The following is a 104,372-nucleotide window of genomic DNA, read 5'->3' on the forward strand; positions in this document are numbered from 1 at the left end:
TGTTCACCTTCCTGGCCCTCTGGATGGGCGCCGCCCTGCATCCACTGCTGGCCCTGCTGCTGGCCGCCGTGGACGCCGTGGTCGTCTGGCTGATCGCGCGCGCCGCCCTGCGGGTGTACTTCCGCCGCTGACCGCCCCGCGCGCCGCATGAACGCCCTCGCAACGCCCGCCCCAGCCTGACGGGTGGTACACTCGGGGGCACGCCCGCACACGCCCCGGCCTCCGGGAGCCCGTGCCCCGGCCGCGAAGACGCGCGCACAGGTGGCGGCGGCAGGAATCAAAGGAGAAAACCCATGACCGACAACAACGAGCTGCGCCCCGGTGAGCAGACGCCAGAAGAACTGCGTGACCTGATCCCCCAGCTGGAAGGTGAACCCGACGAGGACGCCGTTCTCGACGCCGAGGAAGCCGCTGCCGACACCAGCGTCAGCGCCGAGGGTGCCGAAGGCGAGGAATTCGAAGAGGAATTCATCGACGCCGATGAACTGATGGCCGTGCTGGCCGAACTGAAGGAACTGCTCGAAGCGCAGGGCAAGGAAATCCGTGGCCTGCGCCGCGAGATGCGCGAGATGCGCGAGAGCCAGGGTCAGGGCGGCTTCCGCCCCCGTGAAGACCGCGGCGAGCGCGGCGGCTTCCAGGGTGGCGACCGCGGCGGTGACCGTGGCGGCTTCCGCCCCCGCGAGGACCGTGGCGGCTTCCAGGGCGGCGGCGACCGTGGTGGCTTCCGCCCCCGTGAAGACCGTGGCGGGTACCAGGGCGGCGACCGTGGTGGCTTCCGTCCCCGTGAAGACCGTGGCGGGTACCAGGGCGGCGGCGACCGTGGTGGCTTCCGTCCCCGCGAAGACCGCGGCGAGCGCGGCGGCTTCCAGGGTGGCGACCGCGGCGGTGACCGTGGCGGCTTCCGCCCCCGCGAGGACCGCGGCGGCTTCCAGGGCGGCGGCGACCGTGGCGGTTTCCGTCCCCGTGAAGACCGTGGCGGCGACCGCCCCGCGTTCCGTCCCCGCGAAGACCGTCCTGCCGAGCAGGGCGGCGAGTTCCGCCCCCGCGCCCGCGCGGACCGTGGCTGGAACAACCGCCGCGACGACGAGTAACACCCACACCTGAAAGGGGGCCGGACGCGCAGTCCGGCCCCTCGTCTTGTCTGGCGTCAGGCGGTGGCTGTGCCGGCGGGCGTGACGCTGGGGATCAGGTAACGGTCGAGCCAGCCCAGGTATTCGGTCAGGCGGGTCAGGCGGCGGTCCGGGCGGCCGGAGCGGGACAGTTCGTGGTCCTCGCCGGGGAAGCGCACGAAGCGCACCGGGACGCCGTGGAGGATGAGGGCCGCGTACCACTGCTCGGCCTGTTCGATGGGGCAGCGGTGGTCGAGGACCGAGTGGACGATCAGGGTGGGCGTCCTGACGTTCTCGACGTACTGGAGGGGGCTCATGTCCCAGAGTTTCAGGGCGTCTTTGCTTCGGTGGAAGTTCAGGCCGAGTTCGTCGTCCCAGAAGCGCAGGCCGATGTCGCTGGTGCCGCCGAACGACAGCAGGTTGCAGATGCTGCGGTCGGTGATGGCGGCGTGGAAGCGGGTGGTGTGCGCGGTGAGCCAGTTGGTCATGAAGCCGCCGTAGCTGCCGCCCATGACGGCGGTGCGGGTGCGGTCGAGGCGGGGCTCGGCGTCCAGGCAGGCGTCGAAGAAGGTCAGGAGGTCGTCGGCGTCGACGCTGCCCCAGCGGCCGTGGATGGCGTCCACCCAGGCCTGTCCGTAGCCGAGGCTGCCGCGTGGGTTGCTGTAGCACACGGCCTGGCCGCGTGCGGCGTACAGCTGGAATTCGTGCGTGAAGGCGTGGCCGTAGTCGGTGTGGGGGCCGCCGTGGATGCTGAGGATCGCGGGGACGGTGTCGGTGCCGTCGGGGAGCAACATCCAGCCCTCGCCCTCGCCGAGTTCGGTGGGGAAGGTCACGCGCACCGGGGTGCGGGCCGGGAAGGGGAGGTTGGCGTGCAGGTCCGTGACCGGCTGGCCGTTCAGGATCACCTCGGGGAACTGGTCGGCCCGTTCGCGGATGAGGGCGAGGCCACCGCCGCGGGCCGTGAAGGCCGGGATGACGCCCTGCGGGTCGTGGGTGTGGACCTGCACGGTCCCGGACTGCTCACCGGCGGCCAGGGTGGCGGTGAGCAGTCCGCAGCTGCCGCGCACGGTGCTGCTGAACAGCAGGGTGCGGCCGTCCAGCCACACGGGTTTCTCGGGCATGGCGCCCACGTGGCAGTCGCCGCCCACGCCGTTCCCGACCGGGTGGTCGTGCCCGGCGTCCAGGCGCACCGGGGCGGCGTCCCCGGTCAGGGGCAGCAGGTACAGGTGGGTGTGTTCGGTGTTGCCCTGTCCGGCGGGGCGGCCCACCAGCGCGAAGTGCTGGCCGTCCGGGTGGGGCACGACGGCGTTCACGGCCGAGGCCCAGCGGGTGACCTGCCGGGGCGTGCCGTGCAGGGACAGGTGCCAGACCTCCTGCTGCCAGTGCGCGCCGGCCAGCTCGTCGGTCGCGGCGATGAACAGCACGCCGCTGCTGTCGGGTAGCCAGGTCACGCCGCCCAGTTCGACCTCCGGGGCGTGCCACTCGCGCAGCTCGCCGCTGGGGACGTGCAGGCGGTACAGGCGCGCGGCGCGTTCGGGCAGCCAGTCCCGCCCGTTGAAGCGGTAGCGGGGCCTGGTGATGACGCGGGCCTCGCCGCGCTCGTCGCGCTTGTCCTCGTCGTCGGCGGTGGTCGTGAACGCCACGTACTGCCCGTCCGGGCTCCACTGGAGGTCCGACACGCCGTTCCGGAAGCGGGTCACGACCTGCGCCTCACCGCCCGAGAGGGGCAGCAGGTGCAGCTGCGCGCCCTCGCCGGCCTTGCGGGTGAAGGCCAGGGTCTGCCCGTCCGGGGACCAGCGGGGGCTGCCGTCGCGGCCCTCGCCGCGTGTCAGGATGCGGGCGCCCTGCGCGTCGGCGAGCCAGATCTGCGACTTGTAGCGGGGTCTGGCGAAGGCCGCGTCGGGCTTGAGGGGGTCGTCCTCCTCGATGCGGGTCAGGACGAACGCGGCGCGCGTGCCGTCCGGGCTGACCTGCGGGTCGGAGGGGAACACCAGGGGCAGCAGGCTCTCAGGCCCGGGAATGGGTTGGGTCATGCCCGACAGTCAAGCACAGCGGCCCCCCTCCGGGAAACGGAAGCGCTCCCAAAATGTCGTCCAGGCCGGACAGGAGCCGTATCAGGGGGTTCATGATCGCTGGCTAAAGAGAAAGTGGAACGCGTCTTGCTATTTCCAAACGCTCTTCCCTTACGCTGATCTTACCCGGCCCCCCATCGGCCACTGTTCCTCTCGCCAGCGAACCTGTCGTTGACGAAAGGAACTCACGTCGTCTCAATCCACCCTCTATCACCTGGCTCCGTTGACCCGTACTGGCGCCTGTCATCCCATCATCTCTGGAGGTCTTCTGCTATGCAAGAAATGTCCTGCACCTGGGTTCCCGGCACCTTTGACGTCGTTCGCCTGAAAATCGCCGGCCGCACCATCGAAATGACCAGCACCCGCCTGGCCCGCCTCTTCGGCAAGCAGGCCCTGCACGACCTGTACCTCAAGGGCAGCGCCAAGCTCAAACTCGATCCCCAGCAGGTCGCCCTGCTCAGCTGAGTGCCCGCGCTGCGCGGCACGTGGGGCTCTGTCCGGATGACCGGCAGAGCCCCACGTCACTGGCGCGATGAGGGGGCGCTGCGGCGCCCATCACGCGCGGGCGCTAGCATCCACGCATGACCTCCACTCCTCCGGCCCTGTCGGCGCTGCTGGCCGACCTGAAACTGCTGACTGACCTGGAATCGCCCTCCACCGACCCGGCGGCCGTCCAGCGGGTCATGGACCTCGTCGAGGGCTGGGCGCGCGACCTGGGCGCCGAGACGCACGCGCTGGGCGGCGGCACCCGCGTGTTCCGCTTCGGCGTGCAGCCCGGCGCGGCCGACAAGGCCGCCGACAAACCCGTGCTGGTCCTCACGCACGCCGATACCGTCTGGCCGCACGGCACGCTGGAGCAGATGCCCTGGCGAGTGGACGGCGACCGCCTGCACGGGCCCGGCACCTACGACATGAAGGCCGGCATCGTGGGCCTGTTTCACGCGCTGCGCGCCCTGAACGGCGAGTGGCCGCGCGGCGGGATCACGGTGCTGCTCTCCCCGGACGAGGAGATCGGCAGCCCCAGCAGCCGCGAGCACATCGAACGCGCCGCGCACGACTCGCGCGTGGCGCTGGTCGTCGAGCCGCCGGTCGCGGACACCCACGCCCTGAAGACCGGGCGCAAGGGCACCGGAAGCTACGTCCTGACCTTCACCGGCGCCGCCAGCCACGCCGGGAACAAGCCAGAGGAGGGCGCCAGTGCCATCACGGCCGCCGCGCAGGCCACGCTGGAGCTTCAGGCCCTCGCCAGTCCCCAGGACGGCACCACCCTCAGCGTCGGCCTGATCCGGGGCGGCAGCGCCGTGAACGTCATTCCCGCGCACGCCGCGCTGGAGATCGACTTGCGCGTCAGTACCCTGGCCGAGGCTGAGCGGATCGACGCGGCCGTGCACGCCTGGCAGCCCCGCGACGCCCGCGTGACCGTGCAGGTCACGGGCGGCCTCAACCGTCCCCCCTTCGAGCGGGGAGAGGGCACCCTGGCCCTCTACGAGCAGGCCCGCGCCGTGGCGCAGGCATTGGGCTTCGACCTGACCCACGCCGTCGTGGGCGGCGGCAGCGACGGGAACTTCACCGCGCCGATCATCCCCACCCTGGACGGGCTGGGCGCGCCCGGCGACGGTGCCCACGCCCAGCATGAACACGTCCGCCTGGACCGCTGGCCCGACCACGTGCGCCTGCTGACCGAACTCCTGCGCCGCGTCTGAGTCCGGTGCGGGCCGCGCGGCGGCCGGCGGTCTAGGGAAGCGGGGCAGGCTTCCCTCTGACCGTCAGTGCGCGGGCCGTCCGTGCAGGGGCAGAGTCCCGGACCCGCCGCGCAGCAGCGCCAGGAACTCGGTGTCGGTGAGGGGACGGGAGAGGCCATGCCCCTGTCCCAGCGGGCAGTCCAGTTCCTGAAGGGCCGCCAATTGCGCCGCCGACTCGATCCCCTCGACGGTCAGGTCCAGCGGGAGGTAACGGGTCAGGCCCATCACGGCCTCCAGCAGCGCCCGCGCGAACGCGCCCCCGGGTCCGTCGGGCAGCCCCTCGATACACGAGCGGTCGAGCTTCACGCCGGTGATCGGCAGGGCCCGCAGGCGCGACAGGTTCGAGTAGCCGGAGCCGAAATCGTCGATGCTCAGCCCCACCCCCAGCAGGCGCAGTTCGTGCAGGACCCACGCGGCGCGGTCATCCTCGTACAGCGCCGCCGTCTCGGTCAGTTCGAGTTCCAGCCGCCGCGCGCTCAGGCCCGTGTCCTTCAGGGCGCTGCGCACCACCTGCGGGAACTCGGCCTGCAACAGCTGCACCGCGCTGACGTTCACGCTGACCGTCACGTCGTCCCAGCGCAGCGCCTCACGGCACGCGGCGCGCAGCACCCACGCGCCGATCGGGGCGATCAGCCCCACCCGTTCGGCCACCGGGATGAACTCGCCAGGCGAGACCATCCCCAGCTGCGGGTGCCGCCAGCGCAGCAGCGCCTCGGCCTTCACGGGCCGCATCTCGCGCAGGCAGAACACCGGCTGGTAATGCAGGCTCAGCTCCCGGCGGCTCAGGGCCAGACTCAGGTCGCGCGCGAGCACCTGAAAGCGTTCGGTGGCGGCGTCCTGCTGCGGCTGATACCGGCGCACCTGCCGCCGGCCGGCGCGTTTCACGGCGTACACGGCGCTGTCGGCGTGCCGCAGCAGCGTCTCGGCGTCGGTGGCGTCGTCGGGGTACACGCTCACGCCGATACTCAGGGTGATGTCCATGCCGACCTGCAGGCTGGGCCGCACGGGAACCAGCTGCAGCAGCCGCTGCGCCTCCCACTGCGCCGCGCGGTCGTTGGCCTGCGGCAGCAGCACCACGAACTCGTCGCCGCTCAGGCGGTACACGAAACTGCCCTGCGGCGCCAGCCGCTGCAGTTCCTGCGCCACCACGCACAGCAGTTCGTCCCCCACCGCGTGCCCCAGCGTGTCGTTCACGACCTTGAAGGCGTCCACGTCCACGAACAGCACCGCGAACGGCCGGCCCTGGCCGGTCAGCGTCCGCAACTGCTCGGACAGCCGCACGCGCCCCGGCAGGCCCGTGAGCAGATCCGTGTACACCAGCTGCCTCAGCACCTGCTGCTCGCCCTGCGCCCGGCCCAGCAGGTCACTGCGCCGCAGGAAGAACGACGCGCCGTACAGGCTGACGAGTGCCGACAGGTTGATCTGCAGCAGCGCCCGCAGCGCCGCCATGTCCAGCGGGTGGCCGATCAGCAGGGGCCGCACGGCCACCACGGCGCTGAGCGTGACCACGCCCGCCATCATCCAGTTCAGGATGCGCCGCACCGGCCGGGCCAGGTCCGTCAGCATCGTCCAGGTGATCACGGCCGGCAGCCAGACCAGGGTCTCGAGCAGTTCCGGCAGCAGGGCGCCCGGGTCCGGCAGCAGCGCGGCGAGCAGCAGCAGCTTGGCATTCAGGAACAGCGCGCTGCCGGCCGTGAGCAGCACCGTGATCTGCCGCAGGGACCCCCGACCACTCAGGACGGCCAGCCAGCTGCCGGTCAGGACGAGACTGATGGTCAGATACAGCCACGGGTCCACCAGCCGGTCCCAGGTGTCGCCGCGCCCCAGCAGCAGCGCCAGCACCACGGCCCCCTGCACCGCGGGGAGCCCCCACAGCAGCAGGCGACGCCACGCGGCCAGCAGGTCAGGTTGTGTGGCGTCGCCGTCCTCCATGTCGGCCTGTACGGTAGGCGGGGCGCCCACACAGAATTCATACTGCCCGCCGATGTCATGGGCCCTGGCCGGCCGTCCGGCACGGGTCGAGAGCGTCCCGAACGAAAGAAAATTCACGCGGCGCCGGGGGCGTCCCGCGCCGGGGACGGGCAGCCGCTATCCTGAACGCGGAGGTCACGGCCCGTGTTCAACCTGTTCAAGAAAGCGCCCGCCAATCCCTACGTGAAACAGGACGACGCCCAGACCTACCGGGTGCGCGTCCGTACCCGCCCCCACGGAGAGGTCGTGGAGTTCCGCTTCACCAAGGGGGCCCACATCGGGACCGACGACGACGGTACGTACCTCTTCCGCAAACCGGTCGTGAGCCCGCAGCATTTCGACCGGGGGGAACTGCTCGTGCGCTTTGACCGCAGTTACCGCGTCACGGCCACCGAGGGCGAGCACGTGGAGTTCATCCCGGTCAGCGACTGGGAGTAGAGGCGCGGGCATAATCCCGCGCGGCGCCTACCTCACCTCGTGGAAGGTCTCCTCGGTCACGCGCTGCGGGAACTTGCGGATGAAGTCCACGGTGCTCAGCGCCTGCGTGCGGTGGCAGGCGATGGCCTGGAGCTTACGCACGATGAAGGGCGTCACGTCGTGGCGGACGTTCGGCGGCAGCCACTCGGCGCGCAGCGCCTCGTTCTCCGGGGCCGTGTCCGACGCGTAGTACCACAGCCGGGGCCGCTCGCCCTGCGGCAGGGCGTCCCAGGCGGCCTTCACGGCGCGGTGCGTGGTCACGTGGTCCGGGTGTCCATTGCTGCCGTTCGGCGGGAAGGTCAGCACCACCTCGGGCCGCAGGCGCACCATCGCCTCGCGCGCCACCTCGGTCAGGGCCTCCAGGGGCTGATCTTTCAGGTACTTGTCCGGGAAACGGTGGTGCTCGAAGACACTCCCGCCCGCCTGCGCCTCGGGCGTGGTCAGCCCGATGACCTCCAGGCACGCGGCGAGTTCCACCTCGCGCATCCGCGCCAGCTCCTCGGGCGTGTCGCACAGGCCCAGCGTGCGCCCCGCCTCGCCGCGCGTCAGCGTCACCAGCCCGCAGGCCGACCCGGCCTCCAGGTGGCCCATCAGGGTGCCGGACGCGCCGTACACCTCGTCGTCCGGGTGCGGCACGATCAGCAGCAGTTTCAGTCCGTCACTCATCCGCCCAGCATAGGCCCGCGCGCGCGTCACCGCGTGGGGCACGCCCTGGGTACGCTGCTTCGCATGCGCCGCTTCCTGCCGCTGCTCGCCCCTGCCCTGCTGGCCCTGTCCGGCGCCGCTCCCGCCACTGCGGCCACGGGGTGGACGTACGCGCGGCTGTACGTCCTGACCGAGTACCCGGTCAGTCCGCGCGAGCGGGAGACCCAGCCGACGCGGGCGCTGCTGCGCTGGATGACCCCCACGCTGACCCGCACCTTCGAGGAGCGGCGCCCCCTGACGCCGGACCTGAAGGGGCTGAACGCCTTCCTGACCGGCGTGGTGGGCGCGCCTGTTCAGGGCAGCTGGGACCTGCTCCTGACCTTCGACGCGCTGGGCCGCGCCGGGTGGGAACTCGTGGACTGCGTGCCGTTCGAGAACGTCTCGGGCGGCGCGTACCACGTGAGCAGCGAGTGCTTCTTCAAGCGGCCCCGCTAGCCGGCCGGGGTGGGCAAGCCGCGTAGGCGTGCTGGCGGATGCGGCCCGGACCGGGCGGCCCGCATGATGGGCGCATGACCGCCCCACAGCCCTTCACGCTGCGCGAACCGCGCAAACCCGACGATTTTCCCGGTGTGGCGGCGGTCCTGAACGCCGCCGATCCCGACTGGCCGGTCACGCCGGACCTCCTGCGCGTGTGGGACGCCGCGCACGACCCGGGCCTGTACCGCCTGGAACTGGTGGCCGAGCAGGCGGGCCGCATCGTGGGCGTGGGGCAGATCGGGCATGACGATTTCGCCTTCGAGGAGTGGCGCTACTTCGGCGGGATCACCGTTCACCCGGACGCCCGTGGGCAGGGCGTCGGAACGGCGCTGTACGGCGCGCTGATGGATGTCCTGCGGGGTCGGGGCGCGCAGGACATCCGCACCATGCTCAGCGATCAGGACCGCGACGCGCCGGGCCGGGCGTTCCTGGCCGCGCGGGGCTACGTGCGCACCTGGGACCGCTACGAGTCGCGCCTGCACACGGCCGACGCCGACCTGGGCGCGTTCGACGACCTGATGACCGCCGTGGCGCAGGGCGGGGTGCAGCTGCGCTCGGTGGCGGACTTGGCGGGCGACCCGGCGCGCGACCGGCGCCTGTGGGAGCTCGACTGGCGCCTCTTCCAGGACGTGCCGATGGGTCAGGCCCTCACCCGGCGGCCCTTCGAGGCGTGGGTGAAGCAGGAACTGGACGACCCGACCTTCAGCCACGAGCTGTCCTTCGTGGCGGTGCGCCCGGACGTGGACGACCCGCAGACCGGCCCGTACGTGGGGTACAGCACGCTGATGCGCAACCCGGCCGGCTTCTACGTCATCGGCATGACCGGCGTGCGCCGCGAGGACCGTGGGCGGGGCGTGGCGAAGGCCCTGAAGGTGGCCGCGATGCGCGCCCTGGCCGCCGCCGGGGGCGGCGAGATCCGCACGTTCAACGACCCGCCCAACAAGGCGATGCTGGGCATGAACCGCGCGCTGGGCTTCCGGCGCGGCCCGACCCGCAGCCGCTACGAACTGCACCTGGACCCCGTGACGGGCGAGCGCCGCCCGGTGCCGGTGCCCGAGGAGCTGGCGTGAGCGCCTCTTCCGTCACGCCGACCTTCACCGTGCGCGCCGCCACGGACGCCGATCACGCGGCGCTGGCCGAGCTGATGACGGCCGTGAACCCCCGGCACCCCCTGAGCGTCACGGCGCTGGAACACCACCTGCACTCGCTGCGCACCCACCCGCTGGGGCTGCACGTGGCGCTGTGGGTGGCCGACCGCGCGGGCGAGGTGCTGGGCGTGGCGTCGGCCATGCAGTTCGGCGGGATGTTCCACCCGGACCGCTACCACGCCGAGGTCGGCGTGCACCCCGGGCACCGGCGGCAGGGCGTGGGCGCGGCGCTGGCCGGGACGCTCAGCGCGCACCTGGAGGCGCGGGGCGCGCGCGAGGTGCTGGCCGGCGCGTACGAGGACGACCCGCGCAGCCTGCACTTCCTGGAAACGCGGGGCTTTACCGAGGTAATGCGCTTTTTCGACAACGTGCTGGACATGGCAGACTTCGACGCGGACGCCTGGGCCGCCCGCGCGCCCGCGCCGGCCGGGGTGCGGATCGTCAGCTACGCCGACCTGAGCGCCGAACTGGGCGAGGACGCCGCGCGGGATGCGTACTACCGCGGTTACCTGGCCGCCCGGGCCGATGTGCCGCGCGCGGCGCCCGCCACACCGGTCAGCCCCGAGGACTTCCGGCAGCGGCTGGCGTCCCCGCGCTTCCTGCCGCGCGGCACGCTGCTGGCCGTCACGCCAGGCGGCGCGGTCGCCGCGCTGTCTGAACTGGAACAGGAGGACGACCAGCCGGGCCGGCTGAACACCGGCCTGACCGGCACGCACCGCGACTGGCGGCGCCGGGGGCTGGCGCTGGCCCTGAAGGTGGCCGCGCTGCGCGTGGCGCGCGACCTGGGCGCGCGGGAGGTCTGGACGGGGAACGCCACCACGAACCGGCCCATGCTGCTCCTGAACGAGCGCCTGGGCTTCCGGCCGCGCGTGGCGTGGGTCGAGATGAAACGCGGGGGTCTGACAGAATGATCACCGTGACCCCGCTGGCGGCGCGCGAGTGGGACGCGGCGGCCGCCATCCTGACCGGCGCGAACCCGCACGAGCCCCTGACTGGCGCGGAGTACCGCCGCCAGATGCAGGAGCAGCAGGACTGGGGGTACGGCTGGGCCGCGCTCGTGGCGCGGGCCGGGGCCGAGGTGCTGGGCGTGGCCGGATACCACCAGAATCCCGGCTCGTTCCACCCGCGCCGCTACGCGCTGGATCTGGCAGTCGCGCCGGGCGCGCAGGGACGCGGGGTGGGCGCGGCGCTCTGGACGGCGCTGGACGCCAGTCTGCGCGCGCGGGGGACCGAGTCCGCCCGCCTCCTGGCGCGCGAGGATCACCCGGTCGCGCCGGGCTTCCTGACCCGCCGGGGCTTTCGCGGGGACAGGCGGTACTTCATGTCCACCCTTCGGGTCCCGGACTTCGACCCGGCCCCGTACGCCGCCCTGGAAGCCCGCGTGCGCGCCCGGGGTGTCCGCATCCGCTCGCTGGCCGACCTGCGCGCCGCCGGCACGCCGGAGCTCACGGGTCGTCTGCACGCCCTGATGAGCGACGTGCGGCAGGACGTTCCGCGCGCCGAACCCGCCACGCCCCTGAGCCGCGCCGTGTTCGAGGACGCGGTGCTGGGCGACCCCGGCCTCCTCCCGGACGCGTACCTGATCGCCGAGGTGGACGGGACCTGGATCGGGCAGACCGCCTGCTTCCGCAGCGGCGCCAGCCCCGACCTGCTGACCGGCCTGACCGGCGTGACCCGCCCCTGGCGTGGGCAGGGCGTCGCCACGGCGCTGAAACTCGCCGCGATCCGCGCGGCCCGCGCCCACGGGGCCCCCGTCATCCGCACCGACAACGCCAGCGACAACGCCCCCATGCTCGCCATCAACGACCGCCTGGGCTTCGTGCGCGGTCCGGCCAGCGTGTCCTACGTGATCCACTTCGGGTGAGGACGTGGGCGGTGGTGGAGGCTCGGCGCTCCCGACGCGCCTGCGCTGCTGACCGTCACCCGCGTAAGCTGGGGGCGTGCTGCTGAGTATCGACTGGGACGCCTTCTCGGGTACGCGGGAACTGGTGTTCGACGCGCCCGTCTGGGGCACGCGCGACCTCGACCATGACCGGTACGGCGCGTGGGTGGACCGCGCGCAGCGGCGGGGCGGTGCCGGGGCAGGGGACTGGGCGGCGCTCGACGCGGACTTTCCGCTCTACCCCGGCTGGGAGGCCCTGCGCGCGTATGCGGGCGTGCCGGCGTTCGTGACCCTCAGCCACGCGGACGCCTGGACGTGGCTGGAACGGTACCCGGGGCTGGACGTCCTGAACCTCGACTCGCACCATGACCTCGCCAGCCGCAGCGGCGACCCCACGCGGGTTCGGCCCGGCAACTGGGCGGGGCTGGGACTGACCCGCGGCCTGATCCGCACCGTCACGACCCTCTACCCCGACTGGCACGCGGCGCTGCCCGTCGCGGAGGGCTTCGACCTGGACCGCACCCGCGAGGAACTGCGGCCCCTGTTGCCCCCGAGCAGCTGGCACAGGTGACCCTCACCCGGCAGCGGCAGCCGGGCAGCGGTCTGCCGGACCCGGCGCAGGTCACGGCGCTGCTGCTGGTGCAGTCCCCGGCGTGGACGAACCCCGCGCACGACCCGGCGCTGCTGGCGCTGGCCGCCGTCCTGGACGCCCAGGTCATCGGGCCGCTCCTCCCCCGAACGGGGAGATGACGAGAAACCCGTTCGATCTTGAACGGCGCGCGTGCTATTCAGGCAGGAGCCCTGCACCGCCGCGGGGCTGGCGCCCGACGTTCCCGGTCATGCACCCGGAAGGGGCAGGTGCCGGCCCCGGGTGACCGTGTAGAATTTTTCACGACTGCCCCCGCGCCTCACAGGAGTGCCCCTGCCCATGCCGATCACCCAACAGACCCCGATGGCCTATCAGGTGGGCGCCTTCGCGCTCATCCACCACCAGGGCGCCTACCTGATCACCCGGCCCCGCGCGCCCCTGCAACCGGGCGCGCAGGGTCTGCCCGGCCTGATCCTGGCGGCCGAACCCGGCAGCAACCCGGTGGAACTCCACCTGCGCCGCGTCATCCGCGAGCAGGTGAAACTGGTCGTGAGTGATCTGCGGCTGGTCGGCTCGTACGTGGCGCGCGGCGTGCCGGAGGGCCACGCGGACGCCCGGCTGCACCTGATCTTCGGCACCGAGTACAGCGCCGGCATCCTGGACCCGGATGCCACGCAGCTCAGCGCCGCCGAGTGGATTCCCGGCCCCGAGCTGCTGGACCCGGGCAGCGCGCCTGACTGGCTGCAGTCGGCCGTCCGCGAGTACGAGACCGCCGCGCAGACAGCCGCCGCGCCCGTGGCGGCGCCGCCCCGCTCCCGCCTGGGATTCATCCGCCGCCGCTGACCCGCCGCTCACCCGCCAGCCCCCGCCTTCCGGCCCCCCGCCGGTCCCTGCGCCGGGCCTGGGGGCGGCTGTGGGGGGCCTGCCAGGGGAGGCCAGCCGTCGGAGCGCCACACTGTCAGGGGCGTTCACGCTATGCTGCCGGACTGGCCCGCGTGTGCTTCCGGCCGCGCGCTCCCGGCCCCGCCACTCCCCGGAACCCACCCCCCAGGCCGGTTTCCGCGCGCCGCTCGACCTGTTCTGTCGATCCCGGCCCGAGGTTCCCATGACCCATGCACCCAAGGCGGCGCTGCCGCTGCTGCTGATCGCCCTGTACGCCCTGAGCATCCTGCTGGCGAACCTGACGCTCAATACCTTCATTCCGCTGCCGGTGTACGGCCTGCTGAGCGTCGGCACGATCTTCTTCGCCGCCGTGTTCACCCTGCGTGACCGCATTCACCGCGCGGGCGGCCTGAACGCGGTGTACCTCGCCATTGCCGCCGCGCTGGTCGTGAACACGGTCGTGGCGCTGCTGACCGGCACGCCCTGGCGCTTCGTGGGCGCCAGCTTCCTGGCGATCCTGGCCGGCGAACTGGCTGACACCGCCGTGTACCAGCGCCTGATCCAGCGCAGCTGGTGGACGCGCGTGCTGGCCAGCAACGCCGTGAGCGTGCCGCTAGACAGCGTGCTGTTCAACCTGCTGGCCTTCTGGGGCGACATGCCGCCCTCGCAGATCGCGCAGATCATCTTCGCGGACATCCTCGCGAAGTACCTGATCGCCGCGCTGTTCGCCTTCCGCGTGCGGCACGCGGCCCGCGCGGCCTGACCGCGCCCTGCCCTCAGCTGGGCGCGCGGCCGTCCCGTTTCGCTGCCCGTGCGTGCTCGTTCGCGGCAGCCGCCGCGCGGATCAGCTCACGGAAGGCCGCCTCATCCAGCACGGCCCCCTCGGGCAGGTCAATGGCGCGGCGGGCGCTGCCCTCCAGACTGGCGTTGAACAGCCCGGCCGGGTCGGGCAGCGAGGCCCCGCGCGGGAACGTGAGCTTCACCGCCCGCGCGTAGGACTCGCCGGTGCACAGCACGCCCGCGTGTTCCCACACCGGCACGCCCGGCGAGGTCGCCTTGGCCCACTTCACGCTCTCCTGCACGCCCGGCAGCGCCGCCCGGATCAGGGCGCGCACCCGGCGCAGCGTCTCGCCCCGCCAGTCCCCCAGGGCCTCGATCCGCTCGGTCACGGGATCGGGGCGGGTCACGCTCCGCCCACCGGGACCGTGCCCCCGTCGCCCGGCTCCTCGTCGTCCCCGGGTTCGAGCTCCAGCGTCACGGTCTGCCAGCGGGCCGGGAGGGTCAGGCGCAGCACGCCGTCCTCGTACGCGAAGCTGGCGGCTCCCTGCGCGGCGCGGACGTGCCCGAGGCCCAGGACGTGCATGGTCTCGCGCTGCTCGAAGCTGCCGGTGTCCCCCTCGGTCTCGCGGCGGATGGTCAGGCGCGCGCCCTGCCGCTCGCCCACCAGCCGGGTGGCGCGGCCTCCCGCGGGGCCGTCCCCGGCGTCCTCGAACAGCTGGCCCACGAAGCCGTCAGGCCCCGCGTGGATGAGCCACGACAGGCGCGCCCAGCGGGCCGAGGTCGTGTGCGGCGCGGCCTCCGTGACGGGCAGGGCCGTGCCGGCGCGCAGGTACATGGGCAGCGTGTCCAGCGGCGCGTCCGCGACGACGTGCTGCCCGCCCGCGTGAACAGGGCCGAACTGCGCCAGGTTGAACACGGCCGCCCAGCGCCCCGCCGGGAGGTACACCAGCCGCCGCCGGTGCCCGGCCCGCAGGACCGGCGCGACCATCAGCCCCTCGCCGAGCAGGTACTGGGTGTCCTCGCGCGCGGCGTCCTCGTCGGCGGGCCAGTGCAGCGCCAGCGGGCGCATGACCGGCAGCGCCGTGCGGGTCGCCCCCTGCGCCAGGGTGTACAGGTGCGGCAGCAGCCGGTAGCGCAGCTCCAGCGCCGAGCGGATCACGTCCGTGACCGCCTCCCCGAAGCGCCAGGGTTCCTGGTCGGCGGTGCCCAGCGCTGCGTGGTTGCGCACGAAGGCGTACCCGACCGCCGCCTGGTACCAGCGGGCCAGCAGTTCGCCGGTGGTATCGCCCGCGAAGCCGCCCACGTCCGCTGCCGCGAACGGAATGCCGCTCAGGCCCAGGCCCTGGATCATGGGGAGGCTCAGGGCCAGATGCGACCACGTGGCGGTGTTGTCCCCGGTCCAGACGGTCGCGTGCCGCTGGATGCCCGCGTACCCGGCGCGGGTCAGCACCCACGGGCGGATCTGCGGGCTGAACTTCGCGTACCCGGCGCGGCTGGCCTCGCTCATGCCGTTCGCGTACGCGTTGTGGACCTCCAGGTGCGTGCGGGTGCCGTGCCGCGCGTCGTACGGCAGGGTCTTGCCCTCGGTCTCGCGCGGCTGGCGCAGGCTGAAGCACGCGGGCTCGTTCATGTCGTTCCACTGCCCCTGAATGCCCGCGTCCGCGAAGAATTTATGTCGCCCGGCCCACCACGCGACCACCTCGGGCCGCGTGAAGTCCGGGAACACCGCCGGGTCCGGCCAGACCTCCCCGACCAGCACGTCCCCACGCGCCGTGCGCACGAGGTGATCGCCCTTCGCCGCCTCCTCGTACACGTCGTACCCGGCCTCCAGTTTCACGCCGGGGTCCACGATCGGCACGAGCTTCACGCCCTGCTCGCCCGCCTCCTTCACGAAGGCCCGCAGGTCCGGGAAGTTCGCGCGGCTGACCGTCCAGACCTTGTACGCGTCCATGTAGTCGATGTCCACGTACACGCTGTCCAGCGGCAGCTTCCGGTCGCGGTAGCCCTGGATGACCGCGCGCAGGTCGTCCGCCGTGCGGTACCCCCAGCGGCTCTGCGCGGCCCCCAGCGCCCACAGCGGCGGCATCGGCGCGTAGCCGGTCAGGTCCGCGTAGCGGCGCAGCACGTCCGCCGGGCGCGGGCCCGCCAGGACGTACACGTCCAGTTCCGGGCCGGCGGAGGCCCAGCGCAGCTCGGTCGGGTGGGCGCGCGCCACGTCCACCTCCATGCGCCAGGGTTCGTCCACGAACACCCCGTGCGCCCGGCCGCCCTGCAACACGGTCGTGAACGGCACCGACACGTACAGCGGGTCCGTCTCGGTGTGGTGCGGGAAGCAGTCGGTGTTCCAGAAGGTCAGGTGCATGCCGCGCTTGTCCAGCGGCCCCACCCGCTCCCCGAAGCCCAGGTACATCGCGCCGTCCGGGGCGTCCAGGTGCAGGCGCGTGCGGCGCAGGTTGAAACGCTCGGCGTCCAGCGCGGGCCGCTGCGTGGGCGCCTCGCCCGACCAGTCCAGCGCGCTGACCAGTTCGCGCCCCTCCGCGCCGTCGTCGGCCGGGCCATGACCCGTCACGACCCGCCACGCCCCGGTCACGCGGTTCAGGTGCAGCGACAGCCCACCCGCGCTCACCCACAGCTCGGCCCCGGCCTCGGTGACCTGCAGGGACGCGCCAGCCGGCAGGTCCGGCCGCAGCGCGAAACTCCGCTTCGGGCCCACCCGCGGGAAGCCCAGCGTGTTCGCCCGCGCCTCCGGGAGCAGGCGCACCCGCAGCGCCCCGGGCAGCGGCGCGGTCACCACCAGCACGTCCGACTCGCCCCACACGCGCACCTCCGGCCCCTGCCCACCCGACTCTGCCGCAAACGAAGAGAACCTCATGTGCCCACCAGCGTACCGCTGTTGGGGTCGAAGGTTGAAGGTTGATGGAGCCCAGCCTCTGTCACCTATCAACCTTCGACCATCAATGTTCCTCACCCGGTGCCGAGGAACTCCACCTGCACGCCGCTCTCGTCGGCGGCGCGGCGGGCGTGGTGCAGCTGCGCCTGCGCCGCCGGCCGCAGGGCGCGCTCGGGGCGCTGCCACAGCGCCTGCGCGACGCGGCTGGCGCGCCGGACGAGCAGCACCTCGCCGGGCAGGGCCAGCCCCACGGCGGCCAGCAGGGCCTGCGCGCTGGGCGGCACGTCGGAACTGAGGTCCAGCGGGACGTGCGCGGTGACGCGCTCGCCGGGGCGGCGCAGGCTGACGCGCGCCTCGGGCTGCGCGGGCCGCTGCTCAATCAGCACGTCCGAACGCGGATCGAGCAGGCCGCCTGAACCGCTGCCGCGCCGGGCGTCGTTGGCGAGGTCGTGGGCGCTCTGCATGTGCCGCCGCGTGCGGGGCGCGTACACCACGCGGAGGGTCACGCCGCGCGCCAGGGCCTCGGCCTGCACCTCGCGGGCCTCCTCGTCGAGCAGGGCGGGACCGCGCCCGCGCCCGACCGAGGCGATCACCGCCTGATTGTCGGTGTGTACCGTCAGCGGCTCCCCGGCTGGCGCGGCGCGGACCGCCTCCAGTACGGCGCGCACCTCGGCGGCATTGTTGTCCGGGGCAAGCAGCTGCCCCTGGAAGCGCGCCGGGAGCGTGCCGGGGCGCAGCAGCACCAGCCCCCAGCCGCCCAGGCCGCGCACACGCCCGTCGGGGCCGGATTGTTCCTGCCAGCTGGCATCCACGAACGCCTGATTCACGCGGGGGGACCTCCGGGAGGTGGGGGAGAGGGCGGAGGCCAGGAGACCCTGAGGCGCATTGTGCTCCGCAGGTCCGGCCCGGTCGGTGAGGGTTCCCTCAGCGGGCCCTTGCGGCTCGCAGCATGCCGCGCGGGGCGCGCTGCGCGAATCGGCCACCCGGCCTACGCCCGCACGCCGGCGGGTCAGTCAAGGGTGGTGTCCAGCGTGCGCGAGAGGACCTGCCGCGCCAGCCGGTGCAGGCTGCGCGGATCGAATTCCCCGGCCTCCAGGCGGCGCAGCAGCTCCGTCTGCACGCGCGCGTCCCGGGCCAGCTCGGCGAGCGGAATGCCCAGCAGTCGGCGGCGCAGGCCCAGCTTCACGCCTCCCGGAAAGCTCACGGTGTCCATGCGCCATGATGCCCTGAGCGGGCGGGCCGGAATGGGATACTGACACCATGACCCACGCCACTGGCCCGGACGCCGCGACCCTCGACATCCTCGACCTGTACCGTCAGGCCGGCGCGTACCACGAGGGGCACTTCCTGCTCGCCTCGGGCCGCCACAGCCCCAAGTTCCTGCAGAGCACCACCGTCCTCCAGCACCCCCACTACACCGAGCAGATCGGCCGCGCGCTGGCCGGGGCGCTGCGTGGAGCGGGCATCGACGCGCAGCTCGTGATCGGGCCGGCCATGGGCGGCGTCGTCCTGGCGTATGAAACGGCCCGGCACTACGGCACCCGGGCGATCTTCGCGGAGAAGGACGGGCAGGGCGACATGAAGATCCGCGAGGCCTTCACCATCGCCCCCGGCGAGCCCTTCGTGGCGGTCGAGGACGTCCTCACGACCGGCGGGAGCGTCCTGAAGGCCGTGCGCGCCGCCGAGGCCGCCGGGGGCCGCTGCGTGGGCATCGCGTGCATCGTGGACCGCCGCGCCGGGGGCGGCGACCTGCACGGCTACCCGCTGGTGGCCCTGACCCGGCTGGTGTTCGACACCTACGCGCCCGACGAGGTGCCCGGGTGGCTCGCGGCGCTGCCCCTGCAGGAGATCTGACCCCCTGCGCGGGGTGACTCGATGACCGTCAGCGGTCGCCGGCGGGCCTCAGCGCATCCGGCGGCGGGGCCTCCACCCGCACCGCCTGCCCGGTGACGGGGTGCGTGAAGTGCAGCGTCCAGGCGTGCAGGAGGTACCCCAGGTCGCCCGGCAGGCCCGGCAGCCCTGCCAGCGGCAGACCGCCCGGGCCGTACAGCGGGTCGCCCACCAGGGGATGCCCGGCCGCGGCGAGGTGAATGCGGATCTGGTGCGGGCGGCCCGTGTGGATCGCCACGTCGAACAGGGTCTGCCCGGCGCGGCGCTCGCGGACGGTCGCCACGCTGCGCGACGGCTTGCCCCCGGGGCTGGCGGCGAACACCGTGCCCAGGCGCGGGTGCGGCACCGGCCCGATGGGTGTGCGGATGTCCAGCGTGTCCCACTGCGGCACGCCTGTGCCCAGCGCGCGGTACACCTTCCCCACCTCGTGCTCCCGCCACGCGCGGGACAGCGCCGCGCCTGCCGCCCCGGTGCGGGCGAACAGCACCGCGCCGCTCGTGCCGCGCCCCAGCCGGTGCAGGGGGCTGGCCCCCGGGTAGCGCAGCCGCACCTGCGTCAGCAGCGTGTGCGTCAGGAACCCCGCCCCTGGCAGCGTCGGCAGGCCAGACGGCTTGCTCACCGCGACCAACGCGTCGTCCTCCAGCAGCACCGCGTAGTCCAGCGGGGCCGCCTCCTCCCGCCACGGGGGACGGTGCCACACGACCACGTCCCCGGCGCGCAGCACCTCGTCCCCGCGCGCCGGCACGCCCCGCACCTCCACCTCACCCGCCGCCAGCCGCGCCGCCCACGTCGCCCCGTCCGAGTGCTGGTACTCGCGCGTCAGGAACGCCAGCACCCGCTCCCCGCCCGCGCGCACCTGCGAGCGGAACGCGAAACCGCTATTCGAGGGCGCGTCGTCGGACATGGGGGACAGGGTAAAGCGTGCGGCCGTTCCGCGTCCGACTTCCCGCGCAGGCCCTACACTGGCCGGTGATGTTTGGTTCGCCCTCTCCGAGAAGTCGCCCGCAACCGGGGCATCTGTATGACGTGGCCGTGGTCGGTGCCGGACTGGCGGGCACTGAGCTGGCGTGGCGGCTGGCCCGCGCCGGACTGGACGTGCTGCTGGTGTCGCAGGCGCTCGATCACCTGGGGAACCTGTACCAGCCGACCACGGCGGGCGTGACGTTCCCGGAAGGCAGTCTGTTCGAGGAGGTGCGCGCCGCGCTGCTCCCCGACACGGACGGCTGGACCTTCCACCGGCACCTGAAGGCCCGCGTGGAGGAGACGAGTGGCATTCACCTCCTCCAGAGCACCGTCACCGCGCTGGACGAGGAGGACACGCAAGTGGTGCTCTCGACCTGGGAGGGGCCGAAACTCCACGCGCGGCTGGGCGTGCTGGCCGTCGGGGCGTTCCTGAAGGGCCGCCTGCTCGTGGGGGACACCATGGACGAGGCCGGGCGTCTCAGCGAGGTCGCGTACGACTTCCTGGCGGACGACCTGACCGCCAGTGGCATCTGGCTGATCGGGGCGGAACGCCGCGCCGAGGGCGAGGGGGTCGAGCCGCCCTACGACGTGCGCTTCCTGACCCCCGCGCCCAGTGAACTGGACGGCTTCCGCGTGAACCGACTGGAGCGCGTGCGGATGCTGGGGCAGTGCACGCCCGGCGAGCACACGTACGGCAGTGTGCTGCAAAGCGCGGCCCGCCTCGCCGACGACCTGCTGGCCGACCTGACCGGGGGGCGCGCATGATCGCCCGCCTGAGCGACTTCCGGTTCCCCGACGCCGCCGCGCGCCTGTACCCGGACACCCCGGACCGCCCCTGGGTGCTGGAGGTGGGTTTTGGCGACGGACGGTTCTGGCCGCACTTCGCCGCGACCTTCCCCGAGGCGCCCAACTACCTCGGCGTGGAACTCTCCGGCGTGTCCCTGCTGAAGGCGCACCGCCGCCTGCGGGACGCGGGCCTGGACAATGCGATCCTCACGAAGATGCCCGCCGACGTCCTCGTGCGGTCCGTCATCCCGCACGCGGGCCTGGACCTGATCGTCGTGAACTTCCCCGACCCCTGGCCCAAGGCCGGCCACACCGACCACCGCCTTCTGCGCGTCCCGTTCTTCCAGCTCGCGGCCAGCCGCCTGAAGCCCGGCGGGATGATCCTGCTGACCACCGACCACGACGAGTACTTCGAGTTCGCGTGCGAGCAGGCCGGGGCCAGCGGCGTCATGCGCGTCGAACGCGCGGACCCGCCCGCCGCCGCTCTGGAAACCAAGTACGCCCTGAAGTGGCGTGACCTCGGCCTGGGCGTCAACCACGCCCGCTTCATCCCCACCGCCCACCAGCCCGTCCCGCACGGGCCGACCACCCCCTACCCGGAGGACCCCACCACCGTGCCCCACGCCGTCCTGACCCTGCCCGACACCTTCAATCCCCAGACCTTCGAGAAGGTCACCGAACGCAACCCTGGTAGCCGCAACGCCGACGAGGGCGGCGCGTGGACGGTCATCCTGCTCGACCTGTACGCCGGCCTGCGCCGCGACGGCTGGGTCGTCCTGGCGCACGTCGTGGAGGGCGAACTGACCCAGGAGGTATTGATCGGCATCACCGCCCGCGAGGACGGCACGCACCTCGTGCGCCTCGCCAAGTTCGGCGGGCCGATCATCACGACCGGCGTGAAGGCCGCGGTGGGCGTCGTCACCCGCTGGCTGGAGGCTCAGGGCGCCGTCGTTAAGCACCACGGGTACTGACGGGCCGGTGCCGGTGCGCTTCACGACCGAACCCATGAGCGTCCTCCTGCCCGCCGTGCGGGATCGGCTGCGCGCGGCGGGCGAGGTGACCTTCGAGGTGCCTGACCCCGACGTGGGCCTGGGCCGCTACGCGGGCGAGGCGACTCCGCACGGCACGCACCGTCCCTGGAGCACCTGGACGGACCTCGCGGACCTGCTCGGCGCGCACCTGCTGACCCCGGACAGGGCAGGGGAGGGGCGGGTGCGACTGACCCTGCGCGCCCACGCTCCGGCCCGCGACCCCGATCACGCCGGGTACGGCCCGGACGGCGACTGGGCCCGCGTGAACAAGCTGGAGGACCCCATCTTCCTGGCGACGTTCGTCGAGGCGCTGCGCCGCGTGAACCCCCCCCAGGGCGGGCGGGTGCTGGCGCTGGGCGTGAACGCCGGGCATGAACTGGCCGCCCTGCCGCTCGCCTTCCCGGACCGCACCTTTGAGGTGGTGGGCGTGGATCTCGACCCGGCTGCCGCGCAGGCCGCCCGCGAACGCTGGCCCCAGGCGACCATCCACGCGGCGGACGTGAACGCCCTGCCCCCGGACCTGGGCCGCTTCGACCTGATCCTGGCCCTGAGCCTCCTCCAGAGCCCCGGCGTGCGGCAGGACGTGCTGCTCGCCGCGCTGCGCCGCCAGCACCTCACGCCGGGCGGCGGCCTGATCCTGGGGTACCCGAACGCCCGCTACCGGGGCGGCACCCTCTCGTACGGCGCGCGCATGCGCAACTACGCCCGCCCGGACCTGAGCCTGCTCGCCGCCGACGTCACGAACGCCCGGCGCGGCCTCCAGAAACACGACTACAAGGTGTTCGTGACCGGCAAGTACGAGGTGCTCCTGACGGCCATCCCGGCCCACGCCACCACCCCCACCGGGTTGGACCTCTGAAGAACGGGCAAATCTTCTCACGGGACACTCAGCCGTGCGCTAGGGTGGCGCGCATATGCGTACTCCTGCCCTGCTCCTTGGCCTGAGTCTCCTCCTGGCGTCCTGCGCTCCCACTGCCACCACGGCGACCGAACAACCTCAGGGCCCCCTGGTCGAGGGTGAAACCTGGACCATCACCGGGCTCGACCAGAACAACGACAAGATGGAAGGCCGCGTCGTGGTTCCTGCCGACCCCAGGTACGACCGCACGGACCGCGACTGGACCTACTACAGCCGCACCGCCCGGATCTACTTCACGGAAAGCACCGGCGAATTCCAAGTGTGGGACACCAGCAACCCCGAGCGCTTCCTGATCTGCATTGTGCGCAGCCCAGCCGAGACCTACACCGCCACGAAGAAGCAGTACAGCGGCCTGAGCGTGGCGGGCTCCATGGCAGATCTCAACGCGGTTTTCGCCAAGCTGAGCGGGTCCGGCACCAAACTCACCGGTGGCTCCTGCACGATCACCCGCTGAACCGACCCCTACGGCGTGCCTCCTTCACGTCATGAAGGAGGCACGCCGCGTTGTCCTGCTGGTTCAGCCCTTGGTCAGGATGCGCACGGTCAGGATCTGGTCCGCCACGGCGCCCGCCACCTCGGCGTTGTTCTGGTCCATGGTGCGGGTCAGTTTGGGCAGCAGGTCGTCACCGGTTACGACCTTCCCGAAGATGGTGTGCTTGCCGTTCAGGAAGTCCGTCGGCTCGAAGGTGATGAAGAACTGGCTGCCGTTCGTGGCCGGGCCGCTGTTCGCCATGGCCAGGATGCCGCCGCTGTTGAAGGTCAGCTTCTGACGGAACTCGTCCGCGAACTGGTAGCCGGGGCCGCCGGTGCCCCACTCGGCCTTCTTCGCCTCGTCCACGCTCTTGGGGTCGCCGGTCTGCGCCATGAACCCGTCGATCACGCGGTGGAAGCGGATGCCGTCGAAGTAGTGGTTGCGGGCCAGGAACACGAAGTTGTTCACCGTGACCGGCGTCTCCTGCTCGTACAGGTCCGCCAGGATCTGCCCCTTGCTCGTGTCGATCAGGGCGTAGTAGTCCTTGCCGTCCGTCAGGGCCATGTCGGGTTCACTGGTGAATTCGCGCTTGGGTTCGGTGGTCAGGAACGGCACCTCGGTGTACCCGGCGGGGAGGGGGCCGGGCTTGGTGACGGCGGCCGCGCCGGTCTTCGTGTCCGTGGCGGGCGTCTCGGTGGCCGGGGTATCGGTCGCGGGCGTGGTGGTGTCCGTCGCGGCCGTGTCCGTCTTCGTGTCGGTCGTGGTCGCGTCGTCCTTCTTCTGGCAGGCGGTCAGGGCCAGCAGGGCCGTGAGGATCAGGGCAGCGTGTTTCATGGTCCGTGACAGTCTAGCGGCCCCCGCACGCCGCGCGTCACCCGAAGGGTGCATCGCCCGCCGGGGCAGGGGGCCGCGCGGTAGACTACTCAGTTGATGATCGTGACCATTGATGGCGTCGCCGCCAGCGGAAAATCCAGCGTGTCCTCTGGCGTCGCGCAGGCTCTGGGCGTGCCCTACGTCAGCAGCGGCCTGCTGTACCGCGCCGTGACCCTCCTCGGCCTGAACGCCGGGGCTGAACTGGCCGACGCCAGCGCCCTGCTTCCCCTGCTCCCGGGCGTGCGTCTGGAGCCCCTCGCCAGCGGCAACCGCGTCTGGAACGCGGACCATGATCTGACCGCCGACCTGCACAGCACCCGCGTGGACGGCGGGGTCAGCACCGTCGCCGCCCTCCCCGAAATCCGCGAGTGGGTGGACGCCCAGCTGCGCGCGCTCCCCGCGCCCCTCGTCGCCGAGGGGCGCGACATGGGCACCAACGTCTTCCCCCACGCGCCGCACAAGTTCTACCTGACCGCCAGTCCCCGCGTCCGGGCCGAACGCCGCGCGAAAGAACGTCCCGAGGACATTCCCGCCATCGAGGCCGCCCTGACCGAACGCGACCGCCAGGACACCACCCAGAGCGCCCCCGCCCCCGACGCCCGCGTGATCGACACGGGGCCCCTCACCCTCCAGGGCGTGATCGACACCATCCTCGCCGACCTGCGCTGAGACGCCATGAAGAACGCCGCCCCAGCCTGTGGGGCGGCGTTTCGAGTGCGGGCCTTAGGGGCGCGCGACGGTGAACTTCTGGCTGGTGTAGACCTCGGTGTCGCTGGCGACACTCTCGTCACCCAGCGCCTTGAGCACTTTCACGCGCAGCTGGTAGGTGCCGTTCGCTGCCGCGCTCCCGTTGCTGAGCTTGCCGTCCCAGCTGTAGGTGTTGTACGCGTCGCAGGTGCTGCTGGTCTTGGACACGTCATTGGTGCAGTTACGGCCCAGGTACTCCTGCTTCAGCAGGGTGTCGACCACGGCGCCGTTGCTGTCGAGCAGTTCCATGGTCAGCTTGCGGGCCTGGTGTGAGATCTGCGCAATGACGTACGGGGCGTCCAGCGTCAGTTCGTTGGGCTTGGCCGCGTCGAGTGCCACCTGCTTGAAGGTGTAGTCGATCGGGTTGGCGACCGTCTGACCCTCGGTGTAGTAGGTGTCGGCGACGTCGTCACCCAGCGCGGGGAAGTCCTGTGACTTGCCGCCCACGATCAGGTTCCCCAGCACCTGGATGCTCTGGTAATCCCCCACGAAGCCGCCGTAGGGCACCACGATGTTGGGGCTGGTGGTGCTTTCCAGATCCACGTACCCGCCGTACTGGGCTTTGTCCGCAGCGCCGACCGGAGGCGTCACCACGACGTTCAGTTCCACCTCGCTGAAGGGAGGCACGATGATCTGCACGCCACTCGCGGAGTCGGCACTCTGACCGTTGATGGTCATCGTGGCGTACTTCTGCACGGGGGTCGGCGCCAGGGTGGTGCCGCCGATCGTCAGCGCGGGGTAGTTGTAGGCGGTGTACACCTCGCGGCGCGCGCCGGTGTTCTTCAGCACCACGACCTTGCTGCGCGTGGCGAAGGTGGCGCTCTCGCCGAGGCTCAGCTTGGCGGGGGTGGCGCGCACCGAGTTGGTGTAGGCGTTCACGATGTTGATCATGCCCGCGCCCTGACGCTGCGCGTAGTCGGGCAGGCCCGTCACGAGGGTGCTGCCGTTCAGGTACCAGCGGAGGCTGGCGGTGTTCATCAGCATCGTGCGCATGTCCTTGGCGGCCGTGTTGGGGTAGGCCTGCAGCAGCAGCGCTGCGGCGCCCGCCACGTGCGGGGAGGCCATGCTGGTGCCGCTGAGCACCTCGTAACCGGCGGGATCTGCGCTGAGCGGGTAGGTGCTGTAGATGTTGCCGCCGGGGGCGCCCAGGTCGGGCTTGAATTCCAGCTCGGCGCTCATGCCGATGGAGCTGAAGCTGCTCGAGGCGTTGGCGGTGGGGTTGTTGATGCTGACCTTGCTGCCGTCGAAGGTCATGCTGACGCCGCCGGCGATCAGACCATCGATCTTGGCGCCGTCGGTGTCGCTGATGGCCACCACGGGAATCGTGATGGCGGGCGTACCGGCCACCGTGGGGCTGATGTACCCGGCGGCGTTGTTGTACAGGATGACGGCGCTGGCACCGGCGTCCTGGGCGTTCTTGGCCTTCTCGTAGAACGAGCAGGTCCCGCGGCGGATCAGGACGGCCTTGCCGGTCAGGCTGCCGGGTGCGAAGCCGCCGCTGGCCGTGCAGCCGTCGTTGGTCGTCGTGGTGGTGCTGCCGGGTTTCTTCGTGATGGACAGGCTGGTGCCCAGTGTGGGGGCGGGAGCGCCGGTGGCGGTGTAGTAGCCGACCTTGGTGCCGTTGGAGAGGGTGAAGCCTTCCAGGTCGATCTTGGCGTTGTCGACGGAGGCGACCGAGATCACCTGATCGCCCATGGTGGGGCCGCCCATGCTGTAGGTGCCGCTGGCACCGCTGTTGCCTGCGGAGGCGACCATCACGACGCCTTTTTTCACCATGCGGTCAGCGGCTTTGGCCAGCGGGGTTTCCTTCCAGTTGTCGAAGGCCGACCCCAGGCTCATGTTCACGACCTGCATGCCGTCCTTCACGGAGCGTTCCATGGCGGCCAGGATGACGTCGTCGTACGAGCTGCCGCCGCAGCCGAAGATGCGGTAGGCGCCGAAGCTCACTTCGGGCGCGACGCCGGCGAAGGGGCGCCCGTCACGGGAGTTGCCGGGATCGTACCCGCCGATGATGCCGGCCACGTGAGTGCCGTGTCCACCGCAGTCGTCGGGGTTGTCGTCAGGGACCGGCACGTACTTGCTGTCCTTGCCGTAGTCGTCACCCACGAAGTCGTAGCCGGCCACGATGCGGCCCTTGAAGGCAGGGTGATCCACGTCGATCCCGGAATCGATGACGCCGACCTTGACGCCCTTACCGGTCAGGCCCAGTTCGTTCTGGGCGATGTCGGCGCCGGTCATGCCCTTGGCATAGAACATTTCGGGGGTGACCGTGGCGTTCAGGTCCACGGTGGTGTCCGGCGCGTCCACCCGGTGAATGGGGTAGATGCCCAGCACGCCCGGCATCTGGGAAATGCGGCCCATCTCGCTGCTGCTGGCCTGGACGGCGAAGCCGTTGAACAGCGTCTGATAGGCGCTGATCTCCTGGTACTTGATGCCCTGCTTGGCAGCCTGGGCGCGGAAGGTAGCCTGCTGCGCGCCCACGCTCTGGCTGCTTAGGCTGGTGGGATCCCCTTCGAGTTCCACGAACCAGCGGTCCGTGACGACCTGGGCCGTCTTCAGGAGGGAACCGTCGTGCTGCGCGGTGGTGGTCGTGGGCGTGGTGCTGGTACCGCAGGCGCCCAGCAGCAGGGCCAGGCTCAGCAGGGACGCAGTTTTCAGGGTGTTCTTCACGTGGGACTCCTTGGGGGCGCCTTAGCGGCGGCTCAGGGCGATCTGGTAGGTGTTGGTGACTTTGTCGTCGGTGGCCGTGGGGTCGTCGTGAATGTTGAAGCTGGTGACGACGACGGTGTACGTGCCGGTTGCGGGGACGTTGAAGCGGATTTCGGATTCGAGTCCGGCGCCGCTGTCGTCGTCTTTTTCGAGGATGGTCTTGCCGTCGGGCATCAGGATCATGACGTAGGGATCCAGGGTGCTGGCGGCGTCGGCACTGACGCTCTTGACGGTGAGCTTGAGCATGTCGCCGGCGGTCGCGTCGAACTTGAAGTAGTCCATGTCGCGGGCCTGACCGGTGATGAAGCCCTTGGTCGTGGTGCCGATGGGGAGGGCGGTGGCGGCCGCCACGCTGTCGTTGGGTTCGTTGGCGTCGGCGATGGCGACCGTGAAGGGCGTGGTGGCCTGCTGGGTGTTGCCCTGCGCGTCGAAGGCCTTGGCGGTGATGGTGTGGGTGCCGTTGTCCGCGAAGGCGTAGGCCTTGCTGGCGGTGTAGGGGGCGTCGGTGTCGGTGGCGATCAGGGTGCCGTTGTCGTAGAACTCGACCTTGGTCACGCCGACGTTGTCGCTGGCGGTGGCGGTGAAGGTCGCGGTGCCGGCCGCTTCGATGCGGGTGGGGGCCGCAGCGACGGTGACGGTCGGGGCGACCGTGTCGATGTTGACGCTCAGGGTGGTGGTGGAGCTGGTGGCCTGACCCTGCGCGTCGAAGGCCTTGGCGGTGATGGTGCGGGTGCCGTTGTCGGCCCCGGTGTAGGCCTTGCTGGCGGTGTAGGGCGCGGTGGTGTCGGTGGCGATCAGGGTGCCGTTGTCGTAGAACTCGACCTTGGTCACGCCGACGTTGTCGCTGGCGGTGGCAGTGAAGGTCACGGTGCCGGGCGAGGTCAGGGTGCTGGGCGTGGCGGTCACGCTGACGGTAGGCGCCGTGACGTCGATGTTGACGGTGACGCTGGCGGTGGCTTCAGCGGTGTTGCCGGCCGCGTCGCTGGCCACGGCGCGGTAGGCGACAGTGCCGTTCTGCGCGCTGGTGACGCTGGCGGTGGCGGTGTAGGGCGAGGTGGTGTCGCTGCTGATCAGCGTGCTGCCCTGGTAGAAATCGACTTTGGTCACGCCGACGTTGTCGCTGGCGGTGGCGCTCAGGGTGATGGTGCCGGCCGCGGTGACGGTGGTGGGCGCGGCGGTGAGCGCGACGGTGGGTTTGGTCGCGTCTGGAGTGGGGTGGGGCGCGCAGGCGCTCAGGAGGGCGCCGGTGAGGGCCAGCACGGCGAATGGAATGGATCGCTTCATGTGATCTCCTTGAATGCCCATGCAGCGCCGACACCTGCATCCAGGGTCATCTGGGGAGGAGGTGAGGGTTGTCTGGGCTCCCGGGTTGACGCCGGGAATTGTGTTGCTATGGGTGTAGATCATACGCGCCCCCCTGCCTGGGGGCAAGGTTCGTTCACCACAATCTCAGATTGCCCTCAGTGGTACTAACCTGCCCTTCACCGTCTGGGCACGTGCCGGGTGCATGGATATGCGCCCGCAGGTCCCCTGAGTGGCCGCGCATCTCCCTGCCGCTGGCGACCGGTGCGGGGGATGAGCCCCGGGTCTCGGGACGCTGAAGGCTGAAGCGTCGTCCGGAACGCTGTCGCGTGATCCGGCGCTGCGTAGCCTGAGCCCATGACGGCCCGCCGATTCCTGCCTGCGCTGCTGCTCGTGTCCTGTCCGGTCGCCCTGGCCCAGTCGCAGGCGGCGCTGGACGCCGTGGACGCCCGGCAGATGAGCATTCCGGCCTCCCGCACGGCCTTCCAGAAAGGGGGTTACCCGGGCAGCGCACTGACAGTGCGCCAGACCCTGGCGCCGGGCGGCAACTACACCCGTCAGGTCGTCAGCTACCAGTCCGGGGACCTGCGGATCAACGCGCTGCTGACCGTGCCGCGCGGCACACCGCCGAAGGGCGGGTGGCCCGCCATCGTGTTCAACCACGGCTACATTCCTCCGAACGTGTACCGCACCACGGAGCGGTACGTCGCGTACCAGGACGCCTTCGCGCGGGCCGGGTTCGTCACGCTGAAAAGCGACTACCGTGGGCACGGCAGCTCGCAGGGCGAGGCGCTCGGCGGGTACTACGCGCCGGGCTACACCACCGACGTGATGAACGCCCTGGCCAGCCTGAAACGCGACCCGCGCGTGAACGCGGCGCGGATCGGCATGTGGGGGCACTCCATGGGCGGCTTCCTGACCCTGCGCGCCATGGTCATCGACCGCAGCGTGAAGGCCGGGGTGATCTGGGCCGGCGTGGTCGGGGACTACGACCAGCTGATGACCAGCTGGACGCGCCGCGCGCCCGTCCCGGCCAGCATCCCGCAGCGGGTGCTGGACCTGCGCAAGCGGGCCGTTGAGCAGTACGGCACGCCCAGCAGCAACCCGACCTTCTGGAACACCCTCAGCGCGAACACCTACCTGAAGGACCTGGGCGGCCCCATTCAGCTACACATCGGCACGAACGACGAGGAGGTGCCCGTCGCGTTCCATACCGCCCTGGCCGCCCAACTGCGGCCGCTGGGCAAGCTCGGCGGCAACTACGTCTATCCGGGGGACAACCACAACCTCTCGGGCAACCTGCGCGCGGCCCTGAACCGCAGCGTGCAGTTCTTCAGGGACCGCCTGTAATGCGCGCGCTGATCAACCTTACGCTGCTGGCCCTGCTGGCGGGCGCCGGGTACGTGGCGCTCACCCAGCCGGACGCGCCGCCGCTGCGACTGCCCTGGACCCAGCCGGAGGCGACCGACCCGGCCCGGCCCGACCCGCCGAGCCCCGGGACCGGCGGCGGGCCCCTCCAGAACCTGGGTGACACCGCGCTGAAGGCCGCCGTGGCCCGCAACCCGGTCAGCATCCAGGCGCTGAAGGCCCGCGAGTACCCGGGCAGCGCCCTGACGGTCCGGCAGACCCTGGCGGCGGGCGGCAACTACACCCGGCAGGTCGTGAGTTACCAGTCCGAGGGCCTGCGCATCAACGCGCTGCTGACCGTCCCGCGCGGCACGCCGCCGCAGGGCGGGTGGCCCGCCATCGTGTTCAACCACGGGTACATCCCACCCGCCGAGTACCGCACCACCGAGCGGTACGTGGCGTACCAGGACGCCTTTGCCCGCGCGGGCTTCGTGACGCTGAAAAGCGACTACCGCGGGCACGGCAGCAGCGAGGGACAGGCGCTCGGCGGGTACGACGACCCCGGCTACACCGTGGACGTCCTGAACGCCGCCGCCAGCCTCCGGCGTGACCCGCGCGTGAACCCCGCCCGCCTGGGCCTGTGGGGTCACTCTATGGGCGGGCAGCTGAGCCTGAAGGCCATGATCGTCGATCCCCGCCTGAAAGCCGCGTCCCTGTGGGCGGGCGTGATCGCCAGCTACGACGTCCTGGCGACCGACTGGAACCCACCCCCCGGCGAGCAACGCACCCTGGACGCCGTCAACCGCCGCTACCTGCGCCTGCTGAGCCCCAACGCGTACCTGCGGGAACTGAACGGGCGGCCCATCCAGCTGCACCACGGCACGAACGACAGGGACGTGCCGTACGCCTTCCAGAAGAACCTCGCGGACGACCTGAGAAACGCCGGGCAGGGCGTGGACGCCTACCGCTACGACGGCGACAACCACAACCTCTCCGGTAACCTCCGCACGGCGCTGAACCGCAGCGTGCAGTTCTTCAAGGAGAACCTGTAGGGGTCACTCCACCCAGGTGACCTTGTCCGCCAGCGGCGCGCGGCGCGCGGACGGCAGCTCGGCCGCCGGGTAGCCCAGCACCAGCAGCCCCAGCAGCTTCGGCGCGCCCAGCGCCTGCGCCGCCACCGGACTGACCATCACCGGGCCGCTCACCCACTTCCCGACCAGCCCGAACGCCGTGGCGGCCAGCCACATGTTCTGCGCGGCGCAGGCCAGGGCCGCCTGCTCCTCCCACTCGGGCATCTTCGGTTTCTCGGGCATGTGCAGTTCCAGGCTGATCCACAGCGGCGCGCGCCACGCCCGGGCGCGCTGCGCCTCCAGCGCCGGTTCGCTGTCCCGGTCGGGCGCGCTGCCCGCCGCGTACGCCTGTGCGAACACCTCGGCCAGCCTCGCGCGGCCCTCACCGGTGAACACCGTGAAGCGCCACGGCTCGGTGCGCCCGTGATTCGGCGCCCAGGTGCCCGCCTCCAGAATGGCTTCCACCACCTCACGCGGCACGGCGTCCGGCCTCAGCAGACCGATGTCCACCGTGCGGCGCGCACGGATCACGTCCAGCACGGTCAGGGCGGCGGCAGGGAAGGGAGTGTCCAGTGTGGTCATGCCCCCACTATGCCGCGCCCCTCAGGGACGGGCAGGGCCTTCCAGGCTCAGGGTGCGGCTGACGCGCCGGGCAGTGCGGTGTGCGTCCCAGGCCAGCCCCGTCAGTGCCAGGGGCAGGACGATCAGGAAGATCAGATCCAGGGTGTCCTGTCCTGGCGCGAGGAGCGCCGTGATCCACTGACTGAGCATCAGGCAGCCCACCAGCAGCCGCGCGCCCAGCGTCCAGCGGTACGGGTCGGGGCGCCACAGCACGCTCCACGTCAGGGCCAGCATCAGGGTCAGGCCGGTCGTGGGCCCGGCCAGGTAACGCGGCAGTTCCTGCGGGACCTCGACGTTGTTCCAGAACATCAGTCCGCCGTAGCCCAGCTGGAGCAGGAGCAGCGTCACCCACAGCCCCACCGGGAGGCGGCGGTACTGCTCCGTCAGGTCCCGCGTGGCGTACGTGCGCCGCAGCGCGCGGTTCACCTGCCCCGGGTCGCCGAGCGTGGCGACGGCCTGCGCCTCGGTCAGCCCGCTGCCCATGGCGTCGTGGACGTGCGCGGCGTACTCGCCGGCCACGCGGTCCTGCGCGGCAGGGGCGAGGTCGTGGAGGGCGGCCCCCAGCCAGTCACGCAGGGTCATGCGGGCACGCTCCGCTGTTTGCGGGCGGCGGTCAGGGACAGCTGGAACCGGACCAGCTGGACGGTCAGCAGCACCACGGCGAGCCAGCCTTCCAGCCGGCCGAACCACCCGCCCACCTGCGCCGGCTGGGTGACACCCACCCAGGTCGCCCAGAGCAGACCGCCCAGCAGGATGAGGCTGCTGGGTTTGGTCAGCCAGTGCCAGACCACCCGGCTCTCGGGGCGCAGCGGCCGGGTCAGCAGCTGCCAGCGCGCGAGATTGATCAGCAGGACGAGCAGGAGGGCCGCCCCGAGCAGGGTCAGGGCGCGTGGATCGCCCCGCAGCGCCCCGGGTCCTGCCGCGCCCAGCATCCCGAGCTGCATGGGCGCCGAGTCCAGCAGGACGCGGCGGACACTCAGGCGGCCAGGGGGCAGGTGCCGCGCGTCCCAGGTGGTGAGGTGGGTGCGGTTCAGTCCGGTGCGGGCGGCCTGGGCGGAGCCCCAGCGGCGCAGCAGTCCGGCCTCGGTCAGGTCGGGTTCGGCGGCGAGGGTGTCCTCCAGGTGTGCCTGGTAGTCCGCCCGGACGCGCGCGGCGGCGGCGGGGGTCAGGTCGGCCGTGGCGACCTCCAGCCAGTCCACAACCGTCCCGGGAGGCTGGAGGCGGGGGCTGAGCAGGCTGCGGAGTTCGCCGGTCATGCCTTCCCCCCCAGCACCGCCTGCACGGCGCTGACCTGCGCCTGCCAGTCGCGGCGGGTGCGGGCCAGGGCGGCGCGGCCCTTCTCCGTCAGGCGGTACTCGCGCCGCGTGCGGCCCGCGACCTCGTGTTCATGGCTCTCGATCAGCCCCTCGGCTTCCAGGGCGTGCAGGGCGGGGTAGAGGGTGCCTTCGCGGGCGCGCAGCAGGCCCTCGCTGCGGGTGTTGATGGCCTGCGCGATGGCGTACCCGTGTTCGGGCTGGCGGTCGAGGACCGCCAGGATGAGCAGGCGGAGTTGCTCGCGGGCGTTCATGGTCCCACGATACCTCTGAGCCGGATGCATCTCAAGTCGAGGTATCGGCGCCCCTCGTTCAACCCGTGGGCAGGCCGTAGGCGCGTCGGGTGTTCGCGTCGGTCGCCGCCTCCAGCTCGTCGGGGCTCAGGCCGCGCAGGGCCGCGATGAACTCCAGCGTGTGCCGCACGTATCCGGGCCGGTTCGGTTTCCCGCGCCTGGGCACGGGGGCCAGAAAGGGCGCGTCCGTCTCCAGCAGCATCCGCTCCAGCGGCAGGTCGCGGGCCGCCGCCTGGATCTCCTGCGCGTTCTTGTACGTCGTGTTCCCCGCGAACCCGAAGTACGTGTGCTCGCCCCGCTCCAGGCCAAACCGCAGGAGTGCCGCATGTCCGCTGAAGCAGTGCAGGATCACCGGCACGTCCGGCCACGCGCGCAGCACGTCCATCACACCCCGGTGGGCGCTGTCCTGCCCGGCCTTGTCCCGCGTGTGAATCACCAGCACCTTGGCGCCGCGCCGCGCGAGGTCCAGCTGCCACTCGAACGCCGAGACCTGCGCGGCGCGCTTCGTGTCGTCCCAGTAGTCATCCAGGCCGCTCTCGCCGATGCCGACCACGCGCGGGTGCGCGGCGAGCGCCTCGATCTGCGCGCGGGCCTCCGGGCTGTCCTCGTCCGTATCGGTCGGATGCAGCCCCACCGTCGCGAAGACGTCCCCAAACTGTTCGGCCAGCGCCACCGCGTTGCGCGCATGCTCGGGGCTCGCGCCGATACAGACCATGGCACTCAGGCCCAGCTCGCCGCGCGCGCCCGCCGGGTCGTCGATGTAATCCAGGTGGGTGTGAGAATCGATCATGCCGCCCAGCCTAGCGCTGCGCCCCCGACACTCCCACCCGCGCCCCATCACTCTCATGAGACCGGCGCGCTAAAGTGCGACCCGTGCAGAAAGTCGGTTTGTACGCGCTGGTGGGGATCATGGCCTTCGCCCTGATCTTCGCCCTGCTGCCCACCCCGGGCCTCGACGCCAGCCAGTCCGGCGCGCGGCTCAGCGGCGTGCAGCTCCGCCTGTACCCCTCCGGCGACTCGAACGCCACCTGGAGCTTCCGCGCCGCCGACGTCCGCAACGACCCCGTGGCCGGCCTGACGACCCTGACCGGCATCACGGACGGGAAACGGCTCCTGAAGGAACAGGTGCAGGGCCGCTTCACGGGTCGCGAGACCCTGGACGCCACCCTGGCCACCCAGGAACTGACCATCGACAGTCAGGACACCATGACCACCCGTCAGGCCCGCATCACCCTGGTGCAGCAGTGTGCGGACATTGACCTCCAGGGCACCGAGCAGACCCCCGTGAAGATCGAACAGGGCCAGGGCTTCAGCGCGACGCAGGCGACAATCGCCTCCACCAGCCTGACCGGCACGATCCGCGACCTGAAAATGACCTTCGACTTCAGAATCCTCGATGCTTCTCCCAATTCCAAATACTCCTTCCCTCTTGACCCGACCGAGACCTGCCGCGACGGCAAGCGCGTTCCTCTCACCTGACCTGTTCTAGGAGACCCCCATGAAGAAAACGACCTCACTGCTGGCCCTCCTCGCCCTCACCGCTCCCGTTCTGGCCCAGACCGACGCGGGCAAACGCCTGATCACCATCGAAGGCGCCCCGCGTGGCGACGTCCGCAACGGTCCCCTGAACTTCACTGGCAACCCCGTCAAGGCGAAAGTCAGCACCCTGAACATCGAGGCCTCCCAGGCCATCCTGGCCGCCCCCAAGGGCACCGCGCTGATCGAAGCGAAAGGCAAGCGCACCGCTGACTTCACCGGGAACGTCAAGGTTGTCCGTGGCCGCCTGACCGCCACCGGCAACGCCCTCGCCTACAGCGAGGCGACCGGGCAGGGCGTCCTGAACGGCAGCGCCAGCGCCACCTTCACGCCGGACAAGACCGACGGCGACACCGTGACCATCAGGGCCGCGCAGATGAGCCTCGACGTGGACAACGACCGCTCCACCAGCACGGGGGGCGTGAGCCTCTCCAACGGCGCGCAGAGCGGTAAGGCCGACAAGCTCGTGTTCGACGAGCAGCGCGAACTGGCCCTCCTGACCGGCACGCCCAGCCTCACCCGCGCCGCCAAGGGCAGCCAGAAGGAACTGATCATCACCGGGCAGGAAGTCCGCGCGCTGACCAAGACCAAGACGCTGTACGTGCGCGGCGGCGTGAAACTCGTGCAGGGCACCACCACCACCACCGGGGACGCCGTGTACTACGACGACAGGAAGAACGTCGCGTACGTGGTCGGGAACGCCGTCAGCGTGGACAGCAAGAGCAAGGTGACCGTGAAGGCCCCCGCCAGCGGCTACCTGGAGCAGCGCACCGACCTGGCCCGCGTGCGCGCCCTGAACTCGGCGTACAAGATCCCCACCGATCAGTTCAAGCTCACCGGCGAGAAGTAAACTCCCGGTATGCCCCGCTCCCGCCTGAGCGCCCTGCTCCTGACCGCGCTGCTCTCCGGCGGGAGCGTCCTGACGATCGCCCTGGCCCAGCAGAACCCCGCCCAGCCGCCGCCCGCGCAGGGACAGCCGCCGGGCGACGCACCTGATCAGGACGTGCCCGCCACGGAGTTCGGTGAGGCGCAGGCGGAGCAGTCCAGCCTGACGCTCGTGCGCCGCAGCGAGAAGGACGGCAAGGACCGCCAGATCGTCATCGTGAAGTCCGGCACGACCGATACGACCGGCGTCTTCGCGATCTGCGGCCCGCAGGACGGCGAGCCGGAGGACGCCCCGAATGTTGCGGTGTTCAGCGAGACCGGCGCAGGTGGCGTGCAGATCACCATCGACAAGAACGTGATCCGCGTGCCGCTGGCGGTCGTCACCCAGTTGCCCCCCAAAGAAGGACAGGAGGGCAGTGACGGGCGCGTGGAGGCCAGCGCCGGAACCGCCCGCTTCCTGGATGAACCGCCCGCAGGCAAGACCGATCGTCTGAGCCGCTGCGCCGTCGAGGCCACGCCCAGGCCCGCGCCGGACACCGTGATCGTCACGCAGGGCCGCACGGAGCTGAAAGGGCAAAAGCTGGTGTACGACAGCGCCGACGGAATCGCCCGCATCGACGGGCCGGTGATCTTCAAGCGCAGCAGCGACAAGGATCCCCTGACCGGCAAGAGTGACCGGATCGAGGTCAGTGTGGACGACGAGAAGACCACCCTGGTCGGCAGTGTGGAACTGAAGTCGGACGGGGGCCGCACCAGCCGCGCCGCGCGGGTCGAGTACGACGACACCCGCAACGTCGCGCGGCTGTACGGCACGCCCGAGCAGCCCGCCGAGAGCGTCAAGGGCGGCGACACCCTGCGCGCCGGGGTGATCGTGTACGACCTCGACCGGAACGAGGTGTACGCCGAGAAGGCCGAGGGCGGCACCATCACCGGGGAATTCATCGACAGCGAGGAGGGCAGTGGTGCGGCCACGCCCGCCGCGCCGACGACTCCCCCCCGGCCCTGACGGGGAAGTGGCGGTAGGGTGCCCGACTCGGCGGCAGTGAGTGACTCAGGGCCGCTGAATCCTGTGGTCAGTCCTGGATGGTCCGGCGGGCCTGGAGAAGCACCTCGGCGCTGCGGTGCAGGGCGTCCTGCTCGTCCGGGGTCAGGGCGGGCAGCACGGTCCCCAGCACCCCGTCGCGGCCCAGGATGCGCGGCACGCTGAGGCTCACGCCGAACGCGGGGGTGGGGGCGCTGACGGTCAGGACGGCCCGGCGGTCGCCCAGGATGCGCTCGGTGATGCGGGCCAGGGCCGCGCCGATCCCGTAGTACGTGGCGCGTTTCCCGCCGATGATCTGCGCGGCGGCCTCGCGGGTGTCCCGCTCGATCTGCGCCCGGATGTCCGGCGTCCACGGGAGGTCCCGGGCGTCCATGAAGTCCGCGACCGGGAGCCCCGCGACGGTGGCGGTGCTCCAGGCGATGACCTCGCTGTCCCCGTGCTCGCCCAGCACGTACCCGTGGACGTGCGTGGCGTCCACCCCGGCGTGCGCGGCGATCAGGTGCCGGAACCGCGCGGAGTCCAGCACGGTGCCCGACCCGATCACGGCGTGATCCGGGGCCAGGGCCACGCTCAGGTCGGTCAGGAGGTCCACGGGATTGGTGGCGATCAGCAGGGCCGCGCCGGGCGCGGCGGCCGCCACGCGGGGGATCAGGTCGTGGAAGATCGCGGCGTTCTTCTGGAGCAGGTCCAGGCGGGACTCGCCGGGTTTCTGGTTGGCGCCCGCCGCGACGATCACCACCCCGCTGCCGTGCAGGTCCTCCAGCGGGCCGCTGCGAACCCGGGTGCCGTGGCTGACGGGCGATGCGTGCGCGATGTCCTGCGCCTCGGCGTGGGCGCGCGCCCCGTCCAGGTCGGTCAGGACCAGTTCGCTGCACGAGCCGCGCAGCGTCAGGGCGTACGCCACCGTCGCGCCGACCAGTCCGGCGCCGACCACCCCGACCTTCATGCCCGCCTCCTCACCTGGCGGCCCGGACGGTCAGCACCGGCACGGGGCTGCGCGCCACGATCTTCTCGGCGGTGCTGCCCACGAAGAAGTGCTCCAGCGCGCCCTGCGCGTGCGTGCCCACCACGATCAGGTCCGCGCCCCACTCGCGCGCGGCGTCCAGCAGGCCGGTCACGGGGTCGCCCACCATCAGTTCCTGCTCCTCGCCGGCCTGCACCTCGCGGGTCAGGCGCTGGCCGTCCGCGCTTTCCAGCGTGTGCAGCAGCGTGGGGTCGGGCAGGGCCGGGGTCACGCCGCCCATCAGGTCCGGCGCGGCGGTCACGCGGGCGTCCGTGACGTGCACCAGCCGCCGGGTCGCGCCGGGAAAGCGGGTGCGGGCCAGCGCCAGCGCCGCCGCCGAGGACGCCGAGAAGTCCACGCCCACCAGGACGCGCTGGAAACCGGAAGTGCCGTGGAGGTCAGTGGACTGGGTCATGTCCTGAACCTACACCCGCGTTCACCACCGTCCCGGGGCGCGTGAAGATCGGGTGAAGAGCGCTGTCCGGCGCCCGCTCAGCTGGCGCGGGAGGCGCCGCCCAGGGTGTCCCAGCGCAGCTGCCGCCGCCCGGCCCGTTTGGCGGCGTACAGCCGCCGGTCGGCCAGATCGAGCAGGCCCGCCACGCTGTCGGCCTCGTGCCCCAGCACCGCCCCGGCGCTGAACGTCACCTCGGGCAGCGGCCCGGGCAGGGTCAGGGTCAACCCGTCCAGGCGGGTCGTGACCGCGTGGGCCTCCTGCGCGCCCGTCCCAGGGATGACCAGCACGAACTCCTCGCCGCCCCAGCGGGCCAGCAGCGCGTCGGCACGCAGCACCTGCCGCAGCGCCGGGCCCAGCGCGCGCAGCACCTCGTCCCCCACCGCGTGCCCGCGCGTGTCGTTCACCTCCTTGAAGTGATCCAGATCCAGCAGCACCAGCGTGAAGCCCGCGTGCTCCCCGCGCCGCAGCTGCCCGTGCAGTCGGCGCAGTTCGCCCAGCGCGGCGCGGCGGTTGGGCAGGCCCGTCAGCGGATCGGTGAGGGACGCCTGCTGAAAGGCCGCGGCGTCCTGCTGGAAGGCCGTGATCTGCTGCCCGAAACTGCTCGCCATCCCGATCACGATGGTCGTGCAGGCCAGGTAGGCGAGCAGGCTCAGGTCATGCACCGGCCGGGAGGCCGCCAGGCCCGCGAAGGCCAGGAAGCCCAGCAGGGTCGCCGGGGCCGCGACCCGCAGCGGCAGCAGCCCGAACCACAGGGCCACCACGATCAGGAAGGACAGGTACGAGCCGGTCTGCACCTCCGGGGCGCGCAGCAGCGGCGCGAACTCGCTCACGGTGGAGACGGTCGCCACCGCCACGATGAGCAGGCTCAGGCGCGCCGTGGGCCAGCGCAGCCACGTCAGCGCTGCCAGCACCCACGCGGAGACCAGCAGGCCCAGCGAGTACGCGGCGGCCGAGTCCCACTGCTGACGCCTGACCTGTTCACTCAGGATGAACAGGTGCGCGGTCACCGAGCCGCTCGCCGCCGTCAGGTAGGCGCGGCGACGGATCCGCTCCACGCGGATCAGGGCGGACGCCGGGTCGTTCATTCCCCCAGCATGCCCCGCGCGTCCCACGAAAAACTGACATGCGCCGAGGCCAAGCCGGCCCTGCGCCCTTCAGCAGACCTTGACGCAGCGCCATCTCCCCCCGGGGGCGGCGCGTACACTCCGAAGCATGCAACTTCAGAGCTTCGGCGCGGCCCTGACCGTCACCGGCAGCATGCACCTGCTGACGGTCGGTGAGCGGCAGATCCTGATCGACTGCGGTCTCTTCCAGGGGAACGACGAGCTGGAGGCCCGCAACCGCGAGGGCTTCCCGTTCGACGTGCAGGCGCTGGAGGCCGTGATCCTCACGCACGCGCACCTCGACCACGTGGGCCGCCTACCGCTGCTGGTGAAACTGGGCTTCCGGGGTCCGGTGTACTGCACGGCGCCCACGGCGGGCCTCGCGGAGACGGTGCTGCTCGACAGCGCCCGCCTGCAGGTGGACGGGTACCGCCACGACCTGCGCCGCGCCCGCCGCCAGGGCGTCCCCGACGAGCAGGTGCCCCCGCCGCTGTACGAGGAGGAGGACGTGCACCGCGCGCTGGCGCTGCTGCGCCCCCACCTGGAGTTCGGGGAGACCACCCGCGTCGCGGGCCTGAAGGTCACGCCCGAGCGGGCCGGGCACATCCTGGGCAGCGCGTACCTCCTGATCGAGAGCGCCGAGGGGCGACTGCTCATGAGCGGCGACCTCGGGAACCGCGAGAGCGGCCTGCAACTGGACTTCACGCCCCCGCCGCACGCGGACGCCGTGGTCATCGAGACGACCTACGCCAACCGCACGCACCGCCCCTGGCCCGCCACGCTGGCCGAATTCCGCGACGCGCTGCGAGACTCGGTGCGCCAGGGCGGGAAGATCCTGATTCCCAGCTTCGCCATCGAGCGGACGCAGACCATCCTGCATACCATCAAGAGCCTGATGGACGCCGGGGAGGTCCCGCGCATCCCGGTGTTCCTGGATTCCCCGATGGCGGCGCGCGCCACGCACGAGTACTTCGAGTTCGGCGACGAACTCATCCCCGAGGTCCGCGACGCGCTCCAGGCGGGCGAGGACCCCTTCCGGCCCAGCACGCTGCACGTGGTCCCTACCAGCGCCGAGTCGCAACGCATCAACAAGTACGACGGCCCGGCGATCATCCTGGCCGGGAACGGCATGATGACCGGCGGGCGCATCCAGCACCACCTCAAGCACCACCTGTGGAAACCCAGCACCAGCCTGATCAGCGTGTCCTACCAGTCCCCCAGCAGCCTGGGCGGCCGGATCGTCACGGGGGCCGACCACGTCCGCATCATGGGCGAGGAGATCGCCGTGAAGGCCCACGTGTACACCATCGGCGGTTTCTCCGCGCACGCCGACCAGGACGACCTGCTGGCGTTCCTGAGCACGACCGGCACCCCGCGCGTGTGGCTGGTGCACGGCGAACCGGACGTCATGGCGTCCTTCCTGCCGGTGCTGAAAGAGCGCGGGCTGACCGGCAACCTGATGCCCGACCGGCAGGCCGTGGACCTGACCGGCCCCGGTTTCCCGCAGGGTCTGCCCCCCGGGTTCGACGCGGCCCCCACGCGCGGCGCGCAGGCCGAGGCCGGCGAATAGGCGCGGTGACAGGGGAAGGGCTGACAGGGGAAGAAAAGGCCCTGGGCGTTTTCATGCGGAGCGGCTACTCTGAAGCTCCATGAAACGCGCGCTGCCCCTGCTCCTGCTCGCCCTGACCGCCTGCGGCTCCAAGTCCATCGAGGGCGTTCAGACCTTCACGTACGCCGGTGGGGATCACCGCAGCGGCTCACTGATCTACGCCGAGAACCCCCCGGCGGGCGGCCCGCACAACCCCATGTGGCAGAACTGCGGCGTGTACGACCGCCCGCTGTACAACGAGTACGCCGTGCACAGCCTGGAACACGGCGCGGTGTGGATCACCTACCGTCCGGACCTGGACGCCGCTCAGGTGGACGCCCTGAAGAAGCTCGTCGAGGGCCGCCCCTACACCATCCTCAGCCCCTACGAGGGCCTGGACACCCCGGTCGCGGCGAGCGCCTGGGGCGCCCAGCTGAAGGTCGAGAAGGCCGACGACAGCCGCCTGAAGGCCTTCTTGGACAAGTACGAGCAGGGCGCCACCGCCCCCGAGCGCGGCGCGTCGTGCAGCGGAGCGTACGGCGAGACCCGCTGACCACCAGGCACGCAGCAAGGCGAACGGCCCCACAGCTGATGTGGGGCCGTTCGCCTTGCTGCGGGTGCTCAGCGCTGCTCTTCGTCGTCGAAGTACTCGAAGCGGAATGCGCCGATCTCGACGGTGTCCCCTTCGCGCGCCCCGGCCCGTTTCAGGGCGTTGTACAGGCCCTGCCGCTTGAACAGGTTGCCCAGGTACTCGGCGGCCTCGTCCATGAAGCGCGAGAAGCGCACGATGCGTTCCTCGAAGCCCCCGCCGTGCACCGACCAGACCCGCTCGGGCTGCCCGTCGTTGATGATGCCCACGCCCTTGGCCGCCGGATCAATCCGGAACTCGATGCGCAGCGGCTCCTCGCGCACGGTGTCGGACTCGATCTCCAGCGCGTTGTTCTGCGCCCACAGTTCGCGGTCCGGGAGCATCTGGAACACCGCCTCACGCAGCTCCGCCAGCCCCGCGCCTTCACGGGCGCTGACCTGCACGACCGGCAGGCCGAACTGCGCGAGTTCGTCCACGACCATCGCCGCGAGGTCCTCGTCGGTCAGTTCCACCTTGTTCAGCGCGATCAGCGAGACCTGTTCCAGCAGCGTGGGGTCGTAGGCGCGCAGCTCGGCCTGCAGCTGCCTCAGTTCCTCGACCGGGTTGCGGGTCACGTCGAGCACGTACACGAGCAGGCGCGTGCGGCTGATGTGCCGCAGGAACTCCAGCCCCAGGCCCTTGCCCTCGCTGGCCCCCTCGATGATCCCCGGGATGTCCGCCAGCGTGAAGCGTTCGTCCAGCGGCGTGCCCGCCCCGTCCAGGCGGTCCACCACGCCCAGGATGGGGGAGAGGGTCGTGAACGGGTAGTCCGCGATGGCCGGATTCGCGCGGGACAGCGCCGCGAGCAGGCTGCTCTTGCCGGCGTTCGGGTAGCCGACCAGCCCCACGTCCGCGATCAGGCGCAGCTCCAGGCGCACGCGGCGCTTCTGTCCGGGCGTGCCGAGTTCCGCAAAGCGCGGGGCCTGACGGGTGCTGCTCACGAAGGTGCTGTTCCCGCGTCCGCCGAAGCCCCCGCGCGCGATGACCTTCTCCTGCCCGACCCGCACGAGGTCCGCGATGACCTTCCCGGTCGCCTCGTCGAACGCGGTCGTGCCGACGGGCACGTCGATGTACACGTCCTCCCCGTCGCCGCCCTGGCGCAGCCGGCCCTCGCCGTACGCGCCGTTCGGAGCCTTGAACTTGCGGCGGCCCACCAGCCGCTCCAAGCTCTCGACGCCCTCGATGGCGCGTAGGATGATGCTGCCGCCCCGCCCGCCGTGCCCGCCGTCCGGGCCGCCCTTCTCCATATACTTCGCGCGGTGGAAGGACATGCTGCCGTCCCCGCCGTTCCCGGCCGCCACCTCGATATTCAGAACATCACGAAACGCCACAGTCACTCCTTTACGCGGCCCGCACATGCGGCCACGCGAACGCAGCCTGACCGCATTCCGGGCCCCGCACTGCACTGGCGGGCACGGCGGTCAGGCCGCAACGCTCCCCAGTCTATCAGGGAAGTGAAGGCGGCTCCATCCGCCAGCGCGACTCGGCCCTGTCATGCTCCGGCCGGAAACGCTCAGGACAGCCCCAACCCCGTGCGCGGACTATCAACCGGATGTCATCCGGCGGCCCAGCGGCGCCAGTCAGACTCACATGCACCCCACAAGCAGAAGAGCCAGAACCCGCAGGCTCCGGCTCCTCAGCGCACTGTCCTGAATCAGTCCGCGGCGGCGGCGGTGGGCACTTCGATGCTGATGAAGCGGCCCTTGGCGCCACGGTTCGTGAACACGACCCGGCCGTTTTCCAGGGCGAAGAGGGTGTGGTCGCGGCCCATGCCCACGTTCGGGCCGGCCTTGAACTTCGTGCCGCGCTGGCGGACGAGGATGTTGCCGGCCAGCACCTGCTCGCCGCCGAACTTCTTCACGCCCAGGTACTTGGGCTGGCTGTCACGTCCGTTCTTGGACGAACCTACGCCTTTCTTGTGTGCCATGTCGGTATCCTCCCTTAGCCCTTGATGCCCAGGATCTTGATCGCGGTGTAGTCCTGGCGGTGGCCGGTGCGGCGGCGGTACTGGATGCCGCTCTTGTACTTGCGCACGTAGATCTTCTCGCCACGGCCGTGCTCGACGACTTCGGCGTTCACGGTGAACTTGCCGGCGGCGTCGCCGAAGACGGTCTGGTCGCCGCCCACGAAGATGGGGGTCAGGTCGAGCTTGTCGCCCGCTTCGCCTTTCAGGCTCTCGACGCGGATGACGTCGCCTTCCTGCACGCGGTACTGTTTCCCGCCGGTCTGAATGATTGCAAACATGGTGTTTCCTCCTGCCGCGCGCCCGAAGAAACGCTGCCCTGGGCGGCCTTGGCCTGCTGCACCCGCTCGGCGGGTCACCAAGCAAGTACTGTAACACACCGGTCAGGCATAGGGAACCCGTCCGGGTCCGGCGGATCAGCGCAGACTCGGGGGTGGCAGGCAACGGCGCTCGGCCCGCGCGGGGCGGGGGAAAGCTGTTCGGTTGCGTGCGGGTTCCCGGGTCTGGTGAACGTGTCCTCGCGGTACACGTGGGCTCGCGCGGGGCGAGCCGGGTTCTGCTGATCCTCCAGAGCTGCCCTGGGGCAGCTGATCCTGGCAGCATAGCACGGAACCCGGGGGCCGCCGGGTGCGTACTGGCCCCCGTGATCACCCGAGTCCGGGCCGTGTGGCGTGACGCGCTGGCCCTGCTGTTCGCCCTGAACGACCGGCGCACGCCCGCCGGGGCAAAGCTCATGGCCGCGCTGGCCCTGGCCTACGCGCTGCTGCCGCTGGACCTGCTGCCCGACCTGACGCCCGTCCTGGGCGTGGCGGACGACATCCTGATCGTGCCGACCCTACTGGCCCTGGCGGCCCGCACCCTGCCCGCGCCCGTGCTGGCGCAGGCGCAGACCCGCAGCCTGAGTGTTCAGCGCCGCCTGCCCTGGCTGATTCCCGGCGCCGTCCTGGGCGCCCTGACCCTGCTCAGCCTGCTGGGCTGGGCGGTGTGGCAGGCCGTGAGCGGCTGAGCGCGCCTAACCACCCCTTAACCGCCCCGCTTACACTGAGGTTCATGAGACTGCTGCTCGTGGAGGACGACGCCCGTATCGCGCAGCCCACTGCCGAGGCGCTGCGCGAGGCCGGGTACGCCGTCACCTGGGCGCAGACCGGCCCGGCCGGGCTGGAGGCCGCCGCGCTGGGCGAGTACCCGCTGGTGATCCTAGACGTGATGCTGCCCGGCATGGACGGCTTTCAGGTGGCGCGTGAACTGCGCGAGCAGGGCGTGGAGTCCGCGATCCTGTTCCTGACGGCGCGCGGAGAACTGGCCGACCGTGTGGAGGGCCTGGATCTGGGCGGGGACGCGTATCTGGTCAAGCCGTTCGCCGTGCCGGAGCTGCTGGCCACCCTGCGGGCGCTGGCGCGGCGGGAGCGGGGGACGTCCGCGCCGCGCGTGACCTTTGCCGGGGGGCGCGGCACGCTGGACACCGTGGCGCGCACCGTGACCTGGGACGGCGCGGAGGTGGCCGTCACGGGCCGCGAGTACGCCCTGCTGGAGGTGCTGTCTCAGGCCCCGGAACGCTGGTTCACCCGTGAGGACCTGATCGACCGGGTGTGGGGGCCGGAATTCGACGGCGAGGCGCGGATCGTGGACGTCTACGTGCGGTACGTGCGGCGCAAGCTGGCCCCGGAGGCGATCACGTCCGAGCGGGGGCGCGGCTACCGCGTGGAACGCTGAGCGGCGTGGGGGTGCAGACGTGCGACTGACCCTGCGGGCGCGGCTGGCGCTGTGGGCGGCGCTGGCGACCGGCGTGGCGGTCCTGCTGGTCGCGGCGGGCCTGTACTGGTCGGTGAACGGCTTTCTGCGGCAGGCGCAGGAACAGCGGGTCGGCAGCGTACTCGGGGCGGTGCAGGGCCGGGTGGAGGCCCTGTTGCGCCCCCGCCCGGACGACGACCTGCTGGGCCCGCTGCTGGGGCCGCAGCCGGTGAGCATCTCGCAGTCGGATCTGGAACGCATCGCGGACGACGTGGACCGCCGGGGCGTGGAGTTGCGGGTGATCGCGCCGCAGGGGGGGCGGCTGATCGCGGTGGGCACGCCGAACTTCCCGTCCGGGGTACCCGCTGACCTGACCCCCGGACTGCGGGACAGCGGCACGCACCTGATCCTCGTGCGGCCCCTGCGGCCCCAGGTGGCCCTGCAGGTGGCGGTGGACGCCCGCTCGCTGCGGGAAGCCCGCGAGGCGTTCATCCGGGCGCTGACGGCCCTGGTGCCGCTGGCGCTGCTGCTGTCCCTGCTGGTGGGCTGGGTGGTGGCGGGTCGGCTGCTGCGGCCCGTGCGGGCGCTGGAGGGCGCCGCGCACGCCATCGGCGAGGGTGGGGACCTGCGCCGCCCGCTGCCCGGTGCGGGCGAAGGGGACGAACTGGCGCGGCTGGCGCTGACGTTGCAGCAGAGCTTCGCGCGCCTCGCGGACGCCCGCGACCGTGAGCAGGGCTTCCTGCGGGCCGCCGCGCATGACCTGCGCTCCCCGCTGGCGGCGCTGACCGCGCGGGTTGAGGGGACCCTGGCCCGCGACCGCGACGCCGAGCGCTACCGCGCCGACCTGCGCGAGATCGGCACGGACATCACCCGGCTGTCCACCCTGGCGAACCACCTGCTGCTGCTGGCGCGCGACCCGGCAGCCGTGCAGCGCACCCCGGTGCCACTGCGGGACCTCGCGGCCGACGCGGTGGACCGCGCCCGGGAACTCGACCCGCTGGCCGACGTGGACCTGGACGGCGCGGAGGCCGTCACGGTACCCGGGGACCGGGTGCTGCTGGGACAGGCGATCTGGAACCTCACCACGAACGCCGTGCGGCACGCGCCGGGCGCGACGGTCCTCGTGCAGGTGCGCGCCGAGCCGGGCGGCGCGGCCGTGACCGTGCAGGACGACGGCCCCGGCGTGGACGCCGCCGCCCTGGCCCGCCTGGGCGAGGCGTTCTACCGTCCGGACGCCAGCCGCACGGCGGACGCGTCCGGCGGGGGCGGGCACGGGCTGGGGCTGGCGCTGGCGCGGCACGTGGCGGGGCTGCACGGCGGCACGCTGGACATCGCGAGCGCGCCCGGCGCGGGCTTCCGCGTCACCCTGCATCTGCCGGGGTAGGGCCCGCTCCGGGGGCGTCTGCTACGCTGTGCGGCAATGAACAGTTCAGTGCCGCGCTGGAGTGCCGTCGTGCTGGGCGGCGGGGATCCCGGCGATCCGTTTGCCGCCGCGCACGGCGTGAACGTCAAACCCCTGATCCCCGTGGGGGGCGTGCCCATGGCCCTGCATGTCCTGCGGGCCCTGCGCGGCAGTGACCGGGTGGGCCGCGTGGCGTACGTGGGGCCCACCACCCCCGACCTCGACCCGCTGATCGACATCCGCGTGACTGACCACGGCACCCTGCTCAGCAACCTCGAGGCCGGGGTGGAGGCCCTGCGCGACCTGGGCCTCGCCCCCGGCGATCGGGTGCTGGTCGTCACCGCCGACGTGCCCATGCTGCGCCCGCAGGAGGTGCGGGACGTGCTGGACGCCGCGCCGCTGGACGCCGGACTGGTCTACCCGGTCGTGCGGCGCGAGGTCTGCGAGGCCGCGTATCCCGGCGTGAAACGCACCTACGCCCGCCTGAAGGACGGCACCTTCACCGGCGGAAACCTCTTCCTGCTGGACCCGGCCCTGATCGGGCAGTTCCTGCCCCGCCTGCGCGAGGTTCTGGCGGCCCGCAAGGCCCCCCTGAAACTCGCCGGACTGATCGGCTGGGACGTGCTGCTGCGCCTCCTCACGGGCCGCCTGAGCGTGCCGCGGCTGGAGGAGAAGGTCTCCGGGCTGCTGGGCGTCCAGGCGCGCGCGCTGATCACCCCGCACGCCGCCGTGGGCACCGACGTGGACAAGGACGCCGATCTCACCCTGGCCGAGGCGCAGCTGCGCGGCACCGCAGCCGGTCACTGAACCGCGTTCCAATCCTGACGTAAACGCTCGGTTTTCTCGCGCTGAACGATGAAAATCCTGTCCAGCTTCGCCCTTGCGCCCCCGGGGCCCGGTGTGCATACTGTCCCTCATGCCTCACGTGATCGTTAGCCCCTGCATCGGCGTCAAAGACCAGGCCTGCACGGAAGTCTGCCCGGTAGAATGCATCTACGACGGCGGCGACCAGTTCCTGATCCACCCCGACGAGTGCATCGACTGCGGCGCGTGCGTCCCCGCCTGCCCCGTCAGCGCCATCTTCCCCGAAGAGGACGTCCCCGGCGGCGAGGAGAGCTTCATCGAGAAGAACCGCGCCCACTTCGGCCTCTGAATCCACCCCTGAACGCGCCTCCCCTCCCGGTTATCCGGGGTGCGGGAGGCGCGTTGCCTGCTGCCCCGGGGGCGGGCCTCCCGGTGTCCCTTGCCGCGCCCCGCCCGGCGGGGCTAGCATGGGTCCCGCCGCGCCCCACATGGACGCGTGACCCCCGAGGAGGTGATGACGTGACCCCAGACCCCCATACCCTGGACGGCGAACCGCCCAGTCGACCTCTGACCACGCCCCACCCATCCCCGGAGGTCGCCCCATGCCCCACCATGAAGGCCGCGCATGCTGACGTATTACCGCAGCGTCGGCGGCAAACTGAACACCATTGACGGCTACATCGACGGCTGCTGGATCAACGCCGCCGACCCCAGCCCCGAAGAACTCGCCCGCGTCGCCCGTGAAACCGGCCTGGACTTGGATTACCTGTCGTACCCGCTCGACCCGGACGAACGCTCCCGCTTCGAGCGGGAAGACGGGCAGCTGCTGATCATCATGCAGACCAGCTACCGGCTGGCCGAGGACAGCGACATCCCCTACGACACCGTCCCGCTGGGCATCCTGCACACCGACCACTGCCTCGTGACCGTGTGCGCCCTGCCGGAGAACCCGGTCATCAAGGACGTGCTGGGCGGCCTGGTGCGCCGCGTGAGCACCGTCAAGAAGAACCGCCTGACGCTGCAGCTGTTCCTGCGCAACGCCCAGCGGTTCCTGATCGACGTGCGGCAGATCAACAAGCGCGTGGACGCCATTGAGGACAAGCTGGAGAACAGCCAGCAGAACCGCGAGCTGCTGAACCTCCTGAAGCTCGAGAAGAGCCTCGTGTACTTCCTGACCGGTCTGAAGGCGAACGAGGCCATGATGGAACGCGTCAAACGCGACCGCATCTTCGAGATGTACGAGGAGGACAGCGACCTGCTCGACGACGTCCTGATCGAGAACCTCCAGGCCATCGAGATGGCGTCCATCGCCAGCAACATTCTGACCAGCATGGCCGGCGCCTTCGCCAGCGTGATCAGCAACAACGTCAATCAGGTCGTGAAGGTCCTGACCGTGACGACCATCCTCGTGGCCATCCCGACCCTGGTGACCAGCGTGTTCGGCATGAACGTCCCCATTCCCTTCCACGACAGCCCGGAAGGCATCTGGATCGTGCTGGGCCTCGCTGTAGCCCTCGCTGTAGCGGTGGCTGGCATCTTCTACCGCCTGCGCGTCCTGTAGGAGGTTGATGGTGAACAGGTGATGGTTGATAGAGGGTCACCCCATCTATCAACCATCACCTTTCACCCCGCTACTCCTTGCTGACGATCAGGAGCGCGCCGAACAGCGCGAGGTTCTTCAGGAACTGCGTCTGCTGCTGCTGCCGCTCCTTGCCCTGCTTGTCCCAGAAGGGATGACCGATCACGGTGGTGGGAATGAGGCTGGCGGCCAGGGCCACGCTGGCCGGGCGGGACAGCAGGCCCGCCGCCATCAGCGCGCCCGCGCCGACCATCACGCCGCTGTTGACCTTCACGGCCAGTTCGGGTTCCGGTACCTCCGCGCCGCGCGCCGCGCGCACGATGGGTTCGGGGTTCTGCAGGTGATCCAGGCCGCTCTTGATGAAGATGCTCGCGAGCAGCGCCCGCCCGATGAATCTCGTCACACTCATGCCTTGCCCTCCTTGAACTGTCCCGGAGTCTAGCGCAGGCACGCCCCGCCCTCGTGCGCCCCCACGCTTGGGCAACCCTTCAGTGAAGTGGAGCGGGGTTGATACGGACTCCGGTTGAATGGCTGACAAAGCCGCTGGGTCCGAGCGGACTCGCAGAGCTGCGCAGCAGAGCGAGAAGGAGAGAAACGGGTGCCGGACGTGAAGTTGACGGATCGGTGGTGTTCCGATCTGTCAATGAAACAAACGCAATCCGTATTACATGCCCTGGATGACGGACAGCTGCCGGGTCAGGTCGGCCATGATGTCCTGCACGGCGCGCGTGCCGGTGGCGAGCATGCCCACGTACTCGTCGTGCGTCAGCACGCCCTCCTCCGCGCCGCCCTGCACCTCGACGATCAGGCCGTCACTCGTGGCGACCACGTTCAGGTCCGCGCGGGCCACCTTGTCCTCGGCGTAATCGAGGTCCACGCGGATCTCCGAGCCGACCAGCCCCACGCTGACCGCCCCGATGTTGCGCGAGATGGGCCAGTCGGTCAGGCGGCCCTTCTGGATCAGGCGGTCACAGAAGTCATGCAGCGCCGCGTGCCCGGCCAGGATGCTCGCCACGCGCGTCCCGCCGTCCGCGACCAGCACGTCGCAGTCCACGTACAGCGTCTGGTTGCGGAAGTAACGCAGGTCCATCCCGGCGCGCAGCGCGCGGCCCAGCAGCCGCTGGATCTCGTGACGGCGGCCGTTCTGCAGGTTCCGTTCGCGGGCCTGCCGGTCGTTGGTCGCGCGGGGCAGCATGGAGTACTCGGCGGTCAGCCAGCCTTCCTTGCTGCCGCGCATGTGCGGCGCGGCCTTCTCTTCCAGGGTCACGGTCGCGAGGATCTCGGTGCGGCCCATGATCAGGTGCGCGCTGCCGGGCGCGTGCGGGTTCACGCCCCGCTTGACGGTGACGGGACGGGGCGTGAGGAGGTCGCGGCCTTCGCGGATGGGCTGGGTCATGTCTGTATGCGCTCGATTCTGGGCGGAGCCCGGTGAATTTCCCCCTCATTCTGCACGTTCGCGGCCCCCAGCGCACGGGACAGGAGGTCCGTGACGACCGGCGCGGCCCGCGCGGGGTCGCCCGTCACGAGGAACGCCTCGGTCCCGCCCGAAGTCCGCGCGCTCAGCAGGTCGCGCTCCTCCAGCACCCGCCGCGTGTGCCGCGCGACCGCCGCGCCGCTGTCCAGCAGCGTGAACGTGTCCCCGAATTCCGCGCGGATGCTGCCCGCCAGGAACGGGTAGTGCGTGCAGCCCAGCACGAGCTGATCCCCCCCGGCCTGCGCGACCGGCGCCAGGATCTCGCGCAGCACCTCGCGCGCCCGCGCGGAGTCCGCCTGCCCGGCCTCCACCAGCGGGACCAGTTCGGTACTCACGGCCTTCAGGACCTGCACGCCCGCCGGGTCCGCGAACTCGCGGATCACGTCCGCCAGCAGCGTCCCGCGCATCGTGCCCGGCGTCGCCAGCACCCCCACCACGCCCGACCGGGTCGCCAGGACCGCCGGTTTCACCGCCGGGACCAGCCCGATCACCGGCATGTCGAAGCGTGAGCGCAGGTCGCCCAGGCTGAACGCCGACGCGGTGTTGCACGCCACCACCACGCCCTTCACACCCCGCGCGTGCAGTGCCGACACCGCCCGCGCCGTCAGCTCGCGGATTTCCTGGTCCGGCCGCGCGCCGTACGGCACGTGCGCCGTATCGGCCAGGTACAGCAGGTCCTCGCCCGGCAGCGCCCGCCGCAGGTCTCCCAGGACACTCAGGCCGCCCACGCCACTGTCGAACACGCCAAGCGGTGCGTCACTCATCGCGCTGATGATACGGGACGCTCAGTCTCCGGCCAGAGCCTCGCGCAGCGTGTCGCCCAGCGCGCGGATGCCCCACGTGATCTGCTCGGGCGTGGCGTTGCTGTAACTGAGGCGCATGGTGTTTTCGCCGCCGCCCAGGGCAAAAAAGGGACTGCCGGGCACGTACGCGACCTTGCGCTGCACGGCGCGGGGCAGCAGCGCCTGGGTGTCCACCCCCTGCGGGAGGGTCAGCCACAGGAACATGCCGCCTTCGGGCGTGGTGGTCTGCACGCCGGCCGGGAAGTCCGCGTGGATGCGCTCCAGCATCAGGCGGGCGCGCTCGCCGTACGCCTGCCGCACCCGTTCGATCTGGCGGGGCAGCACGCTGTCCACGAGTTCGGCGATGATCATCTGGTTGAAGGTCGGGGTGTGCAGGTCCGCGCCCTGCTTGGCCTGGATCAGTTTATTGATGATCGGCGCGGCGGCCTGCACCCACGCGTCGCGCAGGCCCGGCACCAGCGTCTTGGAAAACGAACTGGAATAGATGACGTGGTTGCGGTCCGCGTCGCCGTGCAGGTCCAGGCCCAGGCTGTACAGGCTGGGCGCGGCCTCACCAGTGAAGCGCAGCTGCCCGTACGGGTCGTCCTCGATGAGCAGGACGCCGTGCTGCGCGGTGAGTTCCACGAGGCGGCGGCGGCGCTCGGCGCTCAGGGTACGCCCGGTGGGGTTCTGGAAGTTCGGCACGGCGTACAGCAGCTTCGCGCGCGTGGTCTTCAGGACCTCCTCCAGGGCGTCCACGTCGATGCCGCCGTCGTCGGTGGGCACCTGCACGTAGCGGGGCAGGTACGGCTGGAAGGATTGCAGCGCGCCCAGGTAGGTGGGCGCTTCCACGAGCACCACGTCCCCCTCGTCGATGAGGACCTTGCCGAGCAGGTCCAGGCCCTGCTGGCTGCCGGTCACGATCTGCACGTTCCGCGCCGGGATGCCCGCCTGCGCGCCGATCCACTCGCGCAGCGGCGGGTGCCCCTCGGTCGTCGAGTACTGCAGCGCCGCCGGGCCGTACACGTCCAGCACGCGCTGGCTCGCGGCGCGCACCTCGTCCAGCGGGAACAGTTCCGGCGCGGGCAGCCCCCCGGCGAAACTGATCACGTCCGGCTGCTGCGTGACCTTCAGGATCTCGCGGATGGCGCTGGCCGTCATGCTCTGCGCGCGGCGCGACAGCGTGCCGTCCAGATCGAAGGCCAGCGGGGCAGGGGAGGGGGTGGTCATGCCCGCATGGTAGTCCCCTGTCTACCCCGCGCGGCCCAGTCATGTGGACGGCCCCCGAGTGTGAGCGGGGTCACTCCGGGTAGAGTGGGGGACGCTCAAGGAGGTATTCACATGCTCGTCACCGGTAACGACATCCTGATTCCCGCCCGCGCCGGCCACTACGGCGTCGGCTCGTTCAACACCAACAACATGGAGATCACCCAGGCGATCATCCACACCGCCGAGCGGCTGCGCAGCCCCGTCATGGTGCAGATGAGCGAGGGGGCCATCAAGTACGGCGGCCAGGACCTCGCCAACATCGTCATCGACCTCGCCACGCGGGCCACCGTGCCCGTCGCGCTGCACCTCGACCACGGCAGCTCCTACGAGAGCGCGCTGAAGGCCATCAAGATGGGCTTCACCAGCGTCATGATCGACGCCTCCCACCACGGCTTCGAGGACAACGTCAAGGAAACGCGCCGCGTCGTGGAAGCCGCGCACGCCATGGGCATCAGCGTGGAAAGCGAACTCGGGCGTCTGGGCGGCATCGAGGAGCACATCGTCGTGGACGAGAAGGACGCCTTCCTGACCGACCCCGAGGAAGCCGTGCAGTTCATCGAGCAGACCGGCACCGACTACCTCGCCATCGCCATCGGCACCAGCCACGGCGCGTTCAAGGGCAAGGGCCGCCCCTACATCGACCACGCGCGCATCGAGAAGATCGCCAGCCTCACCAGCATCCCCCTGGTCGCGCACGGCTCCAGCGGCGTGCCGCAGGAGATCGTCGAGCGCTTCCGCAAGGCCGGCGGTGAGATCGGTGACGCCGCCGGGATCGCCGACGAGGACCTCCAGCGCGCCACCGGCTTCGGGATCGCCAAGGTGAACGTGGACACCGACCTGCGTCTGGCCAGCACCGTCGGCATCCGCGAGGCCCTGGCCGCCAACCCCAAGGAATTCGACCCCCGCAAGATCTTCGGCCCGGCCCGCGACGTCATGAGCCAGGTCATCGAGCACAAGATGCGCGTGCTCGGCAGCGTCGGCAAGGCCTGATCCTCACCGCTCGCCTGCGGGCCCAGGGCTGCCTGCGGGGCCCTGCGGGCAGCTGACCGGGACCTGACGCGGCCTTTACGTGCAGCCGCTGTCACAACGGGAAACTCTCACCCTGCCGCTCTATTCTCACAGGGAATGAAGGCGGCAGGGTTCACACCATTGATTGCGGCCACCCTGGGCGCCCTGAGCGTCGCGGCCGTCGCGGCGACCACCCCGCCCCCGGCGCTGCCCGCCGGCTGGCAGGCCCGCATCGCGTCGCTGCTGCCGCTGGCCGGTCAGAGTGCCACTCTGCTCGAGCGGCGCCCCAGCATCTCCACACTGGAACTGGAGTGGCAGGTCGCCAGTGCCGGCGGTGACCCGGACGTGCTGCGGCAGATCACCCTGAGCGCGGCCCGGGGCATCGCGCCCACGTACGACAAGCGCCTGAACATCTCGCAGGAGGACTTCAAGCGTTACATCGTCTTCCAGAACACCCTGGCCTCGACCGGGAAGACCTTCCGGCTGAACGTCACGCGTGACGCGAGCCGGGTGACCTTCGGGGACGGCGCCTACATGAACGGCGTGCTCAAGGGCGTCAGCATCGATCTGAAGACCGGTGAGATGCGCGGCCCGGAGGGCTTCACGGCCCGCCCCGTCGCGGTGCCCGCCAACGACGACCCGGACCGGGGCCTGCTGGTCCGCAGCGGTTTCCAGTGGCGCATGATCGGCAACAACGCGCAGATCGGCAACGGCGTGCGCGGCACGCTGAACCTGTTGCAGCTGGCCAGCGGGCGCGTGGTGCTCAGCTACACCCGCAAGAGCATGATCGACCGCAAGGTCGACGACTTCGAGCGGGAACTGATCGTCGAGTACAGCCGCTGACCGTGGCGTCCGGAGGGGTGCCGGCCGCCGGCACACGCGGGAGCACCGCTGGCACACCCGTGACCGGCGCGTGAGAGGGCCTGATGCCCGCCTGATCAGACGTCAAGGTCTCCTCACGTTCCGTTCAGGGCCCGTCACGCGCCACCCCCTACGCTGGGCCTCATGATGAAACGGAATCTCCTGATGCTCGGCGCGGCCCTGACCCTGGGCGGCCTGAGCGAGGCCAGTGCCGGGCGCCTCTCCCCGACGCTGCTGCAACGCGCCCAGAAAGGTGATCAGTCCCAGGTGGGGGTCATCGTCCGCTTCCAGCTGCCCAACGACGCCCAGGGACGCGCGCAGCTCAAGAACCTGCGCGGCCAGCTCAACAGCCGCCTGAACGTCCTCGGGTCCAGCGCCGGCTTCATCCGGCAGGCCCTGAACTCCGGCAAGGTCACGCAGCTGTGGCTCGACCAGAGCATCTACCTGCCCATGACCCCCGTGCAGGCGCGCGCGCTGGCGGCGCTGCCCTTCGTGTCGGAGGTGTTTGAGAACTTCAAGGTGCAGATTCCCAAACCGCAGAAGGCCGTGGCGCTCAGCGCCGCCGCCGCCGCCCCCGGCGAGGCGTGGCACCTGGCGAAGATCGGCGCGCCGCAGGCCTGGGCCGCAGGCTTCAAGGGGCAGGGCATCAAGATCGGGCACCTGGACAGCGGCATCGACGCCAGCCACCCGCAGCTGAACGGCAAGGTGGCCGCGTTCGCGGAATTCAACGCGGACGGTGACCGCGTGTCGGGCGCGCAGCCCCACGACACCACCAACCACGGCACCCACACTGCCGGCCTGCTGGTCGGCGACACCGTGGGCGTGGCCCCCAGCGCCAAGGTCATCAGCGCGCTGGTGCTGCCCAACAACGAGGGCACCTTCGCGCAGGTCATCGCCGGGATGCAGTACGTGCTCGACCCGGACAACAACGCGGACACCGACGACGGCGCGGACGTCGTGAACATGAGCCTGGGCATTCCCGGCACGTTCGACGAGTTCATCGTGCCTGTGCAGAACATGCTCAAGGCCGGTGTGGTGCCGGTGTTCGCCATCGGCAACTTCGGTCCGGCATCCGCCAGCACGGGCAGTCCCGGTAACCTGCCCGACGCGATCGGCGTCGGTGCCGTGGGGCAGGACGGTCAGGTGGCCAGCTTCAGCAGCCGTGGCCCGGTGAACTGGAACAGCACCATCAAGGGCGTGTTCACCAAGCCGGATATCGCCGCGCCCGGCGTGGAGATCACCAGTTCGTTCCCGAACGGGCAGTACGGCGCGCTGAGCGGGTCCTCGCAGGCCAGTCCCATCGCGGCGGGCGCCGTGGCCCTGCTGCTGTCGGCGAAACCCGGCACCAGCGTGGACGGCATCAAGAATGCGCTGTACACCAGCGCCAGCAACGCGGGCAGCAAGAACAACAACGTGGGCTTCGGTCTGATCAGCGTGCCCGGCGCGCTGGGCAAGCTGGGCGTGAATGCCGGCGGCTCCACGCCCACCCCGACGCCGACCCCCACTCCTACGCCGACGCCTACCCCGACCCCCACGCCTACGCCGACTCCCACGCCCACCCCGACGCCTGACCCGGCCCCCACAGGCCCCAGTGGCTACACGCTGTGCGCGCTGGAAGGCAGCAAGTGCAACTTCAGCGGCCAGAAGGACGCGGCGTTTGGTACCGCCGGGAAGTACCTCACGGGCGTCGGGACGGACGGCTTCAACTGCACCGTGTCCGAGTGGGGCCGTGACCCCGCCCCGGGCCTGCGCAAGGGCTGCTTCATCAAGGACCGCCCCGGCAGCACCCCGACGCCCACGCCGACCCCGACCCCCACGCCCGCGCCCAGCACCGGCAAGAAACCCACCGTCATGCTCGTGGACGACGATATGGGCCAGGGCGCCGACGTGACGGCCGCGCTGCGCGACGCCATCAAGGCGAACGCCGCCAGCGGCGGGGCGTTCGTGTGGAACACCCAGACCCAGGGGCAGGTGCCGCTGAGCGAACTCAAGCGCGCGGACATCGTGGTGTGGGCGACCGGTGAGCAGTACCAGAACACCATCACGGCCGCCGATCAGAACACCCTGCAGCAGTACGTGGCGGGCGGCGGGAACCTGCTGATCACCGGGCAGGACATCGGCTACGACATCGGCACCAGCGCCTTCTACACCGGCACCCTGAAGACCCGCTTCGTGGCGGACAGCAGCGGGCAGACGAAATTCGTGACGCGCGGCGCGTTCGGCAGCACCGCCTTCACCCTGAACGCCCAGGGCAGCGCCGGCAACCAGTACTACCCCGACGTGATCGCCGACCAGGGCGGCAGCAGTGTGGTCGCCTCGTGGGGCACGGCGGACGCCACGGCCGGCACCATCACCGCGCAGAGCATCCGCGTCGACCCGAACAAGACCCGCGCCGCGCAGAAGGTCAAGGATCCGCGCGGACTGGTCGAGCAGCTCGCCGCGAACGTCCTGAACACGGTCCTGGGGCAGATCCTGGGCGGCAACACCCAGTCCGCGCAGAACCGCCCTCGGGTGAGCGCCCAGTCGGCCGGTGAGAACGCCGGGGCGATCGTCGCCAACGACGCCGGGAAGTACCGCACCGTCACCATGGGCTTCGGCATGGAAGGCCTGACGCCCAACAGCCGCAACCTCCTGATGAAGACCGCCTTCGACTGGCTGATGAAGTAACCGCACCCCTTTCGGGCCGCCTGAGCACCTGCGTGGGCGGCCCTGTTCGTTGCCTCAAGATTCTCTCCGCCCGGCTTGGGCAAGCTCCCACGCAGCCCGGACGGGCGGGGGGTACGGTCAGGGCATGACCACCCTGCGCGACATCATGACCACCGACCTGACCACCACCGATCCCCGCGCCACCCTGAAGGAGGTCGCCACCTTGATGCGCGAGCAGGACATCGGCAACGTGCTCATCATGGACGGCGACCAGCTCAGCGGCATCATCACCGACCGGGACATCGTGATCCGCGCCGTGGCGTACGGGCACGACCTGGGCAGCGCCGCGACCGACTACGCCACCGGCAGCGTGTTCACGATGAACGCGGACACCAGCGTGCAGGACGCCGCGAAGGCCATGGCGGACCGCCAGCTGCGCCGCCTGCCCGTCACGGACGGTGACAGGGTGGTCGGGATCGTGAGCCTCGCGGATCTCGCCACACGCGCCAGCGGCGGCGCCGATGAACAGGCCCTCCAGGGCATCAGCCAGCCCACCATCTGAACTGGCGAGGAGAGGGGGCGGCCTGGCTTCCCCCTGGGTTGCCCCCTCTTGAGCGTTTCTCCATCCTGTGCCCCCGGCGTTGACTTCGAGCGCACTTGAAGGACTACGGTGTCCTCATGACTCCGATCAAGAGCCCACTGGCCCCCCGCGCCGACGCCACCGACGTCCTGAAGGACACCGACCTCACCGGCCAGACCGCCGTCGTGACCGGCGCGGCCTCCGGGCTGGGCGTCGAGACGGTCCGCGCCCTGCTGAGCGCCGGGGCGCGCGTGATCATGCCCGTCCGTGACACCGCGCGCGGCGAGGAGGTCGCCCGTGACCTCGCCCAGGCCACCGGCAACAGCGACGTGCACGTGCTGCACCTGGACCTCGGGTCGCTCGCGTCGGTCCGGCAGGCGGCCAGCGAGATCCTCGCGCTCGCGCCACAGATCAAGATGCTCATCAACAACGCGGGCGTCATGGCCACCCCGCAAGGCCAGACCGCCGACGGCTTCGAAACGCAGTTCGGCACGAACCACCTGGGGCACTTCCAGCTCACGCGGCTGCTGATGCCCGCGCTGCTGGCCGCCGCGCCCGCCCGGGTCGTGTCCCTGAGCAGCAGCGGCCACCGCATCAGCGACATCCGCTGGGACGACCCGAACTTCCGGGCGACCCCCTACGACCCCTGGCAGGCGTACGGGCAGAGCAAGACCGCCAACGCCCTGTTCGCCGCCGAACTCAACCGCCGCTACGCCGATCAGGGCGTCACCGCGAACGCCGTGCATCCCGGCGGGATCATGACCGGGCTGCAGAAGCACATGCCCGAAGGAGAGGCGCAGCGCCGGGGCTGGGTGGACGAGAACGGCGTGCCCAACCCCGCCTTCAAGACCCCCGCGCAGGGCGCCAGTACCAGCGTCTGGGCGGCCACCGCCCCCGAGTTGGACGGCGTGGGGGGGCTGTTCCTGGAAGACCTCCAGCAGAGCACCCCGCTGGACGAGGCCAGCCCCAACCCGATGTTCGGGTACAAACCCCACGCGCTCGACGCGGACAGCGCCCGCCGCCTATGGACCCTCAGCGAGCAGATGATCGACCAGACCGGGAAGTAACGCCGCAACAGAAACGCCTCCGACCAGACCGGCGGAGGCGTTTCGCTGGTGGATTTACCCGAGGTCGCGCAGTTTGCGGTACAGCTCCTTCTGCTCGTCGCTCAGGGTGGCAGGCACCGTGACGTTCAGGCGGACGTACAGGTCGCCGCGCGTGCCGTCGCGTCTGGGCCAGCCCTGCCCGCGCAGGCGCATGCGCCGCCCGCCGCTGCTGCCGGGCGGGACACTCAGGTTGCCCCGGCCACTCAGGGTCTGCACGGTCACGTCCCCGCCCAGCGCCGCGACCGGGGCGGGCACGTCCACGCTGGTCGTCAGGTCGTCCCCGTCCAGATCGAAGCGGGCGTCCTCCAGCACGCGGATGGTCAGCAGCACGTCCCCACCGCCCGGGCCCTGCCCGGCCAGCCTCAGCCGCGCGCCGTCGCGCGTGCCGGCAGGGACACGCAGGCTCAGGCGTTTGCCGTCCACGTTGATGACCTCATCCGAGCCGCTGAAGGCTTCCTCCAGCGTGACCTGCAACTCGCCTTCCACGTTCTGCACGAAGCGGCGGCCCTGCCCGGCGCCGCCCAGGCCGCCCAGCAGGTCCTCCAGGTTCACCTGCGCGCCGCCCTGGAAGCCCGCGCCGCCGCGCCGCCCGGCCCCGCCGAACAGCCCCTGGAAGAAGTCACTGAACTGCGAGCCGTCGAACCCCGCGAAGTCCCCGCCCTGGAACCCGCCGCCCTGGTAGCCGGGGGGCACCTGCCCGGTGTGCCCGAACTGGTCGAACACCTTGCGTTTCTCCGGGTCGCTCAGGACGGCGTAGGCCTCGCCGATCTCCTTGAACTTCTCGGCGGCCTTCTCGTCCCCGGCGTTCTTGTCCGGGTGGTACTGCTTGGCCAGTTTGCGGTACGCGCTCTTGATGTCCGCGTCGGACGCGCCGCGCGACACGCCCAGCACGTCGTAGTAGTCCTTGTACGCCATGACTTTCCCCCCCTCCTGTTACGTCCTTACGCGCCCAGCTGTTCCAGGCGGTTGAGCACCACTCGCAGCCCGTACGCCTGGGCGATCTCGCGGGCGGTCACGCCCCGCCGGTCCGCCTGCCCCGGCTTCGCGCCGCGCGCCACGAGCAGGTCCAGCACGTCCGTGCGCGGCGCGCGGCGACCCTCTTTGTACGCCTGCCCTTCCACATCCACGCTGTGGAGCAGCGGCAGCCAGTAGCGCGGGTCCTCGGGCAGCGCCCCCGCCTGGAGCAGCGCGCGGATGAAGCTGGGCGGCGCGTCCCGGTCGATGGCGAGGTTCAGCAGCGGCAGCGTCGAGGTGCCCGGCCAGAAGTTCACGTCGTGCACGCGGCCCAGCAGGGCCAGCAGGTCTGATTCGGCCGCGCCGTGCCGCAGCGCCCAGCCCAGCGCCTCGTGCGTCTTCGTCTGGCTGGGCGCCTGCACCTCGCCAGTCAGGGTGCCCGCCTTGAGTGCCTCAATCAGCGGGTTGGCGTTCTCGCGCTGCACGAGGCGCACGTACTCGCCTTCCACCTGCTCGCGCGCCCAGCCTTCCTTACGCAGCAGTTTCAGGCTGCTCGTCACGCTGGGATTGCTCTGAAAGCACTTCACCGGAATGCGCCGCGCCAGCTCCTCCCAGCCGTACTCGGCCTGAAGATGCGTCACGACGCGCTCCAGCGTCACGCCGTGCAGCGGATCGCGCGGGGCAGCGGATGGTGAGCGGTTGATGGTTGATGGAGCCGCAGGGGCCTCAGCCGACGCCGTCTTGTCTTCTCTGTCAACCATCAACGGTCACCTCTCAACCCTTCCTGCTCACGACGACGCGCGCGGGGCGCACGAGGCGGTCGCCCATGCGGAAGCCCAGCTGGTACACCTGCACGATCACGTCGTCCTCGTCGCCGGGCACGACCTGCAGCGCCTCGTGCCACTGCGGGTCGAAGGCTTCGCCTTCCTTGCCGGTGGCCTCCAGACCCAGGCCCGCGAACACGCCCAGGATCTTGCCCTGCACGGCCTGCATGCCGGGGATCAGCTTGGCGGGGTCGGCGGCGCCCATGCTCACGGCGCGGTCCATGTCGTCGTACACGGGCATCAGCGCCTCGGCGGCCTTGCTCACGCCCTGGCCCTGCGCGGCGTTCACGTCCTCCTGGGTGCGGCGGCGGTAGCTGTCGAAGTCGGTCGCCAGTCGGGCCAGGCGGCCCCTCAGGTCGGCGTTCTCCTTTTCCAGTTCGTCGGCGCGTTCCAGTTTCGCCATCATCTCCTGCACCTGCCCGAGCATGCCCTCGTCCAGGCCGTCCATGCCGGGGAAGGCGGTCTCGGCGTCCTCGGCCATGTTGTCGGCCTCGGTGTCGGGGATGTCCAGGCCGTCTTCCGTGACGGTTTTCGCGGCGGTGTCGGTGCGGTCGTTGCTGGGTTTGTGCTGGTCGTCGGTCATCTTGGGGCCTCTCTTGCGGAACATTCGTTCCAGCTTAGTCGTACTCCGGGTGAAGGTTCGAAGAACCGCTCAGCCCGAGCGGATGCGAGTAGGAGTCATGCGGGTTCCGGGCGTGGAGTGGGCAGATCGGTGCTGTTCCGGGCTGTCCACGGAACAGACGGAATCTGCGCCGTGCTCGTGGGGCAGGGGAGAGGCGGCGCGCTGGCCGTCCTCTCCCCTGAAGTATGTGCCTGTTCGTGGAGGACGCGCGCTTATTCGGCGGGTTTGAAGTCCGCGTCGATCACGTCGTCGTCGGCTTTCGCCTGGGGCTGGCCCTGCGCGGCGCCGGCGTCCTGACCCTGCGCCTGCGCGGCGGTCATGAAGGAGCGGAGTTCCTCTTCCAGCTTCTTCTGCGCGGCGTCGATGCGGGCGTCGTCGTCGCTGCGGACGGCTTCCTCGGCCTCGTCGGCGGCGGCCTTGAGCTTGTCCTTGGCATCCTGGGCAGCAGAGCCGTTTTCCTCGATCTGGCCGAGGGCCTGGACGCGCAGGCTGTCGAGGTTGTTGCGCTTCTCGACCTTCTCGCGGCGCTGCTTGTCGGCGGCGGCGTTCTGCTCGGCTTCCTGCACCATGCGTTCCACGTCGCCCTTGTCGAGGGTGGTGGTGTTCTCGATGCGGATGCTGGCTTCCTTGCCGCTGGTTTTCTCCTTGGCGGTGACGTGCAGGATGCCGTTGGCGTCGATGTCGAAGGTCACCTCGATCTGGGGCTGACCGGCGCGCATGGGCGGGATGCCTTCCAGCTTGAAGCGGCCCAGGGACTTGTTGTCGTTCGCCATGGGGCGTTCACCCTGGAGGACGTTGATCTCCACGCCGGGCTGGTTGTTCTCGGCGGTGGTGTAGATCTCGGTCTTCTTGGCGGGCACCGTGGTGTTGCGGGTGATCATCGGGGCGATCATGCCGCCCTTGACCTCCACGCCCAGCGTCAGCGGGGTGACGTCCACCAGGACGATGTCGCCCAGGCTGGAGTCGCCCTGGATGATCCCGGCCTGCACGGCGGCGCCGAGCGCGACGGCCTCGTCGGGGTTCACGGACTCGTTGGGGGTCTTGCCGATGATGTCCTGCACGATGCGCTTCACGGCGGGGATGCGGGTGCTGCCGCCCACCAGGATCACTTCGTCGATCTTGCTGGCGTCCAGCTTGGCGTCCGCGAGGGCCTGCTCGACGGGCTTGCGCACGCGGCGCAGCAGGTCGCTCGTGAGTTCCTCGAACTTCGCGCGGCTCAGGGTGCGCTCGAGGTGCATGGGGGTGCGGGTTTCGGGGTCGAAGGTGATGAACGGCAGGCTGATGGTGGTTTCAGACGCGTTGCTCAGTTCGATCTTGGCCTTCTCGGCCGCTTCAATCAGGCGCTGCAGGGCCTGCTTGTCCTTGCGCAGGTCGAAGCTGTTGTCCTTCTGGAACTCGGTGGCGAGCCAGTCGACGATGCGCTGGTCGAAGTCCGCGCCGCCCAGGTGGGTGTCGCCGCTGGTGGACTTCACTTCGAACACGCCGTCGCCCAGTTCGAGGATGGTCACGTCGAAGGTGCCGCCCCCCAGGTCGAAGACCAGCACGGTCTCGTTGCCCTTGCGCTCCAGGCCGTAGGCGAGCGCGGCGGCGGTGGGTTCGTTGATGACGCGCAGGACGTTCAGGCCCGCGATCTCACCGGCCTGCTTGGTGGCCTCGCGCTGGCTGTTGTCGAAGTACGCGGGGACGGTGACGACCACGTCGCGGATCTTCTCGCCCAGCTTGGCGCTGGCGTCGTTCACGAGCTTGCGCAGCACCTCGGCGCTGACCTGCTCGGGGGCGAGGTCCTGGCCGTTCACTTCGATGCGCACGCTGCCGCCGGGGCCTTCTTTCACGGTGAAGGGGCTGCGGGCGGCTTCTTCCTTCACTTCGTCCCAGCGGCGGCCGATGAAGCGCTTGACTTCGAACAGCGTGGCGGCGGGGTTCAGGGCGGCCTGACGGCGGGCGATCTGCCCGACAAGGCGCTCGTCGCCCTTGTACGCGACGACGCTGGGGGTGGTGCGGGCGCCTTCGGCGTTCACGATCACTTCGGGGCGGCCGCCTTCCATGACGGAGATCACAGAGTTGGTGGTACCGAGGTCAATTCCGACTGCTTTGGGCATGTTGACTCCTGTGGGGATGGGGATTTGCTGCCGCGCGGGCAGCAGTTCTGATCGCCATACAGCATAGGCCCACAGTTGCTGGGTGTCAATAGACTTGAGTGCTATACGCTCAAGTCTAAGATTGTCTCAAGGTCATACGGACTCCGGTTGAAGGGTTTGCAAAAACCTTCGACCGGAGTTGACCCTTACCCCCCCACGTGCACGATGGGCCGCCGGTCACGGTCCGGTTCGGCGCGGCGCAGGATCTCGCGGGTCAGCGGCGGCACGTCCCCGCGCCCCCCGATCACGAAATCCAGCGCCAGCTGCAGGGGGCTCTCCTCGGTCCAGCGCATGTACACCTGCGGCGGCGCGCCCTTCTTGCGCAGCGTCAGCATCACGGCCGCGATCGTGTTCGGGATGCTCGACCCGCGCGCCTTCAGCACCGAGTACGGCCCCACGCGCAGGCCCGTGACCTCCACCACGTCCGTGAACTCGCTCGCGTCGTCCACCTCCACCTCCAGGAACAGGAACGGCTCGTCCTCCGGGAGGTGCACCATCTGCCGCACCCGCAGCTCCTGCTTGCTGTACTCGGCCTCGGACGCCCGGCCCGGATGGTGCGACACGAAGCGCAGCGGCCGGATCGGGTGGGTCTTCAGTACCTCGATGGCCGCCTCGTCGAACTGCACCTGACTGACCCGCAGCTCGAATGACCGCGACACGCGCGAACTGACGCCCACCGTGAGGATCAGCACGATGAACAGCAGCGCGATCAGCAGGCCCTGCGGGTTGCTGAAGATCGTCACGGCGCTCGTGTACACGAAGATGGCGCTGATCACCCCGAACGCCCAGGCCACGCGCGGCTGGCGGCGCCGCACGGCCGTCAGGCACACCGCCACCGCCGCCGAGGTCATCATCGCCAGCACCCCGGTCGCGTACGCCGCCGCCTGCGCGTCCACGTTCGCGCGGAAGGCCGCCGTCACCACGAACGCGATCAGCAGGTAGATCAGCACCAGCGGGCGGTGCAGCCGCGTCCACTCGGGCGCCATGCCGTAACGCGGCAGGTAGCGCGGCACGATGTTCAGCAGCCCCGCCATGGCGCTGGCCCCCGCGAACCACAGGATCAGGATGGTGCTCACGTCGTACGCGGTGCCGAACCACTCGCCCAGGTACTCGTGCGCCAGGAACGCCAGCGCGCGCCCGTTCGCCTCGCCGCCCGGCTGGAACGCCGCCGCCGGGATGAGCAGGGTGGTCACCAGACTGCTCGTGATCAGGAACGCGCTCATCAGCAGCGCCGCCGTGGTCAGCAGCCGCTTGCCGTTGCGGATGCGCCCGGTGGGTGTCTCCTCGGTGTCGCCCTTGTCCCCCTCGATCAGCGGCATGACGACCACGCCCGTCTCGAAACCCGACAGGCCCAGCGCCAGCTTCGGGAAGACCAGCAGCGCCGCGCCGATCAGCGCCAGCGGCGAGCCGAAGCCCACGTTCAGCGTGCCCAGCCACGCCTGCACCAGCTCCGGCTGGCTCAGGATCACCTGCGCGCCCTTGCCGATCACCACGGCGCTCAGGCACAGGTACGCCACGACGAGCACCACCGCGATCCCGATGGCCTCCTTGAAGCCCTTGAGGAACACCGCGCCCAGCAGCAGCAGCAGCAGCAGCGTCACGCCCACCTGATGCCCCTCCAGCGCCGTCTTCAGGAACGGGTTCTCGATCATGTGCGCCGAGGCGTCCGCCGCCGACAGTGTGATCGTGATGATGAAGCCGGTCGCCACGAACCCGATCAGCGACAGCACCAGGAACTTGCTGGGCCAATACGACAGCAGCCGCTCAAGCATGCTGATCGACCCGTCCCCGTGCGGGCTGTCCTCCGCCACCCGGCGGTACATCGGCAGCGCCCCGAACAGCGTCACGAGCACGAGCACCAGCGTCGCGAAGGGCGACACCGCCCCGGCGGCCAGCGCCGCGATGCCCGGCTGGTAGCCCAGGGTGCTGAAGTAGTCCACCCCGGTCAGGCACATCACCTTCCACCAGGGGTGCTTGCGCTCGTGCGCCTCCACCTCACCCTCGGCCTCGTAGAAGCCCTCCTGCTGCGGGTGATCCTCCTGCTGGAGCACCCAGCGGGAGACTTTCTGTGACAGGGGCCTCAACGGCGAGGAGGGCATGACTCGCGGAGTATCCGCCTTTCAGCGCCAGAAAGAAAGGTGTCGGGTCTCACGGTATGGGGAAGACAGCCGCAAGAGGGGATGAGTGCGGAGGTCGCCCCCCAGCACCCATCCCCTCTTACCTATCGACTTTCAGCCATCGACTGCTTACGGGTACAGGCCGCGCAGGGCGCGCGCTTCGAGCACGCGGGTGCAGGCCACGATGTACACGGCGGTGCGCAGCGTCACGCCGTGGCGTTCCTTCACGTCCCACAGGCTGCCGAAGGCCTCGCTCATGATGCGGTCCAGGCGCTTGTTGATCTCGTCTTCGGTCCAGAAGAACGAGCTGAAGTCCTGCACCCACTCGAAGTACGACACGGTCACGCCGCCGGCGTTCGCCAGCACGTCCGGCACGACCGTCACGCCCCGCTCGGCGAGCAGGTCGTCCGCAGCGGGAATGGTGGGGCCGTTGGCGCCCTCCACGATCAGTTTCGCCCTGATCTGCCCGGCGTTCGCCAGGGTGATCTGCTTTTCCAGCGCGGCGGGGATCATCACGTCGCAGTCCACGCCCCAGAACTCGTCGCGCGTGATCTCCTCGGTGCCGGGCATGTCGGTGATCTTGCCGGTGCGGCGCAGGTGCTCCAGCGCGGCCTTCGGGTCGATCCCGGCGTCGCTGTGGATCGTGCCGGTCACGTCCTGGATGGCGACGATCTTCGCGCCGTGCTCATGGAAGATGCGCGCGGCGGCCTCGCCCACGTTCCCGAAGCCCTGCACCGCCACCCGCGCGCCCTGCATGGGCATCCCGAGTTTCTTCATGGCCTCCGCGCCGGTCACGAACACGCCGCGCCCGGTGGCGTCGCCGCGGCCCAGGCTGCCGCCCAGCGACACGGGCTTGCCGGTCACGACGCCGGTCGCGGTGCGGCCCACGTTCATGGAGTACGTGTCCATCATCCACGCCATCGTCTGCGGGTTGGTGTTCACGTCCGGCGCGGGGATGTCCTTCTCCGGCCCGATGATCAGGCCGATCTCGGTGGTGTAGCGGCGCGTCAGGCGCTCGAGTTCCCCGGTGCTGTACTTGCGCGGGTCGATGCGGATGCCGCCCTTGCCGCCCCCGTACGGGAGGTTCACGGCGGCGTTCTTCACGGTCATCCACGCGGACAGCGCCATGACCTCGCTGAGCGTCACGTCCTGGTGGTAGCGCACGCCGCCCTTGGCGGGGCCGCGCGACGTGTTGTGCTGCACGCGGTAGCCCTCGAAGTGCGCGACCGTGCCGTCATCAAGGTGGATGGGCACGTCCACGACCAGGATGCGCTTGGGCCGCTTGAGCGTCTCGGCCCAGTAGGCGAGCTTGCCGAGGTAGGGCGTGACGCGCTCGACCTGCTCGAGGTAGATCTCGTACGGCCCGATGTTGTTCGGGTCGAGGTAGCTGGGAATGGCGTGCGCGCCGGATTTGGGCCCAGTGCTGTTGGTCGGATCTTGCGTGGCGGTCATGGCAGTGCCTCCAGGGAAGGAGAGGGGGGAGGGGTGGTTCGTCTTCGCCGCGCGGGGCGGCCCGCGCGTTGCCGCTGGTGAATTCAGCGCGCCGGGAAGGCGGTCATGGGTACACGCCACGCATCACGGTGGCGTTGTGCAGGCGGTTCAGGGCCAGGGCGTACGCGGCGGTGCGCAGGTCGGTCTGGCGCGTGCGGGCCACCCCCATGACGTCACTGACGGCGACGTTCACGCGCTGGTCTATGGCGGCCTCGATCTCTTCCTCGGTCCAGAAGAAGTTGCTGGCGTCCTGCACCCATTCCAGGTAGTTCACGACCACGCCGCCGATGCTGGCGATCAGGTCGGGGATGACCTGCACGCCCGCCTCCGTCAGGAAGCGCTCGGCCTCGGGCAGCACGGCGCGGTTGGTGGCCTCCACGACGTAGCGGGCGCGCACAGCGTGGGCGTTCCCGGCGTTCACGGTGCCGTAGTCGTAGGCGAGCAGCAGTACGTCCACGTCAAGCTCGGTGACCTCGGCGGGGGTGATGTCGGTCGCGAAGCCCGCCACGCTGCCGCGTTCCTCGCGGTAGGCAGACAGCGCGTCCAGATCCAGGCCGGAGCTGGCGAAGGTCGCGCCGTCCTGGTCGGACACGGCGATGACCAGTGCGCCCTGCGCGGCGAGGGTCTGCGCGGCGCGGCGGCCCACGTCCCCGAAGCCGTACACGGCGACCTTGGCGCGGCTGAGGCTCTCGCCGCGCTCCTCGAGCACGCGCGCGGCGACGAGCGCGGCGCTGCGGCCCCGGGCGTCCTTGCTGCCGTAGCTGCCGCCCAGCGGGATGGGTTTGCCCACCACGACGCCGCTTCCGGTTGTGCCGGTGTTCTCGTTGTACGTGTCGAGCATCCAGGCCATGGCCTGCGCGTCGCTGCCCACGTCGGGCGCGAGGATGTCCTCGTTGTGGCCGATCAGTTCCACCAGTTCGCTGGTATAGCGGCGCACCACGCCCTCGAGCTCGTGGGGGCTGAGGGTCGCGGGGTCGACGTCCACGCCGCCCTTGGCGCCGCCCAGGGGCAGGTCGGCCACGGCGGCCTTGAGGGTCATGATCGCGGCGAGCACCTCGCACTCGTGGGCGTTGACGCCTTCACGCAGGCGCACGCCGCCCATGCTGGGGCCGCGTGAGGTGCTGTGCACGGTGCGGTAGCCGCGGAAGACGCGGATGCTGCCGTCGTCCATGCGCACCGGGAGGTTCACGCTGACGGTGCGTTTGGGATATTTGAAGTACGCGAGGGACTGGTCGGTGACCTCGCAGTGGGGCAGTGCCTGCCGGAGTTGCTCCATGAGGCCCTGCCAGTTGAGTCCTGATGCCCGCATTTGACGGTCTCCTTCCCTTCGGTGGGAACTGGGGTGGGTGGTGTGGTTTGGCTCAGGCGCAGCATACACGCGCCCGGTGAGACGCATAGACAGGTGCCGCGCCGCCTCGTCCCACGATGCCGTCCGTGTGTCGAGGGGTGAACCCCCGAAGTTGTATCCAGTATCCACAGAGGCGTCAACCCCGCTTTCTCACGCTGAACACGCGCAAAACCTGAACCGCTTCCACCTCGGCCCTGCGTGGCCCGGCCGCCCACAACCTGCCGAACGGCAATCCAGTCTTCCAACGCCGCCGACCGCCCCACCGCACACCGGCGTCCCACGCGGCAGGACGGTCCGGGCGGTCTGAACCCGGTTCAGATCGGACCTCTATAGAAAGGAGGGGAGCCAGCACGGTTCCCCTCCCACCCTCAACCGGTGTTACCGGCTGCGTTCGATCTCGCGCACCGCCAGCCGCTCCAGGGCGTCACGGGCGTCCCCGGCGGGCAGGACGCGCAGGGCGTCCACGGCCAGCCACGCCCGGCGGCGCACCTCGGCGCGGGTCGCCTCGAAGGCCCCCTCCTGCGCCGCCAGCGCCTGCACGCGCGCCACGTCCCCCTCGTGCGCGGCGCGGCGCTCCAGCACGTCCCGCACCTCGTCCGCGTGCGGCCCCTGAAGCAGGTGCAGCAGCGGGTACGTCGCCTTGCCCTCGCGCAGGTCGCCGCCCACCGGTTTGCCCAGCGTCGCCTCGTCCGCCGCGAGATCCAGCAGGTCGTCCTGCATCTGGAACGCCATCCCGTACTCCAGCCCGAAGGTCGCCAGGGCCTCGCGCTGGGCCGCCGTCGCGCCCAGCAGCACCGCTGGGGCCTCGGCCGCCAGCTGCGTCAGCGCCGCCGTCTTCCCGTGAATGACCGTCAGGTAGTGCTCCAGCGCGTACTCCTGGTACGCCGCCACCTGGAACTGCAGCACCTCGCCCTCGCAGATCACGCTGGCCGTCTCGCCGAACATGCGGGTCAGGGCCGCGCCGCCCGGCATCCCCGCGAGCAGCCCCAGCAGGCGCGCGAGCATGAAATCGCCACTCATGACGCTCACCACGTTCCCGAAGCGCCGGAACGCCGCCTGCTGCCCCCGGCGCGTGTCCGCGTCGTCGATCAGGTCGTCGTGCAGCAGCGACGCCGAATGCAGCAGTTCCACGCACACGCCCAGGTCGCGCACGGCGGCCCAGTCCGCGCGGGCCGGGCTGGCGCCGAGCACCTGCGCCGCGAGGAGCGCGATCATCGGCCGCACCCGCTTCCCACCCGCGGCGACCAGATCGTCCCCGATCAGCTCGATGAATTCCACCCGCGAGCGCAGCACCTCGCGCAGCCGCGCTTCGAACGCCGCATCCGGCAGGCCGAGGGTGAGAAGGCCAGTCATGCGCGCAGTATAGGGAGGGGAGGGGCAGCCAAACGTACCACCCCCCCCAGCTGCTGCCCCGGGGATGAAGGCTCCCGCACCGCCGTGAGTGCTTTGTCCCTCGCAGCGCACACGCTCCTCATGCTACAAAGCAGGGTATGGAAAGTGTCGTTGCTCTCTTCCGCGAACCCCAGCAGGCGCAGGGGGCGTTGCAGACCCTGCTGCAGCGCGGCTTTGACCGTGACCACCTCGGCTTTGCCCTGACGGACGTCGTCGCGCAGGAGGACATCGCCCAGCAGACCGGCGTCAGCCCCGAAGCCGGTCAGCCCGCCGGGTCCGCCGCCGTCCTGAAGGGCGCGTGGCTGGGGATTCTGGGCGGCCTCGTGCTGACCGTGCCCATCTGGCTGCTGCTGCTCATCATTCCGGTGACCCGCATCTACGCCCACGGCGGCGTGCTGGGCATCCTGTTCGGCGTGATCGGCGGCGGCGCCCTGGGCGGCCTGTTCGGCGCGCTGGCGGGCAGCGACCACGGCGACTTCGTGAACCTGCTGCGCCGCATGGGCGTCCCGGCCGAGCAGGCCGAGAAGTTCTACGGCGGCATGAAGGGCGGCCACGTCATGGTGATCGCCCGTGACCCCAGCGGCCAGCGGGCCGACGAGGTGCTGAGCGTCATGCGCAAGCACGGTGCCGTGAAACTGGAAGACGCCGTGGGCGCCGGGCAGCTTCAGAGCGAACGCCACTGAACTGCCCGAGGCTGCGGCCCGCGATCCGGACGAACCGGCGCGGGCCGCACCTCATGTGCCGGTCCAGCAGGCCAGAGGCAAGAGCGCTGTCAGACCCTGCGGGTACACTGCGGACATGTTCGGTCGCCGCGTCCCTCCCCACCTCGTCTTCGCTTTCAGTCTGCTGCTGGCGGCCCTGTGCGGCTGGGCCGCCTACGCAGGCGTGACGGGCGGCAAGGTCGTGTGGGGGGTCGTCGCGGCGGTGTTCGCCGTGTGGTTCACCGTGGACGCCGTCCGCTCCTACGGGTGGGCGCAGGCGAAGAAACGCGCGGACGCCGAGACGCGCGCCCAGAACCGCCCGAACCTCAAGTAAGCTCCCGGCGTACCCAGAAACGCATCGGTTTGGGTGTGTCCTGGCCTTCGCCCACGTCCGGCCAGGACAGGGTCGTGTGCAGGTCCGGGCGTTCCACGTACCCGCGCGCCGCCCAGAAGGCGTTCAGTGGCCGGTAGGGCTGCGGCCGCAGCGGATGATCCTCCGGGCGCTGCACCGCGCAGAAGGCCGTCACGCTCAGGCCCAGCGTGCGGGCGTGCGCCTCACGCCCGTCGAAGAAGGCGTGGCCCAGCCCGCGCCCCCGGTACTCGGGCAGCAGGACGCTCTCGCCGAGGTACAGCACGTCCCGCTCGTCGAACTCCGGGTCCACGAAGGGGGCGCGGATCTCGGCCATCTCCTGCGTCAGCGGCAGGGCGCTGCTGGCCCCCACCACCTGCCCGCCGTCGCGCGCCAGGAGCACCAGGGCGTCGGGCGCGTCCAGGTAGGTGCGCAGGTACGTCTCCTCGTACGCCGCGCTGCCCTCGTACAGGTAGGGGAACTCACGGAACACCGTGATGCGCAGCCGCGCCAGATCCGCGATGAACGGCGCCAGGTCCGGGCCGCTCACCGCCTCGACCCTCAGGGTCAAGCACCCACCTGCCGGGACCAGTCCGCGAGGTTGTAGTAGTTCGTGACCCGCGCGATCTGCCCGCCGCGCACCTCGAAGAACGCCCCGACCGGCAGGACGTAGCGCTGCCCGCGCGCCTCGGGCAGCCCGGGATCGGTGCGCAGGTACTCGCCGTGAATCACGAACTCCGCGCTCGCCCGCGCGCCGTCGGGCGTGCTCATGATCACCAGCTCGCGCGCCTGCTCGCGGTAGTGGGCGTCCATCTTCGCCAGGAACGCCCGGAAGGCCTCCAGGCCCACCTGCGTCTCGCCCTCGTTGATGTCGTGGCGCACGTCGTCGGTGAGCAGGGCCAGCATGCCCGCGAAGTCGGCGGCGTTGAAGGCGGCGTAATACTGCTCGATCAGCGTCAGGGTCGTGCCGTGCATGGCCGCACCATACGGCATGACCACCCGGCGGCAGGGTCACGGCCCGGGGGGCACGCCGCGCGCCGGTGAACGCCACTTCAGCCGGTCGTGTCCCCGCATTCATGAGCCCGGGGCACCCTGCGAGGCGGCCTGGCGACGCTGGGGCGTCAGTCCGGCCTGGAGGGCCGGTCGGCCCTGCTCCGTCCCTGCGGCCGCCGCCGCAGTCCACCCGCCTGTCGCGATCAGGAAATTCGCGCGCTTGACGCCTGCGAATCTGCTACTTTAGGAACACTTTATTCAGCAGTGAATCGTTTCACCCGCCGGGAAACGGCCCAACTGGAGGAACTCACGCGTGAAAGCCCTGCGCTACATCATCACCCGCCCCTGCCTGCAGGAAGGCAGCCTGCGCCTTCTGAAGTACCTGGAAGGCACGTTCCCCAGCGCCGGCCCCATCACGCTGGTCGATGATCACGGCCAGGAGCACTCCGCGCAGGTCGACCCGCAGGCGCGGCGCATCACCGGCCTGGGCAGCCTGTACCACGCCCAGAACCTCGGGGTGAACGACGTCCTGATGATCACGCCCCTCACGGCCGGGCGCTATCAGGTCGAGTCGATCGTCAAACCCCACGCGCCACCCCCAGCGCCGCGCCGCGAGACGCCCAAGAAACCCGAGACCCGCCGGGTGGTGGTCGCCACGACGCCGCACGTGCGCGAGGTGAGGGTGCAGGAGGTGCGCCCCAGCCTGGGTGCCCAGGCCGACGTGCCGGCCGACGCCTCCCGCGCGGCCGAACCGCGGCCCGCAGAGCAACGTCAGGCCGAGCAACGTCAGGCCGACCGCCGCCCGGCAGAGCAGCGCGCCGAGACCCGCCCTGCGGATAGCCGCGCCGAGGAGCGCGCGACCGACGCCACCCGCACGGCCCAGGACACCCCGCGACCCGACGTGAGCGCGCGCAGCCAGAGTGGCCGTGACCCGGTCCCGGCGGCCTCCCCCCGCGTGACCCCCCGCGCCGCGCCCGCAGGGACCAGCGTGAAGCCCGGTGCCGGCGCGACCGTCCGTCCCCTGGACGTCCGCTTCGACGCGCCGGCACCGGCCCCCCTGGCACCGGCGCCCACCGCCACCCCGGGCGCCCTGCAGCTGCGCGGCGACGCAGCCCACCTCGCGGAACTCGCGCGCCTGACCGGCTACCGCCTGGACGACCTGGGCAGCGGCGTGCTGCGGCTGCACGCGGAACTGGGCGCCCACAGCTACGCGGTGCTGGTCGCCACGAGCGAGGCGGCCGTCCGGGCCGACGCCTGGAAGGAACCGGCCGACTACTGCGTGCTCCTGACGGCCGAACACGACCGGGCCGTCAACACCCCCCGCCTGACCCGCGAGGCGCTCGACGCGCTGATCGAGCACGCCCAGCTGGCGCCGCTGTCCCCCGTGGACCTGCGTGGCTACTGGAAGGCCGGCAGTGTGGACCTGGAAGCGGCCGCCAGCGTCGCGGAACTCGTGGGCGCCCACCTGGCGCAGCGTGGCGCCTTCAGCGCCGTGCTGCTGACCCTGGCGCAGCAGCCCGCCCACTCGCTGGTCAGCGTGCAGCGCCTCGCCGAGCGGCTGGGCAGCGGCGTGAACTACGCGGAACTGGGCAGCATCCTCGACACCCTGACCCGCGCGCCCTTCCTGGCACTGACCCCGCTGCCCGGCGGGCAGTACCTGCTGCGCAGCGGTGTGGCGGAGCTGCTGACCGAACTGGCCGACTACGCCGAAGGGGTGCGGCGCCGCCTGCGCGTCCCGGCCCGCGAAGCCGTGCCCGCCTGATCCCACCGGGGCCAGACCGGCCCAACCTGAATGCCGAACACGATCCCACCGGCACCGCGCTCCTAGACTGGCGCGGTGCCTGCCTTGTCCGACGCTGAACAGCCGCGCCTGCGCGCAGCCCTGCTGGCCTGGTTCGACCGGCAGGGCCGCGACCTGCCCTGGCGCCAGGGCCCCGAGGGTCGCCGCGATCCCTACCGCGCCTGGGTGGCCGAGGTTCTGCTGCAGCAGACGCAGGTGGCGCGGGGGCTGGAGTACTATCACCGATTTCTGACAGCGTTCCCCAGCGTGCAGGTGCTGGCCGCCGCTCCGCTGGACGACGTGCTGAAAGCCTGGGAGGGCTGCGGCTACTACGCCCGCGCCCGCAACCTGCACCGCGCCGCGCAGCAGGTGACCCGCGAGGGCCTGCCCCGCACCCACGCCGAGTGGCTGGCCCTGCCCGGGGTGGGGCCCTACACGGCCGCCGCCCTGAGCAGCTTCACGCAGAACGCCCCGCACGCCGTGAACGACGGCAACGTGCGGCGCGTGCTGGCCCGGCTGCACGCCGAACCTGCCCCCACGCCCCGCTGGGTGCAGCAGCAGGCCGACGCGCTGCTCGACCCGGCCCGGCCCGGCGCGTGGAACGAGGCGGTCATGGATCTGGGCGCCACCGTCTGCACCCCGAAACGGCCGCAGTGCGGCGTCTGCCCGCTGAGTGACTGGTGCGGCGCGCGCGCCAGCGGTCAGCCCGGCAACTACCCGGCGCCCAAGACGCGCCCCGCCGTACAGACCGTGCAGGCGGTGGCGGTCCTGATCGGAAACGCGCAGCGCGCCGTGCTGGAACGCCGGGACGGCGCGCTGCTGGGCGGCCTGCTGGGCCTGCCGGCGCAGCCCTTCGATCCGGCGCAGCCCGGCGCGCCGGCGCAGGCCCTGCATGAACTGTGTGCCCGCCTGAACGCCGCACCCGGCCCCCTGCTGGGAGAGGTCACGCACACCATGACGCACCGTCAGGTCACCTGGCAGGTCTACGCCGCCACCGGCGGGCCGCCGCTCACCGACGTGGGCAGCGCCGCGCTCTCCCGGCTGGACCACAAGGCGCTGGCCCTGGCCGGGCGGCGCGCGCAGTCCCTGTTCCCGGTGTGAGGCCCGGTGCGCCCTGGCGTGGGCGGCCCCGTTCCAGCCGTCCTGGCCTCCTCCTGCTTTCTGCCGACGCGCGCCTGAACGCACGGGGTAGACTGGCCCGGTGAAGTCTCCTGCCGCCGCCCAGCTCATCGTCCGGACTGTTCAGACCCTCAGGAACACCGCGCGGGGCGCTCTGGTCTGGGGGTACGAGCAGCGGCTGGCCCGCGAGGTGTGCGCCCACCAGCGCCTGCCCCGCCACCTGGGCCTGATCCTGGACGGGAACCGCCGCTTCGCGCGGGCCAGCGGGCTGCAGCGCGAACTGGGACACTCGATCGGCGCCGACAAGGCCCACGAGGTGCTGCAGTGGTGCCTGGAACTGGGCATTCCCGCCGCGACCATCTGGGTACTGTCCACCGACAACAGGAGCCGCGACCCGCAGGAACTCGCGCACATCCTGTCGCTGCTGGAGAAAGAAGCCCGCGCGCTCGCCACCGATCCCCGCATTCACGCCAACCGCGTGCGCGTGCGCGCCATCGGGCAGCACGACGAGTTCCCGCCGCAGGTGCTCGCCGCCCTGAACGACCTGGAAGCGAAGACCGCGCACTACGACGGGATGCGCCTGAACATCGCCGTCGGCTACGGCGGCCGCGAGGAGATCGTGGACGCCGTCAAGCGCCACCTGCACGCGCAGGCGCAGGCCGGGCGCACCCTGGCAGACGCTGCCGCCACGCTGGCTCCGGACGACATCAGCGCGCACCTGTACGCCGCCGACATCCCCGACCCCGACTTCATCATCCGGACGAGCGGCGAGATCCGCCTGTCCGGCTTCATGCTGTGGCAGAGCGTGTACTCCGAGTATTACTTCTGTGACGTGTACTGGCCGGGGTTCCGGCGCGTGGATTTCCTGCGCGCCCTGCGCGACTTCCAGGGCCGCGACCGCCGCTTCGGTCGCTGAAACCACCTGCGGCCGCGCTGGGTATGGCGCTGACCGGGGCCGCGCAGCCTGCCGGTGGACCCCTGCCCTCCTGTCCCCCCGATTCCCCCGCCGGGGGAATCGGAGGGACGTTGCCTGCCGCTCCCTGGAGTGAGTCAGGGAGGCGAGTGTGAAATTTCCCGTATGTCACACGATTTTCGTCAGTAGGTTCAGTGCCTGGGTTAAAGGCAGTGAAGGGCAGCTATGACGCCCCCCGATGGCGGCGGCGCAGGTGTAAGCCCCACGTAAGATCGCGCTTCTTAACCTCCTCTCAGTTCTGGTGAAACGGAACGCGGAGCCGGAGCCGGCCCGTGGAAGGAGAAGCGCATGAATCGCCTGAAACTCACCCTGATCCTCAGTGCCGCCGGCGTGGCCGCCGCGCAGACCGCCAGTCCGGTCAGCCTGAGCCTCGTCATGTCGCTGGTCAGCAGCGTCAAGGTGAACGGCAAGGACACCGAACAGCTGACGCCCAATCCCAGGAACGTGCTCCCTGGTGCCGTGATCAGCCAGGTGGTCACCGTCCGCAATACCGGCGGTAAACCCGTGCGGCAGGTGCCCGTCACCCTGCCCGTTCCCAAGAACACCCGCTACCTGACTGCCGAGAAGGGGACTGACGGACTCCAGGCGGAGTACTCGATCGACGGCGGCAAGACGTTCGCGCCCGCCCCCCTGAAGCGGAAGGTCACGGTTACCGAAAACGGCCGCGCCATCACCCGCGAGGTGGAGGTCAAACCCAGCGAGTACACCAGCGTGCGCTGGGTCATCCCGGAACTCGGCGCAAACGACACCCTGAAACTCGGGTACCGCGTCCAGGTCAAATAACGCCTTTTTGCCCCCCGGAGGAATCCCATGAAGAAGTCCCACCTGATCGCCCTGATGACCGCCCTGGCCGCCGGCACCGCCGCCGCCGCCCCCACCCTGGCCTCTGCGACCAACACCCCGGCCGGCACCACCATCGAGAACATCGCCAGCGCCACCTTCCAGGATCCCGGCAACCCCACCGGTACGCCCCTGACCAGCACCTCGAACAAGGTCACCACCACCGTGCTGCCCAAGCCCGGCTTCGATGTGGTGTACACCGACGGCACCGCCGACGGCAACACCATCGCCACCACCCCCGTGCTCACCACCGGCGCCGTTCCCGGGCAGAAGATCACCACCGCGTACTCGGTCGTGAACAACGGCAACGTGACCCTGACGGTCGCGCTGGCCGCCGACACCACCGGCGCCGCCGCCGGACAGACCGTGCAGTACTTCCTGGCGGACGCCAGCGGCAACCCCACCGGCGCGGCCATCACCAGCCTGACCCTGCCGGTCAACGACCCCGCCACCGCCACCGACGAGGGCATCGTGAAGATCGTGCAGGTCGTGACCCTGCCCACGGATCCGGTCCAGATCACCACCAGCAGCATCTTCGGTGCGTCTCCCGAAGCCAGCGTGCTCGGCACGGCCGGCGCCGACCCGCTGGTCACCCCCGGCAACGGCTACGCCAGCGGCACCACCACCTACGAAGACGCCAAGCCCGAGAACACCGACCTGCAGTTCGTGCGCATCACGGTCTTCGCGCCCGCACTCGACAACAACCCCAACACCAACCCCGGTACGCCCGTCGACAGCGCCGGCAACGCCATCCCCTCGGGACAGGTGCCGCCCTACACGACCGTGCAGGTGCCGACGGAAGTCGTCGGCAAGCCCGGCGACAACACCCCCGTCGTGGATGCCAGCGGCTACGTGACCCCCGGCGCCCCCGCCGGTGACCCCACCCCCGGCGGCACGCCCATCGTGCCGAACGTCGCCACCGACAACCAGGTCGCGTACCCCAAGGCCGACGCGAACAACGCCAACGACGTCGTGTTGTTCACGAACAACCTGACCAACACCAGCGGCGCGACCGACAAGGTGCAGCTGTTCCCGGTGCTGGCCGACGGTACCCCCGACACCGCCTATGTCTACAACGCCACCACCGGCACCTTCACGAACGCCGCCACCGGCGTGAGCATCCGCTTCCTGGATCCCGTGAGCGGCGCGGTCATCCTGGCCTCCACCGATCCCAGCAACCCCACCCTTGCCAAGTTCCCCACGGTCACGGTGCCCGACGGCAAGACGGTCGTCTACCGCACGGAAGTCACCTACCCCGACGCGAACGACAGCGACCCGATCAGCCCGATTGTCGTCAAGATCGGCGCCGACTCCCTGAACGACGCCGACCTGAAGTCCGACAGCGCCACCACCGACACCATCAACCCGCCCGCCGCGCAGTTCGGCGACGCCACCACCGCCCTGGGCGCCAGCAGCACCCCCTTCCCGGTGCAGACCGTCACGCCGAACGGCACCTTCGGCGGCGTCTCCAGCCCGGACCTCAGTGACGCGACCGCCGTCTTCCCGATGGACGTCGTGAACAACGGCCAGTACAACGACAGCTTCACCCTGAGCGGCAGCGTCACCTTCACCGACGCCGCCACCAACAACACCGTCACCGTGCCCGTGCTGTACTACGCCCCGGACGGCTCGCTGCTGCCCCGCGTCAGCAACGATCCCGCCAGCGCCGACTACAACAAGTTCATCACGCCCGTCATCGCGCCCGGCACCGAGTACAAGCCCCTGGCCGTGATCAACGTGCCAAGCGGCACCGTGACGGCGACCAACCCCAGCGGGTACACCGCCAAGCTCGGGGACTACCTGGTGGACCAGACGGCCGTGGGCAACTACAGCACCATCTCCATGACCGACACGAACGACATCGTGCGCGTCTCCCCGAACGGGAACGTGGCGGTCGCCAAGTTCGTCGCCAAGACCGGCGTCGCGGCGGGCAGCAACCCCGTCAACGGCATCAACAACCCGGCCGACTACACCGCGACTGGCACCAACGGCGCCAAGCCCCTGGACGACATCGCCTACCGCATCATCGGGAAGAACAACTACAACGCCGCCGTGCCGGGCTTCTTCCTGACCGATACCGTGCCCGTCAACACCACCTTCAAGAGCGTCCAGCTGCTCAACGCCAGCGGCACCGTCATCACGGCCAACGTGATCTACCGGGTCGGCACCACCGGCGCCTGGAGCACCGTCGCCCCCGCTGCCGGCGCAGCCAGCGGCACCGTGATCAGCGTCGCCCTGGACGCCGACAACAACGGTCAGCCCGACGCGCTGCCTGCCAGCGGCACCCTGACCGCGCAGTTCGTCGTCACCGTCAAGTAAGCCCCTGTGGGCGCACCCTGCCACGCGGCGGGTGCGCCCATCCCACATCCCGCGCCCACCCTGCACACGGCTGCACTGCAAACAGAGACCCCCTTTTTCCCATACCCGCACATTTGAGTGCGCCGCCCACCCCCCGCACCGCCGGTGCGCCCGAACCGAGGAGCCCGCCGTGAACCGTCCCCTTCTTGCCCTGAGCGCCCTGCTCGCCCTGAGTGCCACCACCCAGGCCCTGACCCCGGCCGGCACCGAGATCATCAACCAGGCCAGCGCCGACTACGTCGAGCCGACCACTCAGCAGCCCGCCACCACGATGTCCAACGTGATCCGGACCGTCGTGCAGGCCGTCTGCTCGGTCAGCGTCACCCCGGACGGTACGGTCGCCCAGCCCGGCCAGAGCGCGACCCTGCTGCCCCTGGAACGCGCCGTGTTCACGTACACGGTCGTGAACACCGGCAACACCACCGAGGCGTTCCCGCTGAGCGCCGCGCAGGAAGCCGGCACGATCAGCCCGGCCACGCAGGTCATCCGCGACCTGAACGGCAACGGTCAGCCCGACGCGAACGAACCGGTCGTGACCAGCGTGACCCTCGCGCCCGAGGAACAGGCCCAGGTGCTGCTGGTCGTCACCGCCAGCGCCGCGCAGGGCGACGCCTTCGTGAACCTGATCGGCTCCTGCGCGGGCGGCGAGGCGCGGGACGCGAACAACGTCAGCGTGGTGCGGGTTGGGCCGCCTCCCGTGCTGGGCGTGCAGAAGACCTTCAGCCCCGCCCTGGTGCGCCCGGGGACGGAGACCACCGTCACCGTCACCACCAGCAATGCGGGCCAGGGGGAGAGCCGCGAGGTGGTCCTGACCGACCTGCTGACCGAGCAGATCGCACGCGGGCTGACCTTCGTGCCCGGCAGCGCCCGCACGAACGTGGGTACCCTGGAATACACCCAGGACGGCGTCACCTGGAGCGCCACCGAGACGGCGCCCGTGCGCGGCGTGCGGGTGCGGGTCCCCAGCCTCGCGCCGGGCGCGAACGTGCAGCTGACCTTCCGCATGCTCGCCAGCGCCGCCGCCGAGGGGCAGCAGGTCGTGAACACCGCCACGGCCCAGACCGGGCAGGATCAGGTCAGTGGCAGCGCCACCGCCGACGTCCGCTACCAGCCGGCCGTGGCCATCGGCCCGGTGGGCACCCCCGAGGCGCCCGAGGGCACCCCGGCCGACCAGCAGAGCCGACCCTTCGCGGTCACGGGGCAGCTGGTGTGCTTCGACCACACCGCCAAGAACACCGGTGACGTGCAGGACAACTACCGCGTGACCGTCACCTACCCGCAGGGCGGCGCCGCCGCCACGCTGTACGGCGAGAACGGCCAGCCGCTCGCGCAGCCGCTGACCCTGACCCCCGGGCAGACCGCCCTCGTGCGCGTCTGCTACGACGCGCAGCCCGGCGGCCTGACCGCCCTGATCACCATTCAGGGCGACCGGGGCACCAGCAATACCACCCGCGACCTGATCGGCAGCGTCCAGAGCGGCCTGCCGGAACTCCGGAAGAGTTACGCGGCCACCACCCTGAACGCCCAGGGCCAGACCGTGAGCATCCCGGAGGGCGGCACCGTCTCCATCGGGGACACCGTCACGTACACCCTGACCGTGCGCAACCCCTACACCCAGCCCCTCACGAACGTGGTCGTGACCGACCCGATCCCCGCGCACCTGAACGCCACGGCGCTGGGCCAGGGCGGCGTGCTCGGCGGCGTGAGCGGCGCGCAGACCGCCACCTGGAACCTGGGCACCCTGGCCCCCGGCGAGACCCGCAGCCTCACCATCACGACCACCGTGTCCGAGCGCGCCGTGGACGGTGAAGCCCTGAAGAACACCTTCAACCTGGTCAGCACCGAACTGCCCCGTCCGCTGCCCAGCAACGAGGTGCAGACGCCCGTCTGGAGCGCCAAGCTCCTGATCGAGAAGACCGTCAGCGCCCCCGAGGCGACCTTCGGCGACAAACTGACCTACACCCTGAAGATCACCAACCAGTCCACCACGACCGCCATCGTGGACGCCGTCGTGACCGACACGCCCGCACGCGGCCTGGAATACGTGCCCGGCACGAGCACCCTGAACGGCCAGCCCCTGGCCGACCCCGCTGTCCAGAGCGGCTCACTGAACTGGAATATCGGACAGCTCGGCGCCCAGCAGACCGTCACCATCACCTACCAGACCCGCGTGACCCCCGAGGCCATAGGACAGCTGGTGAACACCGTGGTGGTCAGTGGCCGCGGCGCCGGCGGCGTGGCCCGCGCCATCGCCAGCAACCGCGCCACGGCCACGACCAAACTCAACCCCCTGAAATTCGCGCCGCTGGCCGACATCGTGGGCACCGTGTTCGTGGACCGCAACCGCAACGGCCTGCTCGATCCCCTGCTGGATCTGCCCGTCACGCGCGCCCGCGTCCTGCTGGCCGGTGGACGCGAGGTCCTGACCGACGCGCGCGGCCGGTACTCGTTCCCGAACGTGCCGCTGGGCACCCAGGCGCTGCGGCTGGATCCCAACACCACCCCCTACCCCCCGCTGCACGTCCCGCAGGACGGCGGCCTGAGCGGCACCCAGACCGTCTTCGTGCGCGGCCTGACCAGCGTGGATTTCCCGCTGGCCCCCCTGGGCGGCGCGATCGACGCGCTGCGCCGCACCACCCTGATCGTCGGGGACGTGCGGCTGGACAAGGCCGTGTACGTGGTGGACGGCGGGTACGTCGTCACGCTGCGCCTCACCACGCCCCGGCCCCTGGCGGACGTCACGCTGACAGATCCCTTACCGCAGGGCGCCGCCTTGAAAGAAGGCAGAAATACCTACGCCGGTAGCGTGGACGCAGGTGAACTGAACCTCACCTACCGCTTCGACTGGACAGGCGAGCCGCGCGCCGCCACCACAGATCCAGATCTGAGCTGGAGGTACTGAACGTGCAACCGGACTTCAAGCGCATCGCCACCACCCTCACGGCCCTGCTGGCCGTGAGCGTCAGCGCCAGCGCACAGGACATCAGCACCAGTCTGCCCCTGACCAGCGTCGGCGACCGCCTGATGTGGACGGTCGGCGATCAGGACCTGACCCTGGAAGTCCCGCTGGACGGCCAGGTGAGGCTGGAACTGTACAGCCCCCGCCTCGACCAGGGCGACTACCGCGCCGACACCTACTACGGCGACGAGCAGTACGACGCCAACCGCAGCCAGGTCACCACGACCTTCACCGTGCTGCGCGAGGATGGCCGTCCCCTCCTGGAACGCAACTTCACCCCCGGCCAGCACACCTGGGAGACCCTGCTCGACCAGGCGCTGCCCGCCGGCCGCTACCGCATCCGCGCGGCCACCAGCGGCAACGGGAAGAATACCTTCGCCGTGCGCCTGGCGGGTGTCAGTGCCCAGATCAGTGCCCAGCAGCTCAGCGTGAACGTCCACTCGCGCGAGTGGGTGCCGGCCGTGAACGTCACCAGTGACGGGCAGCCCCACACCCTGCGCATGTACGACGGCGACGGTCCGCAGGAACTCGAAGCCCGCCTGCGCGACGCCGAAGGCAACCTGACCCCGCTGCCGGTCAGTGCCGACCTGACCTACACGGACCTGAACCTGCCCGGGCGCGCCGGGAACTACACCGTCGAGCTGCGCCAGCCCGCGTCGGCGCGGCAGTTCAGCAACACCGTCGGCTTCAGCCTGATCCGCGCCGGCAGCCCCGCGCCCATCACGGTCGCCCGCGTCGACCAGACCGGCACGCTGGGGGTCACGGCCGAACTGCTGCTGCCCACCGGCGCGCAGCCGACCAGCGCGCAGGTCACCATCGGCGGCGCGCCCGTCACCGTGAACGGCCAGCTGGAACGCCGCGTGGCGCCGGGCACGTATCCCGTCACGGCGGCCCCCGTTGCCGGCGCCCAGGTCAGCGTGGACCGCGCGGCCGTCACCGTTCCCAGGAACGGACGCGCCGACACCCGCGTGCAGATCCGCCCCGACGTGCAGTTCGACCTGCTGACCGACAAGCCCGAGCTCTGCCTGGGCGACACGGTGACGCTGCGCGCCCGCGCCACCACCGCCTACGCCGGCGACCTGCCCCTGATCCTCAGCCTGGACGCCCCGGGCCTGAGTGACAAACTTGAAAGAACCGGGACGCTCCGCGCCGGCACCCCCGGCGACCTGAGCCTCACCGCCACGCCCACCCGGCCCGGCCCGCTGACCGTCACCGCCCGCCTGGCGCCCTGGGGCCTGGAGCGACAGGTGCAGCTCAACGTGCTGCCCGACAGCACCGCCCTGCAGGTCGAGCGCGACGCCCCCGCGAACGTCACGGTCGGCGACGAGATCACCCTGGGCCTGACCCTGCGCAACACGGGTGACCAGCCCGTCACGTACCGCGTGCGCGACACCCTGCCGGCCGGCCTGGAAGCACTGGACAGCAGCGAATTCACCGGCACGCTCGCCCCCGGCGAGACCCGCACCCTGACCCACCGCGCCCGCGTCACTGCGAGCGGCGCGCTGGACCTGACCGCTCAGGTCGGCACCGACCGCTGCGCGGCCACCCAGACCGCGTCCGCGCAGGTGCAGGCCAGCGCGCCCATCCCGGACCCCACCCCCGCGCCACAGGCCACGCGCCGCAGCGTCGTGACCCTGCCCTTCGACGCCCCGACCCAGGCGACCGAACTGGTCATCGCGCACGCCCCGCCCAGTGGCGCCGGGTACGTGCCCGGCAGCGCCCGCCTGAACGGTCAGGCCCTGCCCGACCCTCAGCGCGGCCCCAGCGGCACCCTGTACTGGACGGTGACCGGCACGCCCAGCGGCACCCTGACCTACGACCTGACCCACGGTGGCCCGCTGGGCGAACTGCCCGCCCCTGCCCTCCTCGCCCGCTTCAAAGGCGAGCGCAGCGAGGTGCTACAGGGCGCCGTGAACGAGGCCGACCTGAACGCCGCCCGTCCCCTGGGCAGCGCCGAGAACGCCGCCACCGAGAACGCCGGCGCGATCAAGTACCCGCTGGCCGGCACCCTGATCCGCATCCGCGACCGCATCAGCGTCACCGTGGAAGTCCCCCAGGACGCCGCGCCCACCCTGACCGTCAACGGCCAGCCCGTCAGTGACGAGCGGATCGGGGAAACCACCACGGATCCCGTCAGCGGCATGCGGCGCCTCACGTACGTCGGCGTGCCCCTCCAGCCCGGCACCAACACCCTGCAACTGGGCCGCGACACCGTCACCGTGCAGCTGGTCGGCGCCACCACCCGCACCGAGATCACGCCCGTGAGCCTCACCGCCGACGGCGCTACCCCCATCCGCCTGAAGATCCGCACCCTGGACGCCAGCGGCAACCCCACCGGACAGGCCAGCGTCACCCTGACCAGCAGCCTCGAACCCCGCGAACCCGACGCCAACCCCTCCGAGGCCGGCTATCAGGTGCGGCTGCAAGACGGCCAGGGCGAACTGATCCTGCAGCCCCAGTCCGCCCCCACCACCCTGACCCTGCGCGTCCAGCAGGGCCAGAGCGTCCTGACCCGCACCTTCGACATCCTCCCGGACAGCAGCCGCGTCGGCGTCGGTGTGATCAGCGCCACCCTGGGCCTGGACGGCAACCTGAACCTGGGTGACGACCTGACCTGGCAGGCCCGCGCCAGCTACGAGGGGCCCCTGGCCGGCGGCAAACTGTACGTCGCGGCCGACAAGGACGGCCTGCCCACCGAGCAGGACACCCTCAAACGCTTCGCGGCCTTCGGGGACGCCAGCATCCAGAGCACGCCGCTGCAGGGCATTGACCCGGTCGCCGCCCGCTACGACCACCCCAGCTTCCGCGCCGAGTACCGCCGCAGCAGCCTGCCCATCGACGTGCTGCCCGTCGGTGAGCAGCTGACTGCCCTGACGGTCACCAGCAAAAGCAACCCCCAGGTCAGCGGTTTCGTGGCCCTGGTGCCCGAAGACCGCGTGCAGGAGAGCCTGACGCCCGAACGCACCCGCCTGCTGCGCCTGAGCCGCAGCAACGTCGCCGAAGGCAGCGAAACCCTGCTCGTGCAGACCCTGGAACGCGACACCGGCAAGCTGCTGTCGCAGGTCACACTGGCGCGCAACGTCGATTACGTCCTGGACACCCGCACCGGCATCATCACCCTGACCCGCGCCCTGGACGACACCGACATCGCCGGCAACGACGTGCGCGTGCAGGCCACCTACCGCCTGAACAATGCCCTGGCCCAGCGGCAGCTCGCCTACGGCGCCCAGATCAAGTACCAGGCCGGACAGGCCACCGTCGGCGCCGCCGCCATCAGTCTGGACGGCACCGTCACCGCCGGCGCCCGCGCCACCTACGACAACGGCACCACCCGCGCGGACGGGCTGCTCGCCTACGCCGGCGGCATCCAGGCCAGCGCCGACTTCAGCACCAAGGTGGGCCGCAGCGCCGTCCAGGCGCGGCTGCGCTACCAGGACGGCCAGTACCACGGTCTGGCCCCCATCACCCCGGGGCTCAGCGCCAGTGCCAGCGTCACCACCCAGCACACCACCCAGCTCAGCAGCAGCGTCCAGACCGAATACCACAACACCCTGGACACCGCCACCCAACCGGCTCAGGGCGGCAGCGTCACGGCCCGCGCCGACTACCGCGTCGCGCCCTTCAGCGTCGGCGCCGGGATCAAGTACGCCTACGGCGACCAGTACGGCCTCGGCGCCGTGCTCAGCGCCGGGTACCACAAAGCGCCCCTCGATGTGGACGTCACCCACACCCAGCCCCTCGCCGGCACGGCCGGTGGGAACCTCGACCCTGTCACCACCGTCACCACCCGCTACGCCCTCAGCGAGAGCGTCGCCCTGAGCCTCACCGACGAGATCAACTGGAAGACCGGCCAGCGCGCCGCCCTCACGCTCGACAGCCGCCTGGGCAACGTCAACTACCAGGTCGCCTACGACCTCCCCACCGCGGGCGGCCAGGGCAACCGCGCCCGCTTCGGCGTGACCACCACCCTCCCCCTGAACGACCGGCTCGGCCTGGGCCTGCGCGGCAGCGCCAGCTACGACCTGAAGACCCGCGCCGCCGAACTCGGCGCCGGCGCCGACCTGAACTACAGGACCGACACCGTCAGCGCTACTGCCGGCACCGACCTCACCTACGGTCGCCAGGGTTTCGGAGTCGTCCTGCGCGCCGGGATCAGCGGCAGCCTCAGCGACCACCTGACCCTCACCGCCGACGGCCTCGCCGAATTCGGCGCCGGCAAGAACGGCCAGCGCGCCGCCCTCGGCTTCGCGTACCGCAACCGCACCTTCAACGCCCTGGGCAGCGCCCGCTACGTGCGCGGCACCCTCGCTGGCAACCAACCCGAACTCAGCAGCAACCTGGCCGCCGAGTACCGCCAGCCCACCTGGGCCATGCGCGCGGGCCTGGACACCCGCACCCTGCTGAACGACACCGGCAGCTTCACCGCCCAGCTGGGCCTGGGCGGCACCTACTACGTCACCGACCGCGTCGGCATCGGCGCCTGGGGCCGCGCCCTCACCCAGCCCGGCAGCGGCACCACCCAGTACGGGTACGGCCTCGAAGCGTCCTACCGCGCCCTGCCCGGCACCTGGATCACCGCCGGGTACAACCCCCAGGGCTTCACCGGCCTGGGCACCACCTACACCAGACAGGGCGCCTACCTCAGGCTCGACCTCACCCTCGACGAAACCCTCGGCCAGACCAGATAACGCCTTCCAGCAAAGCGGCGGGCGACCACTGTGGCCGCTCGCCGCTCCATCTACACCTCACAGGCCGCACCTGTAAGGGTCATGCCAGACCTGACACGGCACGATGATCCCGTCCCCTTCCCCCCGACTACTCGACAGCGAGGTTTTACATGATTTCACCACCCAGACGTGATTATCTGAAGATTCTATTCGTCCTTGTTCTGAACTTGTTTTCTCTGGCAGGGGCGTACCAGATCACAGGTAACTTTTCAGGGCCCTCAGGAGTCAACACGTCCAACACTGTCGGGCCAGTTAGCGCTACTTATCCATCCAATCTCACCGTAAGTGGTTTAACATCGGACATTAATACGGTGCTTTTCGTTGGTACACCAACTGCCATTAACAATGCTAGGCTTAACACTATTGGCGCTCCCTCTTCAAGCTTTTATCAGCCCAACAACTTAGATGTTGCCAACCTACCGGCTTTTTATTTCCGTGTTACTGGGGCTGGGTGTTTAGTTGGATCGGGAACGGGAAATACGTGCAGTCAAGGTAATTTGACGATCAATTTCAATAGAGTTGTAACTAATCCAGTTCTTCATATCTCGGGTATCGGCGGATCTTCTAGTGGAACTAATGCTGATGGCACCACATATGATAACCGATCGCAGGTAATTTTTAATCTTGCTACTGCTGGAGCCAGCTTCACTTCTATTGGAGCCCCTAATAATTTAAGCGTCACCTCAAATAGGTTAACCGCTGGCTCTACTGATACGGCTACTAGCTGTGTCGCATTAACCAATAACAGAGGCTCAACTGCGGGATGCGGTAGTATAAGGATCAACGGTTCGTTCAGCACATTGACATTCAATGTGCAAATCAACCAGCGGCGTATTTTCGGGACGGATGCCAACTTAGCTGATGACACCAACATTCCTGATGGAGTGACCTTTGCGTTCTCAGTGGACGAGGACTTTGGGGACGCGCCCGCCAGTTACGATGCCACGGCAGCCGCCAGTCACGTCGTCGGTGACCTGAAACTGGGCAGCACCATCGATGCGGACAACACGGGCACCCTGAACGGCGGCACTGCTGTCACGCCCAGCCCCAACGCGGTGGCGGCGGGGGCGGACAACACCGGCACGAACGGGGACGGTGCCGACGAGGACGCCATCACCAGCTTCCCGGCGCTGTCCACTGCCAATACCAGCTACAGCCTGACGGTGCCCATCAGCGGCGCCAGTCAGGCCGGTCAGGTGTGCGGCTGGATCGACTTCGACCGGGGGGGACCTTCGGGAACGTGGCTACCGAGCGTGCCTGCGCTGCGTTCGCGGCGGGGGCGAGCAGCGTGACGTTGACCTGGTCGGGCCTGAGCGGGCTGACGGCCGGCCAGAATTACGTGCGGCTGAGGGCGAGCTACGACACGGCAGGCGTCCAGAATCCCACCGGTCGACTGGACAGCGGTGAAGTGGAGGACTACCGCCTCAACATCACCCTGCCCGCCGATCTGTCAATCACCAAGACAGACGGCGTGACGACCGTGGCTGTCAGCGGCGCCACGACCTATACGGTTCGCGTCACGAACAACGGTCCCGGCAGTGTGACCGGCGCGGTGCTGAACGACCCGGCTGCGAGCGGGCTCAGCAAGGGCGCGGTCAGCTGCTCCAGTGCGGCCGGCAATACCTGCGTGACCGCGCCCACCGCCACGCAACTCGAAAGCGCGGGCGGAGTGACGCTCCCCACGTTGGCCAGTGGCGCCTTCTATGAGATCGTCGTGCCGGCCGCAGTCACCGCCACCAGTGGCACCGTCGTGAACACGGCAACGGTCACGCCTCCCAGCAGCACCGTCGATCCGTCTTCAGGCAACAACTCGGCAACCGATTCAGACACCGTTGCGGTCATCGCCGATCTTGCTGTCAGCAAGACCGCGCCGACTTCGGTGGCGCAGGGCGGCACCCTGACGTATACCGTGCGGGTCTGGAACAACGGCCCCAGTCCCGTGACGGGCGCCACGATCACGGACGCCGTGCCCAGCAACCTGACCGGCGTGACCTGGACCTGCGCCGCGACGGGCAGCGCCAGCTGCGGCGCGCCCAGTGGCACGGGGAGTACCATCAGCCTGAGCGCCAACCTGTCGGCTGATACGGGCAGCGCGGCGACGGCGGATACCAATTACGTCACCCTGCTGATCTCCGGTACGGCGACCGACGCCGGGACTATCACCAACACGGCCAGCGTCGCTGCTCCAGCCGGCGCCACCGACGGAACGGCCTCGAACAACAGTTCGGCCGCCAGCACCTTCATTGTGCCGCAGGTGACCTGCTCGGCGCTGTACGGCACGGTGGGTGGGGACTTCAACACCGCCAACAACGGAACCGAGATCCGCGCGATCAGCGATACCACCAACGTTCAGGGCGCGCTGATTGCCTCCATTCCGGCCACCAGTACGGGCCAGGCCGGCTATACCGCCACGCTGGCCATGACGCCGGATCGCTCGAAGTTCTTCGTCATTCGCGATGTGGACACCCGCCTGTTGATCTTCGATGTGGCCACCGGCATCTGGACGGAAGGACCGCAGCTGCCCAGCACCCTTTCCCGCTACGTCCGCATGGCGATCACGTCCAATAGCGTCGGGTACGTCATGGACAGCGATGGGAAGTTCTATTCCTTCACCACGACCAGCCCGTACAGCGTGAGCGCGGCCCAGACCCTCACCAAGTTGCCTGCCAGCGCACCGGCGCTGGGCGGCAGCGGCGACTTCTTCGCAGACAACCGCGGTAACCTCTTCCTGCTGAGCAGCACCGGTACGGACGGCTTCCTGGAATTCTGGGAAGTGGAGCCGAGCACCCTCAATCTCGTGTTCCTGGGCCGCATCAGTGACCCCGACATCATCGGTGCGTACGGCGGGTTCGCCGCCACGGTCAACGGCCTGTTCGGACGTGGCAGCAACGGCCGCATGATCAGCGTGGATCTGCGGGCCTTCTCGGCGGCCCAGATCGGCAACGTCACGGTGGGAAGCACCGACCTGACCAGCTGCACCTTCCCCAGCCTGACCCGCGCCGTCAACGCCACCAAGACAGCTGTCCGGGTGGGTGGCGGCACCACCGTCTCGCAGGGCGACACCCTGGAGTACACCATCACGGTCCGCAACACGGGCAGCGTGGTGGCCGGCAATACGCAGTTCCAGGACCTGATCCCGGCGGGCACGACCTACGTGGCGGGCACCACGACCCTGAACGGGGCGGCCGTGACGGACGCCACGGGCAGCGTGATGCCGTACACGCAGGCCGGCCAGCTGATCAACAGCCCAGGGCAGCCCGCGGGGACGCTGCTGGTCGATCAGACGCCCAGCGACGCCACGGACCGTGAAGCGGTCATCCGTTTCCGCGTGACCGTGAACGCCAACCCGCCGGCCCAGGTGAGCAACCAGGGAACGGTGTTCTACCGTGACAACGCCAGCGTCGTGACAGTGCCCACGGACGATCCGCAGACCGCGCCGGTCAACGACGCGACCGTCACCACGGTCACCCGACTGGCGGATCTGGCGATCGACAAGAGCGGGCCAGCCGCTGTGGGCAGTGGCGGGAGCGTCAGCTACACGGTCCGCGTGTGGAACAACGGCCCCAACGTCGTCTCGGGCGCGACCGTGACGGACACGCTGCCCGCCGGGTTCACGGTTGTCACGGTGACCTGCGCCGCGACAGGAACCGCCACCTGCGGCGGCACGACCACTGCCGGAGGTACCGTCACCCTGACCACCGGCACGCTGGCACTGGACAGCAACACGGCGAACGCCATCCCGGACGGCAACTTCCTGACCTACACCATCACCGGGACCGCGCCCACGAGCGGCCAGCTGAGCAACAGTGCCAGCGTCAGTGTGCCTGCCGGCGCACTGGAGACCACGGCCGTCAACAACACCAGTGGAACGGTCGTGACCCGTATCGTCGACGCGGTCACCGACCCGGCGGTCACACTGACCTTCGGGGCCGGGGGTACCGTGAGCGTGCTGGGCAACGACACGGTGGGCAGCGTGGTCGCCACCAACACGACCGCAGTGGTCACCGTGCAGTCCGCCGGGGGCATCACCGGCCTCAGCGTGAACGGCAGTGGTCAGCTGGTGGTGCCGGCGGGCACGCCCAGCGGCACCTACACCGTGACGTACCAGTTGTGCGACGCGACCGTGACGACCGCGTGTGATACGGCGACGGTGGCGATCACTGTGGGGCCTGCCTCGACGGACGTGTCGGTGACGAAATCGGGCCCGGCCTTCGCCAAACCCGATCAGCAGATCACGTACACCCTGCTCGTGAAGAATGAGAGCGCCAATCCGGCGGCCGCCGTGACGGCGACGGACGATCTGCCCACCTCTGTCACGTATGTCAGCAGCACCCCGGCCGCCACGGTGAGCGGGCAGACCCTGACCTGGGCACTGGGCACCCTGGCCGGTGGGGCGTCACAGACACTCACGGTCGTCGTGAAGGTCCCGAGCGAGGCGACGCTGAGCAGCACGGTTGCGGCCCGTACCCTGACCAACACCGCCTCGGTGAGCACCACCACGTCCGACACCGTTCCCGGGAACAACACGTCCAGCGCGGTCACGCAGATGATCGGGGCGAAACTCGTCAAGTCGGTCAGGAACGTCACGGCGGGCACCGTGGCCGGAACGTCCGGTGGGGGGCGGCCCGCCGAGGTGCTGGAGTACTGCATCGCCTTCGAGAACATCGGCGGGGCCGTACTGCCGAACTTCGTGGTGACCGATCAGGTGCCGGGCAACACGACGGCGCAGCTGACGGGCTTCGATGCGGAAGAGCCGAGCGCGGCGACGGGCTTCGGGGTCAAGCTGACGCGGGGCGTCGCCACGCCCACCACCTCGTACCTGACGAGCGCGGCGGACACGACCGACGCCGGCAGCCTGAGCGACACCGCCGGCACGTATGGCCGCGGCACCCTGAGCGTGAACCTCGGATCGCTGGGGGTGGGCGAGAAGGGCAGCGTGTGCTTCCGCGCGGCCATACGCTGATCGTCACGTCCTCCTGAACACGCGGCCCACCCGGCACCGGGGCGGGCCGCGTCTGCTGGACAGTCCGGGCCGGGCAGCGGGAGGCGCCGCATAGAATCGCTCCCATGTCGGCCCGTGCGCGCGGCGCGCTTCTGTTGATCGTGGTGACCTGCCTGTGGGGCAGTACCTTCGCGGTGGTCAAGACGCTGGGGCAACTGCTCCCGGCGGCGGACCTGATCTTCTGGCGGTTCCTGATCGCGTCGGTGGCGCTGCTGCCCCTGGTCGCCTGGACGCGACGGCACGCGGGCCGCGCCCCTCGCACCCCGGACGGCTGGCGTAGCCGCAGCCTGTGGCGTGACGGGTTTCTCCTGGGCGCGTGGCTGATCGCCGGGTACGGCACGCAGACCATCGCGCTGCAGACCACGAGCGCGAACCGCGCGGCATTCTTCACGGCCCTCAGCGTGGTACTGGTGCCGCTGTGGCTGGTGGTCGCGCAGCGCCGCCGGATGCCGGCGCTCCTGTGGAGCGCGTTGCCGCTGGCGGTGGCGGGTCTGGCGCTGCTGTCCTGGGAGGGCGGCGCGCTGGTGGTGGGTGACCTGTGGGCGCTGGCGTGCGCGGTGACGTACGCGGGTTTCATCGTGACGCTCGAGCGCCTGGCCGACCGGCACAGTGCGCTGCCATTCACCGTCACGCAGGTACTGAGTGTCACGGCGCTGGCGCTGCTGTGGATGCTGCTCGGGGGCGCGCCCACGCTGCCGCCGGCGTCGGCCTGGGCACCCCTGCTGTACCTGGGTGTGGCGGCCACGGCCCTGACCACGCTGCTCCAGACCATCGGTCAGCGCAGTGTGAGTGCCGCCGAGGCCAGCCTGATCTACGCGCTGGAACCCGTCACGGCCACGGCCTTCAGTTTCCTCCTGATCGGCGAGCAGGTGGGACTGCGCGGGGCGCTCGGTGGGGCGCTGGTGGTGGTCGCCACCGTGCTCAGCCAGCGGGCCGACGCGCCGCACGCCGAGACACCGGCCGTTCAGGTCGAGTAGGGCCGGCGTGGAGCGCCGCGGGCTGGGGACGCTGCCGGCAGCACGGCGCCGAGACCTGAGCCGGGTGCAGGTGCCCCGTCCGGCACCAGTTCAGCGGCGGGCCTGATCGGGCATCAGCAGGGTCTTGACGGCGGCGTTGCTGCCCCAGGTACCGCGCAGGCCGTTCTGGATGGCGCTGCCGCGCACGGCGGTGTACAGCGCGGGCGGCAGACTCACCGAGGGGTACACGCCCCGTGATCCCTGGGCGTCCACCCGCACGTCCAGGGGAAAGTTCAGGGCCAGGGTGGCGATCAGCACCCCGCCCAGCGCGAAGCCCCCGGCGGCGCCTGCCCCCAGGTGCCAGGGCTGGTCCAGCGGATTCTGGATGCGGCGAGTGATGGCCGTTCCCACCCCGGCGCCCAGCAGCCCGGCGATGAGCAGGCTGATCAGGGCGCTGCCGCTCAGGGCGTTCGCCAGGAAACAGGCGGCCAGTCCGGCCAGGCCCCAGGCGAGGCCGCTCAGGCCGCGCCGGGCCCCCAGGGCAGTCATGGCGGCCCAGAGGGTCACGAGCAGCGCGTCGAACCAGGTGATCACGGGCCGCAGTCTACAGGGGGGGGCCTGACAAAACTCTGCGGTCTGGCGTGCCGGGCGGCCACGCTTTGGGGGCTTTCCTCCCGGTGTGCCCGGAGCGGCTGCCCTAGACTGGGGCCATGATTCGCGTCTTGCTCGTGGATGATCACGCTCTGTTCCGTCAGGGACTGCGCAGCCTGCTGGAGTCCGAGGGAATGCGCGTGATCGGTGAGGCCGCCAACGGCCGTGAGGCGATCCGGTACGCGGCGGACACGCATCCGGACGTGATCCTGATGGACATCCAGATGCCGGATCTGGACGGCGTGAAGGCCACGCAGAGCATCCTGGAGATCGATCCGAATGCCCGCGTGATCATGATCACCATGTACCGCCAGGACCGCTACGTGTTCGAGGCGGTCAAGGCCGGGGCGCGCGGGTACGTCCTGAAGGACGCCGACGCCGCGACGCTGCTCGACGTGATCCGCCGCGTGGCGGCCGGCGAGGCGCTGCTCGACCCCGAGATGGCGCAGAACGTCCTGGACGACTTCCGGGACAAGCGCGAGGAACTCCCCAGCGAGAAGCACGCCGATCTGAACGAACGCGAGACGATGATCCTCAAACTGCTCGCGCAGGGGTTCTCGAACCAGGACATCGCGCTGCGTCTGGACATCAGTGAGAAAACGGTGCGTAACCGCCTGTCGGAGATCTTCACGAAGCTCCAGCTGAACAACCGCACGCAGGCGGCGCTGTACGCGATCCGCGAGGGCATCGCGAACCTTGAGTAAGAACCGCCGCGTGGGGCCGGGCGCACCGGTGAAGCCCGTGACGTTCCGCGCCGGGTGCGGCCGCGAGTGGAGCCTGCCCAGCGCCGAGGCCGATCTGGCCTACACCGAGCAGGCGTTCCCGGAGTGCCCGACCTGTGAGCACCGCGTGGAACCGGACGGCGGCCCGCCCTTCTGCACGCTGCGCCCGGTGGGCACGGCGCACCCGTTCGCGGCGCTGGCCGGCCTGGACCTGCCGGAATGACCCCGGGTACGGCCGGCTCAGGTGAGGTCGGGGGAGGGGAGAGGCTGTCGGCCTTCCAGGCCCACCTGATGGCGGCCGGGTTCACCGGTGTGGTGGGGCTGCATGTCACGGATCTGGCGGGGACGGAGCTGGCCGCGTGGAACGCCGGGCGGGTCTTCCCGGCGGCCAGCACCATCAAGGTGCCGCTGCTGGTCCTGGCCCTGCAGGAGGCGCAGGCCGGGCGGCTGGACCTCTCGGGGCGCGTGGTCATGCAGCCCGGCGACCGGGTGCCCGGTGCGGGCGTCCTGCACGAACTGGACGGCGGACTGGCCCTGACCTGGCGGGACGTGCTGACCCTGATGATCATTGTCAGTGACAACACGGCCACGAATCTCGTGATCGGGCGGCTGGGCGTGGACGCCGTGAACACGTGGCTCGCGGCAGGGGGTCTGACGGGCACGCGGCTGGTCGGGAAGTTGCAGTTGCCCCCCGAGCAGCGCACCGAGGCGCAGCGGCGCGGCGAGCGCAACGCCACCAGCGCCCGCGACCAGACGGCGCTGCTGCGGGCCCTGGTCGCCGGCCAGCTGCTGGACGAGGCGCACACGGCGCTGGCGCTGGACATCCTGGGGCGGCAGCAGTACCGCGACCTGATCGCCCGGCACGTGCCCTGCGGCCCGGACGGTGAGCGCCTGTACCGCAGCGCCACGAAAAGCGGCGAGCTGCACGGGGTTCACCACGACGTCGGGGTGCTGTTTACGCCCTATCCCCTGCTGGTGGCCCTGCTGTCGGAGGGTGGGGCTGACCCGCGCGAACATCCGGAGAACGCCGACGTGCGGACGCTGGCGGGGGCGCTGTGGCCGCTGCTCTGCGCACTGGGTGGGATTGCGTCCCAGGGGGACATTTAACCGCTCGGTCAGGCGCACTATGAAGGGTGCCGAAGTCTGGCGGGCAGCCCCAAGAAGCGCGGCTGGGCGCATGTTCGGTGCGTGGTATGCTGGCCCGTATTAGGCCACCTGAGAGCAGGGTTTCCATCCGCGATACGGCGGGAAATGACTGGCCACTTCATGCTTAGGGAGAGGGAAAGTGGAAAGAAACGACGCTGTCATGCCCTGGGTCGCCATTGTCAGTGCGGCCATCATGTGGATCATCCTGCTGTTCCTGTTCAACAAGGAAACGGCACCGGAGCCTGTGGTGGTGGACCCGGCGGTCGTGGCGAACATCAGTAAGGAATGGCCGACACTCGGGAAAACCGTCTTCGCCGGCAACTGCGCCGGCTGTCACGGTGCGGAAGGTCAGGGAGGCGTGGGCCCGAAACTGGCCGGCGACGACAAGCTCGTCAAGGACCCCGTGTACGTCCACACCATGATCGTCAAGGGCAAGGGTGGCATGCCCGCCCAGAGCCAGCTCAAGGAGAACGAAGTGTACGCCGTGGCCAACTACGTGCTGCACTCCTGGGGCAACAACATCGAGGAACCCCTGACGCCTGCCCAGGTCGCCGAGGGCCAGACGAAGATCGACCCGGCGGTCCTGAAGAACCGCAGCCGCTTCGTGCCGGAAGACCTCAAGCTGATCGAGATCTTCCTGGCGACCTTCGTGATGGTCCTGCTCACCTACGGCCTGATCGGTCTGTACAGCGTGTGGGCCGAAGGGATGGAACTGCACCCCGGCATCCATAAGGTGCGCTCCACGCCGCTGGCGACGCTGGGCATCATCACCACCATGGCGCTGACGGTGCTGTTCAGTGTGCTGTTCGTGCGGCAGATGGTGACCGACTTCGCCGGCTGGGGGGCCAAGGAGCCGGTGGCCCCGAACGTCACGGCCGAGGGCTTCTACGCCGCGATGATCCTGCTGATGCTGGCCGCCAGCATCGGGCTGTACAAGAAGTACTTCATGGACGGCGAGGTGCTCGTCGAGGACGCCAGCGGCGAGTTCCCCTGGTAATCAGGAGAGATTTGACATGACCCGGTACAAGAAACAAGATCCCGAAATCACGCGCCGCAAGTTCATCAACGCGGCCATGGGCACCAGCGCCGGCGTGGGTGTACTCAGCCTCGTCAGTGCCCTGGGCAGCGCCAAGCCCGTGTTCCGCCTGACCGCCGACGTGGCCCCACCCATGAAGGGCGACGTGCTCGTGCACGCCGAGGGCCCCAACCAGGGTCAGGTCGTCAAGGCGTCCGAGCTCAGCGACAAGCTGGTGCGCGCCTACCCCAAGGGACGTGACTCCAAGGGCACCGAAGTCATCCGTGACAAGGACCCTACCAACATCCTGGCGGTCTACAAATTCGCGCCCGGGACGCTCAAGGAGCCCACCAAGCTCGACGCGACCATCGACGCTCAGATCGTGGCGTACGGCGACCGCTGCACGCACGCCGGCTGCAACGTCGGGGACGATCCCAAGACCAGCGGACACATGTTCTGCCCCTGCCACTCTGGTCAGTACGACGCGACCCAGGGCTGCCGGGTGCTGGGCGGTCCGCCCCCCGCGCCGCTGCCCCAGCTGCCCATCAAGCAGGAGGGTGATCAACTGGTCGTCACAGGCTTCTTCCTGTCCCGCCCCTACGGGTTCAACAAGGAAGAGGACTGGGAGGAATACATCAAGAAGGTCGAGGAGGCAATGGCATGAACCAGTGGCTGGACGAACGCCTTCACATCTCGCGCCTGAACGACAAGTTCCTGCGCAAGGCTTTCCCGGTGCATCACTCCTTCTTCCTGGGGGAGATCACCCTCTTCTCGCTGATCGTCCTGATCATCACGGGCATCCTGCTGGCGCTGGCCTACGAACCCAGCAACAGCCTCGTGGTGAACAGCTTCGATCCTGGCACCCCCGACAAGCAGAACCTGATCCCGGCGGCCTATCACTCGGCGCTGAAGATCAACGCCATGCCGTTCGGCGACATGCTGCGCCGCGTGCACCACTGGATGGCGAACATCATGGTGGCGGCCGCCGTCGTGCACATGATGCGCATCTACTTCACGGGCGCTTTCAAGAAGCCGCGTGAAATCAACTGGTGGATCGGCATGCTGCTGCTGATCTTCGCCGCGCTGACCGCCGTGACCGGCTACATCCTCCCGTACGACAACTACGCCTTCCAGACCGTGGGCGTGGTGTACGCCATCGTGAAGTCGGTGCCCTGGGTGGGCGACTGGCTGGCGCAGGCCGCCTTCGCCGGCCAGTTCCCTGGCGCTGGGATCATCCCGCGCATCTACGGCTACCACATCATGCTGCTGCCCGGCATCCTGCTGGCCCTGACCGGCGCGCACATGCTGATCATGATCAAGCAGAAGCACACCCAGCCCCAGTACGCCAAGCGTCTGGCCTACAAGAAGATCGTGGGCGTGCCGCTGATGACCCAGCAGACCCCGATCATGCTGATCCTGGCCCTGCTGTTCACCGGTCTGGTGATGCTGTTCGCGGCGTACATCCCGGTGCACCCCATCGAGGTCTTCGGGCCGCCCAGCTCCACCCCGATCCCCAACATCAAGCCCGACTGGTACCTGCTGTGGGTCTTCGGCGCGCTGGCGATCATCCCTGGTTTCGAGCTGGAGTTGCTGGGCGGGTCCATCAATGCAGAGTTCATCGGCGCGATGGTCTTCCCCGGCATCGTGATCGGCCTGATGTTCGCCGTGCCGATGCTTGACCGGGCCAAGGACAACCAGTACTACGCCGAGAACCCCACCAACCACCCCGTGCGTCTGGCGGCCGGCACGGCCTTCATGGCCTTCATGCTGATGCTGTCGCTGGCGGGGTACAAACCGGATCTGATCCAGGCCGGCCTGCTCACGACTGCGAACTCGAACGCGATCCTGTGGATCCTGGTGATCGTGGTGCCGGTCGTGATCTACTTCGTCACCATCGGAATCGTGCGTATGATCCGCGCGCTGCGGGAAGCGGACGAACGTGACTCGCTTGCGCACGCCCACGCGGACGACTGAACCTCATTCCCGAAGCCCCGGCCACCGCGCCGGGGTTTTTCTGTGGCCCGTGGGTGTGCTTCACTGCACGTCATGGATGACCTTGCCTGGCACCTGGCGCAGACCGCCCGTAACCTGAAACTGGCCGATCAGGTCCCCGCAGAGGCGGAGCCGGGGGCGCTGATGGCGCTGGCCCGCACTGTGCTGGAGGAACTCGTCGCGCGCGGGCTGTTGCCGGACCCGGCCCCCGAAGTGGGGTGCTGGAGTGCGGCCCGTTCAGGCCTTCACTGAACCGCAGAAAAACGCCGCCCCGAGGAAGGGCGGCGATTCATCTCCTGGGGGTCAGGCCTGCACGCGGGGGGTACTGGGGATGTTGGCGGCCGGGGTGGCCCCCTGGCGGCTGCCGGCGGCGTAGCCGACCTGGGCGCCGAACTGCCAGGCGAGTTTGATCATGAACTGGATGGCATCCTCGTCGTGCTGCGCGATGAGTTGACGCAGGTGCTCGGGCAGACCTTCAGGAAGCGGCATGGCGCCGAGCTGCTCCCCGTACTCGCTGCGGAGCTGCTCGAACCACTCGGCGTAGGGGTTCGTCATGCCCACCATCTTAACACTGGTGCGCTCAAGGAATGTAAGCGGGAGCCCGCCGCCACAGGGCGTGTTCAGGCTGGACACTTTGCTTTCCAGGCACCTTTTTCTTTCCTGAATCGGAGTACGCTTCACACATGACCGCGACCACCACCCCCGAAATCAGCGGCGGCGTGCCCGCCCGTGACATCAGCATCAGCGAGTTCGGCGCTCAGAAGGCCCTCGGTATCCTCGCGAACAGCGGCAAGGAGAACGCTGGCGTGCGCGTGTTCATCAAGAGCGGCGGCTGCAGCGGCTACCAGTACGGCATGGCCATCGACGACCGTGAACTCGAAGGTGACCTGATCGTCGTGGACCGTGGCGTGAAGCTGCTCGTGGACCGCATGAGCCTGCCCCTGCTGCGCGGCAGCGAGGTGGACTTCGTGGAGAACATGATGGGCGGCGGCTTCACCGTGCATAACCCCAACGCCACCTCTGCCTGCGGCTGCGGGTCTTCCTTCCGCACGGACGGCGCCCAGTCCCCGGAGGGTGAGGGCTCCGGCGGCTGCGGCAGCCACTGACCTTCCCCAAGATGAAGACGCCGGTCACCGTTCAGGTGGCCGGTTTTTTGTCGTGTCAATCCCCCATTGCGCGTGACAGTTGGGTGAATCGATACCTTGACGGTCTTCATCTGACCCGTATACTGCCTGCATCATCTACATCCGGGCTGCAGGACCTGCCCAGTCAGTACACGGAGGCTCCATGAAGAAGACCCTTGCCCTCACTGCATTCCTGCTCGGCGCGGCCCTGGCGGGCCCGGCCAACAACAGCCTGGTCATCGGCACCTCACAGGAGCCGCCGAACATCTACGATCCCTGGAACACCAACAACCTCGCCATCACCAGCGAGATCAACGGCTACATGGGCGCCGGCCTGACCTATCAGGACGACGACGGCGTCACCAAAGCCGACATCGCCACGCGCGTGCCCACCCTGGCCAACGGCGACTACAAGGTCGTCAAGGACGCCAAGGGCGACGTGATCCGTAACAGCGTGACCTACACCATCCGCAAGGACGCCAAGTGGAGTGACGGCACGCCCATCAAGATTGCCGACTTCCAGTTCTGGCTGAAACTGGAAAACGACGACCGCGTGCCCGTCCCCGACCGTGATCCCTGGAACCGCGCCAAGATCACCGCGAACGACGCCGATACCTTCACGATCACCTTCGAGCCGCCCTACCTGTTCGCCGATCAGGTCAGCCCCGGCCTGGCGCCCAGCCACATCATGAGTGCGGCCTGGAACGCGTTCGACGCCAAGACGAAGAACGAGAAGGACGCCAAGGTCACGAACGAGGAGTGGAAGAAGTTCATCTCGTCGTTCACCACCGCCCGCAACCTGCCCAAGGTCGTGGCCGGGCCGTTCAAACCCACCGCGTGGCGCACCGGCAACAGCCTGACCATGACCCGCAACCCGGTGTACTGGAACCAGCCCAAGAACCCCGAGAACTACCTGCAGACCGTCACGTACCGCTTCATCCCGAACACGAACACCCTGAAGGTGAACATCCTGTCCGGTCAGCTCGACGCCGTCAGCGCCGTGGGCCTCACCTTCGACCAGGGCACCGATCTGGCCCGCAACGAACGCAACAAGTACAAGACGTACTTCGTGCCCGGCGCGGTGTGGGAGCACATCGACATCAACGCCCGCGGGCAGCGTGCCAAGGACCTCGACCTCGACGATCCGCGTATGCGTCAGGCGCTGCTGTACTCCATCGACCGCGACGCGCTCGTCAAGGCGCTCTTCCAGGGCAAGCAGCCCGTGTCCAACAGCTGGATCGGCCCGGTCAGCAAGCTGTACAAGAAAGACGTCACGGATTACAACCTGAACGTCGCCAAGGCCAAGCAGCTGTTCGCGGCGCTCGGCTGGACGCCCGGCAGCGACGGCATCCTCCAGAAGAGCGGCAAGAAACTCAGCCTGAACTTCTCCACCACCGCCGGCAACAGCACCCGCGAGCGCGTGCAGCAGATCCTCCAGGCGCAGTGGAAGGCCGTGGGCGTGCAGGTGAACATCCAGAACTACCCCGCCAGCGTCGTGTTCGGCCCGGACTTCCTGAGCAAGGGCGAGAGCGGCAAGTGGGACATGGCCATGTACGCCTGGACGAACAACCCCGTGTTCGAGGAAGGCAACCTCTGGAAAAGCGAGGGCATCCCCACCGCCGCCAACGGCTACTCCGGCCAGAACAACCCCGGATGGAACAACGCCGAGTACGACAAGCTGTACAAGCAGGCCAAGGTGGAATTCAACCAGGCCGACCGCATCAAGCTCTTCGACCGCATGCAGGCCATCTGGAACAGCGAGGTGCCCTCCCTGCCCCTGTACTTCCGCGTGAACGTGTACACCAAGGTGCCCGGCCTCGTGAACTACACCTTCAGCGCCATCACCCAGTACCCCAGCTGGAACGCCGCGAATATCGGCTGGGCCAGCAAGGGTGCCGCCGAGGAGTACAAGCAGAAGTGACCGCCTCACCGCGCGCCGCCTGAAGTGGGGCGCGCGGCGGGCAGGGGGAGGGCAGGCGCAGTCGGGCCGCCTTCCCCCTGCGCCTTGCTTCAGGAGTTCGACATGGGAACCTACGCATTACGCCGCGTCATTCAGATGATCCCGCTGCTGCTGGTGATCAGCCTGCTGATCTTCGCGCTGACCGCCCTGCAACCCGGTGACCCAGTGGATCAGCTCGTGTTCGGGAACAGCAACATCACCCCCGAGGACATCGCCCGCCTGAAGGCGGCGTACGGTCTGGATCAGCCGTGGATCACGCGGTACTTCTTCTGGCTCAAACAGGCCATGACCGGGAATTTCGGGTTCTCGCAGGACTTCGGGGTGCCCGCGCTGGACTTCGTGTTCCAGAGCCGCCTGCCGAACACCCTGCTCCTGACCGTTCCGGCGCTGGTCATCAGCACGCTGATCGCCGTACCGCTGGGTATCTTCAGCGCGGTGCGGCAGTACTCGGCACTGGATTACGTCCTGACGTTCGGTGCGTTCCTGGCGGTCAGCGCCCCGGTGTTCTGGGTGGGGGCTCTCGCGCTGTACTTCTTCGCGGTGTACCTCCCCGGCGCGACCGGTGGGGCGCTGTCTCTCCCGCCCGGCGGTCTGGGCAGCCCGGACCTGCCGGCCGACGCGAGCGCCTGGGCGGTCTTCGCCGACAAGCTGAAGTACCTGCTGCTGCCCATGATGATCCTGATGCTGCGCGAGATCGCCGTGACGCTGCGCTTCATGCGCGCGAACATGCTCGAGACCCTCACGCAGGATTACGTGCGCACCGCGCGGGCCAAGGGCCTCGCGGACCGCCGGGTGCTGTACAAGCACGCGCTGCGTAACGCCGTGACCCCCATCGTGACCCTGCTGGGCCTGAGCATCCCCGGCCTATTCGGCGGGGCCGTGATCACCGAGACGGTGTTCTCCTGGCCCGGGATGGGCAAGGCCATCCTGGACGCGCTGGTCAGCAAGGACTTCAACGTGGTCATGGTCTGCCTGATGATGCTGGCCGTCCTGACCGTGGTCTTCCAGCTCCTGACCGACCTCGCCTACGCCATTGTCGACCCCCGGATCCGGTACGCCTGATGACCACCCTGCCCGCACCTGCCGCCCCCGCCAAGAGCCGCTCGACCATGCAGATCGCCCTGCGGCGCCTGCGCCGGCACAAGGCCGCCATGCTCAGCCTGATCGTGATCGCCGCCCTCGTGCTGATGGCGATCTTCGCGCCCCTCATCGCTCCGTACGACCCCAACGCGCAGGACCTGAACGGCATCTACGCGCCGCCGGGCGCGCAGCACGTACTGGGTCAGGACAGCCTGGGCCGCGACCTGCTCTCGCGCATCATCTACGGCAGCCGCGTGAGCCTGATCGTGGGCTTCACCGTGGCGCTGTTCAGCGTCGCGCTCGGCACCGTGATGGGGCTCCTGGCGGGCTTCCTGGGCCGCTGGATAGACACGACCATCAGCCGCTTCATCGAGATCATGCTGTCCATTCCGGAACTGCCCCTCCAGCTCACCCTCAGCGGCCTGTTCGCCGTGAGTGACGTCCCGGCCATCGCGGCGCTGCGCCAGAACCCGAACTCCAGCGTGTTCATCATCGTCGGGATCTTCACCTTCTTCGGCTGGATGGGCACGGCCCGGCTGGTGCGCGGCGAGGTGCTGAAACTCAAGAACCTGGAGTACGTGGACGCCGCGCGCGCCCTGGGCGCAAACAGTCCCCGCATCATGTTCCGCCACCTCGTGCCGAACGTGGTCGCCGTGATCATCGTGAACGGCACGCTGGCCGTCGGCGGCGCGATTCTCGGTGAGGCCGCGCTGTCCTTCCTGGGCTTCGGTATCCAGCCGCCCGTGAGCACCTGGGGCAACATGCTCTCGAACGCGAACGAGGTCGTGCTGGAACACCCCTTCATCGCGGTGTACCCGGGCCTGGCGATCCTGCTCACCGTGCTGGCCTTCAACTTCCTGGGGGACGGCCTGCGCGACGCCTTCGATCCCAAGAGCCGCCTGTAACGTCCGGTTCGCTGCGCTGGCTCCCGCTCCGGCGGGGGTTTTCCATGTGCGGCGCTTCAGGTCGCGTATCCTACAGGCGTGATCGTGCTCGGGATTGACCCTGGACTTGCGAACCTCGGCCTGGGGCTGGTGGAGGGTGACGTGCGCAAGGCCCGCCACCTGTACCACGTGTGCCTGACCACCGAGAGCGCCTGGATCATGCCGCGCCGCCTCCAGTACATCCACGAGGAGGTCAGCCGCCTGCTGGCCGAGTACCGCCCGGACGCCGTGGCGATCGAGGATCAGATCCTGCGCAAGCAGGCGGACGTGGCCTTCAAGGTGGGGCAGGCGTTCGGCGTGGTGCAGCTGGCCTGCGCGCAGGCGGGCGTGCCGGTGCACACCTACGGTCCCATGCAGGTCAAGCGCTCGCTGGTGGGTACAGGCCGCGCCGAGAAGGAACAGGTCATCTACATGGTCAAGGCGACCCTGGGCGTGCGCGAACTGTTCAACAACCACGCGGCGGACGCACTGGCTCTGGCGCTGACACATCTCGCGAGTGCGCCCCTGCAGGCCCGCGCGGCTGGACTGGCCCTGCGCTGACCGGCATGAAACGGATTCCGTCTGTTTCGTTGACAACCCGGGACTTCACCGGGGCGCCAATTTCACCCCCCCACCCCGGTTCACTCCCACGCCGCCGGTCAGCTCTGCGAGGCGCGTCGGCTCGGATGGAACGGTTCATGCATACCCGTCAAGCGGAATCCGGATGACCCTGATCCTCGCGCTGCTGCTGTCGGTCACCTTGACCTTCGCGTGGCTGTGGTTCTTCGTGCGGCGCGACCGGCATCCGGAACCGCTGTGGCTGCTGGCCCGCACGTTCGCGTGGGGCATGCTCGCCTGGGTGATCTCGGCGGCCCTGGAATCCAGCCTGGGGCACCTGATCGTGTCGCCCCTCCCGCTGGTGGCGGCGCTGGTCGTGCTGCTCACCGCGCTGATCGAGGAGGGGTTCAAGTTCGTGGCGGCCATGACCGCCATCACGGAACTGTCGTTCGACGAACCGATGGACGGCCTGATCTACGCGGTGACGGCCGCGCTGGGCTTCGCGTTCATGGAGAACGTCACGTACACCCTGGGCTTCGGGACGGGTGCCGGGGCTTGGCACGCGGTGCTGGCGACCCTGGCGCACGCGCTGTTCAGTGCCCCGCAGGGCTACGCGCTGGGCGGCCTGCACTGGCAGCAGGGGAGGGCCTGGGTGGTGCAGGGCCTGCTCATCAGCGTGGCGCTGCACGCCGTGTTCAACGGCCTGCTGGGGGGCGGTGGGGGCTGGCTGCACCTGCTGCTGCTGGGCGCGGTCGTGCTGATGATGGTGGGCCTCGCCACCCGCTACTACCTGGCGTTCGAGGCGCACGCGCGCGAGCACGGCCCCAGCGAGTACTTCCTGTTCGAGCAGGCGCAGCGCCGCCGCTAGGCGCCGTCCTCTACAGCGTGTCGTGCCCGGTCTGCCCCGGGACCCAGTGCTGTCCGTCCTCGTCCCCCTCGTGCTTCCAGACCGGGACGTGCACCTTCAGGTACTCGATGATGTCGTCGCAGGCTTCCAGTGCGGCGCGCCGGTGCGGGCTGGCCACGCCGATCAGGATGCTGGCCTCGCCGGGGA

100 protein-coding genes (2 of these 100 only partly in view) are annotated in these 104,372 nt (G+C 70.1%); 61 read left to right on the top strand and 39 right to left on the bottom strand.

What is annotated here, in order from left to right; genetic code table 11:
* Both AUC44_RS01430 and AUC44_RS01435 read left to right on the top strand, forming a co-directional pair.
* Nucleotides 1-131: the 3' portion of a hypothetical protein gene (locus tag AUC44_RS01430; protein WP_062157070.1), read on the top strand. 73 nt of this gene lie to the left of the window's left edge; the window shows 131 of its 204 coding nt (coding positions 74-204); its start codon lies beyond the left edge, outside the window; it ends in the stop codon at nt 129-131.
* 162 nt (nt 132-293) lie between these two features.
* On the top strand, nt 294-1,091 hold the full coding sequence (locus tag AUC44_RS01435) for a hypothetical protein (RefSeq protein WP_062157071.1): 798 nt from the start codon (nt 294-296) through the stop codon (nt 1,089-1,091).
* A gap of 56 nt (nt 1,092-1,147) precedes the next feature.
* Here the strand turns inward: AUC44_RS01435 and AUC44_RS01440 are convergent, their stop codons facing one another.
* Nucleotides 1,148-3,142: a S9 family peptidase gene (locus AUC44_RS01440; RefSeq protein ID WP_062157072.1), complete on the bottom strand. Its 1,995-nt coding sequence runs from the start codon at nt 3,140-3,142 to the stop codon at nt 1,148-1,150.
* A gap of 620 nt (nt 3,143-3,762) precedes the next feature.
* Here AUC44_RS01440 and AUC44_RS01450 point away from each other — a divergent pair.
* Nucleotides 3,763-4,884, top strand: a complete 1,122-nt coding sequence (locus tag AUC44_RS01450) for a M20 family metallopeptidase (protein WP_062157074.1) — start codon at nt 3,763-3,765, stop codon at nt 4,882-4,884.
* Nucleotides 4,885-4,947: 63 nt separating this feature from the next.
* Here AUC44_RS01450 and AUC44_RS01455 read toward each other — a convergent pair whose 3' ends face one another.
* Complete coding sequence (locus AUC44_RS01455) at nt 4,948-6,885, bottom strand: putative bifunctional diguanylate cyclase/phosphodiesterase (RefSeq protein WP_157445121.1); 1,938 nt, start codon at nt 6,883-6,885, stop codon at nt 4,948-4,950.
* Between the two features lie 153 nt (nt 6,886-7,038).
* Between AUC44_RS01455 and AUC44_RS01460 the strand changes: the two genes are divergently transcribed.
* Nucleotides 7,039-7,332, top strand: coding sequence for a hypothetical protein (locus AUC44_RS01460; protein WP_062157076.1), 294 nt, complete (start codon nt 7,039-7,041; stop codon nt 7,330-7,332).
* Nucleotides 7,333-7,359: 27 nt separating this feature from the next.
* Here the strand turns inward: AUC44_RS01460 and AUC44_RS01465 are convergent, their stop codons facing one another.
* The gene (locus AUC44_RS01465) at nt 7,360-8,037 is read right to left on the bottom strand and encodes a PIG-L deacetylase family protein (protein ID WP_062157077.1); all 678 of its coding nucleotides are present in this window, start codon (nt 8,035-8,037) and stop codon (nt 7,360-7,362) included.
* Between the two features lie 63 nt (nt 8,038-8,100).
* Between AUC44_RS01465 and AUC44_RS01470 the strand changes: the two genes are divergently transcribed.
* From AUC44_RS01470 to AUC44_RS01500, 8 genes are all read left to right on the top strand, one after another.
* Nucleotides 8,101-8,511, top strand: coding sequence for a hypothetical protein (locus tag AUC44_RS01470; RefSeq protein WP_062157078.1), 411 nt, complete (start codon nt 8,101-8,103; stop codon nt 8,509-8,511).
* 74 nt (nt 8,512-8,585) lie between these two features.
* Nucleotides 8,586-9,623 (top strand): GNAT family N-acetyltransferase, encoded by a 1,038-nt coding sequence (locus tag AUC44_RS01475; RefSeq protein ID WP_062157079.1) that lies wholly within the window; start codon nt 8,586-8,588, stop codon nt 9,621-9,623.
* Nucleotides 9,620-10,612, top strand: coding sequence for a GNAT family N-acetyltransferase (locus AUC44_RS01480; protein ID WP_231724499.1), 993 nt, complete (start codon nt 9,620-9,622; stop codon nt 10,610-10,612). The genes AUC44_RS01475 and AUC44_RS01480 overlap by 4 nt, the downstream gene beginning before the upstream one ends.
* Nucleotides 10,609-11,565, top strand: a complete 957-nt coding sequence (locus tag AUC44_RS01485) for a GNAT family N-acetyltransferase (RefSeq protein ID WP_062157080.1) — start codon at nt 10,609-10,611, stop codon at nt 11,563-11,565. Before AUC44_RS01480 ends, AUC44_RS01485 begins: the two co-directional genes overlap by 4 nt.
* Nucleotides 11,566-11,641: 76 nt before the next feature.
* Entirely contained in the window at nt 11,642-12,154 is a 513-nt protein-coding gene (locus AUC44_RS01490) for an arginase (RefSeq protein WP_417926358.1), read from the top strand.
* On the top strand, nt 12,151-12,333 hold the full coding sequence (locus AUC44_RS17345) for a hypothetical protein (RefSeq protein ID WP_417926359.1): 183 nt from the start codon (nt 12,151-12,153) through the stop codon (nt 12,331-12,333). Before AUC44_RS01490 ends, AUC44_RS17345 begins: the two co-directional genes overlap by 4 nt.
* 178 nt (nt 12,334-12,511) lie before the next feature.
* Nucleotides 12,512-13,015, top strand: coding sequence for a hypothetical protein (locus AUC44_RS01495; RefSeq protein WP_157445122.1), 504 nt, complete (start codon nt 12,512-12,514; stop codon nt 13,013-13,015).
* A 262-nt stretch (nt 13,016-13,277) separates the two neighbouring features.
* Nucleotides 13,278-13,817, top strand: a complete 540-nt coding sequence (locus AUC44_RS01500; protein WP_062157082.1) for a VUT family protein — start codon at nt 13,278-13,280, stop codon at nt 13,815-13,817.
* 13 nt (nt 13,818-13,830) lie between these two features.
* Here AUC44_RS01500 and AUC44_RS01505 read toward each other — a convergent pair whose 3' ends face one another.
* The 4 genes from AUC44_RS01505 to AUC44_RS01520 form a co-directional block, all read right to left on the bottom strand.
* Nucleotides 13,831-14,241 carry a DUF1801 domain-containing protein gene (locus tag AUC44_RS01505; protein WP_062157083.1) on the bottom strand — a complete coding sequence of 137 codons (411 nt, stop codon included), beginning with the start codon at nt 14,239-14,241 and terminating at the stop codon, nt 13,831-13,833.
* Nucleotides 14,238-16,706 carry a glycoside hydrolase family 31 protein gene (locus AUC44_RS01510; protein WP_062157084.1) on the bottom strand — a complete coding sequence of 823 codons (2,469 nt, stop codon included), beginning with the start codon at nt 16,704-16,706 and terminating at the stop codon, nt 14,238-14,240. Before AUC44_RS01510 ends, AUC44_RS01505 begins: the two co-directional genes overlap by 4 nt.
* 92 nt (nt 16,707-16,798) lie before the next feature.
* On the bottom strand, nt 16,799-17,551 hold the full coding sequence (locus tag AUC44_RS01515; protein WP_062157085.1) for a ribonuclease H family protein: 753 nt from the start codon (nt 17,549-17,551) through the stop codon (nt 16,799-16,801).
* A 182-nt stretch (nt 17,552-17,733) separates the two neighbouring features.
* On the bottom strand, nt 17,734-17,937 hold the full coding sequence (locus AUC44_RS01520) for a hypothetical protein (RefSeq protein WP_062157086.1): 204 nt from the start codon (nt 17,935-17,937) through the stop codon (nt 17,734-17,736).
* A gap of 47 nt (nt 17,938-17,984) precedes the next feature.
* Between AUC44_RS01520 and pyrE the strand changes: the two genes are divergently transcribed.
* Nucleotides 17,985-18,578 (top strand): orotate phosphoribosyltransferase, encoded by a 594-nt coding sequence (gene pyrE / locus AUC44_RS01525; protein WP_062157087.1) that lies wholly within the window; start codon nt 17,985-17,987, stop codon nt 18,576-18,578.
* 28 nt (nt 18,579-18,606) lie between these two features.
* Here pyrE and AUC44_RS01530 read toward each other — a convergent pair whose 3' ends face one another.
* Nucleotides 18,607-19,518, bottom strand: coding sequence for an RluA family pseudouridine synthase (locus tag AUC44_RS01530; protein ID WP_062157088.1), 912 nt, complete (start codon nt 19,516-19,518; stop codon nt 18,607-18,609).
* A gap of 68 nt (nt 19,519-19,586) precedes the next feature.
* On the opposite strand from AUC44_RS01530, the gene AUC44_RS01535 reads away from it, so the two are divergent.
* Genes AUC44_RS01535 through AUC44_RS01550 form a run of 4 tightly spaced genes read left to right on the top strand, consistent with a single transcriptional unit; the run spans nt 19,587 to nt 22,767 of the window.
* Nucleotides 19,587-20,342: an FAD-dependent oxidoreductase gene (locus AUC44_RS01535; protein ID WP_062157089.1), complete on the top strand. Its 756-nt coding sequence runs from the start codon at nt 19,587-19,589 to the stop codon at nt 20,340-20,342.
* Nucleotides 20,339-21,334 (top strand): tRNA (guanine(46)-N(7))-methyltransferase TrmB, encoded by a 996-nt coding sequence (gene trmB, locus AUC44_RS01540; RefSeq protein WP_062157090.1) that lies wholly within the window; start codon nt 20,339-20,341, stop codon nt 21,332-21,334. Before AUC44_RS01535 ends, trmB begins: the two co-directional genes overlap by 4 nt.
* A 34-nt stretch (nt 21,335-21,368) precedes the next feature.
* Nucleotides 21,369-22,253, top strand: a complete 885-nt coding sequence (locus tag AUC44_RS01545; protein ID WP_062159621.1) for a class I SAM-dependent methyltransferase — start codon at nt 21,369-21,371, stop codon at nt 22,251-22,253.
* Nucleotides 22,254-22,308: 55 nt separating this feature from the next.
* The gene (locus AUC44_RS01550; protein WP_062157091.1) at nt 22,309-22,767 is read left to right on the top strand and encodes a hypothetical protein; all 459 of its coding nucleotides are present in this window, start codon (nt 22,309-22,311) and stop codon (nt 22,765-22,767) included.
* 63 nt (nt 22,768-22,830) lie between these two features.
* Here AUC44_RS01550 and AUC44_RS01555 read toward each other — a convergent pair whose 3' ends face one another.
* On the bottom strand, nt 22,831-23,619 hold the full coding sequence (locus tag AUC44_RS01555; RefSeq protein ID WP_062157092.1) for a peptidylprolyl isomerase: 789 nt from the start codon (nt 23,617-23,619) through the stop codon (nt 22,831-22,833).
* 96 nt (nt 23,620-23,715) lie between these two features.
* Here AUC44_RS01555 and cmk point away from each other — a divergent pair, with 96 nt between their 5' ends.
* Nucleotides 23,716-24,327 carry a (d)CMP kinase gene (gene cmk, locus AUC44_RS01560; RefSeq protein WP_062157093.1) on the top strand — a complete coding sequence of 204 codons (612 nt, stop codon included), beginning with the start codon at nt 23,716-23,718 and terminating at the stop codon, nt 24,325-24,327.
* A gap of 54 nt (nt 24,328-24,381) precedes the next feature.
* Here cmk and AUC44_RS17245 read toward each other — a convergent pair whose 3' ends face one another.
* Together AUC44_RS17245 and AUC44_RS01570 are read right to left on the bottom strand one after the other, a co-directional pair.
* Nucleotides 24,382-27,075, bottom strand: a complete 2,694-nt coding sequence (locus AUC44_RS17245) for a S8 family serine peptidase (protein ID WP_062157094.1) — start codon at nt 27,073-27,075, stop codon at nt 24,382-24,384.
* 21 nt (nt 27,076-27,096) lie between these two features.
* Entirely contained in the window at nt 27,097-28,398 is a 1,302-nt protein-coding gene (locus AUC44_RS01570; protein WP_062159622.1) for an Ig-like domain-containing protein, read from the bottom strand.
* 375 nt (nt 28,399-28,773) lie between these two features.
* Here AUC44_RS01570 and AUC44_RS01575 point away from each other — a divergent pair, with 375 nt between their 5' ends.
* Both AUC44_RS01575 and AUC44_RS01580 read left to right on the top strand, forming a co-directional pair.
* The gene (locus tag AUC44_RS01575; protein ID WP_082688903.1) at nt 28,774-29,766 is read left to right on the top strand and encodes an alpha/beta hydrolase family protein; all 993 of its coding nucleotides are present in this window, start codon (nt 28,774-28,776) and stop codon (nt 29,764-29,766) included.
* Nucleotides 29,766-30,815 carry an alpha/beta hydrolase family protein gene (locus AUC44_RS01580; RefSeq protein ID WP_062157095.1) on the top strand — a complete coding sequence of 350 codons (1,050 nt, stop codon included), beginning with the start codon at nt 29,766-29,768 and terminating at the stop codon, nt 30,813-30,815. Before AUC44_RS01575 ends, AUC44_RS01580 begins: the two co-directional genes overlap by 1 nt.
* Before the next feature lie 3 nt (nt 30,816-30,818).
* Here the strand turns inward: AUC44_RS01580 and AUC44_RS01585 are convergent, their stop codons facing one another.
* From AUC44_RS01585 to AUC44_RS01605, 5 genes are read right to left on the bottom strand one after another with little or no spacing between them, the layout of a single operon-like run.
* Nucleotides 30,819-31,415, bottom strand: a complete 597-nt coding sequence (locus tag AUC44_RS01585) for a nitroreductase family protein (protein ID WP_062157096.1) — start codon at nt 31,413-31,415, stop codon at nt 30,819-30,821.
* A gap of 21 nt (nt 31,416-31,436) precedes the next feature.
* A complete protein-coding gene (locus AUC44_RS01590; RefSeq protein WP_062157097.1) occupies nt 31,437-32,036 on the bottom strand; it encodes an HAAS signaling domain-containing protein in 600 nt (199 codons plus the stop codon).
* Nucleotides 32,033-32,710 (bottom strand): hypothetical protein, encoded by a 678-nt coding sequence (locus AUC44_RS01595; RefSeq protein ID WP_157445123.1) that lies wholly within the window; start codon nt 32,708-32,710, stop codon nt 32,033-32,035. Before AUC44_RS01595 ends, AUC44_RS01590 begins: the two co-directional genes overlap by 4 nt.
* On the bottom strand, nt 32,707-33,021 hold the full coding sequence (locus AUC44_RS01600) for a PadR family transcriptional regulator (RefSeq protein WP_062157099.1): 315 nt from the start codon (nt 33,019-33,021) through the stop codon (nt 32,707-32,709). Before AUC44_RS01600 ends, AUC44_RS01595 begins: the two co-directional genes overlap by 4 nt.
* A gap of 58 nt (nt 33,022-33,079) precedes the next feature.
* Complete coding sequence (locus tag AUC44_RS01605; RefSeq protein ID WP_062157100.1) at nt 33,080-33,850, bottom strand: TatD family hydrolase; 771 nt, start codon at nt 33,848-33,850, stop codon at nt 33,080-33,082.
* 83 nt (nt 33,851-33,933) lie between these two features.
* Between AUC44_RS01605 and AUC44_RS01610 the strand changes: the two genes are divergently transcribed.
* From AUC44_RS01610 to AUC44_RS01620, 3 genes are read left to right on the top strand one after another with little or no spacing between them, the layout of a single operon-like run.
* Nucleotides 33,934-34,539: a hypothetical protein gene (locus tag AUC44_RS01610; RefSeq protein ID WP_062157101.1), complete on the top strand. Its 606-nt coding sequence runs from the start codon at nt 33,934-33,936 to the stop codon at nt 34,537-34,539.
* Nucleotides 34,540-34,558: 19 nt separating this feature from the next.
* The gene (locus AUC44_RS01615) at nt 34,559-35,446 is read left to right on the top strand and encodes an LptA/OstA family protein (protein WP_062157102.1); all 888 of its coding nucleotides are present in this window, start codon (nt 34,559-34,561) and stop codon (nt 35,444-35,446) included.
* A 9-nt stretch (nt 35,447-35,455) separates the two neighbouring features.
* Nucleotides 35,456-36,487 (top strand): LptA/OstA family protein, encoded by a 1,032-nt coding sequence (locus AUC44_RS01620; protein ID WP_062157103.1) that lies wholly within the window; start codon nt 35,456-35,458, stop codon nt 36,485-36,487.
* Between the two features lie 67 nt (nt 36,488-36,554).
* Here AUC44_RS01620 and AUC44_RS01625 read toward each other — a convergent pair whose 3' ends face one another.
* From AUC44_RS01625 to AUC44_RS01635, 3 genes are all read right to left on the bottom strand, one after another.
* Nucleotides 36,555-37,469 carry a lactate/malate family dehydrogenase gene (locus tag AUC44_RS01625; protein ID WP_062157104.1) on the bottom strand — a complete coding sequence of 305 codons (915 nt, stop codon included), beginning with the start codon at nt 37,467-37,469 and terminating at the stop codon, nt 36,555-36,557.
* A gap of 10 nt (nt 37,470-37,479) precedes the next feature.
* The gene (locus AUC44_RS01630) at nt 37,480-37,941 is read right to left on the bottom strand and encodes a universal stress protein (protein WP_062157105.1); all 462 of its coding nucleotides are present in this window, start codon (nt 37,939-37,941) and stop codon (nt 37,480-37,482) included.
* Nucleotides 37,942-38,018: 77 nt separating this feature from the next.
* Complete coding sequence (locus AUC44_RS01635) at nt 38,019-39,065, bottom strand: GGDEF domain-containing protein (RefSeq protein WP_062157106.1); 1,047 nt, start codon at nt 39,063-39,065, stop codon at nt 38,019-38,021.
* Nucleotides 39,066-39,192: 127 nt separating this feature from the next.
* Here AUC44_RS01635 and AUC44_RS01640 point away from each other — a divergent pair, with 127 nt between their 5' ends.
* Both AUC44_RS01640 and AUC44_RS01645 read left to right on the top strand, forming a co-directional pair.
* Complete coding sequence (locus AUC44_RS01640; protein ID WP_062157107.1) at nt 39,193-40,653, top strand: MBL fold metallo-hydrolase RNA specificity domain-containing protein; 1,461 nt, start codon at nt 39,193-39,195, stop codon at nt 40,651-40,653.
* 79 nt (nt 40,654-40,732) lie between these two features.
* Complete coding sequence (locus AUC44_RS01645) at nt 40,733-41,224, top strand: DUF3105 domain-containing protein (protein ID WP_062157108.1); 492 nt, start codon at nt 40,733-40,735, stop codon at nt 41,222-41,224.
* Nucleotides 41,225-41,292: 68 nt separating this feature from the next.
* Here AUC44_RS01645 and obgE read toward each other — a convergent pair whose 3' ends face one another.
* The 3 genes from obgE to rplU all read right to left on the bottom strand — a co-directional run bounded on the left by obgE (nt 41,293) and on the right by rplU (nt 43,543).
* Entirely contained in the window at nt 41,293-42,630 is a 1,338-nt protein-coding gene (obgE, locus tag AUC44_RS01650) for a GTPase ObgE (protein WP_062157109.1), read from the bottom strand.
* A 323-nt stretch (nt 42,631-42,953) separates the two neighbouring features.
* Nucleotides 42,954-43,226 (bottom strand): 50S ribosomal protein L27, encoded by a 273-nt coding sequence (rpmA, locus tag AUC44_RS01655; RefSeq protein ID WP_062157110.1) that lies wholly within the window; start codon nt 43,224-43,226, stop codon nt 42,954-42,956.
* 14 nt (nt 43,227-43,240) lie between these two features.
* A complete protein-coding gene (gene rplU, locus AUC44_RS01660; protein WP_046843459.1) occupies nt 43,241-43,543 on the bottom strand; it encodes a 50S ribosomal protein L21 in 303 nt (100 codons plus the stop codon).
* A gap of 362 nt (nt 43,544-43,905) precedes the next feature.
* On the opposite strand from rplU, the gene AUC44_RS01665 reads away from it, so the two are divergent.
* The 6 genes from AUC44_RS01665 (at nt 43,906) to AUC44_RS01690 (ending at nt 48,760) form a co-directional block, all read left to right on the top strand.
* On the top strand, nt 43,906-44,268 hold the full coding sequence (locus AUC44_RS01665) for a DUF1232 domain-containing protein (RefSeq protein ID WP_062157111.1): 363 nt from the start codon (nt 43,906-43,908) through the stop codon (nt 44,266-44,268).
* 44 nt (nt 44,269-44,312) lie between these two features.
* Nucleotides 44,313-44,975 (top strand): response regulator transcription factor, encoded by a 663-nt coding sequence (locus tag AUC44_RS01670; protein ID WP_062157112.1) that lies wholly within the window; start codon nt 44,313-44,315, stop codon nt 44,973-44,975.
* 19 nt (nt 44,976-44,994) lie between these two features.
* Nucleotides 44,995-46,377: a sensor histidine kinase gene (locus tag AUC44_RS01675; RefSeq protein ID WP_062157113.1), complete on the top strand. Its 1,383-nt coding sequence runs from the start codon at nt 44,995-44,997 to the stop codon at nt 46,375-46,377.
* Nucleotides 46,378-46,413: 36 nt separating this feature from the next.
* A complete protein-coding gene (locus AUC44_RS01680; protein ID WP_062157114.1) occupies nt 46,414-47,202 on the top strand; it encodes an NTP transferase domain-containing protein in 789 nt (262 codons plus the stop codon).
* A gap of 109 nt (nt 47,203-47,311) precedes the next feature.
* A complete protein-coding gene (locus AUC44_RS01685) occupies nt 47,312-47,548 on the top strand; it encodes a ferredoxin (RefSeq protein ID WP_062157115.1) in 237 nt (78 codons plus the stop codon).
* A gap of 276 nt (nt 47,549-47,824) precedes the next feature.
* Complete coding sequence (locus AUC44_RS01690) at nt 47,825-48,760, top strand: magnesium transporter CorA family protein (RefSeq protein WP_046844004.1); 936 nt, start codon at nt 47,825-47,827, stop codon at nt 48,758-48,760.
* A 70-nt stretch (nt 48,761-48,830) separates the two neighbouring features.
* Here the strand turns inward: AUC44_RS01690 and AUC44_RS01695 are convergent, their stop codons facing one another.
* The 4 genes from AUC44_RS01695 to AUC44_RS01710 all read right to left on the bottom strand — a co-directional run bounded on the left by AUC44_RS01695 (nt 48,831) and on the right by AUC44_RS01710 (nt 52,264).
* Nucleotides 48,831-49,187: a DoxX family protein gene (locus AUC44_RS01695; protein WP_046844005.1), complete on the bottom strand. Its 357-nt coding sequence runs from the start codon at nt 49,185-49,187 to the stop codon at nt 48,831-48,833.
* Nucleotides 49,188-49,442: 255 nt separating this feature from the next.
* On the bottom strand, nt 49,443-50,174 hold the full coding sequence (rph, locus tag AUC44_RS01700) for a ribonuclease PH (protein ID WP_046844006.1): 732 nt from the start codon (nt 50,172-50,174) through the stop codon (nt 49,443-49,445).
* Entirely contained in the window at nt 50,171-51,016 is an 846-nt protein-coding gene (gene murI / locus AUC44_RS01705) for a glutamate racemase (protein ID WP_062157116.1), read from the bottom strand. The genes rph and murI overlap by 4 nt, the downstream gene beginning before the upstream one ends.
* A gap of 21 nt (nt 51,017-51,037) precedes the next feature.
* A complete protein-coding gene (locus tag AUC44_RS01710) occupies nt 51,038-52,264 on the bottom strand; it encodes an aminotransferase-like domain-containing protein (RefSeq protein ID WP_062157117.1) in 1,227 nt (408 codons plus the stop codon).
* A 111-nt stretch (nt 52,265-52,375) separates the two neighbouring features.
* Here AUC44_RS01710 and fba point away from each other — a divergent pair, with 111 nt between their 5' ends.
* The 5 genes from fba (at nt 52,376) to AUC44_RS01735 (ending at nt 58,465) form a co-directional block, all read left to right on the top strand.
* Nucleotides 52,376-53,293 (top strand): class II fructose-1,6-bisphosphate aldolase, encoded by a 918-nt coding sequence (fba, locus tag AUC44_RS01715; RefSeq protein WP_062157118.1) that lies wholly within the window; start codon nt 52,376-52,378, stop codon nt 53,291-53,293.
* A 135-nt stretch (nt 53,294-53,428) separates the two neighbouring features.
* Nucleotides 53,429-54,154, top strand: coding sequence for a hypothetical protein (locus AUC44_RS01720; RefSeq protein WP_062157119.1), 726 nt, complete (start codon nt 53,429-53,431; stop codon nt 54,152-54,154).
* Between the two features lie 165 nt (nt 54,155-54,319).
* Entirely contained in the window at nt 54,320-56,839 is a 2,520-nt protein-coding gene (locus tag AUC44_RS01725) for a S8 family peptidase (protein ID WP_062159624.1), read from the top strand.
* Nucleotides 56,840-56,963: 124 nt separating this feature from the next.
* Nucleotides 56,964-57,380: a CBS domain-containing protein gene (locus AUC44_RS01730; protein ID WP_062157120.1), complete on the top strand. Its 417-nt coding sequence runs from the start codon at nt 56,964-56,966 to the stop codon at nt 57,378-57,380.
* A gap of 116 nt (nt 57,381-57,496) precedes the next feature.
* Nucleotides 57,497-58,465 (top strand): oxidoreductase, encoded by a 969-nt coding sequence (locus AUC44_RS01735; RefSeq protein WP_062157121.1) that lies wholly within the window; start codon nt 57,497-57,499, stop codon nt 58,463-58,465.
* Nucleotides 58,466-58,519: 54 nt separating this feature from the next.
* Here the strand turns inward: AUC44_RS01735 and AUC44_RS01740 are convergent, their stop codons facing one another.
* From AUC44_RS01740 to AUC44_RS01775, 8 genes are all read right to left on the bottom strand, one after another.
* Complete coding sequence (locus AUC44_RS01740) at nt 58,520-59,419, bottom strand: DnaJ C-terminal domain-containing protein (protein WP_062157122.1); 900 nt, start codon at nt 59,417-59,419, stop codon at nt 58,520-58,522.
* A gap of 26 nt (nt 59,420-59,445) precedes the next feature.
* A complete protein-coding gene (locus AUC44_RS01745; RefSeq protein WP_082688904.1) occupies nt 59,446-60,219 on the bottom strand; it encodes a VF530 family DNA-binding protein in 774 nt (257 codons plus the stop codon).
* Nucleotides 60,220-60,232: 13 nt separating this feature from the next.
* A complete protein-coding gene (locus tag AUC44_RS01750; protein ID WP_417926360.1) occupies nt 60,233-60,889 on the bottom strand; it encodes a nucleotide exchange factor GrpE in 657 nt (218 codons plus the stop codon).
* A gap of 227 nt (nt 60,890-61,116) precedes the next feature.
* Entirely contained in the window at nt 61,117-63,003 is a 1,887-nt protein-coding gene (dnaK, locus tag AUC44_RS01755) for a molecular chaperone DnaK (protein WP_062157123.1), read from the bottom strand.
* A gap of 185 nt (nt 63,004-63,188) precedes the next feature.
* Nucleotides 63,189-65,141, bottom strand: coding sequence for an APC family permease (locus tag AUC44_RS01760; RefSeq protein ID WP_062157124.1), 1,953 nt, complete (start codon nt 65,139-65,141; stop codon nt 63,189-63,191).
* Nucleotides 65,142-65,288: 147 nt separating this feature from the next.
* The gene (locus AUC44_RS01765) at nt 65,289-66,611 is read right to left on the bottom strand and encodes a Glu/Leu/Phe/Val family dehydrogenase (RefSeq protein ID WP_062157125.1); all 1,323 of its coding nucleotides are present in this window, start codon (nt 66,609-66,611) and stop codon (nt 65,289-65,291) included.
* Between the two features lie 103 nt (nt 66,612-66,714).
* Nucleotides 66,715-67,959: a Glu/Leu/Phe/Val family dehydrogenase gene (locus tag AUC44_RS01770; RefSeq protein ID WP_062157126.1), complete on the bottom strand. Its 1,245-nt coding sequence runs from the start codon at nt 67,957-67,959 to the stop codon at nt 66,715-66,717.
* Nucleotides 67,960-68,376: 417 nt separating this feature from the next.
* Nucleotides 68,377-69,351, bottom strand: coding sequence for a polyprenyl synthetase family protein (locus AUC44_RS01775; RefSeq protein WP_062157127.1), 975 nt, complete (start codon nt 69,349-69,351; stop codon nt 68,377-68,379).
* Nucleotides 69,352-69,488: 137 nt separating this feature from the next.
* Here AUC44_RS01775 and AUC44_RS01780 point away from each other — a divergent pair, with 137 nt between their 5' ends.
* Together AUC44_RS01780 and AUC44_RS01785 are read left to right on the top strand one after the other, a co-directional pair.
* On the top strand, nt 69,489-70,073 hold the full coding sequence (locus AUC44_RS01780; RefSeq protein WP_062157128.1) for a general stress protein: 585 nt from the start codon (nt 69,489-69,491) through the stop codon (nt 70,071-70,073).
* Nucleotides 70,074-70,188: 115 nt separating this feature from the next.
* Entirely contained in the window at nt 70,189-70,425 is a 237-nt protein-coding gene (locus AUC44_RS01785) for a hypothetical protein (protein WP_062157129.1), read from the top strand.
* On the opposite strand, the gene AUC44_RS01790 is transcribed toward AUC44_RS01785, so the two are convergent.
* A complete protein-coding gene (locus AUC44_RS01790; protein ID WP_062157130.1) occupies nt 70,418-71,011 on the bottom strand; it encodes a GNAT family N-acetyltransferase in 594 nt (197 codons plus the stop codon). The two genes, AUC44_RS01785 and AUC44_RS01790, sit on opposite strands and share 8 nt — an antisense overlap.
* Nucleotides 71,008-71,415, bottom strand: coding sequence for a ketosteroid isomerase-related protein (locus tag AUC44_RS01795; RefSeq protein ID WP_062157131.1), 408 nt, complete (start codon nt 71,413-71,415; stop codon nt 71,008-71,010). Before AUC44_RS01795 ends, AUC44_RS01790 begins: the two co-directional genes overlap by 4 nt.
* A gap of 331 nt (nt 71,416-71,746) precedes the next feature.
* Between AUC44_RS01795 and AUC44_RS01800 the strand changes: the two genes are divergently transcribed.
* The 10 genes from AUC44_RS01800 (at nt 71,747) to AUC44_RS01845 (ending at nt 92,168) form a co-directional block, all read left to right on the top strand.
* Complete coding sequence (locus tag AUC44_RS01800) at nt 71,747-73,195, top strand: hypothetical protein (RefSeq protein ID WP_082688905.1); 1,449 nt, start codon at nt 71,747-71,749, stop codon at nt 73,193-73,195.
* Nucleotides 73,196-73,279: 84 nt separating this feature from the next.
* Nucleotides 73,280-74,314, top strand: coding sequence for an A/G-specific adenine glycosylase (gene mutY / locus AUC44_RS01805; protein ID WP_062159628.1), 1,035 nt, complete (start codon nt 73,280-73,282; stop codon nt 74,312-74,314).
* A 100-nt stretch (nt 74,315-74,414) separates the two neighbouring features.
* Entirely contained in the window at nt 74,415-75,248 is an 834-nt protein-coding gene (locus AUC44_RS01810; RefSeq protein ID WP_062157132.1) for an isoprenyl transferase, read from the top strand.
* 345 nt (nt 75,249-75,593) lie between these two features.
* On the top strand, nt 75,594-76,088 hold the full coding sequence (locus tag AUC44_RS01815) for a hypothetical protein (protein WP_062157133.1): 495 nt from the start codon (nt 75,594-75,596) through the stop codon (nt 76,086-76,088).
* A 27-nt stretch (nt 76,089-76,115) separates the two neighbouring features.
* A complete protein-coding gene (locus AUC44_RS01820) occupies nt 76,116-78,464 on the top strand; it encodes a hypothetical protein (protein ID WP_062157134.1) in 2,349 nt (782 codons plus the stop codon).
* A 169-nt stretch (nt 78,465-78,633) separates the two neighbouring features.
* Nucleotides 78,634-81,405: a DUF11 domain-containing protein gene (locus AUC44_RS01825; protein ID WP_062157135.1), complete on the top strand. Its 2,772-nt coding sequence runs from the start codon at nt 78,634-78,636 to the stop codon at nt 81,403-81,405.
* Between the two features lie 2 nt (nt 81,406-81,407).
* Nucleotides 81,408-86,150: a DUF11 domain-containing protein gene (locus AUC44_RS01830; RefSeq protein ID WP_062157136.1), complete on the top strand. Its 4,743-nt coding sequence runs from the start codon at nt 81,408-81,410 to the stop codon at nt 86,148-86,150.
* A 941-nt stretch (nt 86,151-87,091) separates the two neighbouring features.
* Nucleotides 87,092-87,481 carry a hypothetical protein gene (locus AUC44_RS01835; RefSeq protein ID WP_157445124.1) on the top strand — a complete coding sequence of 130 codons (390 nt, stop codon included), beginning with the start codon at nt 87,092-87,094 and terminating at the stop codon, nt 87,479-87,481.
* Complete coding sequence (locus AUC44_RS01840; RefSeq protein WP_197408566.1) at nt 87,478-91,152, top strand: DUF11 domain-containing protein; 3,675 nt, start codon at nt 87,478-87,480, stop codon at nt 91,150-91,152. The genes AUC44_RS01835 and AUC44_RS01840 overlap by 4 nt, the downstream gene beginning before the upstream one ends.
* Nucleotides 91,153-91,256: 104 nt before the next feature.
* The gene (locus tag AUC44_RS01845; protein WP_062157139.1) at nt 91,257-92,168 is read left to right on the top strand and encodes a DMT family transporter; all 912 of its coding nucleotides are present in this window, start codon (nt 91,257-91,259) and stop codon (nt 92,166-92,168) included.
* Between the two features lie 90 nt (nt 92,169-92,258).
* On the opposite strand, the gene AUC44_RS01850 is transcribed toward AUC44_RS01845, so the two are convergent.
* Nucleotides 92,259-92,741, bottom strand: a complete 483-nt coding sequence (locus AUC44_RS01850) for a hypothetical protein (protein WP_231724501.1) — start codon at nt 92,739-92,741, stop codon at nt 92,259-92,261.
* A 116-nt stretch (nt 92,742-92,857) separates the two neighbouring features.
* Between AUC44_RS01850 and AUC44_RS01855 the strand changes: the two genes are divergently transcribed.
* The 7 genes from AUC44_RS01855 to AUC44_RS01885 all read left to right on the top strand — a co-directional run bounded on the left by AUC44_RS01855 (nt 92,858) and on the right by AUC44_RS01885 (nt 97,925).
* Nucleotides 92,858-93,502, top strand: coding sequence for a response regulator (locus tag AUC44_RS01855; RefSeq protein ID WP_046844034.1), 645 nt, complete (start codon nt 92,858-92,860; stop codon nt 93,500-93,502).
* Entirely contained in the window at nt 93,495-93,743 is a 249-nt protein-coding gene (locus AUC44_RS01860) for a hypothetical protein (protein WP_062157140.1), read from the top strand. The genes AUC44_RS01855 and AUC44_RS01860 overlap by 8 nt, the downstream gene beginning before the upstream one ends.
* 68 nt (nt 93,744-93,811) lie before the next feature.
* Nucleotides 93,812-94,627: a serine hydrolase gene (locus tag AUC44_RS01865; protein WP_062157141.1), complete on the top strand. Its 816-nt coding sequence runs from the start codon at nt 93,812-93,814 to the stop codon at nt 94,625-94,627.
* A gap of 199 nt (nt 94,628-94,826) precedes the next feature.
* On the top strand, nt 94,827-95,663 hold the full coding sequence (locus AUC44_RS01870) for a c-type cytochrome (RefSeq protein ID WP_082688907.1): 837 nt from the start codon (nt 94,827-94,829) through the stop codon (nt 95,661-95,663).
* Between the two features lie 16 nt (nt 95,664-95,679).
* The gene (locus tag AUC44_RS01875; protein ID WP_062157143.1) at nt 95,680-96,345 is read left to right on the top strand and encodes a Rieske 2Fe-2S domain-containing protein; all 666 of its coding nucleotides are present in this window, start codon (nt 95,680-95,682) and stop codon (nt 96,343-96,345) included.
* Entirely contained in the window at nt 96,342-97,655 is a 1,314-nt protein-coding gene (locus AUC44_RS01880; protein WP_062157144.1) for a cytochrome b, read from the top strand. Before AUC44_RS01875 ends, AUC44_RS01880 begins: the two co-directional genes overlap by 4 nt.
* A gap of 72 nt (nt 97,656-97,727) precedes the next feature.
* Complete coding sequence (locus AUC44_RS01885) at nt 97,728-97,925, top strand: hypothetical protein (RefSeq protein WP_062157145.1); 198 nt, start codon at nt 97,728-97,730, stop codon at nt 97,923-97,925.
* A 51-nt stretch (nt 97,926-97,976) separates the two neighbouring features.
* Here AUC44_RS01885 and AUC44_RS01890 read toward each other — a convergent pair whose 3' ends face one another.
* The gene (locus tag AUC44_RS01890) at nt 97,977-98,228 is read right to left on the bottom strand and encodes a hypothetical protein (RefSeq protein ID WP_062159630.1); all 252 of its coding nucleotides are present in this window, start codon (nt 98,226-98,228) and stop codon (nt 97,977-97,979) included.
* 128 nt (nt 98,229-98,356) lie between these two features.
* Between AUC44_RS01890 and AUC44_RS01895 the strand changes: the two genes are divergently transcribed.
* From AUC44_RS01895 to AUC44_RS01920, 6 genes are all read left to right on the top strand, one after another.
* Nucleotides 98,357-98,779, top strand: a complete 423-nt coding sequence (locus AUC44_RS01895; RefSeq protein WP_062157146.1) for a HesB/IscA family protein — start codon at nt 98,357-98,359, stop codon at nt 98,777-98,779.
* A 181-nt stretch (nt 98,780-98,960) separates the two neighbouring features.
* Nucleotides 98,961-100,718, top strand: a complete 1,758-nt coding sequence (locus AUC44_RS01900) for a peptide ABC transporter substrate-binding protein (protein WP_062157147.1) — start codon at nt 98,961-98,963, stop codon at nt 100,716-100,718.
* A 102-nt stretch (nt 100,719-100,820) separates the two neighbouring features.
* On the top strand, nt 100,821-101,819 hold the full coding sequence (locus AUC44_RS01905) for an ABC transporter permease (RefSeq protein WP_062159631.1): 999 nt from the start codon (nt 100,821-100,823) through the stop codon (nt 101,817-101,819).
* On the top strand, nt 101,819-102,742 hold the full coding sequence (locus tag AUC44_RS01910; protein ID WP_062157148.1) for an ABC transporter permease: 924 nt from the start codon (nt 101,819-101,821) through the stop codon (nt 102,740-102,742). The genes AUC44_RS01905 and AUC44_RS01910 overlap by 1 nt, the downstream gene beginning before the upstream one ends.
* Before the next feature lie 78 nt (nt 102,743-102,820).
* Nucleotides 102,821-103,321, top strand: a complete 501-nt coding sequence (gene ruvC / locus AUC44_RS01915; protein WP_062157149.1) for a crossover junction endodeoxyribonuclease RuvC — start codon at nt 102,821-102,823, stop codon at nt 103,319-103,321.
* Between the two features lie 163 nt (nt 103,322-103,484).
* Nucleotides 103,485-104,186: a PrsW family intramembrane metalloprotease gene (locus AUC44_RS01920; RefSeq protein WP_062157150.1), complete on the top strand. Its 702-nt coding sequence runs from the start codon at nt 103,485-103,487 to the stop codon at nt 104,184-104,186.
* 10 nt (nt 104,187-104,196) lie between these two features.
* Here AUC44_RS01920 and moaD read toward each other — a convergent pair whose 3' ends face one another.
* Nucleotides 104,197-104,372, bottom strand: partial view of a molybdopterin converting factor subunit 1 gene (gene moaD, locus AUC44_RS01925; RefSeq protein WP_062157151.1) — the 3' portion only. Its footprint extends 511 nt past the window's final position; 176 of the gene's 687 nt are visible here — the last part of the coding sequence; its start codon lies beyond the right edge, outside the window — the gene reads right to left on this strand; the stop codon is at nt 104,197-104,199.

Origin of the sequence: Deinococcus actinosclerus (assembly GCF_001507665.1) — a bacterium.
Classification (GTDB): domain Bacteria; phylum Deinococcota; class Deinococci; order Deinococcales; family Deinococcaceae; genus Deinococcus; species Deinococcus actinosclerus.

What these genes read in the sequence shown, in the direction of transcription:
- AUC44_RS01435 (WP_062157071.1), top strand. Translation starts at nt 294, where the DNA reads ATGACCGACAACAACGAGCTGCGCCCCGGTGAGCAGACGCCAGAAGAA.
- AUC44_RS01440 (WP_062157072.1), bottom strand. Translation starts at nt 3,142, where the DNA reads ATGACCCAACCCATTCCCGGGCCTGAGAGCCTGCTGCCCCTGGTGTTC.
- AUC44_RS01450 (WP_062157074.1), top strand. Translation starts at nt 3,763, where the DNA reads ATGACCTCCACTCCTCCGGCCCTGTCGGCGCTGCTGGCCGACCTGAAA.
- AUC44_RS01465 (WP_062157077.1), bottom strand. Translation starts at nt 8,037, where the DNA reads ATGAGTGACGGACTGAAACTGCTGCTGATCGTGCCGCACCCGGACGAC.
- AUC44_RS01470 (WP_062157078.1), top strand. Translation starts at nt 8,101, where the DNA reads ATGCGCCGCTTCCTGCCGCTGCTCGCCCCTGCCCTGCTGGCCCTGTCC.
- AUC44_RS01475 (WP_062157079.1), top strand. Translation starts at nt 8,586, where the DNA reads ATGACCGCCCCACAGCCCTTCACGCTGCGCGAACCGCGCAAACCCGAC.
- AUC44_RS01485 (WP_062157080.1), top strand. Translation starts at nt 10,609, where the DNA reads ATGATCACCGTGACCCCGCTGGCGGCGCGCGAGTGGGACGCGGCGGCC.
- AUC44_RS01495 (WP_157445122.1), top strand. Translation starts at nt 12,512, where the DNA reads ATGCCGATCACCCAACAGACCCCGATGGCCTATCAGGTGGGCGCCTTC.
- AUC44_RS01500 (WP_062157082.1), top strand. Translation starts at nt 13,278, where the DNA reads ATGACCCATGCACCCAAGGCGGCGCTGCCGCTGCTGCTGATCGCCCTG.
- AUC44_RS01510 (WP_062157084.1), bottom strand. Translation starts at nt 16,706, where the DNA reads ATGAGGTTCTCTTCGTTTGCGGCAGAGTCGGGTGGGCAGGGGCCGGAG.
- AUC44_RS01520 (WP_062157086.1), bottom strand. Translation starts at nt 17,937, where the DNA reads ATGGACACCGTGAGCTTTCCGGGAGGCGTGAAGCTGGGCCTGCGCCGC.
- pyrE (WP_062157087.1), top strand. Translation starts at nt 17,985, where the DNA reads ATGACCCACGCCACTGGCCCGGACGCCGCGACCCTCGACATCCTCGAC.
- AUC44_RS01530 (WP_062157088.1), bottom strand. Translation starts at nt 19,518, where the DNA reads ATGTCCGACGACGCGCCCTCGAATAGCGGTTTCGCGTTCCGCTCGCAG.
- AUC44_RS01535 (WP_062157089.1), top strand. Translation starts at nt 19,587, where the DNA reads ATGTTTGGTTCGCCCTCTCCGAGAAGTCGCCCGCAACCGGGGCATCTG.
- trmB (WP_062157090.1), top strand. Translation starts at nt 20,339, where the DNA reads ATGATCGCCCGCCTGAGCGACTTCCGGTTCCCCGACGCCGCCGCGCGC.
- AUC44_RS01545 (WP_062159621.1), top strand. Translation starts at nt 21,369, where the DNA reads ATGAGCGTCCTCCTGCCCGCCGTGCGGGATCGGCTGCGCGCGGCGGGC.
- AUC44_RS01550 (WP_062157091.1), top strand. Translation starts at nt 22,309, where the DNA reads ATGCGTACTCCTGCCCTGCTCCTTGGCCTGAGTCTCCTCCTGGCGTCC.
- AUC44_RS01555 (WP_062157092.1), bottom strand. Translation starts at nt 23,619, where the DNA reads ATGAAACACGCTGCCCTGATCCTCACGGCCCTGCTGGCCCTGACCGCC.
- cmk (WP_062157093.1), top strand. Translation starts at nt 23,716, where the DNA reads ATGATCGTGACCATTGATGGCGTCGCCGCCAGCGGAAAATCCAGCGTG.
- AUC44_RS01570 (WP_062159622.1), bottom strand. Translation starts at nt 28,398, where the DNA reads ATGAAGCGATCCATTCCATTCGCCGTGCTGGCCCTCACCGGCGCCCTC.
- AUC44_RS01575 (WP_082688903.1), top strand. Translation starts at nt 28,774, where the DNA reads ATGACGGCCCGCCGATTCCTGCCTGCGCTGCTGCTCGTGTCCTGTCCG.
- AUC44_RS01580 (WP_062157095.1), top strand. Translation starts at nt 29,766, where the DNA reads ATGCGCGCGCTGATCAACCTTACGCTGCTGGCCCTGCTGGCGGGCGCC.
- AUC44_RS01585 (WP_062157096.1), bottom strand. Translation starts at nt 31,415, where the DNA reads ATGACCACACTGGACACTCCCTTCCCTGCCGCCGCCCTGACCGTGCTG.
- AUC44_RS01590 (WP_062157097.1), bottom strand. Translation starts at nt 32,036, where the DNA reads ATGACCCTGCGTGACTGGCTGGGGGCCGCCCTCCACGACCTCGCCCCT.
- AUC44_RS01595 (WP_157445123.1), bottom strand. Translation starts at nt 32,710, where the DNA reads ATGACCGGCGAACTCCGCAGCCTGCTCAGCCCCCGCCTCCAGCCTCCC.
- AUC44_RS01600 (WP_062157099.1), bottom strand. Translation starts at nt 33,021, where the DNA reads ATGAACGCCCGCGAGCAACTCCGCCTGCTCATCCTGGCGGTCCTCGAC.
- AUC44_RS01605 (WP_062157100.1), bottom strand. Translation starts at nt 33,850, where the DNA reads ATGATCGATTCTCACACCCACCTGGATTACATCGACGACCCGGCGGGC.
- AUC44_RS01615 (WP_062157102.1), top strand. Translation starts at nt 34,559, where the DNA reads ATGAAGAAAACGACCTCACTGCTGGCCCTCCTCGCCCTCACCGCTCCC.
- AUC44_RS01620 (WP_062157103.1), top strand. Translation starts at nt 35,456, where the DNA reads ATGCCCCGCTCCCGCCTGAGCGCCCTGCTCCTGACCGCGCTGCTCTCC.
- AUC44_RS01625 (WP_062157104.1), bottom strand. Translation starts at nt 37,469, where the DNA reads ATGAAGGTCGGGGTGGTCGGCGCCGGACTGGTCGGCGCGACGGTGGCG.
- AUC44_RS01630 (WP_062157105.1), bottom strand. Translation starts at nt 37,941, where the DNA reads ATGACCCAGTCCACTGACCTCCACGGCACTTCCGGTTTCCAGCGCGTC.
- AUC44_RS01635 (WP_062157106.1), bottom strand. Translation starts at nt 39,065, where the DNA reads ATGAACGACCCGGCGTCCGCCCTGATCCGCGTGGAGCGGATCCGTCGC.
- AUC44_RS01640 (WP_062157107.1), top strand. Translation starts at nt 39,193, where the DNA reads ATGCAACTTCAGAGCTTCGGCGCGGCCCTGACCGTCACCGGCAGCATG.
- AUC44_RS01645 (WP_062157108.1), top strand. Translation starts at nt 40,733, where the DNA reads ATGAAACGCGCGCTGCCCCTGCTCCTGCTCGCCCTGACCGCCTGCGGC.
- rpmA (WP_062157110.1), bottom strand. Translation starts at nt 43,226, where the DNA reads ATGGCACACAAGAAAGGCGTAGGTTCGTCCAAGAACGGACGTGACAGC.
- rplU (WP_046843459.1), bottom strand. Translation starts at nt 43,543, where the DNA reads ATGTTTGCAATCATTCAGACCGGCGGGAAACAGTACCGCGTGCAGGAA.
- AUC44_RS01670 (WP_062157112.1), top strand. Translation starts at nt 44,313, where the DNA reads ATGAGACTGCTGCTCGTGGAGGACGACGCCCGTATCGCGCAGCCCACT.
- AUC44_RS01680 (WP_062157114.1), top strand. Translation starts at nt 46,414, where the DNA reads ATGAACAGTTCAGTGCCGCGCTGGAGTGCCGTCGTGCTGGGCGGCGGG.
- AUC44_RS01685 (WP_062157115.1), top strand. Translation starts at nt 47,312, where the DNA reads ATGCCTCACGTGATCGTTAGCCCCTGCATCGGCGTCAAAGACCAGGCC.
- AUC44_RS01690 (WP_046844004.1), top strand. Translation starts at nt 47,825, where the DNA reads ATGCTGACGTATTACCGCAGCGTCGGCGGCAAACTGAACACCATTGAC.
- AUC44_RS01695 (WP_046844005.1), bottom strand. Translation starts at nt 49,187, where the DNA reads ATGAGTGTGACGAGATTCATCGGGCGGGCGCTGCTCGCGAGCATCTTC.
- rph (WP_046844006.1), bottom strand. Translation starts at nt 50,174, where the DNA reads ATGACCCAGCCCATCCGCGAAGGCCGCGACCTCCTCACGCCCCGTCCC.
- murI (WP_062157116.1), bottom strand. Translation starts at nt 51,016, where the DNA reads ATGAGTGACGCACCGCTTGGCGTGTTCGACAGTGGCGTGGGCGGCCTG.
- AUC44_RS01710 (WP_062157117.1), bottom strand. Translation starts at nt 52,264, where the DNA reads ATGACCACCCCCTCCCCTGCCCCGCTGGCCTTCGATCTGGACGGCACG.
- fba (WP_062157118.1), top strand. Translation starts at nt 52,376, where the DNA reads ATGCTCGTCACCGGTAACGACATCCTGATTCCCGCCCGCGCCGGCCAC.
- AUC44_RS01720 (WP_062157119.1), top strand. Translation starts at nt 53,429, where the DNA reads ATGAAGGCGGCAGGGTTCACACCATTGATTGCGGCCACCCTGGGCGCC.
- AUC44_RS01725 (WP_062159624.1), top strand. Translation starts at nt 54,320, where the DNA reads ATGAAACGGAATCTCCTGATGCTCGGCGCGGCCCTGACCCTGGGCGGC.
- AUC44_RS01730 (WP_062157120.1), top strand. Translation starts at nt 56,964, where the DNA reads ATGACCACCCTGCGCGACATCATGACCACCGACCTGACCACCACCGAT.
- AUC44_RS01735 (WP_062157121.1), top strand. Translation starts at nt 57,497, where the DNA reads ATGACTCCGATCAAGAGCCCACTGGCCCCCCGCGCCGACGCCACCGAC.
- AUC44_RS01740 (WP_062157122.1), bottom strand. Translation starts at nt 59,419, where the DNA reads ATGGCGTACAAGGACTACTACGACGTGCTGGGCGTGTCGCGCGGCGCG.
- AUC44_RS01745 (WP_082688904.1), bottom strand. Translation starts at nt 60,219, where the DNA reads ATGGTTGACAGAGAAGACAAGACGGCGTCGGCTGAGGCCCCTGCGGCT.
- AUC44_RS01750 (WP_417926360.1), bottom strand. Translation starts at nt 60,889, where the DNA reads ATGTTCCGCAAGAGAGGCCCCAAGATGACCGACGACCAGCACAAACCC.
- dnaK (WP_062157123.1), bottom strand. Translation starts at nt 63,003, where the DNA reads ATGCCCAAAGCAGTCGGAATTGACCTCGGTACCACCAACTCTGTGATC.
- AUC44_RS01760 (WP_062157124.1), bottom strand. Translation starts at nt 65,141, where the DNA reads ATGCCCTCCTCGCCGTTGAGGCCCCTGTCACAGAAAGTCTCCCGCTGG.
- AUC44_RS01765 (WP_062157125.1), bottom strand. Translation starts at nt 66,611, where the DNA reads ATGACCGCCACGCAAGATCCGACCAACAGCACTGGGCCCAAATCCGGC.
- AUC44_RS01770 (WP_062157126.1), bottom strand. Translation starts at nt 67,959, where the DNA reads ATGCGGGCATCAGGACTCAACTGGCAGGGCCTCATGGAGCAACTCCGG.
- AUC44_RS01775 (WP_062157127.1), bottom strand. Translation starts at nt 69,351, where the DNA reads ATGACTGGCCTTCTCACCCTCGGCCTGCCGGATGCGGCGTTCGAAGCG.
- AUC44_RS01780 (WP_062157128.1), top strand. Translation starts at nt 69,489, where the DNA reads ATGGAAAGTGTCGTTGCTCTCTTCCGCGAACCCCAGCAGGCGCAGGGG.
- AUC44_RS01785 (WP_062157129.1), top strand. Translation starts at nt 70,189, where the DNA reads ATGTTCGGTCGCCGCGTCCCTCCCCACCTCGTCTTCGCTTTCAGTCTG.
- AUC44_RS01795 (WP_062157131.1), bottom strand. Translation starts at nt 71,415, where the DNA reads ATGCACGGCACGACCCTGACGCTGATCGAGCAGTATTACGCCGCCTTC.
- AUC44_RS01815 (WP_062157133.1), top strand. Translation starts at nt 75,594, where the DNA reads ATGAATCGCCTGAAACTCACCCTGATCCTCAGTGCCGCCGGCGTGGCC.
- AUC44_RS01820 (WP_062157134.1), top strand. Translation starts at nt 76,116, where the DNA reads ATGAAGAAGTCCCACCTGATCGCCCTGATGACCGCCCTGGCCGCCGGC.
- AUC44_RS01845 (WP_062157139.1), top strand. Translation starts at nt 91,257, where the DNA reads ATGTCGGCCCGTGCGCGCGGCGCGCTTCTGTTGATCGTGGTGACCTGC.
- AUC44_RS01855 (WP_046844034.1), top strand. Translation starts at nt 92,858, where the DNA reads ATGATTCGCGTCTTGCTCGTGGATGATCACGCTCTGTTCCGTCAGGGA.
- AUC44_RS01865 (WP_062157141.1), top strand. Translation starts at nt 93,812, where the DNA reads ATGGCGGCCGGGTTCACCGGTGTGGTGGGGCTGCATGTCACGGATCTG.
- AUC44_RS01870 (WP_082688907.1), top strand. Translation starts at nt 94,827, where the DNA reads ATGCCCTGGGTCGCCATTGTCAGTGCGGCCATCATGTGGATCATCCTG.
- AUC44_RS01875 (WP_062157143.1), top strand. Translation starts at nt 95,680, where the DNA reads ATGACCCGGTACAAGAAACAAGATCCCGAAATCACGCGCCGCAAGTTC.
- AUC44_RS01880 (WP_062157144.1), top strand. Translation starts at nt 96,342, where the DNA reads ATGAACCAGTGGCTGGACGAACGCCTTCACATCTCGCGCCTGAACGAC.
- AUC44_RS01885 (WP_062157145.1), top strand. Translation starts at nt 97,728, where the DNA reads ATGGATGACCTTGCCTGGCACCTGGCGCAGACCGCCCGTAACCTGAAA.
- AUC44_RS01890 (WP_062159630.1), bottom strand. Translation starts at nt 98,228, where the DNA reads ATGACGAACCCCTACGCCGAGTGGTTCGAGCAGCTCCGCAGCGAGTAC.
- AUC44_RS01895 (WP_062157146.1), top strand. Translation starts at nt 98,357, where the DNA reads ATGACCGCGACCACCACCCCCGAAATCAGCGGCGGCGTGCCCGCCCGT.
- AUC44_RS01900 (WP_062157147.1), top strand. Translation starts at nt 98,961, where the DNA reads ATGAAGAAGACCCTTGCCCTCACTGCATTCCTGCTCGGCGCGGCCCTG.
- AUC44_RS01905 (WP_062159631.1), top strand. Translation starts at nt 100,821, where the DNA reads ATGGGAACCTACGCATTACGCCGCGTCATTCAGATGATCCCGCTGCTG.
- AUC44_RS01910 (WP_062157148.1), top strand. Translation starts at nt 101,819, where the DNA reads ATGACCACCCTGCCCGCACCTGCCGCCCCCGCCAAGAGCCGCTCGACC.
- AUC44_RS01920 (WP_062157150.1), top strand. Translation starts at nt 103,485, where the DNA reads ATGACCCTGATCCTCGCGCTGCTGCTGTCGGTCACCTTGACCTTCGCG.